Origin of the sequence: Subsaximicrobium wynnwilliamsii (assembly GCF_007997225.1) — a bacterium.
Classification (GTDB): Bacteria; Bacteroidota; Bacteroidia; order Flavobacteriales; family Flavobacteriaceae; genus Psychroserpens; species Psychroserpens wynnwilliamsii.
In genome coordinates, this window is sequence record NZ_VORM01000001.1 from 230,686 (window position 1) to 346,028 (window position 115,343).

A 115,343-nucleotide genomic window follows, 5' to 3' on the forward strand; every position below is an offset into this window, starting at 1 on the left:
TACACGAAAATATCGTGTCTTCTAATCTTTAATCAAACCACAACCTAAAAACTCCTCGAGATAAATTTTTTTTGAATATCGTGTCTTCTAATCTTTAATCAAACCACAACTATAGTACCGCAATCAAAACAGCTACAATGAATATCGTGTCTTCTAATCTTTAATCAAACCACAACAAAAACGATCCTCAATCAGAAATAACCCAAAATATCGTGTCTTCTAATCTTTAATCAAACCACAACATACATCACACCATCTATCTCATATACTCAATATCGTGTCTTCTAATCTTTAATCAAACCACAACAACGCGATCGCCTGGTGTTGCATTTAGGAAAATATCGTGTCTTCTAATCTTTAATCAAACCACAACCCCTATTTTGCCGCACTCATAGATTGCGATAATATCGTGTCTTCTAATCTTTAATCAAACCACAACACCTCTATGCCGATTGGACTAAAATAAAGAATATCGTGTCTTCTAATCTTTAATCAAACCACAACTAGTCTAAAGTAGGCTGTTCGTTTAACACGAATATCGTGTCTTCTAATCTTTAATCAAACCACAACCCATCAGCAGAGGTCATTACTCTATTTGTGAATATCGTGTCTTCTAATCTTTAATCAAACCACAACGTGGTGGACTTTATTCAATCGACAATGCTGAATATCGTGTCTTCTAATCTTTAATCAAACCACAACTGTTATACCGCCATTAACAGATCTTAGTTTAATATCGTGTCTTCTAATCTTTAATCAAACCACAACACAGGAGATGTGGACATTGAGCGTGCAGAAATATCGTGTCTTCTAATCTTTAATCAAACCACAACTTGCCAGAGAATTATTTAAACATGGGCATCAATATCGTGTCTTCTAATCTTTAATCAAACCACAACCATTGATTGCATTTGGGCGCACAAAAGATTAATATCGTGTCTTCTAATCTTTAATCAAACCACAACCACAATTTGTGCTTGATTGTTCAGACGCTGAATATCGTGTCTTCTAATCTTTAATCAAACCACAACAACAGGCAAGATGGTTTGAAATACCAAATAATATCGTGTCTTCTAATCTTTAATCAAACCACAACGGAAAATCATTTCGAAAATTTGAAAAGATCATTTCTCCGTTGTGGTTTGGTTGCTTAATAAACCCATTTATGTCAAAGAACTTTCCTCATATGGAAATCTTGTTTGAATTCATCTAACATTACTTCCCGGGATTGTTTTTTAGCAAAACCGTTTTGCTCGCTATTTTCATTCGCACAAAATCATAATACACTATTTGCTTTCGTGCTTATTTAATGAGATAATTGATGGCCTCACTTTTGCATTTGAACTCGTCATCTGCTATTTTATTTTTTACCATTCGTCATTTTGTTTGGTTAAGGAAAAGCTTTGCCGCGTCATGACTCAAAAAATTTATTTGATGTAAAATCACACTTTTCATTTTAGTCTTATTAAATTTTTACTATTTTTCCTGAAACAGAAACTTTGACTTTGATTGGATTAAACGTCAGCCATCCGGTCTTACCTTTACCAAAACTTTGAATTCTTCTAAAAACGTTGGAATTTGTATCTTTAATTTGTGTCGCATCTCTATTTAATCTAAATTCATAAAAATTAGATGATAAGGTTTGAACTTTAAATAAATAGTCATTAAGAAAAACATAATCAAGGTTTTCCCAATCAATCTCATCCTCGTTTAATCCCAAAAGAAACATATCGTTTATTTGCATTGCTGTAATTATTTCTATTCCATCTGGGGGCAATTGATATACAGGAAATCCCTTGCTTTTACGCTCAACAACTGTCCAAAATGTTACGACGTCTTCTTTTAAATTTCCTTCGTCATCTTTATAAATCAACACGTGATGGTTATTTCTAGGATTGACCCATTGATTCAGATCATCTTTCAACTGTTCTGCACCACCAATATTTTCCCGCATTCTCACTTTTAGTACGGGGACCGGATTTCCGTTTTTATTAGGTAAAAAGATTTGCGGCTGCTTGTTTCCATTTTCATCGACGGTAAAAAATGTTTCAAGAGGAATCTTTCCTTTTACAAAACCTCCCAATACATTAATTCGTTTAAAAATCAACTGTTTAATAGTAATATCTACAACCTTTTCCAATTGCTTTTCGGTTGTTAAACTATCAATTGGTTTCCTCACGTGAAAAGCCTCGTCGCTATTTGGAGCTTGTCTTTTGGCAAACACCGTTTCCTTGTGCAGCTGTCCACGAGCCGCTACTCCCTTGTTGGTGTACCTTTCGCCATTTTTCTCTGTTATATGCTTTCTTACGGTAAGAATAGATTTCGATTTCTTGTGAGAAACCAATATCCCGTCAACTGCTTTTTCAGCATCTTCCCTAAAGCTTTCCCACGGTTTAGGGAAATTATTGAGATCGTAAGACCTGTCATATCTATTCCACTTACTCAATTCTTGTAGATGGCCTCTTGTTGAACAAGCCATTACCAAAGCGTCAATGGCGTGATGACGATGATCGTCTCTGGTTTTAGTATCATCCTCTAAATTTAAAACCGAATTCAATCCCCAGTGATGCCTTAAATTTGAGGTCATTTGACCTGGTGCCACCATAACCTTGCTGCAAATTTTAGATAAATAATTATTGGCTTCTTTGCTTATATAGCGCGTATCATTAAGTTGTCTTGAGATGAAATCTGAATCGTGTTTTTGCTTTACAAATTGTTTGAATTTAAAATAAGCGCTTGGATAATGCGCCTTGTTTTTGAAACAACTTAATGCCTGTAGCTTAATTGCTTCCCATTTTTGTTCGCCCAATTTACCATAAAACTCAAAAGGGGTTAAATCACCCTTTGCCCCATTCTCATCTACAAAACAAAGCGTTTTATTCATAAAGCTGTCGTTTAAAGAACGACTCCAAGGATAAATATGTTCAATTTGAACTTCCCCACTAAACAATTGATTTACCTCAATGTTTCGCCCAGTGTATGGACAAGTTCTATTGCACTCTTCCCAAAGTTTATATTTTAAGATATTGACATGGGTTGGTCGTTGACCAATATAATCTAGCTCTGCCTTTACCCGATCATTTTCACGTTCCAAACGTTGCTGCTCCTTTCTAATGTCATTTCTTTTGGACTTTGATATTTTTAGGTCTCGCGCCAGTTCTACTTTAATTTCGTCTGGTTTTCCATAATCATCAATTATTTCATTGACTAATTTCCTAATTTCAAAAAGCGCAGTGATAACCACGGGGTTTTTAATACTTTGTATTTCTTTATCCGCTTCTGGGTTAACTGGCAACCTATCCAACAACTTAGTGATTTCAATATTGCTGCTGTGATGATAAAGCTTCGCTAATTCTTTGTCTGATAACTGGCTTTCTTTTTTTAGCATTTCCTTGAGATGTGCTATGTAACCGCCTTCGAGATTGGATCGCACAATTTCAGGAACATTATTCAGCATGAAATCCTCTTGTGGTTCCCATTTGATTCCCAGAGCGTTTTTCACACCTCCTAGTGCCACTGCTATATCATAAGTAAAACCTAATTTTAAAAATGGCAGCATATTACTAATGGCCTTTCTGCTTAGGTTGGCATAACCATCCTTCAAATTAAATTTTGAAATTTTCTCTGCCTTCTCCTCGTTAAACTCCCATCTTTCAAGAGCATATGCTTTAAGCTTATCCCGATCGTCAAAACTGTAGAGCACGTGCCAAATATCTTCTTGCTCCTTATCTGAAAAATCAAACCATGCCTTACCGAAGAATTTCTTATTTGATAGATTGCTTATGGTATGACTTCCATAAATAGCATCGTCATCCTTGTAATTAAACTGGTAATGCCCATCTAATTTGCCAATGGCTTTTCTAATTTCCTTAAACTTTACTTTCTCTTTTGAAAACAAGAGATCTAAAATCTTTTCTCTTTCTTCTGAATTTATTTTGACTTTCTCCCCAGCCAAATCACATTTGAGGGTATTGAGCCATTCGTAAATACGCCTCTGCTCATTAGGGATTGCGCTTATCTGGCATTTGGTCTTTTTTGGTTCAAGCGAGCAATTGCCAACCAGATGTTTTTGGGATCGCAAAGGACGTTGATGAAATAAAACACCATCTTCTGGGAAACCATCTTTTTTGCGGCCGCCATATATGGTTTTCAGCTCATCTGTAAGCTCACTGTGATACTGCTTTTGATGCTCCCATATGGCTTCAAACTCATCAATGTACATTTGTCGCGTGGTGTATCTATTTCTAATGCGCTCCAATTCATCAGTGAAAGGTGCATTTTCTTTGGGATATATCTGGTTCAAATAAGAGCCAAGTGTTTGATGATCTTCTATACTATTGGCAGTTTCTGCAATACCTATTTTTCCTGCCTTGGCATCGCCCTTAAAAATGACACTTTTCTCATTAGTCTCTGCACCAGCGCTCCTACTGTTACTTTGAAAACCGCGTCTTTGTATCATATGATAGAATATACGCCCAAGTTCATCCAAACTCACTTCTTCATTAATCGCTTTAGCACGCAATTGGTAAGGATTCAGTCTTAACCATTCTTGCAAATTTTTATTACTGAAGATCTCCTTTTGATTCCAAACTTTAACCATGTTATAATCAATAGGACACATATCGTGTTTTGCCAGCTCCCTTAATAAATACCGTTTGCGTAAACGACGTCTAAAAAACTGTCTTCTAACGCCCCTATCTTCCGTCCTGCTAGCATTTTTTGAGGTTTCTCGCCCCTCTCCTTCCCCAAGATTTACCACGCCTTCTGGGAATATCCTGCTCCCAATACCTAATATTTCTTTTTTTTCATCATCTATCAACGCCCACCCTATCGAGTTAGTGCCCAAATCCAATCCTAAAATTCTTGCCATGCTTTTCTTATTGATTTTAATGAAGGCTAAACTTAACGAAAAACTTTAAGACAAGTTACGTGGGATACCTCATTTGTATATTAAAAAATTTTCTTACATTTGAACCAGATTAAAACTTCTAATCTTTAATCTTATCACAATAAGGCTATATGCCGTAGATGAAAATCTTTAGTCCTGCTTCGGTGGGACTTTTTTTATTGTCTTTCTCTTATCGTTGCGCTACAGATTTCGCAAGTTTTCCATTTTGGCTTGGTAATGTAATGATTAGGCTCAATGCAATATATTTCAGTTTCAAAATTAACACCACCTGTATAACTTTGATACCAATCAAAAGATCGAATAGAATTTGAGAAGTTATCTTCTTCTTTTTGGACAATTTTCATGACAGATTTCTTTAGAGCACAAATATAATTAAATTTTATGTAGTGAGTAGATTATATTTTTATATATTTGCTGAACTCAATTCATCGTATCACTTATACATTGTAGTGAGTAGTTGTGTTTAGATAAAAATCTTATCACAATAAGGCTATATGCCGTAGATGAAAATCTTTAGTCCTGCTTCGGTGGGGCTTTTTTTGTTTAAAATATTGAAGTTTTGATTTTATGAAAATCAAAAAAGAAAATAAGGTTGAGGGTTGACGATTAGCGATTGACGATTGACGCTTGAAATTTAAAAAAAAAGTATAGAATGCAATCGTGAAGTAATGAAATTATAGATTTTTCAATGGAATGTAGCGATTTGCCTCTTGAGAAAAGCCAATGCAAGAAAATTAGTTAGTCTCTTGAATGCAAGCATTCTGGAACTTTTTAAAATCAAAAAAGCCGAAACTTTCGTTTCGACTTTTCATCTGTACTGAAGACGGGACGTGGCTCCGCCGAGTCCTATTTCAACATCTTGAGAAAAGCCGATCCATAAAAATGGATCGCTTTGTTGTTTTCAAAAAGTTTCCTTGAATGCAAGCATTCGGGAACTTTTTAAAATCAAAAAAGCCGAAACTTTCGTTTCGACTTTTCATCTGTACTGAAGACGGGACTTGAACCCGTACGTCCTAAACGGACATTGGATTTTAAGTCCAACGTGTCTACCAATTCCACCACTTCAGCAAATTGAAACCGCGTTTCAATTTGGTTGAACATAAAAGTGTACGTTCTTTGGTATTTTCAATAAAAAAAGAGCGAAAGACGCCCCGATAGCTATCGGGATTGAACCCCATGCCTACCGGCAGGCAGGCGCGACATTGGTCGCTGTGTTCTCGCTAAAAAATAATGTTCTCTTGTACAAGAAAATATTCAATATGAGCGAAAGACGCCCCGATAGCTATCGGGATTGAACCCCTGCCTATCGGCAGGCAGGCGCGACATTAGTCGCTATGTTCTCGCTAAAAAATAATGCTCTCTTGTACAAGAAAATATTCAATATGAGCGAAAGACGGGATTTGAACCCGCGACCCCCACCTTGGCAAGGTGATGCTCTACCCCTGAGCTACTTTCGCGTTGGCAATTTTACTAGACTTTCGCCTGTAATTGCGGTGGCAAATTTAAGACTTTTATCAGAAATGCAAAGCCTTTTTATTAAAATTTCTGCTTTTTTTTGGAAGCCGCTCCAGAAGAAAGAATCCAGATCAAAATCTTGCTCAGTAATCTATTGAGAACCCTGTCTTTAAAATCCTAACGTCGCACTCATCCTTAACATTCGGTAAAAGTCTAAACCTAACGTGACGCTACTATGCCCAATTTAGAACAACACAATGGCGTTTCCTGTTTAATCCCTATCGCGTTTTGGTTTATATATTTTGCAACTCAGACTTTTAGAGTCTCAACCATTAACCATGAGCCTTTTTACGCTTGCTTCTTCTTAACCAACATGCGTTTGATTTCATTTAATTTCATGAGCGCCTCAACAGGGGTCAAGGTATTGATATCTATATTGATGATTTCTTCCTTGATCTGTTCTAATAAAGGGTCGTCCAAATTGAAAAAACTCAACTGCATGTCATTGCTCAAGGTTTTGACTTTATTGGTCAATTCCTCGCTGCTATGGGATTTTTCGAGCTGCTTTAAAATCTTATTCGCCCTATGTATGACTTGCTGCGGCATACCGGCCAGTTTGGCTACATGAATCCCGAAACTGTGCTCACTGCCACCTGCTACCAGCTTTCTTAGAAATAACACATTGTCTTTCAGTTCTTTTACCGAAACGTTGAAATTCTTGATGCGGTCAAAAGTTTCAGTCATTTCATTGAGCTCGTGGTAATGTGTGGCAAACAAGGTTTTTGCGCGACTCGGGTGTTCGTGCAAATATTCACTAATGGCCCAAGCGATGGAAATCCCATCGTAAGTACTCGTGCCCCGACCTATCTCATCCAATAGCACCAAGCTTCGGTCTGAGATATTGTTCAATATGGAAGCGGTCTCATTCATCTCTACCATAAAGGTAGATTCGCCCATTGAGATGTTGTCACTGGCACCCACCCGTGTGAAAATCTTATCGGTTAAGCCAATGGTGGCAGCTTCCGCAGGGACAAAACTACCCATTTGCGCCAATAATACAATAAGTGCCGTTTGTCTCAAAATGGCCGATTTACCAGACATATTAGGCCCCGTGATCATGATGATTTGCTGTTTCTCGCGATCCAAATACACATCGTTGGCAATGTAAGGTTCGCCGTGTGGCAATTGCTTTTCTATCACAGGATGCCTTCCGTTTTTGATATCCAACGCGTAGGTTTCGGTAAGTTTGGGCCTGCTGTAATTATTTTCTGTTGCCAATTGCGCAAAGCCACAAAGCGCATCCAATTTTGCGATAAGGGTTGAGGTTTGCTGAACTGGCTTGATAAACGCTACCATGTCATTGATCAATTCAGCAAACAACTGCTGCTCAATCAACAAAATGCGTTCTTCAGCGCCCAGGATCTTGGTTTCGTACTCCTTGAGCTCTTCAGTAATATAGCGCTCTGCACTCACTAAGGTCTGTTTTCTAATCCAATCTGCCGGCACTTTATCCTTGTGGGTGTGCCGCACTTCAATGTAATACCCAAAAACGTTGTTGGAAGCAATTTTCAGCGAAGTTATGCCGGTACGCTCGGTCTCGCGCGCCAGCATTTTGTCGAGATACGATTTCCCGGAGGCAGATAGGCCTCGCAGTTCTTTTAATTCCGAAGAAAAATCGGAAGCAATCGTGTTTCCCTTTAAAATATTGACCGGTGCCTCTTCATTGAGGGTCGCCTTGATGCGCTGCCTTAGACCTTCACAGGCATCCATAGTTTCGCCAATGGCATTCAAAGCTGAATTTTTTGAAGCTGTAGCCAAACTCTTTATAGGCACAATGGCTTCGAGCGCATTTTTGAGCTGAACCACCTCGCGCGGACAGATTTTACCCGTAGCCACTTTGGAAATAAGACGTTCAATATCGCCAATTTGCTTCAACTGAAGCTGAAACTTGGACAACAAAATGGTTTCAGACTTTAAAAAACTAACCACATCATGCCGGTCTTTGATCTGTTCCAAGTTAACCAAAGGCAAGGCCAGCCAACGTTTGAGGAGCCTTCCACCCATGGGCGAAATGGTTTTATCAATCACATCTACCAGCGTGACCGCATTTTGGTTGTTGGAATGGTAAAGCTCTAAGTTTTTTATGGTAAACCGGTCCATCCAAACATGCTCCCCCTTGGTCAAGCGCTGTATGGAAGTGATGTGAGCCAATTTATGATGTTGGGTTTCACTGAGGTAATGCAAAATGGCACCAGCAGCGCCAATGCCCTCAAAAAGATCATCAATTCCAAAACCCTTTAAGGATTTGGTATTGAAATGCTTTAGTAAGATCTCATTGGCATAATCTTCCTGAAACACCCAATCTTCCAAAAAGAAGGCATGAAAGTCGTTGCCAAACTCGGCTTTGTATTTGTTTTTATTTGGTTTGGCCACCAAAACCTCACTGGGCCTAAAATTTTGAAGCAGCTTATCCACATATTCGGCATTGCCCTGGGAAATTAAAAACTCCCCGGTGGACACGTCCAAAAAAGACACCCCAACCTGATTGACACCAAAGTATACCGAAGCCAAAAAATTATTGGTCTTGGAATGTAAAATATCATCATTGAGCGCCACGCCAGGCGTGACCAACTCAGTGACGCCACGCTTCACAATGGTTTTGGTTTGTTTGGGATCTTCAAGCTGATCACAAATGGCCACCCTGCAACCCGCCTTGACCAGCTTTGGCAGGTAATTATTCAAAGAGTGGTGTGGAAAGCCCGCCAATTCGGTTTCCGTTTCACTGCCAGCGCCTCTTTTGGTTAGGATGATATCCAAGATCTTAGACGCTTTTACGGCATCGGCACCAAAAGTTTCGTAAAAATCGCCCACACGAAACAATAACAAGGCATCTGGATACTTGACCTTGATGGCGTTGTACTGTTTCATTAAAGGCGTCTCTTTTTTTGCTTTTTTGGCCAAGGGAATTGTGTATTTTTGTTACTGAAAATGTTTAGAATCACATTGCCGCTAAGGTACTTATATTTTGAGGCTTTCTAAAACGGAAGGCTCACAAGTTATTTACAATTGTTGATAATAATGGAGTTGCCATGAACGCCAAATTTTATAATGCTGTTGTTTGAAAATGGGTTGCCACAAACCTGCCTACCCACAAGTTCATGGCTAAAAAATTACCATTGGCAGCAAAAAGAAATCAATCAATTAGACCTCACAGGTTTTCAAAACCTGTGAGGTCTCTCAAAAGCCAATCATGCGTAAACTAAAAAACGAAGAGCTCGACCGACTAGAGGTTGCAGAATTTAAAACTGCTGAAAAGACGCCTATCATTATTGTTTTGGACAATATTAGAAGCCTCAACAACATTGGTTCCGTTTTTAGGACCAGCGATGCTTTTTTGATTGAAAAAATCTATCTCTGCGGGATCACCGCCACACCGCCGCACAACGACATTAGGAAAACGGCGCTCGGCAGTACCGAAACCGTGGCTTGGGAATATGCTGAACACACCCTGGAGGTCATCAAAAACCTTAAAAAAGACAAGGTGCACATCTGCGCTATCGAGCAAGCCGAACACGCCACGATGCTCAACGATTTCAAACCTCAACAACAAACAAGGTACGCCTTGGTGTTTGGAAATGAAGTAAAAGGCGTGGCGCAAGATGTGGTAGATGCCAGCGATACCGTTTTGGAAATCCCTCAGTTTGGGACCAAACACTCGCTCAATATCTCGGTAAGTTGTGGGGTTGTGGTTTGGGATGTGTTTTCTAAATTACAGCTGCTGTGAGGTATTCCTAGAGACCGGAGACGGAATAATGAATACTGAATATGGAACGCTGAATGTTGAAGTTGGCTTTACGATTGACGATTGCTGATTGCTGATTGCTGATTGCTGATTTTTGATTTTTGAACTCCATTTCGTTTTCAAATTCAAATTCAAGTTCAAGTTCAAGTTCGACTTCAACTGAAGACTGAAGACCGAGAACCGAGAACTGAATCTCGAAGTTGGATTCACGATTAACGATTAACGATTAACGATTGCTGATTGCTGATTGCTGATTTTTGAAGTTCATCTCGTATTCAAATTCAAGTTCAAGTTCAAGTTCGACTTCAACTGAAGACTGAAGACCGAGAACTGAGAACTGAATCTCGAAGTTGGCTTTAGGATTAACGATTAACGATTGCTGATTGCTGATTGCTGATTTTTGAAGTTCATCTCGTATTCAAATTCAAGTTCAAGTTCAAGTTCAAGTTTGACTTCAACTGAAGACTGAAGACCGAGAACTGAGAACTGAATCTCGAAGTTGGCTTTAGGATTAACGATTGCTGATTGCTGATTTTTGAAGCTCATCTCGTTTTCAAGTTCAAGTTCAAGTTCAACTTCAACTGAAGACCGAGAACTGAGAACTGAGAACTGAGAACTGAATCTCGAAGTTGGCTTTACGATTAACGATTGCTGATTACTGATTGCTGATTTTTGAAGCTCATCCCGTTTTCAAATTCAAATTCAAGTTCAAGTTCAATTTCAATTTCAAGTTCAAGTTCAAGTTCGTTTTCAAGTTCAAGTTCAAGTTCAGCTCAAACTATCTGCTCCAAAACCCATAGATAATCCTTCCGGTTATTCACAAAATCACGTTCGGAAATATCGATGATCTTGACTTTGAGTTCGGTTTGGTTTTTAAGGAAGTCCAAGTAACCCGAATTGATTTTATCCAAATAGTCATCCTCGATGTTTTGCTCGTAATCGCGACCGCGTTTTTTGATGTTTTCCTGTAAACGTTGGGTATTTTGATACAGATAAATGTAGAGATCGGGCTTAGCGATGTCTTTGTACATGAGGTAAAAGAGCCTTCGGTAGAGTATGAATTCATCTTCTGGCAAAGTGATTTTTGAAAAAATGAGTGACTTATAGATGTCATAATCACTCACGATAAAATCCCGAAACAGATCCAACTGCGAAAGATCATCGCTAATTTGTTGGTAGCGATCGGCCAGAAAGGACATTTCCAAAGTGAAGGCATAACGCAGCGGCTCTTCGTAAAACTTGGGTAAAAAAGCATTGTCGGCAAAGCGCTCTAGAATGAGTTTGGCATTGAAATCCTTAGACAGTTGATGCGCCAAGCTGGTTTTACCGGCGCCAATATTCCCTTCAATCGCGACGTAATTGTATTTGGAAAAGTCATATTGTTTTGCGGGATTCTTCAGCCAAATATTGATGGGCTCAATGCTACTTTCATCCAAACAGGTTTTTAGCAAATCGCCAACCGTTTGTTGCAATTGCGGATGCTTCAGTTTTGCAGCAATATCCTGCAGTGGTTGCAGCACAAATTTACGATGTTGCAGTTGCGGGTGCGGCACCTTTAAATCTTCCGTAGCAATAATTTCGGCATCAAAAAACAGGATGTCCAAATCGATGCATCGCGATTGATAGGTTTCAGAAGAAGTGCGTTCCCGCCCCATTCTGCTTTCAATGGCTTGGAGTTTTTGCAGCACAATTTCCGCAGAAAAAGTGGTTTCCACCAAAATACAGGTGTTCAAAAAATCGCCGCCCTCAAAGCCAAACGCTGGTGTTTCATAAACCCTAGCGATGCTGTTGACGTTTCCAATTTCAGAAAATATCAAATTCACGGCGTCCTGCAAGAGCTTTAATCGGTCGCCTTTATTGCTGCCAAGGGCGATGTAAACATGGTGGTTTGAATTCATAATCGGGATCAAAATAAAGAAAAGATTTTGGGTTTGCCTTATCTTTGCAACAAGTATTTATTCACAATTTATGACCTTAAAAGACAAACTTGCCGCACAAAAGGCCTATTTATTTTTAGCTGCACTGTTTATCACCTCCTTAGTTGTCTCGAATCTTATATTTCAGAAATTCTTTTATTGGCACCCCTTCGAACTTGAGATCTTTGGCAGCAAACTTTTTGAGATTTCTGTAGGCGTTTTACCCTATCCCGTTACCTTTTTGATAACCGATCTCATTAGCGAAATCTATGGCAAGAAGCGCGCGAACCAAGTGGTGATCGCGGGTATTTTCGCTTCCATATTTTCATTGCTCATCATTTTAGTGTCAGACTTGGCGCCTGCCACCTCCTGGTCTTTTGTAGATGATGCCACCTTTAGCCTCGTGTTTGGGAATTCGGCCATTGCGGTATTTGCCAGCATGATCACTTACCTCTTTGCACAATTTGTGGACATACAGATCTATCATTTTTGGAAACGGGTCACCAAGGGTAAAAAACTATGGCTTCGGAATAACCTCTCGACCTTCTTCTCACAATTTGTGGACACCTTTACCATTATCCTACTCCTTTCGTTTTTCGGGATCATCCCATGGGAAAATTTTAAGGGCTTATTGATTAGTGGCTTCCTGTTTAAAGTAATCATCGCCTTGCTGGATACGCCATTTCTCTATTTAGGCGTGTACCTTTTCAACAGGCGCTTTAAGCTGAAGAATAACGAAGAACTTGAGATGCTCTAAGCGGTTTTTAGGTTATTTCTTCATCTATTAAGCGGGCTTTTATTTTCCTTATCCTTTATGATGCTTCAAACGATGAACTTTGAACTTTAAATTCGAAGAACGAACTTTTGACCTCTGAGGTATTGGTCATGGCTCTGGAATCTAGAATTTGGAATTTGGAATCTTGAATCCTGAATCCTGAATCTTGATTCCCCCAAAGACTTCCTCTTAGCTCAAGTATTATAACTATTTTAGGGAAAGTCAAAGCCTAATAATTTACCTTTACGGCCTAAATCTAAAATAGATACGACCTACAAATACTTCCATCCATGAAAAAAGTTCTTAAAGTCTTAGGCATTAGCATTCTTGCCATTTTACTGTTATTGATCATCATTCCGTTTGCATTTCAGGGGCAAATCAAGGACATGGTTAAGAAATTTGTCAATCAAAACCTCAACGCCAAAGTGGAGTTTAGCGATGTAAGTCTAAGCTTTCTACGCAGTTTTCCACAAGCACACGTAACCGTGGAAGATTTGCTCATCACCAACTTTGCGCCTTTTGAGGGCGAAACCTTTATGAGTGCCAAGGACATCGCTTTTACCATGTCTATCAAAGAACTTTTCAAAAATGCCGATGAAGACCCTATTGTGGTCAATTCCATTGCCATTGATGAAGCCCTGCTTACGCTCAAAACAGATGCTTTTGGGAATGTCAATTATGATATTACCAAGCAACCGGAAGCTTCCGGCGCAACGCAAACTGTGGATACCGCCAACAGCAGTTTTAAATTTGATATTGAAAAATACACCATAGACAATTCCGCAGTGACCTATTTAGACGCGGTTTCCAATACGCAATTATACATCACAGAGCTCAATCACCAAGGCAATGGCATTTTTTCCGTAGAAAAATCGGAACTGGATACCAAGACCAACGCCAACGTGAGCATGACCATTGACAGCACGCAATACCTCAACAACAATAAAATAAAGCTCGATGCCCTGATTGGTTTGGATTTGGAGCAGCAGAAATACACCTTTATGGATAATAAGGGCTACATCAACCAACTGCCTTTAACCTTTAACGGCTACGTACAAATGCTGGATGAAGGCCAAATGATTGACATCAGCTTTGAGAATCCGGGCTCGTCTTTCAAGGATTTCTTGGCGGTAATTCCTGAGGAATATTCTAAAAACATCGAAAATGTAGAGACCAGCGGCGACTTTAAGGTAAGTGGTTTGATCAAAGGTAAAATTACCGAAACCACCATCCCAAACTTGGACATTAGCATCAAATCAAGCAATGCCTCCTTTAAATATCCCGATTTGCCAAAGCGCGTGAGCAACATCAGCATTGATACTGAAATCAAGAACACTACCGGAAATGTGGATGACACTTATGTGAACATCAACGCGCTCGATTTCATGATTGATCAAGACCGGTTCAAATCTTCTGCCACCATAAAAAATCTTACCGCGAACATGCTCGTCAATGCCAATATTGATGGGGTGCTCAATCTCGCCAACCTCAGCAAGGCCTATCCTATCGATTTTGACAAGGAGTTGAGCGGGATTTTAAAGGCAAAACTCAACATGGCCTTCGATATGGATGCCATTGAAAAGAATGCCTACGAGCGTATCAAAGCCAACGGAACCATGAGTGTGAGCGATTTTGTATTTTCTTCGGAAGACTTGCTGCACCCGATACAAATCAATACAGCCGACTTGAATTTCAACCCGAGCACGGTGACGCTCAACAACTTTATGGCGAAAACCGGAAGCAGCGACTTCAGCGCCACCGGGACTATCAACAATTTATTGGGCTTCTTATTGAGCAATAAACAGCTTCAGGGCACTTTCAACTTGAGTTCCAACACCTTTGTGCTCAATGATTTCATGACCCAAGATGTGGCCGCTGCAGAAAATCCTTCCGAAGCTTCAGCGCCAGCATCCAAAACCTCAAGTGCTAAAGATGCGTCGATTAAAATACCCGACTTCTTGGATTGTACCATCAACGCCAATGCCAAAACCGTGATCTATGATAACTTGACCTTGAAGGATGTGGAAGGGAAATTAACCATAAAAGATCAAGAAGTCACACTTCAAAATTTGACCTCCAGTATTTTTAAGGGTATTTTGGCGGTTACCGGAAGAGTCTCCACAAAGACCGATACGCCCACCTTCAACCTTGATATTGGTGCCGACGGATTGGATATTTCCCAATCCTTCCAAGACATGGATTTACTGCGGAATTTAGCACCCATAGCAAAATTTGTTGAGGGAAAATTGAACTCCGTTATTAGTTTACAAGGGACGCTCAACAACAGTTTCTCGCCAAATATGAACTCCATATCTGGCAGCGCATCTGCCGATTTGTTGACCACGCAAGTACAGCCCCAAGCAGGCTCGGCGTTGAGTAAATTGGAAGGCGCCTTAAACTTCATTGATTTTAGCCAATTGGATAATAAGGACATTAAAGTGGATTTGAATTTCGCCGATGGCAAGGTCAATGTAAAACCCTTCAATCTCAATTATAAAGACATTGGTATTGCGGTTTCCGGCTCCCACGGCTTCGATAAAAGCTTAAATTACAATGCGGTGTTTAATGTACCCGCCAAATATCTAGGCAGTGAAGTGAACCGATTGATTGGTAAAATCAACGAGAATAATGTCAATAATTTAACCATCCCCGTAACCGCCAATATAAACGGCAGCATGACCAGCCCGCAAATCACAACCGATTTGACCAGTGGCATCACCAATTTGACCCAACAGCTTATTGAAATCGAAAAGCAAAAATTAATTGGTCAAGGCAAAGATAAAGTCAAGGACCTCTTGGGCGGCTTACTCAACGGCAACCAAACCAATACCACAACCGACTCTACAAAAACCGTTACAACAGATAGCACCAAGGTAAAAACCGATCCCGTAAGAGAGGGCGTCAAGGACATTTTGGGCGGCTTATTGAATAAGCGTAAGAAAAAGGCAGACAGCACTAAAAGCAAGCAAAATTAGGGGCAAACGTTAATAAAAGCATAAATAATCGTCTTTTTTAGCTAATTTTTGTATTTGTAGATACTATTATTTGCTTTTGTCAAAATAAAAGTTAGATTAGACTCTTGCGAACTTTTTAAAACTAGATAGAATAGATGAGGCAATTAAAGATTACCAAGCAAGTCACCAACCGTGAATCCAAGTCGTTAGACAAGTACCTACAAGACATTAGTAAACTCCCAATGATTACCGCCGAGGAAGAGGTGGAATTGGCGCAACGCATTCGAGAAGGCGACCAGCAAGCTTTAGATAAGCTCACCACCGCTAACTTGCGTTTCGTGGTATCTGTTGCTAAGCAATACCAAAACCAAGGCTTGACCTTACCCGATTTGATTAATGAAGGTAATGCAGGTTTGGTAAAAGCAGCCAAACGTTTTGATGAAACCCGAGGCTTTAAATTTATCTCCTACGCCGTTTGGTGGATTAGACAAGCAATTTTACAAGCTTTAGCAGAACAATCTCGAATAGTTAGATTACCTTTGAACAAAATTGGCTCGATCAATAAAATCAACAAGGCTTTTTCTTATTTAGAGCAAGCCCATGAACGACCACCAAGTGCCCAGGAAATCGCCAAGGAATTGGATATGACGCTTTCTGAAGTCAAGCAATCGCTTAAAAACTCAGGCCGTCACTTATCTATGGATGCACCGTTAAAAGAAGGGGAAACCTCAAGCTTATACGATGTTGTGAAATCTGGCGAATCACCAAATCCCGATGCGGAATTGATGTTGGAGTCCTTGAATGTTGAAATTAATCGTGCATTGGATACCTTATCACAAAAGGAGAGCGATGTGATTCGTTTGAATTTTGGGTTGAGCAATGAGCCGCCAATGACTTTGGATGAAATTGGATTGACGTTTGATTTAACAAGAGAACGTGTAAGACAGATTCGTGAAAAAGGCATCAAGCGTTTGAGACAAGAATCGAAAAGTAAAATATTAAAAACGTATTTAGGATAAACCTAAAATCGAGTTAACCACAATTAAAGTTATGATTAAAATTTTAGTAAAAGACGGAGAGAGCATTGAGCGCGCACTAAAGCGCTACAAGAGAAAACATAGAAACGTTAAGACGATGCAGAACATTCGTGAAAACCAGTTTTTCACTAAGCCATCTGTAAAACGCAGACGCGAAATCCAAAAAGCGGGCTATATCCAGAACTTGAGAGATCAAGAGGATATCTAAAGCGTTTAGTTCTCATATATCATTTAAAAAGCCTCACTTCTTTGGAAGTGGGGCTTTATTAGGTTTAAGTTTTAGAGGTTCATATTTTACCCATAACAAAGTGCTGCTAGAAAAAATTATTTGGTTTTATAAAACTGCAATTGCTCACAATCCATACACCCATTATCATCTATTTGAATTAATAACTTAGATTTTATAGCTCCATCAAGATATAATCTATAATTTTTTAATATTATCTTACCTTTAATATATTTATTAGAAGAATTAATCAATGTAAACTTATCTGAAATGATTAATTTATCGTATTTGTAAATATAAACACTGTCTCTATCTACGATTATTTTTGTAGCCTGTGCATACTTTTTATTGTGATTTGGCTTTAATAAGAATGTGCCTTTGAAAAGTTCGTAAACATTATTTGTAGTTATGTTTTGATTGATGCTATGTATCCTGTCCCAAACATAAAGATTAATCAGACTGTCTTTGCCTGCTAAATCCCTATAATCTTGAATTAATAATGAATCGGTTGACTTACCTGTTTCTTTTTCTAGAATTGAGTAAAACTTGTAAATTGGGTCGTTTTTAAACGTCTCATTTGAACTTAAAATACTGTCGTATTTCTTTTCTATTTCTACACAAGGATCAATAGTTCGCTTTTTCTGACAGGAAAAACATACTATCAAAGTAATAATTATTAGCTTTTTCATAATTCAATTACAGTTTATACCGTTATTATCGTACTCATTAATTATGATATTAATATATCTATTGTAAGTCCTTAATGCTTCAGGAATATCGGCTTCATCAATATCTACTTGATTTTTAAAGTTTTTCCAGGCATCGGTAAATTGACTGATTTCTCCGTTCTCGTCAGATGTAATTCTTAATCCTGACCAAGACAGGGCTTCATAGAATTCTTCGGCATTCGGTCTTGTTGTGCCTTTTGATAAATCGTAGGCTTTCATTACATCTATGAGTGTGTCTCTATAAAACGCAGCCATTTGGTTATGGTGCGCTAAAGTAAGATCAGGATATAGACCCCATGAAATGATGTCGCCCATAATATTCTGAGTATATTCTCTATTACCATAACGTAATGTAAAATCCGCAATTCCCAAAAAATTATCTTGAAGCTCAGTATATTCCTCTAATGAAATGATGTGATAATCATCTACCAATTCTTTCAATTTCCTATAAAGTTCAGCATGTATTATCTCGTGGGCAATAGTCTGGACCATTACTATATTACTTACATGGGTAAGAGATTGACTATTCAGGTTAATAAAGGCTGTATCTTGGTTCGCATTTAGACCCGTATTTCCCGTATTGCCCCAATTAGTATTGCTGAACATGCCCCATTCTAAGTGTAAAACAGGGGAAGTAGGCTCAAATTTCTTGATTAATTTACTTATTTTTTCCGTTGCGACTATATCATCTTTAATTGCCTTTAAACAGGTTTGTTCTTGAAAAGCAACTGTTTCAGTGATTTCAACAAATATTTCTAATTCGTAATCAACAATATCATTATCATCAGGATCTGAATTAAGGATTTCCTCTATAAAATCCTTAGCCTCCTCACTACAACCACCCTCAACAACAAGATAAGAATAGATATCCCAATACTGTTGTGCTGTAAAATTATAAGACGCAACATTATAGGACGGGGTCAAACCGCTCTCTTCTGTTTCAGAGCTAGAGGCGTTATCGTTCAAACAGTCATCGATGCGTAAAGTGGTCTTGGTGCTAACGGGCGTAGAGTAGGTTGTCTCATCTTCAGTGTTGTTGTTTCCATCGTTATGGGGAGGGCCAGTACCTCCACCGCTATTGGTATTCGTTTCTGGATTTTCATTTGGCTCTGGTTGGCCTCCGCCAGACGAGCAACTGGTCCAACCAAAAATAGGCCTCGAAGTACAAGTCGTTGTGCCAGCACGTTGACAGGTAAAATTTGATTCCTGACATGGACATTCATCTCCAATTTGATGATGACTACTTCCACTGCAAGTTGAACTTACACTACAAACCGGCTGATAGCCTACCTGTGTAAATTCACGAACGCAGCCATTGCCCCTGCCTATTACAAGGCTTTCGTCTTCAATGGCCTCAATGCCAAGGTAGCCTAAGTCGCAGAGCAGTTGGTCATTTTCGTCTACCTAATAATGATAGGTAAGAAGATACTGTTGGTAGGTGCCATCGTCAAATTGTTTCAACACGTAGTTCTCAACGACGGTCATTTCTTCGGTCTCACGATGCACGGGAAACGTGTAGGTGGCAAACCCCTCTTGCGCTATGACCTGTACTTCGGTCTCATCAATAGTAAAGCCATAGGTTGATGAGCTTGCTCCCCTTTGAAAAGCGGCATCTTGGTTTATGGAGCTTATCTTATTTGCCAAAGATTTGTGTCGCTGTTTAAAATGCTCCCAACTATAATATTGCAATTCAAAATTTGGTTGGTTAGTACTTGTGTTTTCAACCTCTATTTCATCATCCTCCTGGCAACCAAAAGTCATGAGCATTAATCCCGTGCAGAGTATTAGGGATTTAAGATACTATTTCGCTGTTTCGCTGTTTCATAAGTTAAAAATGGTTTCGTTTTAGTCTAGTACTATTATTTTAAGAGGGATTGTCAAATGTAGAACCATCCAATGTCAAAAACTGTTAAAACAAATGTTAAAAAAGACCTTAAAACCAGCGTAATATTACGGTTTTACCCTACTCTCTAAGTATAGCGATGCCTGCGAGCGAGAATTAATTTGCTCTAAAGTGCCGTAAATAGGAGTTGAAATTGATTTTTCAGGATTTAAGGCAAAAAAAAAAACATGATTAGAAAAAACAAATTTCATAATCCAACCGCAGCCTACTTTATAAGTTTTATATCACATCTGGCTAATTTTTATTATGGCATTCATGGATTCGCTTCGCTCAAGTGCAACGATGTATTGCTTCGGTATTTTTACTCGGAAAGTTCAGTTTAATGTTTTAGAAGATCGCATTGCAGCGCGGAAAAAGGTATGAAAGTTTTTTTCTATTGTTTTATGCCGAAGATGAAAGCTAACTGAATATAGATCATAAGGGAATGCATGTAGGCGTTATGGAATCATGAGAAAAACTGGAGGCGACATTATCTTTTGGGCACGAGCGAGACGCTCGCGCTAGCGGGATTTTAGGATGATCCAATAATGATTAAGAATTCAAAGTACATCCCAATTTCTCAAGGCCTTGAACTGTGCTCTAAAGCGCTTATCTTTTAAAGAGGATTTTGTTTGCCGCTCCAAGGGTTTGATTTATTCGATTTCGATATCGAGTTCATGGCGATTCCTTCTGGTATTTTCATTGCACCGAATCAATCACGCTCCCGCAAGTCATCATTTGCTCCCCGTAATAGGGATTTCGAATATCTTCTTCAGTGCTGAGCCAAACAGCGCCTTTGTTATTGTTTGCCATAGGACATTTTTGAACATAGAGGATTGGGTTAACGTCTTTGAGGTTTACCGCTATTGGAATTATGTTTTCGTTCAGGATTACAAAATGGGCGCGCTGGTTTTCAAGCTTGTCATTTATAGCAATGGCATCCAGCATCTCGATGCTTTTAATGATGTGGGATTGTTCCATCTTTCCCAAAGCGTCTATTTCTATGGATTTCAGAGACTTTGATGTCGCTTTCGCAAAAATCGAAACTTGAGCAGCATCACTATCTACAAAGGCATCTTTCATTTGAAGATAGGGACTGAAAACTTTCGTAAAATTCTTTTGGAAGCTGGCTGATAATTCTATTTTCATATCTGCCATTGGCATGGTCTCTTTAACGGTCTTCCCTTGGTTCATCATTGATTTTTTTCCTTGCAGTTGTGCTGCAGCATCAACCGTGAAGGTGCCGTTGGTCACGATTTCATCGCCATTTTGAAGGCCTTGGGTAATCGTGTAAAACTCGCCATTACGATTGCCGATGGTGACTCCGCGCATTTCAAAAACAGGTAAGTTGGGATTTGTTTTTATATAAACTAAGGATCGTTCTCCTGTCCACATCACGGCACTTGCAGGAACGGTAAGCGTTTCCGCAGTAGTTTTCATTGCGCCTTTGAGTTTGCCAGTGACGAACATTCCTGGTTTAAATAAATCCTCGGTATTTTTCAGGGTTGCTCTCACAGTCACAGTGCGTGTTGCATTATTCAATAAAGGGTCAATAAATGATACGCTCGCATCAAATTCTTTATTGGGATAGGCATTGGCAACTACTTTTATTTTTTGGCCGTCTTTTAAATTTGAAATCTGATTTTCATAAGCGTCAAATTCTGCCCAAACCGAATTCAAGTTACTCACTTTAAGAATGGGCTGTCCTTGTTTTACATAGTCGCCTTCTCTTGCCATGACTTCAGAAACAGTTCCGGAAACCGTGGCATAAATAGGAAAGTTATCGCGCACATTACCAGATGATTCTATGGCGTCGATTTGTTGGTCTGATAGTTTCCAGTTTTTTAGCTTGTTACGTACAGCTTTATACAAAGCAGGTTGCGATTCTTTTAAGGAAGCCGTTGTGAGCAGTTCCTGTTGCGCAGCCACTAAATTGGGCGAATAGATTGTAGCCAGTAGCTGACCCCGATTTATTTGCTGCCCTTCATAATTGACATTCAAGCGCTCAATACGTCCGTCAAAATAGCTAGCTTGGACACTGTTGTTTTCTTCATTGGCTGCAATTTTTCCTGAAAGGGAGATCATGCCATCAGCATCAGAAGCAGCCGCATTACCAACCACGGTGGTTTGAATATTGGCAAGCGCCATGGCGTTTTCGGTCATTTTGATTTCATTCATCGCAAGACCTTCGGCACTAGATTCGGCTGGAATAAGATCCATTCCACAAATAGGGCAATCGCCAGGTTCTGGTTGCATGATTTGTGGATGCATGGAGCAGGTCCACATTTGGATTTGTGTTTCCGACGTATCTGAGACATTTTTGGTGTTTGCAGAACCTTCCGAAGAAGTCCCGAAAAACACGTAGCCTAAGACGAGTCCTGCTATTAATAGTGCGATGTAAATGATGTACTTTTTCATAGTTATACTGTTTTTAAACCTAACAGGTTTTAAAAACCTGTTAGGTTTGTAAGCGACGTTTTTTTGCGCTAGGGATTAGGCATGAATTATATTTTTTTGATCTCGTGAATTAGTTGTTCAACCTTTTTATCAGAATGTTCTTGCGGATCTGAAGCAGTTTTGGATGACAATAAAGTGGTGCCATTGTTTCCAAATAGGAACCAGCCAGCTAAAACGCCAACAACTAATGCAAGCACAATAGATACTACATTTTTATTCATAATTTCTATATTTTAATTCAAGCACTACACTGCGCTAGGGATAGTAGTGAAAATCCTTTTTGTGAGGCACGAGCAAAAAGATTGTAGCGGATAGCCCGCCCGAGCGCCCAAAAACTTCTAATTATCCTCAAGCCTTTTGATCATTTGCTTCATCTCTTCAATTTCCTTTTTTTGAGCTTTGATGATATCTTCAGCCAATTGCTTTACTTCTGGATCTTGAATATCGGCACGCTCACTGGTTAAAATCGCAATGGAGTGGTGCGGAATCATCGCTTTCATCCACAATACATCCCCAATAATGGGTGCTTGGGCGCGTACTAATCCCAACGCGCTTGCAAAGAGAGCGATACTGCCAACAATAATGGCGATATTCTTCTTTTTATTTTGATACATCCCGCGCATGGCCACATACATAATGATTGCCATGGCAGAAATCCCCAGACAACTCATATAAAATCGGGTCAAACTAAAATACACATGATCGATGGCATAGGTGTTTAAATACATTGTGATGTACATTGCCACAAAGGATGCGGCCAGCATTCCCACAAATTTGGTGTAGTTGTTTTGCTTTTTTGAATCGTGATTCATCTCGGCTTTGCTTTCCATATTTGTTGATTTTAGTTGTTAATTGATTTTTTTTGTTTTTAGTCTCAGAGCATTGGCAATTACCGAAACTGAGCTAAAACTCATCGCCAGCGCTGCTATCATAGGCGATAACAAGATCCCGAAAAATGGGAATAATACGCCTGCTGCGATTGGAACGCCAAGTGTATTATAAATCAGTGCAAAAAATAGATTCTGTTTGATGTTTCTCATGACGGCGTGACTCAAATTTTTTGCTTTTACAATCCCGTGCAAATCGCCTTTGACTAAGGTAATCATGGCGCTTTCAATGGCCACATCGGTTCCTGTTCCCATGGCAATCCCAACATCACTTTTGGCAAGGGCGGGTGCATCGTTGATGCCGTCGCCAGCCATGGCAACTACTTTGCCTTGTTCCTGTAATTTGGTTACTTCTTTGAGTTTGTCTTCGGGTAACATACCTGCTTTAAAATCAGCAAGGTTGAGCTCGCTGGCAACTGCTTGAGCGGTGTCGTGATTGTCTCCCGTTAACATGATAACAGCAATGCCTTTGTCTTGCAGTTCTTTAATCGCTTTGGCACTCGTCTTCTTAATTTTATCGCCAATAACCACATAGCCAGAGACTTCGCCATCGACTGCCAAATAGGAAACGGTTTTGCCTTGTTTCTGAAAGGATTGTACTTCGGTTTCCATTTCAGTTGAAATAGTGGCTTTTGCATAGGCCATCATTTTGGCATTTCCTAAATCGAGTTTTTTGCCATCCACCGTGCCTTCTACACCTTTACCGGTTACGGCACTGAAGTTTTCGGTTTTTGAAATTTCGGTTTTTTGTGCTTTACCGTATTTTACGGTGGCTTCAGCAAGCGGATGCTCACTGGAACTGTTGAGCGACGCGATGAATTTCAGGATTTCGCTTTCGGAAAAATTTGCACCGAAAACACCAATTTTTTCAACCGTTGGTTTCCCTTCCGTAATGGTTCCCGTTTTATCGATGATGAGTGTATCTACTTTATCCAATTTCTCAAGGGCTTCGGCATTTTTGATCAATACCCCGTTTTGCGCACCTTTACCAACACCTACCATTATTGACATAGGTGTTGCCAATCCTAATGCACAAGGGCAGGCAATTATCAAAACCGCAATGGCATTGACCAAGGCAAATACATACGCAGGTTCTGGGCCCCAAATTGCCCAAACGGCAAAGGTGATGATAGAAATCCCAACGACCACAGGGACAAAATATCCTGAAACCGTATCTGCCAGTTTTTGAATAGGTGCGCGACTGCGGCTGGCGTCATTGACCATGTGTATAATTTGAGAAAGCAAAGTGTCGCTGCCCACTTTTTCGGCTTTCATCAGGAACGATTGATTGCCGTTGATGGTGCCGCTGCTTACGTTATCAGATTCGGCTTTGTCAACAGGGATGGGCTCTCCAGAAATCATGGATTCATCTACGGTGGTATGTCCTTCCGTAATCACACCATCCACAGGAATTTTATCGCCTGGTTTTACGCGTAAAATGTCTCCTTTTTGAATCTGATCTATGGAGACTTCTTCTTCGGTGCCATCTACTACTTTAATGGCTTTATTTGGTGCGAGTTTTAGTAATTCTTTTACTGCGGAATTGGTTTTGCTATGGGCACGCGCTTCCAGTACTTGTCCCATCAATACCAAAGTGAGAATTACGGTTGCGGCTTCAAAGTATACATGTACTGCGCCAGAATCCGTTTTAAATTGTTCTGGAAAAAAATCGGGGAACAACATCCCGAAAACACTGAATAGCCAAGCCACACCTGCACCAATCCCAATGAGCGTGAACATGTTGAGGTTCCAAGTTTTGATACTGCGATAGGCGCGTTCAAAAAACATCCAGGTGGCATAGAATACCACAGGAATGGAGAGACCGAACTGAATCCAGTTCCACCATTTCTGTTCCATCATATCGTACAATGGATTGTTTGGAATCATTTCGCTCATTGCGATCAAGAAAATGGGCAAGGTGAAAGCAACTGCAACCCAGAATTTCTTAAGTAGATTTTTATAGGTTTTTTCTTCGGAAGAACTATCGGGTTGCATCGGAACCAGATCCATCCCGCAAATTGGGCAGGCTCCGGGTTCATCTTCTACGATTTCAGGATGCATGGGGCAGGTCCATTGTTCTGAAGTCGTTGCCGATAGGTTTTGCTCTTCTACCAAATCCATTCCGCAGACAGGACAATCGCCTGGTTTGTCGTAAGTTTTGTCGCCTTCGCAGTGCATTGGACAGTAAAAGGTTCCGGTTCCTTTGCCTTTTGATTTAGCCGCTTTTTTTTCTGAAGGAGGATTATGTGCTCCAGGTTCGTGTATTGAATAGCTACCTCCGTCCTCTTGCAGTGCTTTTTGAAATGTTTCGATAGGAAGGTGTGATTCCATTTCGATTATAGCTTCCGATTTTTCCAAATTAACGGATGCATTGGTCACGCCATCTACTTCAGAAAGTGTTTTTTCAACGTGGCTTCTACAACCGTTGCAGGTCATGCCTTGTATGTGATATGTGTGTTTCATCAGACCGTTTTCTTCTTCTTCTTCTTCTTCTTCTTCTTCTTTTGGCTTATGAATCGAATAGCTGCCACCATCTTCTTGCAGCGCTTTTTGAAAGGTTTCGATAGGAATGTGTGCTTCCATTTCAATGGTAGCTTCAGATTTTTCCAAATTAACGGATGCATTGGTCACGCCTTCTACTTCAGAGAGTGTTTTTTCAACGTGGCTTCGGCAACCGTTGCAGGTCATTCCGTGGATGTGATAAGTGTGCTTCATCATACCGTTTTCTTCTTCTTCTTCTTCTTCTTCTTTTGGCCTATGAATCGAATAGCTGCCACCATCTTCTTGCAGTGCTTTTTGAAAGGTTTCGATAGGAATGTGTGCTTCCATTTCAATGGTAGCTTCAGATTTTTCTAAATTAACGGATGCATTGGTCACGCCATCTACTTCAGAAAGTGTTTTTTCAACGTGGCTTCGGCAACCGTTGCAGGTCATGCCTTGTATGTGATAGCTGTGTTTCATTTTTTAGGTAATTTTAAAATCATTGAATGCGCCAGTTCGAGATCATCTACGTGACCGGCTAGATCTCCATTATCAGTTTTGAAATGCATGTGCATTAATGTGGAGTGGTGCGTGAAGACACCTTTATGTTTTTCTGAATAAAAACCTAGAACCTCCACTTTCTGATTTTTTAAAACGCCATTGCTTCCAGAAGTCTTGTGCTTTTCATGGGTGTGAATCGTATCGCCATCAATCCAATCAATCACGTGCCAGTTTAAACTCATGGCTTTTCCTTCCAATAGAAAGGGAAATGGCTTTTCAACATCCAATCCTTGCGCTTTTGCATGTTTCATGATAAATTGCTCGAGCTGGCTTATATCCTTTACTTCTGAAGGAATGCTTAGCTCGACCCAAGCATCAACTTGCGCCCATACAAGTAATGAAGCTTTAGCCTTGAAAGAATTATCTATCACGACTTGACTATTGACCACTTGGGAATTGAAAGGCTCAGCATTGAAAATCTGAACCTCTCCTTTGAGATTTTCGATGGCGCCGAGTGCATAACTATTGCGCATTCGCGAAAGCGAATCCAACGAAGCAGTCGCACGTAAATCTCCAGACATCAATGTCTTCAACGCTCCAGTATAGTGCGCCGTGCCATCTGTTTCTTGATTTTCACAAGATGTAAAAAGCAACCCAATCAGCACTGAAAATAGGAGTTTGTGTTTCATGATTATTGCATAACAAATTTAACGAACAATCCACCTGCCAAAAACTACAGGAGCTACTTATAAAGCCGAAAAAGTTCCCAAGAGCATACTTTTGCCTTCGTTTTCTCCCATCGCTTTTTGCATCCTTTTTTCGGTCACAAAAATCTGTATCATGCTACTAATGATGTAGCCTAATACAAACGCCCATAACGCCATCCAGAAAAACCCGGTGGTGGTTTAGGCAGCTTCGCCCCATTGTTTTAGAAAGTCGTCCATTCTTTTAAGGATAAAGAATCAAGTACAAAGTATTAAGGATAAAAAGCTCAAGCTACCTGATTTTAGTATTTCACTCGCCACTCATCTCTTTTACTCTATCATTATTTACCTACCAAAGTTTCCGTAACCTTACCACATTTGAGCATACGGTCTCCATAATACGGGTTTTTGATTTCGCTCTCTGTGGACAACCAGTAGCCGCCTTTGTTATTGAAAGCCATAGGACAAAACTGCTGGTAAACGGCGCCATCGGTCAATGATGCGTTAACCACAAGTGTCATTTTCTCAGTAAGATCAGAGAATGCTGTACGTTGTGCTTCTAGATCCTCTGAATCTGCAATCTGGGTAAGTGTACTTTTCAACGCAGTATCCTCTGTGAATTCCATCAGTTTTTGAGCACCAGATTGTGCCTCTGCTGCGTCTGAATTTACCAAGGCTGTTTTGATATGGATGTAATGCTGAAACATCGCTTGAGTATTTTCATCTGTAAACGTTGGCTTCGCCATTTCGGCATCATCTGTCATTGATTCTTGATGCATCTGATTAACCATAGGAGTAGGAGCTTCATTTTTGTTTGCATCTTTACACGATACTGCTGTTAAGGTTATAAATGCTATCGCAACTACACCTAATGTTGATTTTAATGTATTCATTTTTTTTAAATTTAAGTTTCTGTTTATAATTATTGATTTTTAGGATGAACATTACAATCTTTCAATTACTTTTTCCAGCATTGCAGTTATTTCATTGGCAATGTCGTTCAATTTTTCATTCTCTACTGCCTGCATGGATGCCATTGGGTTGACGGCCGCGACCTCAATAACGCCGTCTTCAATTTCCTGCACAATGACATTACAGGGAAGCATGGTTCCAATTTTATCTTCTGCCTGTAGGGCTTTGTAGGCATAAGGTGGATTACAGGCGCCAAGGATTTTGTACTTCTTGAAATCCACATCAAGTTTCTTTTTCATGGTCGCTTTGATGTCGATTTCTGTGAGTATGCCAAAACCTCCTTCTTTCAATCCTATTGTGACTTTATCGATAACCTCTTCAAAAGTGCCTTTGATCGTTTTGTTAAAATAATACTTCATGGTTTTTAATTTTTAGTGTTCAACGTTCGTTTTTGTTCTTCAAATTCTTCTTTGTTTATCTCGCCCTTGGCAAATCGTTTGTCCAAAATAGCCATAGGATTTTCTCTATATCTGATGTTTTCTTTATTTCTTCTAATGTATAGAACTGCGCCCAATACGAGCAGAACCGGTATCAGTATCCACCACCACATCATCATAGTTATATCGTTTTAAAGTTAACTAATTGTTTTCATACGTAATTAACCCAATCTTTAGACTCGGTATTTACTGTCCTTCATTTTTCATTTTCTTCATCATTTCGGGGTTTTTTTCCTTCATTTCTTCCTTCATTTCAGGGTTCTCATTCATCAATTGCATCATCATTGCTTTCATATCCTTTTTCATCATTTTATTAGAATGGATTTCATCCATCAGCATTTTACGATCTTTTTCATTTTCCATCATTTTGTTGAGCATTTTAGAATACATCTTTTGCATCATTTCCGGATTTTCTTCCATCATCATCTGCATATGCGACTGCATTTTTTCTTTCATTTCAGGGTTTTTCTCCATCATCATTTTCATGTTTCCAGATTCCATCTGTGCCATATGGGCCTGCATCATTAACTTTTTGGCAGCTTCACTTTTTTGTGCCTCACTGATGAAATTGGTCAACTGGACAGGGTTTGAAATGATTTCTTGATAAATGGCATTTCTATTTTCGTCAACCTGCAATGTCTCGTTGGCGTTGAAGGTTGATTTGCAACTGATCATTGTTCCCACTAATCCAATTGCCATCAAAATTTTTACGGTTGTTGTTCTTGCGTTTTTCATTTTTTTCATTTTTAGATTATTTATATGTATTTTTTATTCTGAATCCTGTTTCTGTTCATTGGTTTTTAAAAACCATCTTTCCCCAGAAATGATCAGCGTCATAGCCACTAATGCCACAATGATGACTGTGATGTCGGAGCTTGCTTTAATCCATAAAAAGGCACTTAAAACGATGACGTCTAAAAGTATCGCAGTTATGATTATAGCTGAATTGGCCTTAACCTCTTTTCTTAAGTTACGCAAAATGCCCCATTGGATCCCAATGTCCATAACCAAATAAAATATGGCACCTAGCGAAGCGATGCGGCTTAAATCAAAAAATATGGTAAGTGCAATGGCAATAACAGCTACGTACACCAGCATGTGTTTTTGAACATTCCCAGGCATACCAAAATGTTTGTGAGGAATAAGTTTCATATCCGTCAACATGGCGGTCATTCTTGATACGGCAAAGATGCTGGCTATAATTCCCGAGATGGTCGCCACTATGGCTATACCAACAGTGAACCATAATCCATATTTTCCAAAAGCGGGCTTGGAAGCTTCAGCCAATGAGTAATCCTTTGCTGCTACAATTTCTGAAATCGTTAAATTTGATGACACTGCAAATGCCACCAATAGATATATTACAGTACATACTAAAAGTGAAATGATGATAGCTCGGCCCACATTTTTTTTTGGGTTTACAATTTCTCCGCCGCTGTTTGTGATCGTCGTAAATCCTTTATAAGCCAAAATGGATAAAGCCAATGCGCCTAAGTAATCTGTAATAGGATAATCTGTCGAATTATTCAATGAAATTGCATCTTGAAAAGAGAATCCAACCGCCCAAAGTGCCCCTATGGCAAAAATGGCAATGCCTCCAACCTTAATGATAGCCATAATCAATGACGACTTTCCAATAATATTATTTCCTGAAATATTAATCAGAAAGGCACCAACAATAAGGAGTACTCCTAATACGGGCACCCAAACACTGTTGTCGCCTACATTAAAAAGCTGCAGCGTATAAGAACCAAAAGTACGGGCAACCAGACTCTCATTGATAATCATTGAGAATGCCATTAAAAGTGCACCCGATGCCGCAATAGTACCTTTGCCATAGGCTTTAACCAAATACATTGCGATACCACCCGAGGATGGAAATGCATTTGACAATTTGATGTAGCCATAAGCACTAAATCCTGAAATTATCGCTCCAGCAATGAAGGCAAAGGGAAATAAATTACCAGACAGTTCAGCCACCTGACCCAATAAGGCAAAAATACCTGCACCAATCATGACACCAGTACCTAAAGCGATGGCTCCAATGAGTGATAAACTGTCTTTTTTATAGGTATTATCCATACTTAAAATCTTAATGATAGACCGCCACCCGCACCAAAGCGGTTATCATAGCTGCCCATCAATGAAAAGTCTCGGCTCAATACATACTCTAAGCCAAGCTTCCAAACGGTTTCTTCTTTAAAATCGGTGCCTGCTTCAAAATCATTTACCCAGCCAAAATCCATCTGGTATTCATACTCCCCAAAAATGGCCACCCTTCTAAAAATCATTGTGGCGGTTGACAGTGAAATTATAGGTCTCAATTTGTTGTCTATGCGCAAATCTGAATCAATGAGAAGTGGGAGCAAATAGCGCACACCTACAACTCCTGTGGCTCCAATCTCATCCATACTATCTTCCATCTCATTCTCAACATTTACACCGCCAAATACGCGGAAGTAACTGTTTAGCCAACGTTCATAAGTGAATTCTGCTTCCAAATTTTCATTCCATCCGTATTCGCCTCGTAAAATGAATTGGTTACGTATGTTCGTCGCCGTGTAGAAGAACTCTGTCATATGGCTTGCTGCGGTCACCTCTCCCCAAGTATAGATATGATCGGCTTCATTGGTTAGGTTTTTGAGTGGAAATGCTTTCAAACGCTCGTCCCGTGGCGTGTCGTAACTAAAAACCCTAGCCATACCACTGTTTATGTGATATAATATGTGACAATGAAAAAACCAATCGCCTTGTTCACTCGCATCAAACTCGATTACAACCTTTTGCATTGGCGCTACGTTTACAGTATGCTTCAATGGAGAGTACTCGCCATTTTCGTTCAATACTCTAAAGAAATGCCCATGTAGGTGCATGGGGTGATGCATCATTGTTAAATTGTTTAGGGTGATACGAACCACTTCTCCTTGTTCAATTTTAATTTTATCAGTTTCTGAAAGTGGCACACCGTTGATACTCCACACGTATCGATTCATATTACCCGTTAAGTTGAATAGTATTTCCTTAACAGGTTTGTCACTTTCAAACGCTGTAGGTTCTGGCGAGCGCAGATAATTGTAATTGAATTCGGGATTAGCACCGGTTTTCATATTGTCGCCTATCACTTTATCTTTTGGTATGATGTAGCCCATCTTCATGTCTTTCATATCCCCATTTTTCATAGACTTATCGTTCATTTTCATGTCCATTTTATCCTGATTCATGCTCATGGAATCAGTCTTTTTTGACACATCACCCGCTTTCATATCATCATTCATGGCCATCCCATCCATCTTCATTGCATATTTTTTCATATACTTAATGGAATCATTTTTAGAAGGATTGAATTTTGCTGCAGGTGCACCCATTTTCATGTCCATAGCCATCATGTGTTTTATGCTCTCAATTAAATCTGGCTCTGGAACTACAGGCGCTTTAAGTAGGTCGCCATCTCCCAAATAAGCCGATGCCTGTCCTGAACCGTCCTGAGAAGTCGCTCGTATTTCTAGCTTAGCATTTTCGGGAATGGTAACGATAAAATCGTAGGTTTCGGCAACCCCTATAAGCGTTTTATTCTTTTGGATGGGCACAACCTTCAATCCATCTGAAGCCACTAGCATTGGGTCGTTACCGCCAAAGGTCAACCAGAAATAGGTTGCTGCCGAAGCGTTTACAAAACGGACTCGTACCTTTTCCCCTGGTTCAAAATCATTATAGTCTTGAGTAGGTTGGCCATTAATAAAAAACCGGTCGTAATAATTGTCAAGAATAGCCATATCTGGCATACGTTGCCACATCATTTTTAATTTGGCACCCACGGCATCTTTCTTTATTATTTTGTCCCAACTTTGTATCTGCCCTTTCTTAATAAGATACCATTCGTTACCCCTTTTTAAATTTTTGAGCTGTGATTTCGGATTTTCATCCATCCAGTCTGAAAGCACTAAAACCAAGTCTTTATCGTATTCTAAATTGGTTTCTTTTGGGTTTATTTGAATGCTACCATACACACCACGCTGTTCTTGTAATCCCGTATGCGAATGGTACCAATAGGTTCCAGACTGTTTCAAAGCAAACTTGTATTGTAGAGTTTCGCCTGGTTTAATGGGGGGTGTGGTTAGGTAAGGCACACCGTCGTAGAAATTAGGCAGAATAAGCCCGTGCCAGTGAACTGATGTTTCTTCATCCATCGCATTGGTTACATTGATAATCGCAAACTCCCCTTCATTGAATTCCAGATTAGGACCAGGTATACCTCCATTCACAGTCATTGCTTTTATATCCTTGCCAGTAAAGTTTACCGTTTTGTAATCTATTGTTAGGTCATAAACACGTTCTGGCCAGTTATCTACATTTTCTTCAGTTTTATTCGCAGTCAGTTGCGCACTTGCCCCAAAGGAAATACACAGCAATAGCACAACTAACAGTCTCATTTTCATAGTTTTGAATTTTAACACAAGGGATAACAAATATACTTTTGTTATTCAGTGCGTTGTGTCACAATTATGGTTCATATCTATACAATTTGGTCCAATGGGTTTCTAGTGTTTTTTTGTTCTGCTTTGTATTCTGAAAGACTTAAGCCTGTTTCGGCTTTAAATTGCCTACTCAAATGATTGAGATGACTATAATCCAGAAGCTGACTTATCTCTGTGAAGTTTTTTTCCTGTGCCTGAATCAGTTCTTTTACTTTCTCAATTTTTAGCTTTATAAAGTATTTTTCAATGGTAATGCCTTCCGTAGAAGAGAATACTTTACTCACTTTTGAGTAGTCTTGATGCATTGTTTTTGCAAGATGCGTCGACAGTTTTTCGTGTAATTCAAGTGGAAGATCATCCACTATTTTAATGAGTTGAATCTTTACCTGCTCAGTCAATTTATCTTCAGCAGCATCGATGAGTTCAAAACCATTGCTCTCAATAATATTTTTAAGTTTTTCTAACTCACTATCATCTTGAATATCTAATTGAACACGTCCAAGTTCAATCTCTTCCAATGCGATATCCTGAGCTTCGATTTCATTTTTGAGCACCTTGATGCAACGATCGCACACCATATTTTTTATGTAGAAATTTTGCTTCATTAGTATTCTATTTTAGACCTAACAGGTTTCAATAACCTGTAAGGCCTGTTTTGAAACCCTGTTAGGTCTGCTTCGTTAAATAATTGATAAGCGCCGATTGCACATAATACATCTGTGCCGCTTCTATCAAATTCATCTGGAATTTTACTTGCAATTCCTGAATATCCAGCACGTCATTAAAGTCTATCGTTCCCGTTTCATAATTCTTAATCAGGATTTCTTCGGCATCTTGGGCTTGTTTTAGGTTTTTGGTTTGTATTTCGAATTTTATACGTGCCTGGTTGCGTTGCGATATCGCTTTGGCCAAAGCAGATTCCAATACATTTAACCGCTGGTCTTTCTGGGTCTCTATTTCTTGTTGCCGCAGCTCATTCTGCTTTGAAATGGACTTATACCTGTTGTTGAAAATGGGAATGGTAACCGAAACCATAGGCATCACGATATCCTTACCGTTTTCAAAAAGATCCATATCTGTTCTTTTACTTACAGGTAAATAATCCAGTCCGAACCCGATCATTGGGGCGCTTTCGCGCTGGTTAAGCAGTTCAGATTGTGCGACAGATTCATAGAGCTTGTCGTATTTGAGCAGCTCGGGATTGAGTGATAGACCATCATAACTAAAAGCAGTTTCTTCCTCAGGCAATGCTAACTCAGTAACGGTTTCAATTGGGACATCATGGTCGCGATTGAGGAGGCTATTGAACGCCGCCTGGATTCCAAAAGCCTGTTGTTCCAGTACTTTCTTATCCTGAACCAACTCGTTTTGTCTGATCTGTAATCGCAATACATCGACTGCTGAAGCTTTGCCTACTTCAACCGATGTTAGTGCCAAACGTTCGTAGGTTTCCAAAAGCTGAATATTCTCAACAAGCACAATCTGTTTTGCGCGAATCTCATAGAGCTTGTAATAGGTTTCAGCCACCGACAACCCCAATTTTCTTTTAGCAATCGTGATTTCAACAAACTCCGCTTCGGCCATTGAGGACGCATAATTTTCACGCGCGCTAATGGTGCCAAACCAAGGCAACATTTGCTTGAACCCTATTCTTGCCCGCTGTGCACCCACGCGAGTTTCTGTTTCGCTTAAAAAGTAGCCTGCGCTCACTTCTGTATTGGGAATCCAATTGGCCTCGTTGACTTTCTCTTCCGCAATATTGTAGCGCAGTTCAAAGGCTTGGATTTCTGGATTAGAGGCTGTGGCTTCTTCGATGTAACTTTCTAAGGATTGCGCTGATGCGAAGTTTTGGGCAACCAAAGCTAGTGTTAGGGTTATTAGAAACTGGAAGCTGGAGGCTGAAACCTGGACGCTAGAAACCTGATGCTGCATGCCAAAAAATGGAAGTATCAAACTCTTAGCTTGGTAGCTACCTAATCTCTTAAATAACTGTACGATTACTGAAGTTGTGGAAATCTTTCTATTTTTCATAAGTAGTCCAGTTTTTATGAAGTTTGGTTAGCATTTTGCCTATTTCATCATTTTGTTTGAGCACTCTTTCAAAAACGGATTGTTCAATGTATTTACATTCGATGGCATAATTCAACCAGTTTTCTGTTTCTGCATTTGACCCTAAGGCATTTATTAGCTGTTGTTTAAAGACTGCCTCATACTCCCTTTTTGCCCAACCTTCACTAATATTTGCAGAAACCGTACGCGAGCATCTTACAACTTGAGACCTAAGCGAATGGATTTCTTCTTTAGGAAACTTTCGCGTTAGCCAGCATAGTTCCATAGCGAGCGAAAACGCCGCTTGATGTACTTTCAAATCTTTGTATGATTTTATCATTTCCAAAATTTTAATTATCTAATCTCTAAATTCTAGTATCTAGCCTCCAGCGTCTAACTTCTAGCCTCTATCCTCCTTTTCTTCTTCAACTTCATCTCTTCCCTCCAACTAAACAGTACCGGTACCAAGAAATACGAAGTAATATCGATAATCATCCCACCAAAAATTGGGATTGCCATCGGGATCATGATGTCACTTCCTTTTCCTGTGGAGGTAAGTATGGGAAGTAACGCAAGTATGGTGGTTACGGTAGTCATTAAACAAGGACGAATTCGCTTGCCAGCAGCCTCCAAGGTTGCGTGCCGTATTCCCTTTTTATCCGTTGGATTTTCACGGTCAAAAGACTGAGTGAGATAGGTGGCCATGACCACGCCATCATCTGTAGCGATGCCGAAAAGCGCAATAAAACCTACCCAAACCGCCACACTCAAATTGATGGTTTTCACATTGAAAAGATCTCGCATATTCTCTCCAAAAAAGCTAAAATTAAAGAACCAATCCTGACCATATAACCAGATCATTATGAATCCGCCGGCGAACGCCACTGCTATTCCTGAAAAAACCATAAGCGATGTGGAAACCGAACGGAATTGGAAATACAGAATCAAAAAGATGATAATTAAGGCTAAAGGCACGACCACAGATAATGTTTTTTCTGCGCGAAGTTGATTTTCATAAGTTCCCGTAAATCGGTAGCTGATCCCTTGTGGCACTATCAAATCGCCATTATCGATGTTTTGCTGAATGAGCGCCTGCGCATTTTCTACCACATCAACTTCGGCAAAGCCATCGAGTTTGTCAAATAATACATAGCCAATCAAGAAGGTGTCTTCACTTTTGATAACCTGTGGCCCTTGCTCGTAGCGTATGTCCACCAATTCGCCCAAAGGCACCGGACTTCCCTTTTCAACAGGGACGTAAATGCTTTTTAAATCTTCCGGATTTTCGCGTAGCTCACGAGGATAGCGCACTCTTATCCCATAGCGCTCCCGACCTTCCACCGTTTGGGTAAGTGGCATACCGCCAACCGCGACTTGCAATATTTCCTGAACATCCATAACAGAAATGCCATAACGTGCTAATTGGTCTCGCTTGATATCAATAAGCAAATAAGGTTTCCCAACAATCCGGTCTGCAAAAACAGCTTGTTTTTTAACACCTTCTGCTTGTTTGAGAATGTCTTCTAGCTCTAAGCCGAAAGCTTCTATGGTTTTCAAATCGGGGCCTTTGACTTTGATCCCCATAGGTGCTCGCATTCCTGTTTGCAGCATCACAAGTCTGGTCTCAATGGGTTGTAATTTAGGCGCAGAAGTCACTCCTGGGAATTTGGTCACTTTTACGATTTCATTCCAGATGTCATCAGGACTGTTGATATCAGGTCGCCAGTTTCGGTAATATTCGCCATCATCGTCTGCAATCAAATCGTCGTGAGATGCGCTTGTTTTGAGTTGGGATGCTTCATAGTTTGCATCGTCATCGATTTCATTATTCGGATTGATGATGAATTTGTTGTTTTTCAGAATAAATAAACCATCATCGTTTACGCGGTAACGTTGACGGCCACCATTTTCATTGCGCATATATTCAGATTTATACTGAATCATATTCTCATACATCGAGAGCGGCGCAGGATCGAGCGCAGATTCTGTTCGCCCAGCTTTTCCTACCACAGTCTCAATTTCTGGAATACTGGCAACAGCCATATCGAGCTGCTGCAACACGCGTTTGTTTTCTTCCACACCTGCGTGGGGTAAGGAGGTAGGCATTAATAAAAACGAACCTTCATTAAGCGCCGGCATAAATTCTTTGCCGGTATTGCGCATGATGAGAATGCCTAAAATCAAGACCGTTGTGGGAATGATTAAAAACAGCAGTCTATTGTGAAGTGCCCAGCGCAGGATATCGTCATAGTACCTTCGGAAAACTGAAAATATACCCAGAAGCCCAAAACATATAATCGATACAAAAATCAAATTCATGATAATGCTTCGGTCAAAACCTAGCGGTCGCCAGTATTCTGCGAGTAAAAACACAATCGCAATGCAGGAAATAATGATATGGATGAGGTTGGCTCTTTTTGCTGTGACGATTTTCCGCACGCTCAAAAGTGCAACCACCCCAAAGCCAATCAATGTCAAACCTAGCCAATAGCCATAAATGATCGCTGCGATACCCAGCATGATGAGCACTCCATTAAGAATGTATTTAGAACGTTCTCTGATATTGGTTTTTCTAAACAGGTATGCAGCAAACGGTGGGATTAAGAAAAGTGCGATGATCAATGCTGCCGTGAGTGCCATTGTTTTGGTAAAGGCCAGCGGGCGGAATAATTTACCTTCAGCACCCATCAATGTAAATACGGGTATGAAACTAATAATGGTAGTTAAAACCGCTGTTAATATGGCGCCAGAGACTTCGGCTGTGGCATTATAGATAATTTCGTTTGTGGTGTATTCGACGCCGTTTTCTTGGAATCGCAGTTTCTCATCCTCCAAATGCCGAATCATGTTTTCGGCAAGGATGACGCCCACATCTACCATGGTGCCTATGGCAATCGCAATACCAGATAAGGCCACAATATTTGCATCGACGTCGAAAAGTTTCATCGCAATGAAAACCATCAATACAGCAACAGGCAACAATCCAGATATGAGGATGGAGGCGCGCAGATTGAATACCATCACGATAATGACCAAAATGGTAATCAAAATTTCGAGCGTGAGCGCTTCATTGAGCGTGTGCAGCGTCTCTTGAATAAGTTCGGTGCGATCGTAAAAAGGAACGATGGTAACTTGGGAGATGCGACCATCTTCCAACACTTTTGTGGGAAGTCCTGTGGATAATTCTGCAATTTGCTCCTTTACATTGTTGATGACTTCCAATGGGTTTGCTCCATACCTAGCGACCACCACTCCGCCAACGACTTCCGCTCCTTCCTTGTCCAAAATGCCACGCCGGGTTTGAGGTCCCAAATGCACTTTGGCGATGTCTTTAATTCGCAGCGAAGTGAAGTTTTCTGAAGTAACCACAGCGTTTTCGATGTCTTCTATCGACTTTACATAGCCCAATCCACGAACTAAATATTCCGCTTGATTGATTTCTAAGGTTTGCGCGCCTATATCCTGATTGCTTTCCTTAACTGCCTTAACAATGGCACTTAAGTCAATGTTGTATTGGCGCATTTTTTCAGGATCCACATCTACCTGATATTCTTGCACATAACCACCAATGGAGGCCACTTCTGAAACGCCACTAGCTGAGGATAAGCCATATTTTACGTAATAATCCTGAATGCTGCGTAGTTCGTGTAAATCCCAACCGCCTGTTACATTACCATCTTTGTCGCGACCTTCCAGCGTGTACCAATAAATCTGTCCCAAACCTGTTGCATCTGGGCCTAAAGCTGGATTGACGTCATTGGGTAATAATCCACTGGGTAATGAATTCAGTTTTTCAAGGATTCGGCTACGTGACCAATAGAATTCTATATCTTCTTCAAAAATGATATAGATGCTGGAAAACCCAAACATGGAGGAACTACGGATCGTTTTCACGCCAGGAATCCCTAATAAAGAAGTGGTAAGCGGATAGGTAATCTGGTCTTCAATATCCTGTGGCGAGCGTCCCTGCCATTTGGTAAACACAATTTGTTGGTTCTCACCAATATCGGGTATGGCATCCACAGACACAGGATCTGTGGGCAAAATACCCGTGTCCCAGTTGAAAGGTGCATTGACAATTCCCCAACCCACGAATAGCGCGAGCAACAGCACAGCGACCAACTTATTTTCTATAAGAAATTTGATGCTTTTATTGAGCATAGGTATTGATTATTAGACGGTTATAAAACGGTGTTTGGTTGTTTTCCAAAACATTAGAAACAACAAAATAGGCCCAAAACGGATTTGCCGCTGGGCTTATTTCCCGATCCTGATAGCCATGCTATCGGAACTGGGACTGTCTAATACATCAAATTAAGAAGGTTTGGTGCAGTACTTGCACATCCCGTTCAACAAAGGGTGGTGCGTAATCGAAAAACGGAATCTCTTCGGACGCTGTTCCTTCAAAGAGACTGATATAAGAATAGGTAAAGGATGCAACAAAGATTTGTTGCTCTAAGGAAAGCTTATCAAAAGAAACTTTTAGATCATCTTGACCTTTTTTAATCACTTGGGTATCGGTGCAACAGGATTTTTCTGAAAGCGTAGGATTCTCACAGTTAGAAGTGTTCTGGGTATTTTCCATCCCGCAGGTTTCCACTTGTTGCGTAAAAGAAAAATCAACCAAGGTATCTCCACAATAATGCATGTCCATAGTAAATGACATTGTCGTCATAAAAACGACACTCGCCATAAAAACTGCCAGTGATTTGTGAAAAAATTGTTTCATTAAGACAAAATTAGCATAAAAATTGACTTTTAGGTGCTTTTTAACTAATTGTTAGAGGATTGGAGTTTAAATAGCCAAAGGCATCATCGGTATTGTTGTAGATGAGGTTTGATGCTATAATTCAATATTGCAATTAGCATTGCAGCAAAAGCCGGTACCCATTGTTTTGAATATGGCCGCGCTTCAAAAATCATCAGTTACAATTGAACCGGTTGTTTTCCCTTTGGTTTATTCAAGACGGCTTTGCGTAAAATTCATTTTGATGAAACAAATTGGTTGTCATGACTGCCAGCCCGCAATATAAAGTGTGATTGATGCGTGATTTTTCCATAAACGCGATTTAAAGACAGCCAATCATTGATTTCAGATGAATTTAACAGCAATGCATAGTTGCCTATCAAGAGGAATTTAGGAGTATAGATGCTGGCGCTTAATTGATTCTGAAATGGCTTTCAAATCCAATTCATTAAGAATTTTTTGCGACATCCTCAACGCGTTTGGCAGTATCGGCTTTATTCAAACTTAGACGTACAATGCTGTCTTTGATGGCGGTAAGATCGTGCGGTACGCCGCCTTCCAACGCAACCAGATCGCCTTTGTGAAGCGAGTGAAGTTTGCCGTTCACACCAAAGTCGATGCTGCCTTCAAATATTTCAACCACGATAGGAAACGGGGTTTTGTGCTCTTTCATGACTTGGTCTTTCTTGAACGCGATTCGGATTTCTTTTCCAGTCTCCGTCTCAAACAATACTTGAATGGTTGGTCGTTTTTTGTGATATACTATGTCGTTTGTCAATGATGCTGTTTTCATAATCGATGTATCTTATAAGGTTTAATTAAATTTTGTGTTGTTTTAATAATGTTTTTAAGAATCAATTCCAGAGTCAATTGCTGTAATAGTCAAGGCACAAAGTCACTTATTCCCCAACCATGGGGCATAAGTGCGACAATGGTAATGGCATCCCTGTTGGCAAGACGTCCATAAGTACGCTTAGGTACTATTATGGAAGCTTGCGGCAAAGTTACGCCTATTTTTATTTAGGACAAAATTATCCGAAATAAAAATAGCTGGATTCAGACAGAAAGTGTGCCGTTTTCGGTAAACTTTCTGAAGCTCAAATTACTGGTAGCGACAGATTTATTCGAATAAGAAAACAATAAAACACACACTATTGGGCTTTCCATCCATTCATTCACTAAATTTGTTGCCAAGTTGTGGTTGTTTGAGATAGTCGCGTTGGAGCGTTTAAGACGTTTTCTCGGTTCTCATAATTTTTGCAGCTGAAAAAAAAGCATCTGAAAAAATACGGAATGGTCTCAATTAAAGCACATGCAAAAACGACTTTAAATTGATTTTGGCTTTTAGAAATTTTGAAAAGTCCTTTTTTTTCCTTTTTTTCCAACCATTCTATTTATGATCCTTTTTCATAACAATGAACTTAATATTGATAGTAAATATTTTTTATTGAATCCTAATTAATTAGCGACTGTCTAACAATGGCAAACCTCACACAAAGTTTTAATAATTTTTTCAAAAAAGATTCCGCCCCGGGCATACTGTTAATTGTGGCTACAATAGCTGCCTTGATAGTGGCAAATACGCCTTTAAAGCATTTTTACACCGAGTTGATGCACATCAAGTTTTCCATGGGCTTTGATGAGATCTATCTTTCAAAATCCTTGCACCATTGGGTAAATGACTTTTTGATGGCGCTCTTTTTTTTACTGGTAGGACTGGAAATCAAAAGCGAACTGAAATTTGGAGGCTTACGCACTTTTAAATCGGCCATATTTCCTGTGGTTGCAGCCATAAGCGGCGCCTTGTTTCCTGCACTTATATTTATTGCCTTCAATCAGGGCACCGACTACATTAAGGGTTGGGCAATCCCAATGGCAACCGACATAGCCTTCGTTATTGGCATCATTGCCATGCTCGGTTCTAGAATGCCTTCATGGGCAAAGGTGTTTATTACCACAATTGCCGTTGTTGACGATTTGATTGCTGTATTGGTCATTGCTTTTTTCTATACCGATGACATTCGTTGGCAAGCGCTAGGGATAGCAGGTATTTGTACTTTAGTGCTGCTTTTTTTAAACTATAAAAACGTCAATAGGTTGACGCCATATCTCGCGGTTGGCTTTATATTATGGTGGGCGGTATTGGCTTCGGGGATCCATGCAACAATCGCGGGGGTAATTTTAGCGATGACCGTACCTTTACGTCGCGAATGGAGGTTAGGCAGGATTAAGGCGTTTGCCCGTAAGGGATTCAAGCTTTTTAAAAGAGCCAAGGATAGCACGCTCGCCATGACAACTCCAGAAGTGCACCGCTATCTTGAAAACACCCAGCGTGAGATGGAATCGCCACTCAAGAGATTGGAGCGAAAACTGCACGCTCCGGTGTATTTCTTTATCATGCCGGTATTCGCATTTGTGAATGCGGGCATCGTATTCAATTCTGAAATTTTAAATGAGGCCTTTCACTTGCCAATAACCTGGGGAACTATTTTGGGGCTTTCCGTAGGGAAACCCTTCGGCGTTTTATTGGCCATTTGGATCCTTTTGAAGTTCTTCTATAAAAACATGCCGCAAACGCCCGAAATATGGAAACTACTCATGGGAATTTCGTTGCTCTGCGGTATTGGTTTTACCATGTCATTATTCATAGTCAACCTTTCTTTTATGGATGAAGTGGTGCGTGAAGAAGCGAAAATAGGCATTCTTTTGGCCTCATTATTGAATGGCGTTTTGGGGTATTGGGTGCTACACGATGCCACCAAAAAACCGGAAGCGATCACTGCCGATAAAATAAATATAACCCGCTAAAATTGCGTCTAAATCCTAAGACAAGAATCGAGCTTTGCAATTCTGTGTGGGTTGATTATTGCTAATGATTTGGCATAAAACAGCTGCAAATTTTCTTTTGGCGCATGCAGTGAGGCCGTTGAAGTTTCTCAAAAATTGAGGATCTAAAGTTGCTGCAACTCTGGAGAAAAATAGGTGGAACGGCCTCCCAATTTTATCTTTTCTATTTTACCACCCGTATGGAAGCAGGTAGCGCCTTCTTTTCTAAAGTGTATTAAAAAATGCTTCGGAAAATCACTGTAGTGCGCATCATGTGCTATCGCTACTTCTATGACATTTTTCATCGCATCAAACACCTGTTCAATTGCTTTTACGGTCATGTCCTGTACTTTTTTCTTAGGGTGGATTTTGGCTTGGTAGAGAATGTCATCAGCCATCCAATTGCCCACACCGGCAGCAACACTTTGATCCATGATTACTTTTTTGATATGGGTCTTCCTGCTACTCAGGGAAGCCTTGAAATCTTCCAGACTTAAATCTCTCGCATCATCGCTTAGCTTGTGTTCAGATTTGTAGTCTTCGATGGAATCTATCAGATTCCACCAGCCAAATTTTCGCTTATTTTCAAAAGCAAAGTGAAAACCGTTTTCAAAAGTCAGTACAATATGTCCGAATTTTGGTCGGTCTTCTTCATCTTTATAGTAATTGGGACGACCGGTCATCCCGAAATGGATCACGAGTATTTTGTCGCCAGTGGTTTTTAGAAACAGGTATTTGCCAATGCGCAGGGTTTCAGTAAGCTCTTGTTTGAGAAGGTGCTGCTCAAAATCGGCCTTGGGTTTTTTAAGTAATCTGGCATCACGACATTCAAAGCCCATGATTTTTTTATGTAGCGAGGTACTGTCAATATAAACCTTATAACCCTGTACTTCTGGTAGTTCTGGCATAGTTATTTTTTGATTTTAGTAATTATAATGCATGTTTCAAAACTGATTTTGGGGTCCGTTTTGATGCTGAAAAACAAAACAGTGCCACATTAGCGTGTGTTAATCCCTCAGCATTGCGACAGTAGCCACCGTTCTAAATCCTGTGTGATCTGATCCCGAATCAAAAGCAGTGCCCATTCGTGCTGAAATCCTAAAACTGGCGCAGTACGAGGCATGGCATAAAAACGAACCACCTTTAATGATGTGTTCAGGTTGGTAGGGATTATCTGGGTTAAAGCCCGCCTTGGCGCCTTTGGGGTTGATCAATGTTGTGTTGGTGTCAAGACTTTGATAGTAATTGACATTGAAAAGATCTGAGGTCAACTCCCAAACATTGCCCATCATGTCATAGATCCCGATGCTGTTGGGCGGATAGGATTTGGCCGGGGCTATGAATTCAAACCCGTCGAGGCTTTCATTTTTCACAGGAAAACTGCCTTGCCAAGTGTTTGCGTTTTCGTTGAGTTTTTGGGCATCATCTCCCCAAGTGAAAATGGCATCACGCGCAGTGCCTTGGGCGGCAGCTTCCCATTCGGCCTCGGTTGGTAGGCGCCGGTTCGCCCATTCGCAATAGGCTAAGGCATCTTCGTAGGCAATGTGTACCACAGGGAAGTTGTCCTTGCCCTTGATGTGACTATTTGGGCCGGCAGGGTGTTTCCAGTCGGCACCGATTTTCCAAGTCCACCATTGGGCATAATTGTCCATATTGACCACCGCACTGACGGCTTTATTGAAAATCAAGCTACCAGGTTGCAACAGGGAATCGGCTGGTTTAGGCGTGCCCTGTGGGAGGTTTTTTTTCATGTCCTCCCAATCGATGGAACGTTCGGCAATCGTGATATAACTGGTGGCATCAACAAAGGCTTTATAGTTGGCATTAGTCACCTCTGTAATGTCTATAAAAAAGCCATCTACGGTAACTTGATGCGCCGGTTTTTCACGGGACATTGCAAAAGCATCATTGGCTTTGGCACCTTGGGTAAAGGTTTTGCCCGCAACCCAAACCATGCCTTGAGGGGTTGAGACGTTTTTTGGCTGTTCTTTTAGGATTTTATGCGGCACTCTGGCTGCGGCAGTTTTCGAGGCTTGTGCTGCAACGGCAGGTTTCGGCTGTTCCTTGCAGCAAAAAAACACGATGGCAAAAACAATGATGAAAGTAATTTTGAAGTTCATGTGACTTGAATTTATTCCGAAGCAATATCCCGTAGAGGAATAGACTTTTGGATATCAAAGATAGAAAATGGCTCTAAAAGGAAGGCTATCATAATCATTTTAAGCGCTACGGAAGCCAATCTAAATTATTTAGGCTTAGCACACTTGGATTTAGCCATTGTTTGAGCGCATAAAAAAAGACCTCCCGAATACTGCGGAAGGCCTTTTGGGCTAAATTAAATCCCTGCAGAGGGTTTTATTCCCCGAGGCTTGTCTCGTAATACGAGGTATATCTTTCATTTCAAACGTCCTGGGCTTGCCCCGAGGATATTGATTGAAAGAAATAGAATTACAGTTTAATCAATTTTGAAGTCAAAGTGGCACCGGTATTGGTTTCAATTTTAACCAGATAAATGCTTTGGGTCAAATCTGAAATATCAAAACGCTCTGAAGCAGAAAAATCGCCTTTGAATGATTTGATCAGTTTCCCTGTGAGGTCATAAATATCCAAATTGTTGATGGCCTTATTCGTTTGAAACGAGCTGTTGGCTGGGTTTGGATAGATACTGAAATTATTTTCTGCAGCAATGGAAGCGCTACTCAAAGTGGAGGCTTGATTGCCAAAAATCCTGAATTGACCTGCGGGAATGGTAATTGTTGCTGCGCTATGGGTGGTGTCTCCAGTTTCGTCCATAAGATCATACCAAGTGCCACTAGTTGGGAAATTGGTATTTAGGGTTTGTGATACCACATCAAAGTTGGCCAAAACAATTACGTTTCTCAATGCCGTTGTTGGGAGTGAGGTGTCAAACACATCGATTCTTGGCGTCAAAGTGCCGGTGGTCATGGCGTAATCGCCTTCAAAAACAGGCTCGTTGATCTTAAGCGCATTGAGTCTTGCCCAGTCGTTGTAAATCTTGTTTCGGTTGGCGTCTGCCAACCAATTTTCTGTCCATTGAGGTTGTGGTTTCGTGTCGAGTTTACACCCATCATCGTTTATACTTCCATCATTACAGGTAAAGATGGAGTTGTCCATACCCAAATCTGCAAAGTGCCAAAGCATTTTTGGACCGGGTACGGTAATTGTCATGGCGCCAATAGCAGACATTCGTGATAAGGCAGTGTTCAAATCTTGAACATTATGCGAGCCATTTGAGTCATTACCAAAGGTGACGGCGCGGTACATTAAACGTTCCTCATCGTGGCTTTCTGGATATCCTATAACCCTTGGGCCATTAAACTGCGAACGGGATTTATGGCCGATAGCATTAATGTTATTGTTGGTGTTGAAGCCCATTAACAATTGACTGTAGGGATCGGTCATTTTGCCCCACATCATGATGCCCTTGCCTTCGTCCAGTCGGTAATTTGCCCATTCCTTTTCTTCGTTCTGCGATCCAAGATGTTCAAAAATAACATAATGGTCTTCATCGAGCGACCATGAATAGTCGGCATATTCTCTCAAAATATCTATGCGATCTTGTTGATAACCATTGGTGCATCCTTCATCGCTTCCGGTACAATTTTGGGTAAATCCTTTGGTCAAATCCCAACGAAACCCATCAATCTTAAAATCTTCTACCCAATGCTTTACAACGCGTTTGGTGTATTCTTGTGTCAATGGGCTCTGGTGGTTAAAATCTGAACCAACATTATAACTGTGTCTGGCAGTCTCATTGAAGTATGGGTTTTCGCTACTTGGATTTCCAAAGCCATCGCCTTCAGGGTCGTTTACCCATAGACGAACCAACGGGTTTCTTCCAAAGGCATGGTTTAAGGCCACATCCAGAATAACCGCAATGCCATTTTGGTGGCATAAATCTATCAATTCCTTAAATTTATCTTCAGTGCCATAAAACTTATCGAGTGCCATGTGAAATGAGGTATTGTAGCCCCAACTTTCATTGCCCTCATATTCCATAACTGGCATGAGTTGAATGGCGTTGATGTTCAAATTCTTGAAATAATCGATGCGATCAATAAGGTCTTGGTAATTTCTATCGGCATCAAAATCCCTTACCAAAACTTCATAAACAATCAAGTCTTCTTCTTTTGGGGCATTAAAATCATCTACTTGCCAGTTGTAAGGTGTTTGTCCTGTTTGTAAAACGGTTACCTCAAAATTTTGACCCGCAGGATAGGTGGGAATATTAGGATATGTATTAGAAGGGATAAAAGGATCATCGAAAGGCGATAACACCAATGTTGAAAAGGGATCTGCAACTTTTACCAAAGTTTTTGAATTTGCTATTGGTGTCGCATCGTAAGCCCAGTATTGATATGTTTCTATTTGCCCTGGAGTTAAGCCATTGATTTGTAACCAATATTTTCCAGTATTTGGGTCGCGCTTCATAACATCTGAATTAGTTGGCGTGTAGTTGTTGAAACTTCCTGCGATATGAACAAAGTCTTTTCCAGGTGCAGTCAATACGAGCGTTGCCGTTGTTTGGTCTGAGCCATAATTGATACCGTCCTGCAAACTGGAAGGGAGGGCTTGTGCAACAACCTCTGGTGTGACTAAAACTTCAAAGGAAGTTTCTCCTGTTTCTGTAGATCCCGGAGGAGTTCCCACAAATCTAACAGTACCACTCTCGGTGATATTGGAAAGTGTAGTATTACAAGCAGGGAAACCACAAGAACCAGTAGCTACGGATACATCATTATAAAAAACCTCAAAGGTACCTTGGACTGTCGTAGTCCCTTGAAAATTGATACTGGCACTAATCGGAATATTTGCTCCGGAATTTACCAGCACCAAATTTGAGGATGGATTATTGATATTCACTTGTACACGGCCCACAGCTTTGATGATATCGTCGGTTTGACTGGTGCCATCCTGTGACTTTACCAAAAAGGCGATTCTTGAGATGTTGGTGTTGTTGTAAAACGTTGTTGGGGTTAAGGTGTAGCTATACGTACCATCCATATTACTGGTGAACTTAGCAGTCTCTGGAGAGTTGCCAAAATCTGTACCTGTTGCGGTTGGGTTATTGATTGGGTTTCCGTTTTCATCAAAATGCCAGGCCCAAAGATAAAGGTCAGAGACGCCCCAAGCGGTCTGAGGGTTGAAATCTGAGACAATGATTTCGATTTCCTCGGTTTCATCAAAAAACGCGGGATCGGTTGTAATGGTTTGAGCACCTAGAGGAAATAAGCACCCAGCAAAACACAGTAGTTGTAATAGTTTTTTCATTGTAAATAATTTTTTTTGTAAAAAAGGCTGTGTTGTTTTATGACACAGCCTTCAATTAGTTATAGAATTGTTTACTCTACCGTGATGGTAAGGCCTACAGTATCAACAGTAATGGTGTAAGTACCTGGTGTGCCATCAAAGAAAAAATTTAAATCGTTATCCATGGCATTCAATAAAACAGAATCAATGGTATAGCCCAACCCTTCATAGGTGGTGTAGTTGATTCCAGAATCCCAAGCACTGTTTACGGTAAAGAACCTAAAGGCATCGTTAGTTAAGGCCACATCTCCTGAATAAATGCCAGCTCCAGTACATGGCAGCATAACGGGTGTATCCCAAGACCAGCCAGCATCAACAGCACCAGCTCCTACTATCCATAATTGTTCAAATTCGCAAGTTAATTGCTCAGGATCTAAAGTTATGGTTTTGTTAATGTCATCAACAGTAAGGAGGTAAGTACCAGGGGTTCCATCAAAGAAGAAGTTGCTATCACCATCCATAGCATCGATTAAATCGGGGTCAATGGTGTAACCATTTCCTTGGTAACCTGGATAATTAGTGCCTGAGCCCCAGTTGGTGTTTTCTGAGAAAAACCGAAAGGCGTCATTGCTTAATGTAACGTTTCCTGAATAGGTACCATTACCAGTACATGGCAAGGCTACTGGGTTATCCCAGGACCATCCTGCATCTGTACCAGCTCCAACCAACCATAATTGATCAAAATTACAATTTGGCCCCACTACTGGAGGGGATAATGTAATGGTTTTGGCCTCGGTATCTATTTGGATGAAGTATTCTCCTGGCGTGCCAGTGAACTGAAAATTGCTGTCGCCATCCATAGCGTTCACAAGATTAGAATCAATTGTGTAACCCACTGAAGTGTAATACGGATAATTTAAACCGCTACCCCAGTTCGTTGCCTCGGTAAAAAATCTAAAGGCATCATTGATCAAATTGATATTACCGGAGTAAACTGTGCCTTGTAGTGGAAGTTCAATGGGATTATCCCAAGACCATCCAGCATCAACGGCACCAGCACCAACCACATAAAGTATAGGTGCTAGTTCAACGCTATATGGTGTAACTGTGATATTCACTGGTTCAGAAAAGCGCTCCATATTGCCGCCTTCCATCATGATTGATGCTTTAATTCTAAAATCAAGGTCTCCAGCTTCTTCAGCGGCGAGACCAGCATTGAGAACCACTTCATTAAATGCTTCGTGAGTGTATTCTAATGTTGTCTCAGCCCCGGCGTTTTCAGCTACTATAGTTTCAAAATTTGTACCACCTGCTGCAAATTGCACTTCGTAGTTTACCGCTACAGAACTGTTTTCGCCAAAGTCTGGATCATCCCAAGACATGGATATGGCTGTATCAGTTGGTGTTGTTTCAAGTAAAACCAAATTGAAACTACCATCTGGAGAAGTAACAACAGGTGCTGCTTCGGAATAAGAAGACACGCTGAAACTTACGCTATTTGAAACCAGTGATCCTGAAGTCACGCGCAAGAAAACTGTAAAAGGCTCAAAGGCATCTGCACCAGCTCCAAGAACGGTGCTGTTAAACTCAGCAACTGTCATGGTAAAACTATCTGAGGGAGATGAACCTATTACCATTGGGCTTTCAAAATCATTATCTGAAGAGAGTTCAACCATGTAACCCCCGGATCCTGCAGTCAATTCATCCTCCCAAACTATCGTAAGTGCAGGATTGTCTGGCAAATTATAATTTAAGTTAATATTGGAAGCACCTGGACTTAAAAGTTTAAACTGTGCTTCAGGCTTCGTTAAAATGACATTATCATCTGTTTCACAGGCCATGAACACAAAGAACAAACTAAGGATCAGAGCACTAAATTTTGTAATTTTCATAGTTTTAATTTTTATAAGTTTAGCGGGATCATAATATAATCACCAGTGAGGTCGTTGAACCAGATTTCGTAGTTGGCTTGAACTAAAACAGGAATGCTTGAACCGCCCTCTGTAGCCACTCCAGAAAAGGCTGAACTTCCTCCCCAGGCAGCACCAGTATTTGTTACGATCTGAAGATCTCCTGATTGCAGCGCTACGTTATTGATGTACCAAAGATGAGGGTCAAAAGCAGTTTGTTGCATAGCAGTATCATCTGATAAAGCAGAGCCTTGCACAGTTACATCTGTAAAATCTACAGCACCTGTGGCATCGTAAGAATCGATGGTGTATGTCAATTCATCAAAATCAATTGTAAACGTGAAATATCCGTCTGAAGGAACACCAAAGCGTCCTGGGTCACTTGACTGCGTACCAGGGTTACCGGCTACTTCTCCCGTTCCAGAAACGTTATCTGATCCTTCGCTAGCTGCGTTACCCCATTGCGGCTGCCACATGCCTCTAGTTTCTAAAATCTTGAAGCGACCGTCATCAAATCCTCCGCCGCCTTTTGTGAAGAAGCCGGTATAGGTGTAAAAATCACTGTCATTAGGATCTCTAAATAAAGGCGGGTTGTTGTTGTTATTGTTCCAATCTGCCAACGTGCCATTTCCTACTAGATAAAAGTCAGAGAAATCATAGTTGAAATAAGGGGTCGCATTAAAGCTAATGATGTTAGAAACAGATTGCAATTCTGCTTGAACCCCTATTGACGATATTACCCTAGCATAAACTGGATTCATCAACAGCGGCGGAAGACCTGCAGCACTCACTCTTCCGTTAAGATCACTCATTGTAAGTGATGCCGAACTAACACCAACCGAACTGGCAACTTGCACAGGGTTGGTAAAACTTTGATCAGATGAAAATTCTAAGGCGTAATTTTCTACTACGGCCTGCGAGTAATCCGCATTGCTCCAGTTGAAGGTAACAGCTGGATTACTAGGATTTGATCCATCAATTGCAATTTCTGAGATTGGTAACTCCTCTAAAACAATCGGCGTTGATTCAGAAGCAACAAACTCGGAAGCGTCGTCCTCACAAGATGTTGTGAGGAAAATCATTGAAATTACAAATGGCAAAAACTTGATATATGTTCTTATTTTCATGATTTAAATGCTTTTATTGGTATCCTTCGTTTTGTTCTAAATTCGTGTTTATTCCTAAATCTGTTGCCGGTAGTGGCATTACATTTCTAAAGGCTTCTGTGGTAGTACCTTGTTGTACTCCACCTTTCCATTGCCATACTCCATTATTGGAGAATTGGTTGAATCTCACCAAATCGGTTCTTCGATGACACTCCCAATACAATTCTCTAGAGCGCTCATCGATGATGAAATCTAAGGTTAGGTCTGATTGTGAGATATTTCCACTAGTATCTCCATAGGCGCGTTCTCTAATTTCATTGATATAACCACGAGCTAAATCCATAGAACCACCACCTCCTCTCAAGGCTGCTTCTGCGTACATCAAGTACACATCGGCGAGTCTAAACATAGGGAAGTCAATGTCGGTATGATCTCCTGAAGAATCTGAGCCAGGATCGCCGTTAACGTCTACATTTCTATATTTGGCCACAGCATATCCATCTGTAAATGTGCTCACATCGGCAATGTTTTTGGTTTGCCCATCTGTGTAAAGCAACTCTCTTCCGTCTGCTGAATTCGCTTCATTTGGAAATTGCTCAACAAATGTAGGTGTTGTTCTAACGCCAAACCATCCACCATTGATTCCAAAATTAGCGGGATCCATTGAACCACCAACAGGTGCATGTGTCATAAAGGTCATGCCACCAAAAGCTTGCGTTCTCAAACCATCAAAAGGTATTGTGAAAATAACTTCAGATTGGGCACCGTTGGAGTCGTTATCTGCCAAGAAGGAATAGAAATAGGGTGTGCTTGGAATTGTATATCCGGCATTGATAATATTATTGGAATAGGTAATAACCTCTGTATAACGAGATGTCCCCGTATAAACTTCAGCATTCAAATACAATTTTGCCAACACCATCCAAGCTGCGGCTCTGTCTGCTCTTCCATATTCATTCTGACGCGGTGCAACCAGCTCATCTTCAATGTCCAATAATTCAGATTCTATGTAATCAAATAAGTCAGCTCTCTGAATCTGTGGAGGTAAGAATGCGCCAACGGCATCATTTTCAGTTATAAAAGGTGGATTTGCGAATAAATCCATGGCATGCCAATAGGTAAGCGCTCTCATAAAACGAACTTCGGCTCTATACGTCTGAATTTCTTCCCTCAAATCTGCATTTACACCTCTTTCATTCAATTTCCCTTCTGTAGTTTGTCGCAAAAATTCATTAGTCAAGGCGACTTGGTACATTAATCGGCTGTACATGGTTCTGATAAACTCATTACCAGATGTCCAAACCTGTCCGTGTAAATCTTGAATTGTACCATCATTCCAGGCAATAAGGGCTTCATCGGTTGTAAGTTGTTGCATTTTCCAATACAATCTTAAATAATTTGAAAACCCTTCATCCAATCCTGCTAAATCAGGTGCCCCTGCTGGACCCTCCTGCCCACTTAGTGAAATCCCAGCATAAATTTTCGCTAAAAATTCCTTATAGGCCTCTGGATTCTCAAAGGCGGCATCAGCAGTAAGACGTGCGTCTTCTGGCTGTAAGTCTAATCGGTCTTCACAAGACTGCATGAAAATTGCAACTGTGAGCACGACTAGAAGATTTTTAATTGTTCTTAACATCATAGCTTTGTTGTTTATATAATTAATGTTCATCTTTTTAGAATGTAAAGTTTAAGCCCAAGACAATATCTCTAGTCCTTGGATAGAAATTGTTTTCGATACCATTGCTTATTTCAGGGTCTAAACCGTCATATTCTGTAATTACAAATACATTATTTGCGGTTAAAGAAGCACGGAAAATAATTTTTTCAAATGGAATCGTGTAACCAAATGAGATATTATCTAGTCTTATAAAATCTGCTCTTTGAATGTATAAGTCGGAAAACAAATTTTGATTTCCAAATCCAGTATCAAGTAAACTTGCGTGGGCATTGGCCTGATAACCTGGTTGGTTTAAAACATTATTTAAATTCCCATTCTCCGAAGCGCTATTATTGTAAACATAGTTGCCAAAATTACCTCTAAAGGTAAAGTTCAAGTCTAAGTTTTTATATCTAAAATTGTTGGTAAAACCAATAAAAGCATCTGGAGTCGCTTTCTTGTAAGCTTGTCTATCAGCTTCAGTAATGATGTTATCACCATTAACATCAACATAAGCACCCTCAATGGCATTGCCATCATTGTCATAAACTTGACGAAAGACAAAGAACGTTGATGGATCAAAACCTGGTTTCAAAATTTGAATATTATTACCAACACCACCATTTATACCCCCTGTAGGGATAAAGTAATCGGGATCATCATTTAAGCTAAGTGACGTGATTTCTTGTTCTTGAAATGTAATATTAAAATTAGTATCCCATCCAAAATCTTCTTCTTTCATTATAACACCATTTAGGCTTATCTCTAAACCTTTACTGGTAACTTGACCAACATTGGTCAAAAGAATATCTGTTAAATTAGCTCCAGCCGGAACAGGTACTAAAGATAATAAATCTTCGGTTTCCCTGTAATAGGCATCAATACTACCTGAAAGTCTATTATTGAAGAAGCCAAAATCTACGGCCACATTGTATTGTGTTGTTTCTTCCCATTTTAAATTTTCATCATATGGTTCGGGTCTTATTGTAGAAATAAAGCGCGGATCTCCGTTAGGTTGAGTGCCAAACTGTATATTGGCAGCTTGATTTCTAGAAGGCGTGTAAAGGCCTTGATAACCATAGTTAGGCCCTATTTCTTGCTGTCCTTGAACTCCCCATCCAGCTCTTAGTTTTAAGTTTGAGAATAAGGAATTTTCCATAAAAGATTCATTCATGACTTTCCAACCTACTGAGACACCTGGAAAATAACCAATGCGATTATCTTCACTAAAACGAGAAGAGCCATCTCGTCTAATATTTGCAGAGATTAAATATTTGTCAGCAATGTCAAAACTTCCTCTGGCAAAATAAGATTCTAAGGCATTTCTGTTTATATCTCTTTGGGAGATACTAATATTAGTACTTCTGTCAAAGAAGCTACTTCTGTAGAATTCCTGAAAAGCATGTCCTGCAGTGATATCCATTTTTGTGTTTATGGACTCGATTTCTTTCTTATAATTGAGATAAAAATCTAAAGAGGTGTTACGGTTTTGGCCCGAGGATATTTCATTGAGTGCAAATGCATCTGGGTTGTTTGGGTTGCCAGCTTCAAACCTATGGCCATCATTTTCAGCATAGTCAATACCAGCGTTTACGGTAAGCGTTAAATCTCTCAAAAACCAAAAATTATAATCTAAATTAAAGTTAGAAATAAGTCTTTGAATGGTCTGTCTATTGTCATATTCTTCTAAAAGGAACAATGGGTTAGCTGGCGCTAGATTAGCATCAGAACCATATTGTGTGAAGTTTCCGTTGTTGTCTAATACAGATTGCGTTGGATCAAAACGTGTGGCAGCACCAATTGCCCCTCGGTTGGCATAAGAAAACTCATCTTGAACTGCTTTTGTCACCAAGGTCAATTTTAAATCGTTATCTAATAATCGCTGCACAAATGAGGCATTGATTCCATTTCTTTCATAAAGATCTTGAAGCGGCCCTTCTTGCGATGCATGGTTAAAATTAATTCTAAAGTTGGATCGCTCATAACCTTTAGATACCGTTATATTATGAATCGCACCAACTCCAGTGGTATAAATTTCATCTTGCCAATCGGTATTTGCATTTCCTAAAGAAGAGGAGTCAAAACCTGGATTTGAAGCTAAGTCGCGATATTGATCAGCATCGAGTACATCAATAGTGTTTGCAACACGTCTAGTAGAAATCTGTAATCCGTATTCTATTTTCAAAGGCTGATTTACAGATCCTTTTTTTGTGGTAATCAAGATGACACCATTTGACGCTCTAGAACCGTAAATAGCAGTTGCCGAAGCATCTTTTAATACAACAAAATCTTCAATGTCTGCCGGGTTGATGGCATTCAAGGCATTGGCACTTCCTTGAGCAGCGCCACTTTGATCAATTGGTAAGCCGTCAATTACGATAAGCGGACTGTTGGATGCAGACAAGGACGCTCCACCACGAATTCTAATTTCCCCACCTTCACCAGCAGCACCTCCACCAGTGGTTACTCTAACACCAGCAGCTTTACCAGCAATCAATTGTTGCGGCGCTACAATGGCTCCTCTATTGAATTCTTCATCAGAGACTTTCTCTATAGCTCCTGTTGCATCTTGCTTTGTGGTAGAACCATAGCCAATAAGTACTATTTCATCTAATTTACCAGCATCTGGTTTGAGAGCCACGTTTAATTGTGAGCCATTGGTAAAGGTAATCTCTTTAGTTTCATATCCTAAATATGAAAAAACAAGAACTTGTCCTTCAGTTACTGTAATGGAGTAAAGTCCATCAAAATCGGTTGATGCCCCTGTCGATGTTCCCTTGATAATGATATTCACTCCCGGAAGGGGCATTGCGTTAGCTTCGTCTGTTACGGTTCCAGAAACCTGTGTCTGTGCAAATAATAATGCAGGCATCAAAAAAACCAGTAGAAAAAGGCCGTTCAAAAATGTTTTCATAGAAGATTTTTAAAAGTTAGTTGCTTAAATTTTTGTTATATTTTCACTTCCTGGGATAAATCTATGTAAAAACAACGTAAACTATGTGTTAACTGATTTTTTTTGGTTGGCGAAAACGTTTTCGTGTTAAGAACTTTTTCGAAATTGAATAAAATCAATTAAAAATGGATAGAAATTAACGATATGATAAAATTATCATACCTTTATTGTGAAGTTGGGAAGCAATAGCATTTCTTTTTTGATCAAATATACTAAAAATTAATGAACATAAAGTCTTCCGAAGTTTCCAAAATACTCATTGCGAGTATCTTCCATTAGTATGTATGCGTCTTTCCAAAAATCATATAACCAACTACAATTAAATGAGAAAAAAAGTCACCTTAAAACAAATAGCAAAAGAGTTGGATGTCTCCATCTCCACAGTATCCAAAGCCCTTAGAGATAGCATTGAGATTAGTGAAGACACCAGGCAGAAGGTACAGGCCTTTGCCAAACTTTACAATTACAGGCCCAACAACATCGCACTTAGTCTCAAAAATCGCAAGACTAAAACCATAGGCATCATCATCCCAGAAATTGTGCAGCACTTCTTTTCAAAAGTCATCACTGGTATTGAGATGGTGGCCAATAGAAAGGGCTACAATGTGATTGTTGCTTTGTCAAACGAGTCTTTTGATAAAGAGGTCATTAACATGCAAATGCTTGCCAATGGCAGTATAGATGGTTTTATTTTGTCTATAGCCAAGGAGACCTTGCAACAGCAAGATTACCATCATTTTACCGAAACAATCAACCAAGGCATGCCCATCGTGATGTTTGATCGGGTTGTGAATGAGATCAAATGTGATAAGGTTATTGTTGACGATGTGAAAGGTGCTAAAAAAGCGGTCAACAAATTAATTGAAAATGGCTGCAAGAATATCGCCATCATTACTACCAAAGATTATGTAAGTGTTGGAAAACTAAGAACCCAGGGCTATCTTGAGGCTTTGGATGATCACAAGATAAACCCCGAATCTTCTTTGATTCTTAAAATTGAGGATAAATTATTGTCTGAAGACCATTTAGACCAATTGGAAAATGACATTGAACAATTATTTAAGCAAAATGATAAGATCGATGGTATTTTTGCCGTAAATGAACTCTATGGTGTTACCGCTGCTAAAGTGGCCAGGCGCTATGGCTACGAAATTCCCGAAGCCCTTCAGATTGTAAGCTTTAGTGATGGTGTGCTCTCTAGACATTCCACACCCAGCTTGTCCACAATTAGCCAACACGGACAAAAAATAGGCGAAAGTGCTGCGGAATTGTTAATCAAGCGCTTGGAAATGGAGGACGAAGAGGACTTTAACGAAGATGAAGATGAAATCTTTGAAACCGTGGTTATCGAAACAAATCTTATTGAACGGGAATCCACCAAATAGAAGATGTTACTCCCATCTGATTTTGCGATTGCTATTTTAAGGAATGCTTAAAAGTCTATTAAGCGATAGGATTCCAATCGTTACAAATTTTGAAACGCTGCTAAATGATTAAATTTTTCAATAGTGAATCAATAGGACGTTTTGCTTTTAACTTACTTGAAATCAATTAATTGAATTTAAATTCGAGATTCCTGATTCTAAAAGTGAAGCGGTCTTAATGTTTTGCCTCCCAACATTGATAGCTTATTATTTAAAATCTTTAGTATATTTACGCCCAATTCAGAACTTATATTTTCACTTCTACCATAAGTTTTGATGAGTTTTAACGCTTGTCAATAGTAGTAATCAATTATATACTATCTATGATGAAAAAGCGCGCTTTAGGTTTTTGGGAAATCTGGAACATGAGTTTCGGTTTCTTGGGGATCCAATTTGGATTTGCATTACAAGGAGGCTTTATGTCTCGAATATTTCAAACTTTAGGAGCAGAGAAAGACGCCATTCCGCTATTGTGGATTGCAGCGCCATTAACTGGTTTATTGGTTCAGCCTATCATTGGCTATATGAGTGACCGTACCTGGAGCCCAAAATGGGGGCGACGCCGTCCTTATTTTCTCGTTGGCGCCGTCTTAAGTTCCATTGCCCTATTTTTTATGCCACATTCGCCAGCCTTATGGATGGCAGCGGGATTTCTATGGATTTTGGATGCTTCCATTAACGTGTCCATGGAGCCTTTTAGAGCTTTGGTGGCCGATAAGCTGCCAGAATCACAGCGGTCCTATGGGTTCGTGGTTCAAACCTTGATTATTGGTATCGGGACTTGGATTGCGAGTAACTTACCCTGGATGGTCTCTCAACTTGGGGTAAGCAATTCTGCCGATTTGGGCGTTGTTCCCATGTCGGTTAAAGTGGCTTTCGCCATTGGAGCATTCGTATTTATGGCCAGTATTCTATACACCGTGTTTACCACTACAGAATATCCACCGGAAGACATGGAAGAGTTCGAGCGTGAAAAAGCCGAAAGGAATAAATTCATACCCAATATTCTCAACAACATAGGAAACATGCCACTTACCATGAAAAAATTAGGAGTTATCCAGTTTTTCTCTTGGTTCGCCTTTTTTACCATGTGGAGTTTGGCCAACCCAGCTTTGACCGAGCACGTGTACAAAGCGCCGGCACCCATTGAAAACTCTTACGACATGACCGTTGTCGCCCAGGCCGCAAAATTCAATGTTGAGAATACCAACTTTCAGGAAGCTTCTAACTCAGTAGGCTCTGCAATGGGTATTTACGGATTGTCTTCCATGGCATTTGCTTTATTATTAACGCTTTACACCTCTAAAAAGAACATCAACCGGAAATACGTGCACCTATTTTCATTAATAGTGGGAGGCCTAGGATTTTTAGGCATGTACTACGCCACGCCAGACACCTTGCTCTATTGCTTTATATTGGTAGGCGTGGCTTGGGGCAGTATTCTATCTATGCCTTATGCCATGCTCTCCAGTTCTGTGGACCCCAAAAAAATGGGTGTGATTATGGGAATTTTCAATATGTTTATTGTGATTCCACAAATAATTGCAGCTTTGGGTGGCATCAATTACGTATCTAGTCTGTTGGGCGAGGAAGCCATCAATGCCATGACCGTTGCGGGCATTAGTTTGATGATTGCTGGCTTGTGCAACTTATTGATTACAGATAAAAATGCCATTAAATATCAACCGGAATTAACCGAAATACATGACTAAAAAAGGATTTATATTCGACTTAGACGGCGTTATCGTCGATACTGCAAAATACCATTTTCTCGCTTGGAAAAAATTGGCGAAACGTATTGGTATGGATTTTTCTGAAACACAAAACGAACAACTTAAGGGCGTGAGCAGAAAACGCTCGCTTGAAAAAATATTGGCCTGGGGAAATAAAACGCTTTCCGAAGCAGAGTTCAACCAACTCATGAGCGCAAAAAATGACGATTATTTGAGTTACATCGAAAAGATGGACGATTCGGAAGTGCTGCCAGACATCGCAAAAACCTTGGATTTTCTCATCGGGAAAGGGCAAGCCGTGGCTCTGGGTTCTGCGAGCAAAAACGCCGTACCTATTTTGAAAAAGGTGCATTTGCTGGATAAATTTGAAGCCATCGTGGACGGGAACGACGTTTCCAAAGCCAAACCAGATCCTGAAGTCTTTTTAAATGCTTCAGAATTGTTGAAGGTCAAACCAGAAGATTGTATTGTTTTTGAAGATTCTGTGGCAGGAGTTCAGGCCGCCAACATCGCCAAGATGCTGTCCATAGGAATAGGAGATAAGAAAAACCTGCACGAAGCCGATTATGTTTTCAAGGATTTCACTGAAATTTCTGAAGATTTTTTAAACGACATCATGTCCAACAAGATCAACAAATCATCAAACACAACTGTTAAATAGATAATCACACCATCATGAATCATAATTATATAAAACCAAATCCTTGGTCCATTATTGAAGAGGGCTTTGACGCCGAGCGTGTAAAATCCTCTGAAAGTTTAATGAGCCTTGGCAATGGCGCCATGGGCCAACGTGCCAATTTTGAAGAAACCTATACGGGTAAGACTTTTCAAGGCAGCTATGTGGCTGGGGTGTACTATCCTGATAAAACCCGGGTGGGCTGGTGGAAAAATGGCTACCCAGAATATTTTGCCAAAGTGCTCAACGCTCCAAACTGGATTGGTATCAACGTTAACATCAATGGCGAAGCCTTGGATTTGGCCAAATGTAATAAGGTAGAACATTTTCGCAGGGAACTCAATATGAAAGAAGGTTGGTTGTCGCGAAGCTTTACCGCAACACTACAGAACTTTGTGGAAATCAAGGTTGAGGTCAAACGTTTTCTGAGCTTGGAGATGGATGAGCTTGGTGCCATCGAATATAAAATAACGCCAATAAACAACGCTGCCCAAATTGATTTTATGCCTTATTTGGATAATGGCATTACCAATGAAGACACCAATTGGGACGATAAATTTTGGGATGTCTTGAGTGTGGATCACGAAGGCGAACAGGCCTTTATCACATCGCGTACCATGAAAACGCATTTTTACGTATGTACGGCCATGCAAACCCAAGTAAGCATGAACGGGTCTAAAATCGCTTCAGAAAAAACGGTAAACGCGACCAATGATAAAATTGAGTTTACCTATAAAAATGAAGTGTCTAAAGGCGACTCCATTACCATGACCAAGTTTGGTGGCTATACTGTAGACCGCAATCATGATAAAAACGACTTGGTTTCCGTAGCTAAAAACACCTTGCAAAAAGCCTGCGATTTAGGTTTTGAAGCCTTATTGCAACAACAAAAACAGGCCTGGGCGAAAATTTGGGACATGTCCGATATTTCCATTGAAGGTGATGTGGCGGCGCAACAGGGCATCCGTTTTAATATTTTTCATCTCAACCAAACCTACTCTGGTAAAGATGCCCGATTGAATATTGGCCCCAAGGGCTTTACAGGTGAAAAATATGGCGGCAGTACGTATTGGGATACTGAAGCGTATTGCATCCCTTTTTATATGGCGACCAAAGATCATGAAGTGGCTAGAAACCTATTGACGTATCGCTATAACCATTTGGAAAAAGCCATTGAAAATGCTGAAAAATTAGGCTTTTCAAATGGGGCAGCGCTCTACCCAATGGTAACCATGAACGGCGAGGAAAGCCATAATGAATGGGAGATTACCTTTGAGGAAATACACCGTAATGGCGCCATCGCTTTTGCCATTTTCAATTATTTTAGATACACGGGAGATTTTAGCTATATTCCAGAGAAAGGTTTAGAGGTGTTGATCGCAATCGCAAGATTCTGGCAACAACGCGCCACGTGTTCTTCACAAAAGAATCAATATATGATCCTTGGTGTCACTGGGCCAAATGAATATGAAAATAACGTCAATAATAATTTTTACACCAACTACATCGCCAAATGGTGCATCAATTACACCTTGGAAATGATCACCAAGGTCAAGGAAGGTTTTTCTGAAGACTTTGCGCGTATCAAAGGCAAAACGAAAATAACAGATAACGAATTGGATCTTTGGAAAAAAGTGGCAGATGACATGTATTTCCCTTTTTCCGAAGCACATAATATTTATTTACAACAAGACGGATTCTTGGATAAGGAATTGATCACCGTTGCCGATTTGCCAAAATCACAGCGCCCCATCAACCAGAAGTGGTCTTGGGACCGCATCTTGCGCTCGCCTTACATCAAGCAGGCCGATACCTTACAAGGCTTCTACTTTTTTGAGGATCATTTTTCTACGGAAGAATTAGAGCGTCACTTCGACTTTTACGAGCCGTTCACAGTTCATGAAAGTTCTTTGTCGCCTTGCGTGCACAGCATACAAGCAGCGAAATTGAACCGTATGGAACAGGCTTACGAATTCTATTTACGAACCTCAAGATTGGATTTAGACGATTACAATAAGGAAGTTGAAGAAGGTTTGCACATTACCTCCATGGCTGGTACTTGGATGAGTGTTGTAGAAGGTTTTGGCGGCATGCGCGTTAAAAATGACGTCTTGTCTTTTGAACCTAAAATCCCTAAGGGCTGGGATTCATACGCCTTTAAAATCAATTTTAGAAACCAAATTCTCAAGATCGATGTGGCTCAAAACGGCACTAGCTTTAAGTTGGAAGGTGACAGCGATTTAACAATTATGGTCAACGGTAAATTGGTGGAGATTAGCCCAAATGAATTGGTGACCGTGTAAATCAATACGGCTGGCCGAAATCAAACGAACTGAATTTTAACTAATACCATGAAAATGCCAATCCCGAAAACTCATTTTAGCAGTATGTTGCTTCTTTTGTTGTTGATTAGTTTCACTTGCAAGGCAAGCGAGCCGAATTTGCAATTGGAAAATGCTCAAACTAAGGATGCAATTTCCAATGGTGGAGATGTGGACCGTATTGAACCTCCCAACTGGTGGATCGATTTTGAAACCGATGCCTTGCAACTTCTGGTGCATCACCCAGATATTGGTGATTATTCGCCAAGCATTAGTTATGAAGGCGTTGAAATTGTCAAAGTGACTAAGGCCGGCCAAAGTCCCAATTATTTGTTTATAGATCTTATTATTTCTAAAAACACCTCCTCAGGTACTTTTCCCATCACATTCAAGAATGCCGATGGTCAAGTGCTCATTCAGGATTATGAGCTCAAGTCAAGACAAAAACCCGCTGGTGCTTATGTAGGTTTTAACAGCTCCGACGCCATCTATATGCTCACTCCAGATCGTTTTGCCAATGCCAACCCAGAAAATGATCGCATTGCAGGCATGAACGAGACCAAAGTAGATCGCGCTAATGGTTACGCGAGACATGGAGGCGATATTCAAGGCATTACCCAACATTTGGATTACATCTCAAATCTGGGCTTTACCGCTATTTGGCCATCGCCCTTACTTACCAACGATATGAAATCGGCCTCCTACCATGGCTATGCGATGACCGATTTTTACCAAGTTGATCCACGTTTTGGAACCTTGAGTGAGTATCGGCAGTTGGCAACGCAAGCCCAAAACAAGGGCATAAAGCTTATTATGGACCAAGTCGCGAACCATTGCGGATTATATCATTGGTGGATGCGTGACCTTCCGTTCAAGGATTGGGTCAATCTTCAAGAAAATTTTGAAAAACATCGGGAGCACTGGGATAATGCCCATACCATTAATGCTTCCCACAGGCGTACAACCAATCAAGACCTGTATGCCTCCCAATACGATAAAGATGGCAATTCTGAAGGTTGGTTTGTCTCGACCATGCCCGATCTAAATCAACGCAATCCTTTTATGGCGACTTATCTCATTCAAAATAGCATTTGGTGGATTGAAACATTGGGCTTGGGTGGCATTCGTCAAGACACCTATCCTTATCCCGATAAACAGTTCATGAGTGATTGGGCTGCTGCCATCATGACTGAATATCCAAACTTTTCGATTGTTGGAGAAGAGTGGAGCCTCAATCCCTTGCTCATTGGCTATTGGCAACAAGGTGCTGAAAATGCAGATGGCTACCAATCCCATTTAAGATCCACCATGGATTTTGCCATGCAGCTTAACGTGGTAGAAGCCCTAAACGAAACGGAATCTTGGGACAAAGGCTTGGTTAAGATTTATGAAGGTCTGGCCAATGATTTCCACTACGCCAGTCCAAAAGACATCATGGTATTTGGAGACAACCACGATATGAGTCGCATTTTTACCCAGTTGGATGGCGATGTGGCTAACACGAAAATGGCAATTGCTACTTATGCGGTACTGCCTAGAATCTTCCAAATGTATTATGGGACTGAGATTTTAATGGATGACTTCGAGAATCCGGGGGATCACGGGCTCATTCGAACCGATTTTCCAGGTGGATGGGATGGAGATGCCAAAAATGCTTTTTCAGGAAAAAATATATCGGCGGAAGAAAAGGACATGCAGCGCTTTGTGAGTGAATTACTCAATTTCAGAAAAAACAGCAAGGCCATCCATGAAGGCGAAACCATGCACTTTGCGCCTTTTGATGGCGTCTATTTTTTGTTTAGAATACAGGGAGACGAAACGGTGGTTTTAATTCTGAATAAAAATGAAAAACCCATCAGCATCGACTTAAACCGTTTTTCTGAAATGGGCTTGAACGGAAAAACCTTACGGAATATATTTTCTGAAGACCAAGTGATTTGGAAAAAGGAGATGACTATTGAAAAAAAGGGAGTACAAGTATTGACAACAAATTGAAAACCACTTGCATGGTTTCAAAGAATCGTGTAGGGCTGAATTTTGAAACGTTCCAGACCTAACAGGTTTTTAAAACCTGTTAGGTCTTTATAAGCAAGGCCAGCGACCTGCAAGGTTCTAGCTAGCATCGACCTGCAAGGTTTTAAAGAACCTTGTAGGTCTATAAAGGAATATTATGTACATCAAAACCTGATAGGTTTATCACAAAATTCCATCGCACTTATCAAATCGTATGAAAAAAAGAATACTCTTAATATTATTTTTCGCCTCAATAAGCTTCGGTTTTGCCCAAAACCCGAACCGAACTTTCCTGAGCATGAGCCAAACCCAAAATGGGGCCGAGCTAAAGGTCAGTGACGGACTCTATAAAATCAATTTTTATACTTCGGAAATCGTTGAAACCAGCTTTATCCCAAAAGGAGAGAACGCAAATCCGGAGTCTCATGCGGTGGTTGCCAAACCGAATGCTGTTGCTGTTCAATTTAAAGAATCCAACGGGAACATTCAGCTAAAAACCGAAGGCTTGGAAGTTGTGATTCAAAAGCGTCCGTTTCAGATTTCATACCATTATAAGGAGCAGCCTCTTATTTCAGAAAAATTCGGCTACATTAAAAATGACAGTTTAGAGACCATTCAATTCAATCTCAATAAAGAGGAAGTTTTGTATGGTGGCGGTGCCAGAGCTTTGGGCATGAACCGGCGTGGCAATCGCCTGCAATTGTACAATCGGGCGCATTATGGTTATGAGACGCGTTCTGAGCTCATGAATTTTACCTTACCAATCGTGATGTCTTCTGAAAAATACATGGTTCATTTTGACAATGCGCCCATCGGTTTTTTGGATTTGGACAGTAAAAAAGACAACACATTAACTTACGAAACCATTTCTGGGCGCAAGACCTATCAAGTCATTGCAGGCGATTCTTGGTATGATATTGTGGACAGCTACACCCATTTAACCGGAAAGCAACCCATGCTACCTCGTTGGGCTTTGGGCAATTTCTCTAGCCGATTTGGTTACCACTCACAAAACGAAGTTCTGGAAACCATTGCTAAGTTTCGCGAGGAAGAAATCCCAGTAGATGCCATTATTCTCGATTTATATTGGTTTGGAAAAGACCTCAAAGGCACGATGGGCAATTTGGAATTTGACCGTGATTCTTTCCCAAACCCCAAGCAGATGATTGCCGATTTAAAAAAGGAAAACGTCGAGACCATTCTCATTACCGAGCCTTTTGTGTTGACCACTTCCAAACGTTGGGACGAGGCAGTAACTAAAAATATTCTGGCAAAAGATTCCCTCGGAAAGCCATTTACCTACGATTTTTACTTCGGAAACACGGGCCTTATCGATATTTACAGCAAGGCAGGCAACCAATGGTTCAAAGAAATTTACAAAGACCTCTCAAAAATGGGCGTCAACGGATTCTGGGGCGATTTGGGCGAACCCGAAGTACATCCTTCCGATTTGATTCATGCCACCGGAACTGCCGATGAAGTTCATAATATCTACGGTCACGACTGGGCAAAATTAGTCTATGAAGCCAGTTTGGAGGCCAATCCCAACAAACGACCGTTTATCTTGATGCGCGCTGGTTATTCAGGTTCCCAACGTTATGGCCTGGTGCCTTGGAGTGGCGATGTGAGTAGAAGTTGGGGCGGACTCCAATCGCAGCCCGAAATTGCGCTGCAAATGGGCATGCAAGGTTTGGCTTACATGCACAGCGATTTGGGCGGCTTCGCTGGTGCCAATCTCGATGACGAATTGTACGCGCGATGGTTGCAATATGGCGTGTTCCAGCCAATTTTTAGACCGCATGCACAAGAAGATGTGGCGAGTGAGCCTGTCTTCCGCAGTGAAAAAGCCAAAGCACTGGCAAAACAGGCCATTGAATTGCGTTATCAATTTTTGGCTTACAACTACAATTTAATGTATGAAAACCATCAAACTGGCGCGCCATTGATGCGACCCTTGTTTTTTGAAGAACCAGATAATGAAATGTTGTTCGACTATTCAGCAGCTTACCTTTGGGGTCAGGATATTTTAGTCGCTCCTATTTTAAAGGCAGGAGTTGAAGAGCAAGAAGTGTATTTTCCGAAGACCGCGAATTGGTTCGATTTTTATACCGATGAACACTTTGAAGGTGGAACCACCCAAACGATTCAGGTCAAGGAGAATTCGATTCCAACCTTTGTTCGTGGTGGTAGTTTTATGCCGATGGCGAAAATCGTGCAATCCACAAAATTACATACTGCTGGAACCTTTGAATTGCATTATTATTTTGACGCTTCGGTCTCAAATAGCGAACGTGAATTTTATAATGATGCTGGCGATGGGATTGACCTTATTGAAAAGGGCGATTATGAACTTGTGGAATACGAAGCCAATTACAACCGCAACAAGCTAAAATTTGAGTTTGAACTTGAAGCAGGCAGTCATCAGCATTTGTCGGGCAAATCATTCGAACTTGTTGTGCATAATATCCAAAACGCCCCAAGACGAATCAAAATCAATCATAAAAAAATACCGGTGAATTGGGATGCTGAAACAAAAACCCTAAAAATTCCTATTATTTGGGCTAACACTTCCGAAGACATAGACCTTAAAATCAAACTTAAAAACTAATCTGAAATGAAACACACTACAGTCCTAATTGCCATTGTAATGAGCAGTTTATTTGGATGTAAAACTGAAAAAACCCTGCAAGAACCCAACGAAGCGAAGATGGAAACGAAGATGGAAACAAATAGAAAAGAGGTGGTTTATCAAGTCTTTACCAGACTGTTTGGCAATACCAATACCACCAACAAACCTTGGGGCACGCTTGAAGAAAATGGCGTTGGCAAGTTCAACGATTTTACCGATAAAGCCCTTAACGAAATCAAGGATTTGGGCGTCACTTACATTTGGTACACTGGCGTGCCACACCACGATGTGATTACCGATTACACCGAATATGGCATTTCCAATGACGACCCAGACATCGTTAAAGGTCGTGCCGGATCGCCTTATGCGGTCAAGGATTATTACAACGTGAATCCCGATTTGGCGGAAAATGTGGAAAACCGTTTGGCAGAATTTGAAGCCCTTATTGAGCGCTCTCACAAAGCAGGCCTAAAGGTCATCATCGATATCGTACCCAATCACGTGGCCAGAAATTACCAGAGTTTGACCAACCCAGAAGGCGTAACCAATTTTGGTGCCGAAGACGATACCACGGTAGTTTACGATGTGAATAATAATTTTTATTACAATCCGGGCGAGGCATTTAAAGTGCCTAATTGGAAAAATGGATACCAACCTCTAGGTGGCGAAAAGCAGCCATTGGCCGACGGCAAATTTGAAGAAAATCCCGCAAAATGGACCGGCAATGGTTCACGAGCGTCCCAACCCGATATGAACGATTGGTATGAGACTATAAAGGTCAATTATGGCGTTTCGCCAGACGGGGACAAGGATTTTGACGAGTTGCCTCAAGCCTTTGAAAACAAAGATTACCAAGCCCATTATGCGTTTTGGAACGGCAAGACCGTGCCAAGTTCTTGGAAAAAATTTAAGGACATCGCACTCTATTGGACGCAGAGAGGTGTGGATGGTTTCCGATTTGATATGGCCGAAATGGTGCCGGTTGAGTTTTGGAGTTATATGAATTCGGCAATAAAGACCGAAAACCCGGATGCTTTTTTATTGGCGGAGGTTTACAATCCGAGTATGTATCGCGAGTACATCAAAAAGGGAAAAATGGATTATCTCTATGATAAAGTCCAATTGTATGACACGCTCAAACACGTGATGCAAGGTCGTGGCAAAACCGATTACATACCTCCAATCCAAGAGGATTTGAAAGATATTGAGCATCACATGTTGCACTTTTTGGAGAACCACGATGAGCAACGTATCGCCAGCCCTGATTTTGCAGGTTCTGCTGAAAAAGGAAAACCAGCGATGGTGGTCTCTGCAACCATAAGCAGCTCGCCCACCATGATTTATTTTGGTCAGGAATTTGGCGAAGCCGCTAAGGAGGACCTTGGTTTTGGCGATCCCACCCGAACTTCCATTTTTGATTATGGCAGTGTGCCTAGCGTGGTGCGTTGGGTAAACGACAACAAATTTGATGGTGGGAAATCTACGGAAGATGAAAAACAACTTCGTGACTTTTATAAGCGCCTGCTCAATTTTACCATCAACAGTTCGGCCTTGGTAGGGCAATATGAAGATATTCATAGCTTCAATAGACAAAATACGGAATGGTATAACGACCAAGTCTTATCTTATGTGCGTTGGAGCGATGATGAAAAGCTGGTGGTCATTTCCAATTTCAATGCGGAAAACACTTATGGTTTTGAATTGCAAATCCCAAGTGCTATTATCGAAAAATGGAATTTGGAAGCAGGCGAATACGAGATGAAAGACCAATTGTACAAGAGCTATAAAACCACTTTAAAAGTAGAGGCCGAAAAAGCTTATCTGCGAATTGACATAAAACCTTTGGAATCGTTTATTTTGAAACTTGAATGATGTTTAGACCTAACAGGTTTTGACTGACCTGCAAGGTGTTATTTCTTTACCCGATGGCAATCGGGTAAAGAAATCTCCTTGTAGGTCTGAATTAGACAATAGAAAGCAGAAAATCCTTGTAGGTCTTGACTTAATAAAAGGTAAAATTTGTTGAAACCGACAATATCAGACTTAACAGGTTTTCAAAACCTGTTAGGGCTATAGTCAACCGAATAAAGCGCATAAAACAATAATTAAATTTGAATGCAAACTAAAAACCATATAATGCAGTCCTATCAAGTTTGCAAAACCTGATAGGTCTGCATGAAACTGAAATCAAAATCCTCATGAAAAAACTAATACTACTCACACTAATCGCTACCAGTTTAAGCTGTAAAAACAGCGTTTCTGATGCAGAAAAAGAGATGAAAGAGACTTCCAAAGAAAAAACGACTGCCAGCCTTGAAACTCCTTTTATATGGGAAGCCGCAAATCTTTATTTTTTGATGACCGATCGTTTCAATAATGCAGACCCGTCAAATGATGTCAATTTCGGGCGTGATAAAAAAACTGCAAAGTTGCGCGGTTTTGAGGGTGGCGACATCAAAGGCGTAACCCAGAAAATTGAAGACGGTTATTTTAGCGATTTGGGCATCAATGCCATTTGGTTAACACCTGTGGTAGAACAAATACACGGTGGCACCGATGAAGGCACCGGAACTACCTATGCCTTTCATGGCTATTGGACCAAGGACTGGACCGCATTGGACCCTAATTTTGGAACCAAAGCCGATTTAAAAGCACTTGTAGACGCAGCTCATAAAAAAGGGATCCGTATTGTTTTGGATGCGGTGCTCAACCATACAGGCCCAGTAACAGCTAAAGACCCGGTTTGGCCAGATGCTTGGGTGCGCACCGGTCCTACCTGTACCTACGAAGATTATGAAAGTACCGTGGCTTGTACACTGGTGGATAACCTTCCTGACATCAGGACAGAAAGTGATGAGGCTGTAGAATTGCCGCCACAACTCGTTCAAAAATGGAAAGATGAAGGACGTTATGATGAGGAAATCGCTGAGCTGGACGCCTTTTTTGAGAAAACAGGACATCCTAGAGCACCGCGATTCTACATCATGAAATGGCTGGCCGATTATATTACCGATTTCGGTATTGACGGGTATCGCGTAGATACCGTAAAACATACCGAAGAAAGCGTATGGCAAGAATTTAGAAGCATTAGCGATGCTGCCTTTGCAGAGTTCAAAGCCAATAATCCAGAAAAAGTACTCGACGATAACGGATTTTATATGGTTGGTGAAGTCTATAACTACGGAATTTCTGCGGAGAAAGCTTTTGATTTTGGAGATAAGAAAGTCAATTATTTTGACAAGGCTTTCAATAGCATCATCAATTTCGAGCTGAAGTATGATGCTGCCAAACAAACGAAAGAGGCCATTTTTAAACGCTATTCTAAAGTGCTCAATGGCGATATGCAAGGTTATGGCGTGCTCAATTATTTGAGTTCGCATGATGATGGGAGTCCCTTTGATGCCAAGCGTGAGAATCCCTATGAGACGGCGACCATTTTAATGCTTACGCCTGGGGCAGCCCAAGTTTTTTATGGTGATGAATCGGCAAGGATTTTGGAGGTTGAAGGCACGGAAGGCGATGCGAAACTGCGTTCCAACATGAATTGGGAGGCCATAAAAAATGATGCCAAAACTCAAAAAATTCTAGCGCATTGGCAAAAATTAGGAACCTTTAGAAGCGAGCATCCTGCCATTGGTGCCGGTGTGCATCAAATGATCACCCAGAAACCCTATGTGTTTTACCGAAGCTTTAGCAAAGGCGATTTTAAAGATTTGGTAGTTGTGGGACTGGATCTGAAAGCTGGAAGCAAAACCTTGAAAGTTTCAAGCGTTTTTGAAGATGGAACGCTGTTGCACGATGCTTATTCTGGCCAAGATGTAGCAGTCAAAAATGGTAACGTTAGCATAAATTCTGAGTTTAGCATCGTGATGTTGGAATTGAAAAAATAAAAGGTGTCTCTAAATCCAAAAATGTGTAACTTATGTATTGTATGTTCATTTTGACGCCCCGTTTAGTTGGGACTGGCCACCTTCCGAAGATAAAAAGGATTTCCTGGCGGTTTCGTCAAAGACAGTGAATGGAGTAATCGTGAAGTTTACTTCGGAAGGAACCCCTTTTGGATTCTGAGCCCTGTTCCTGAAAATTTGGCGTAGATCTAGATCCAGGAAAATGCCTTTGATACGCCAGCAGCCATGGCACCGCATTTAATAACCTTTAAAAAAATAAGACTATGAAAACTTTTATCACAACCCTCATTTTTATCAGTTTTTTAATCGGCAACGCCCAAGTTGATGGCGTTGGTATTGGCACAACTACACCCAAAAGCACCTTGGACATCAATGGGAACTTATCGGTTAAAGTTGTTGAGCTTATGGGTGGTGGTGCTAATGCTGCAACACCAATTGATGACGGTGTTTATATTAGTTTAACCCCGAGTTCTGGCAGTCCAGAATTCATATTGCCCGATGCAACTACTGTTCCTGGGCGTGTATATGTACTGCGGAATATTTCTGATACCCAAGAAGCAGTGATTTATACGTTTGGTGGCGACTCTGCTGCTAACTCAGGTGCTGGCGTTGAGTTTTACGCAGGCAATAGTAGAGTAAGTTCTGAATCGGTGGTTATGATGCCTGATGCGACGGGTACGCCTGGAAGTGGAGAAAGAACCAAAACCCTCATTTTTATGAGTGACGGGAGCAACTGGACTTACGGTGCTTTAGGACTTTGAGATTTAATATTTAGGAATTAGGGCCGTCTCAATCACAGCAAGATTCAAACCAACTCCGCGATAAAAGGGAGGAAATTATATGCGCAGAAAAATTATTAGGATAAATAAGGTAGAGACTTGACTCAAATTTCGGCATTAACAGCAAGCCATATTTTAAAGTAAGAATCCCATCACATCATCAACAAAACATTAGTTTTGTAACTTTAAATTAGAACGGCGCTCATGAAAGATATCAACGACAGCACAGAACTTCCCTTTAAGCTTAAAATCAGTTTTGATAAGCTGTTGCAGCATTATGAGACCTTGGCAAAAAGTGATGATCAGTTTTTGTCAAAAAACGCCTCACGTATTCTAAAGATTCAAGAGCCTATCCCAATCCTGAGAGAAGGTTTTACCGACATCAAGTATCTAAAACAGTATGAACAAGAGATCAATGTCATTCTTCAAGAGTCCTTTAGTGAGGTTTTGACCCATAATGAAATCAAGACAGCTTCCGTTCCATTTCACAGCTTGAGGTTCAATTCTTCAGAACGTTTCAAGAAAATCATAGCAACCGCAGGAACTGATTTTGAATTGGAAGTGCTCAACTTACCTGAGAACGATAAATATATTTTAGCCTGCACCATCATTCTCAATGCGGTGTATGGCTACCAATTGGATTTTAGACGCCCATTTTTTTATGAGATTCCAGATGCAAAGGGCATTATGCGTCGCTATAAGATTCTCTATAATGCCGATTTCACAGAGATCATAAAAACCCCAGAAGCACCAGAAATCACTCAAGAAGATTATGATATGCTCTTGGATAATTTTGGAAATATGGACCTTTGGCGGGAAAAATTCCCACCCAACAGCTATGTGTTTAAGGGTTTCGTGGTTAGCAACTTATTTGATACCACCAATGATGCAGCGATTTCAGAAATCAAATCCACGCTTCTGGTATCTGGAAAGCGCCAAAGCGACAATTTTATTGGTGATTTTCAAGACACCTTTAGGGCCTTATTTGGTGTGAACGATATTGAAGTGGGCTTTGTGATTTACAATAAAGAAGACGTCACATTTGAACGGGTCATTGGTAAGGGCATTAAAAGCTTCTTACTCTTCAATAGTGATGTTGAAAATTGTGAGACCGCCCTCTGCCACGGGTCTTACGATGCGATTTTAAAAGACAATCGGTATTTTTCAATTTCAGATGTCGATAAGTATTTTGAGCTAACCAATGGCGAGGCGCAATTTGGTAGTTTGCATGAACAACACATTCAAAGCGCCATTTTTGCGCCAATATTTGGCAATAATGAACTTTTGGGCGTATTGGAGTTGGTCTCAAAAACACCAAAGGCACTCAATAGTATCAATGCCAATAAACTGGAAGATGTGATGCCATTTATAGTCATGTCGGTATTGCGCTCTAAGGAAGAGGAAGCCAATTTGATTCAAGCCATCATTCAACAGGAATGCACCTCAATCCATCCAAGTGTGTCTTGGAAATTCAGGGACGCTGCACGCCAATTTATAAAGGATAAGCAGGAGCTTGGTAATGAGGCAGTGTTTGGAGAAATCGTTTTCAAGGACATTTATCCCTTATTTGGTCAAATGGATGTCAAAGGCTCATCGGATGCTAGAAACATAGCGACCCAAAAGGATCTTGCCTTACAATTGAATTACGTGTCGAAGATTTTTAATGCGATTCTCAATACTGAAATGCTTCCGATTTATGAGCAAATGCAGTTTCAAATGGAAGCGTTTTCCGAAGAATTGAAAACCGATTTCAAAGTGGATACTGAGCAACGTGTGGTTAACTTCCTTAAAAATGAAATCGAGCCCGTTTTAAAATTTCAGTCCAAAAAGAATAAAGCACTTCAGCCAGAAATCGACAAGTATTTCAATAAAATAGACAAGTCACTCAACTTGTTATATTACTACAGAAAAAATTATGATGATACCATTGCGCTTATCAATAGAAATATGACGCAATTGCTGGACCAAAAGCAACAGGAAGCCCAAAAGATGTACCCGCATTATTTTGAGCGCTATAAAACCGATGGTGTGGAGCACAACATGTATATTGGCGAGACCATTACCAAAATGGATAGCTTTAACAAGGTGTATCTCTATAATTTGAGACTTTGGCAATTACAGGTCATGTGCGAGATGGAAAACAACTATTACCAAAACCGAAACATTTATCCCATGGCTTTGGATGTCGCTTCCATGATTTTGGTATTCAACCAACCACTCTCCATTCGCTTTAGAATGGATGAAAAACAGTTTGATGTTGATGGTACTTACAATGCCAGATACGAGGTGTTGAAAAAACGTGTGGACAAAGCCTTTATTAAAGGTACAGAAGAGCGCGTTACCAAAAACGGAAAAATTACCATTGTCTATTCTCAAAAAGAGGATGAACAGGAATATTTGCAGTACGTGCGATTTTTACAAGCTAAAAATTTGCTGGATGAAAAATGCGAAGTTTTTGAGCTTGAGAATCTACAAGGGGTCACTGGTTTGAAAGCCATAAGCGTGGATGTGCTTTACCACACCGATAAGGCGGATAGCGACCAAAAACTGTATACTTACGATGACCTTATCAAGCAGCTTGACAATTGATCACACCCAAAAACTTTGGGTCTTATCTTGCTGTATATAGCTTGTGGGTGCCAATGGCTGTGGCAACACGTCGTCAATGTTTTTACCGTTGGTTTTCAAGGCCACAGCAAAGGTAATGACCGAGACAATGATGCCAATCATAAACACGGTGTAGGTAATGCGCAGGATTCGGTATTTGCGTTCTAGAACAACCCCTAAAAAGTAAAGGTCTTTTGTAAGTGAGCTGTACACATAATTTTTATCCTTGAGCAACTCAGTGATTGCCCACTCAAAATCTTCCAGTTTCATTTTATGGAAATTCCCAAAAAAGGTCAAATTCACATCCTTGTTTTTGACATCTTCTTTCGTAAACTCCCCACTGGTAATGTTGGGCCTCGTAGCGATAATGGATAAAATCATGGAAACAACGCAAAACAGGGTAAAAATGGCTGTGGGATAAATAAGATAAGCGTTATTGTCTAATTTAGCGATCATGTTTGCCAATACCAGAGAGATGATAATGGCGTTTACCGATAGTAAGATGTTGGCCTTGGTATCGGCAATGTCACTTAGTTTGATATGGTTTCTCAAGGCCACGCGGAAAAAGGTCTGTATGCCACGCTCCGGACTCTCATTTTTGTACTGTGCTTTGTATTTGGCCTTTATTTTCTCTTTATCGTATTTCCGTTTTTGCTTTTTCTTGGCTTTCAATAAATCGGTAAGATTCTCCTCTTTGGATTCTTGCCAATTTTTAAGGGCATAATCGGTGTAATACTGATGTTTTTTAGACAGCATTTTGATATTTTCATCGCGCCATTCCTTACCTGTAAACGATTTGATTTCTCTAAGCTCCAACTCTTTTCTCAAGAATTCGCTGGCCTCTTCAAAATAATCCTTCCCAAAGTGGGAGGAGTCGGCATCTCTTATGATTTTATCCAACTCGGTTTTGGGAGAGTCGTTAAACTTAGTCGCCATGATGCAGGCATTGACTTTTTCAATAACCGCTTGATCCACATTTTGTTCGTTGAGAAATTTAGTGCCTATTTCAACACTGCGCTCTTCATGATTCTTGGTGCCATCAATGTAACCGGTATCGTGAAGTAGGGCGGCAAGTTTCAATATCAAGATATCTTCTTCAGAAATTTCAGAATGTTCTATAATTTCTTTCGTGCTCTTTAAAACGCGCTCGGTGTGTTTGTAATTGTGATATAGGTAAGATGGATCGAGTTCATTTTTGAAAAGCTCAAAAACGAATGCCTCTGTTTTTTTGATCAGGTCTGATGCCATAATATGCTGTGGATTTTATAGGGTAAAATTACAAAAATATGAGGATGCGCTTTCTTATTTCACGTCTAATATGGATGCATATCAATCCTTTCTTCGCAATTTGTCGTAAAAGCGTTAAATTTACTAGCGTAACAAAACATCTGAACCTAAATTATCGATTATTTTCGTAACAATTGAAATTTTCCAACAAACCTATGAATTTAGAAACAGCTTATACTGAAACCCGTAACAGGTTTGTCAATATTTGCAAGGGTTTAAAAACCGAGGACTATTCGGTACAGCCCGCGATTTTTGTATCTCCTCCAAAATGGCATCTGGCACATTCGTCCTGGTTTTTTGAGCAGTTTGTGTTGGTAAAATACCTACAGGGCTATGAAATCTATGATGAGGATTTTTCATATTTGTTCAATAGTTATTATAACAATGCAGGCAAACGTGTTTTGAGACCCAATCGCGGTTTGATGACTCGCCCTGCTGTTGATGAGGTGTATCGCTATCGCAAACATGTTGACCAGCACATGCGCCGTTTTTTTGCTGAAAAGCCTTCCGAAGCCGCAAAAGCGGTAATTCTTTTGGGCCTACAACATGAACAACAGCACCAGGAATTGTTTTATTACGACATCAAATACATCTTGGGCAATCAACCCACATTTCCTAAGCTGAAACAGCACCTCCAGCTCAAAGAAATCAGCTCTAAAGCCAATTGGATTTCAATAGATAAAGGCTTATATGCAATTGGTCATCAAGGCGATGGCTTCTGCTATGATAACGAATTGGGACAGCATCAAGTGCATCTCGAAGCCTTCCAAATACGTGACCAATTGGTAAGCAATGCCGAATATTTAGAGTTTATGGAAGCTGGTGGTTACAGCGATTTTAACCTTTGGCATGCTGAAGGTTGGGATTTTATACAACAAGATCAAATTGAAGCACCAGCCTATTGGCACAAGGTTGATGGTATTTGGCACAACTATACCTTTGACGGGTTTGTTAAGGTACATCCAAAACAGCCCGTGATGCACTTGAGCTTTTACGAAGCATTTGCCTTTGCGGAATGGAAGCAGATGCGTCTCCCAACCGAGTTTGAATGGGAAGTGGCATCAAAGCATTTAAATTATGGTCAACTTTGGGAGTGGACCTACAGTGCATACCTGCCCTATCCCAATTTCACAAAAGCACCTGGCGCCCTGGGCGAATACAATGGCAAATTCATGATCAATCAAATGGTGCTTCGAGGAGCTTCCGTAGCCACTTATGCCAACCATAGCCGAGCAACCTACCGCAATTTTTTCCATCCACAACTGAGATGGCAATTTGCAGGACTAAGACTAGCGAAATAATATGAACAACAACTTTGCAAAAGACATTGCGGAAGGCCTTACTTCCGAAGAAAAACATCTGCCCTCAAAATATTTTTATGATGATAATGGCAGTCGCATTTTTCAGGAAATCATGAAAATGCCAGAGTATTATCCAACCGATTCAGAATTTGAGATTTTGTCCCTACAGGCCAAGCAAATTGTGGAGCAACTCCAGTTCGACCAAGCATTCAACATCATTGAGCTTGGTGCCGGCGATGGCTTTAAGACCTTTAAGCTTCTGGAATATCTGGTTGCGGCTAAAATTGATTTTGATTATATGCCCATCGATATTTCGCAAGAGGCCAATGATTTGCTGCATGCCAAATTGAAGGAGCGTTTGCCAAACCTCTCTGTCATCCCAAAAACGGGTGATTATTTTAAAGAGCTAAAAAAGATAGGTAAACAGGAACGTCCCAATCTTTTGTTGTTTCTTGGCGGAAACATAGGTAATTACCTCGATGCCGATGCGGAAGCTTTGCTATTGTTGTTCAATAAATACATGCATGCTGGCGACAAGCTGCTCATTGGTATTGACCTCAAGAAAAACCCATTGACCATTTTTAAAGCCTATTTTGATGATGCAGGGATTTCAAAACGCTTCAATATCAACCTGCTCATAAGAATCAACCGGGAGCTCAATGCCGATTTCAAGATCGACGATTTCGATTTCTACTGCCACTACGATCCCATGAGTGGTGACGTGAAAAGTTATCTCGTGAGCCTCAAAGCACAAACTGTGCAATTAAAAGCTTTGGATATGAGCATCGATTTTAAACAGAATGAGCTCATTTGGACCGAGCTCTCAAAAAAATACACCATCCCGCAAATTGAAGCTTTGGCCGCACGAACCAATTTCAAGGCCAAACATCATTTTTTAGACTGTAAGTACTACTTTACAGATAGTCTCTGGCAAAAATAGAATTGAGCTCCTAAAAAAGGAAACGCTCAAGAAAATCGTATTTTTGCGCCTGTTGGTGGTGAGAAAATTAAATCCTATGAAAATTAGAACATATCGCAGTCCTGTAATCTTGAGTTTATTCTTGATTTTCAATGCTTGCGCTACCTATAAAGCACAATATAAGGATGAAGCCGATAGAACCAACCAATTGCCAAACAAGGAAGTTGACAAAACCTTTTACCTCATAGGAGATGCGGGGAAATCGCCTCAAGGCGGCATGTCTCAAGCCTTGACCTTATTCAACAAATACACTGCAGATAAAGACACCAAAGACGATTACACCATTTTTTTGGGAGATAATATTTATCCCGAAGGCATGCCTGCGGAAGGCGAAAAAGGAAGGGCTGCGGCTGAAAATGGTCTCGATGGCCAATTCATGAGTTTATCCAATTTCAAAGGAAAAGTCATTTTTATCCCAGGCAATCACGATTGGTATTCCAATGGCCCTAAAGGCTTAAAAGCCGAAGAAAATTATGTGGAAGCAGCTTTGGGGAAGGGTACATATCAACCTGAAAATGGATGCCCTTTGGAAGCTTTTGATATTGGTGATAACATCAAATTGATCGTTATCGATACCCAATGGTATATGGAAGATTGGAACAAACATCCCACCATCAACGATGAATGTGAGATCAAGACCAGAGAACGGTTTTTTGATGAACTGGATGGCGAATTTAAAAAAGCCCAAAACCGCAGCGTCATCGTTGCCATGCACCACCCAATGCTAACCAATGGGGTTCATGGCGGGCAGTTTGCCATATCAAAACACATATTTCCCACCCAAAAGAACATACCGGCTCCCATCTTGGCATCCTTGATCACTCAAGTGAGAACCCAAGGGGGCGTGTCTATTCAAGACCGTTATAATGAGAGTTACAATAAGTTGATGAAACGCATCGAAACAATTGCCTATGATCTCAAAAATGTAGTGTTTGTTTCGGGTCATGAACATACTTTGCAGTACAACGAAAAGGAAAACATCAAACAAATTGTTTCGGGTTCAGGAGCAAAGGAGTCTTATGCAGCACTCTCAAATACAGGGCTTTTTGTGTATGGCGAACAAGGTTTTGCTGAGTTGACGGTTTTTAAGGATGGCAGCTCTTGGGTTACCTTCTATGGCGAGGAAAACGGAGCGCCCAAAAAATTGTATGTAAAAGAAGTGCTGGCTCCTGAAGATGATTTTGATAGTTCCACACTGCCAGATAGCTTTCCACAGGAAGTGGAAACATCAGTCTATACCAAAGAACAAACCGAAAAATCAGATTTTTTTGAAACCGTTTGGGGAGGACATTACCGCGACGTTTATAGCCAAAAAGTGAAAGTAAAAGTAGCTACTTTAGATACGCTTTATGGCGGTTTGGAAATCATGCGGGCTGGTGGAGGCCACCAAACACGATCCTTGCGTTTGAGAACCAAAGACGGGCGTGAATTGAATATGAGAGCCCTTAAGAAATCGGCAACACAATATTTGCAAGCCGTCCTGTTCAAGGACACCTATATTGCAGATGAGTTTGAAAAAACCCAGGTAGAAGGTTTGATCTTGGATTTCTATACCGCAGCACACCCTTATGCTTTTGCTGTTATTCCAGATTTATCGGTTGCTGCAGATATTTACCATACCAATCCGAAGCTCTATTTTATTCCGAAGCATAAGTACTTAGGAAATTACAATACCAATTATGGTGGCGAATTATATATGATTGAAGAACGTCCCGAAGAAAATTACACCAACGAACGTAACTTTGGTTATGCCGATGATATTGAAAGCACCCACGATATCCTTGAAAAATTGAGAAAAGACGAAAAGTACAAAATCGATGAAAACACATTTATAAGAGCACGCCTTTTTGACATGCTTATTGGCGATTGGGACCGTCACCAAGACCAATGGCGTTGGGCACAATTTGACCAAGAAAATGGGGATAAGGTGTATAAGGCCATTCCTAGGGATCGCGACCAAGTCTTTTCTAATTTTGATGGCTCCTTATTGGAGGTGATGCGCGTTATTGTAGGGCCTTCAAAACAATTGCAAGTCTATGACGAGGACCTCCAAAATATCAAGTGGATGAATGCCGCGGGTATTAAACTCGATCGGGTATTGATACAAAATGCCACTCGTGAACAATGGATCAAGCATGCCGTATTTTTGCAAGAGCACATTACCGATGCGGTTATTGATACGGCATTCACAAAAGTGCCCAAAGAGGTGCAGGATGAAACCCTGCAGGAAATCAAGGAAAAGCTTAAAGGAAGAAAGTCCAATCTTGTGGATATTGCCAATAGGTATTACGATTACCTCAATGAATTGGCCATTTTAACAGGTACAGATAAAGATGATTATATTGAAGTCACGCGTATTGGTGATAAGCAAACACATGTAAAAATCTCTAGAATTAAAGCAGGCGAAAAAGCCGATGTGATTGTGGACAGAACTTTTGACGCTGAGCTTACCAAAGAAATCTGGATTTATGGGCTTGATGATACCGATGTGTTTGAAGTGAACGGGAATGGCAAAAACCCTATATTTATTCGTCTTATTGGCGGGCAACAAAACGATACTTATAAAATCAAAAACGGAAAACACGTCAAGATTTATGATCACGAAAGTAAAGAAAACACGGTTGTTGAAAATAAAGGTGCCACAACCCGTTTTACAGATATTTATAAATTGAATTTGTTCGACTACAGCAAGAACATCTATAAAACCAATATCACAACGCCTTCCGTTGCTTACAATCCAGATGATGGCTTGGCCTTGGGCGTTTCATTTACCACAACCAAATATGGTTTTCAACGCAACCCCTTTTCCCAACAGCATCGTTTTAAAGGCGGTTACTTTTTCGCCACTGATGGAATCTCATTGGATTATGAAGGCGAATTTGCCAACATCAAGGACGATTGGAATTTGCAGGTGGGTGGGACTTTCACTTCAGAAAATTTTACCAATAACTTTTTTGGCTATGGCAATGAAACCGTGAATGCAGAAGATGAGCTGGATCGGGATTACAACCGGGTAAAAACCAGCATCTATAAGGCAAGCGCAGGAATTTTCAAAAAGGGGAACTTTGGTAGTGATTATGGGTTTAGAGCCGTTTTTGAAGGTATTCAGATAGGGAAGACTGATGGGCGTTTTATAAGCGATTTGGTGCCAGAAACCAACGAGGAATTTTATGAAAGACGCTGGTTTGGCGGTTTGGAAGCCGAGTATTTTTATGAGAGTTACGATAACAAGTTAAATCCAACACGTGGGATGACCTTTTTGTTGAATCTCGGTGGAAAAGCAGATTTTGACGCTTCTGAACGTACGTTTGGTTACATCAATTCTAATCTGGGTTTTTATAATTCCATCTCCAAAAATAGAAAGTTAGTATTGAAAACCGATGTGCGAAGCCAGTTTAGAATTGGCAACGACATCATTTTCTATCAAGCTGCCAATCTTGGTGGTGATAACGGTTTGAGAGGCTATCGCGATGAACGTTTTACGGGAAATAATTCTTTTGTGGGGACTGCTGATTTGCGTTATGCCTTTAATTCTTTCAAAACCAATGTGCTTCCTTTGCAAATTGGGGTCTTTGGAGGTTTTGATGTGGGTCGCGTTTGGTTGAAGGGCGACTTTTCAGATAAATGGCACAACGATTATGGCGGTGGCCTTTGGATCACTGCTGCAGAAAGCCTGTCGGGCACCTTCAACCTTTTCAATGGTGCTGAAGGTTTGAGGTTCTCTTTCACATTCGGACTTAATTTTTAAAAACACAACATGAGGCAGTACTATTTTTCATTTTTAAAAACGCTAGAGCGGCTAGAGAGTAATATTGCTTTTTATCCAACACTGATAAGTCTTGGGGGCGTAACATTCGCTTTCTTTATGATTTATTTAGAAAGCATTGGGATTTCCCGTTATTTGGTGGAGGCAGCACCAATCTTGGTGGTCAATAACACCGAGACCGCCAGAAGCTTGCTAACCACATTTATAGGAGGTTTGATTTCCATTATGGTATTCAGTTTCTCTTTGGTAATGATCCTTTTGAATCAGGCCTCAGCTAATTTCTCGCCTCGGGTGCTGCCAGGATTGATTTCCAACAAAAGGCATCAGGTCATATTGGGCATTTACAATGGTACTTTACTGTACAGTATCTTTACTTTGGTATCGATCGCACCACACGGTGACAAATACCAAATGCCAGGCTTCTCTGTGCTTCTTGGAATCATCTTTATGACCATGAGCTTGGGTGCTTTTATCTATTTTATCCATTCCATTTCCCAGCAAATCCAAGTGGGTACCATCATGGATAAGATTTTTAAGAAATCCCAGGCGCGCTTGCTCAAGCTTGTCGAGTCTGAAAAACATTTGGAGACCGATTTTGAAGACACTGCCAACTGGAATGAAATCATGGCCTCTCAAACGGGTTACATGCAAGATGTGAGTTTAAATGTGCTTGGCACGTTGGCCGAAGAACACCAGCTGAAGATTGAGATTGTGCCAATAAAAGGCGCCTATGTGCTCAAAGGCATCCCCATACTCAAGTATAAAGGGGACGTTGATGATGAGCTCAAGGAAAAGCTGTTGGATGCCGTCATGTTCTCAAAAAGTGAATTGATTGAGGATAATTATGTGCTGGCTTTTAAGCAAATTACAGAAATTGCCCTCAAAGCCATGTCACCAGGCATCAACGATCCCGGGACTTGTATCAATGCCATTGATTACCTTACGGAATTGTTTGCACTGCGAATGACCAAAAAGAACAAGAGCTTTTATTTTTCTGAAGACGATGAGGCACTCATTTACGTAAGGACGGTAAGTTTTGAGCAATTGCTCTACAATGTGATGGCAGCCTTACGCACCTATTGTAAGCATGACATTATCGTGGTGCAAAAATTGTTTACGATGTTGCAATATTTGCTTCAAAACAGGGAGGTGCTTCGTGAAAATTATAAGGAAAGCATTATCAGCGAAATCCGTAACCTCAAAATAGACGCGTTGGCCAATCATGAAAATGAGGCCGATATCAAGGTCATTAATAATATAATAAAGCACTTGGAAGATTTGAATCCCTCAGATTATAAATTTGATTCTAACACTTAGGCTATTTATTTTGGTTGGTGCCTTCAGCGCTTTTCTTGCCCTTCAGCTCTAAATGATATAAGTTGCCACCATTATTGTTTTTCAACTCATCGGAAATCAAGACTTCATCTTTCGTGATGAATACGATGCCTTCTTTTTGAGACGTATGTCCAAACGGAATGATTTCCACAGTACCCTCAAAGAATTTATCGGCTTTGAACTTGCTCAGTTTCCACAGTTTTTCGTGGTTGAGTAGCACAATCGTTTTTCCGTCGGCACTAATGTCGGCAGCAGTGATTTGGTTGTCCTTTCCATCCAATTTGGAAGTGGTTACCAATTGTGCAACATGGTCTCCAATACTATTTTCTACGGAAATCATAATGGTTTCCTTGGTGCCTTTGCTGAAAATGTAAAACTTGTTTTCATATAAAAAGAACGCTTCAAAATCTTGTGACTCCATAGTGCTAGGGAGCGTAAACGCGATTTTTTCAGCGGAAGAACGCTTCATGGCTTTACCGGGTTTAGACACTTTATAGATTGTAAAATGTTCCCGCGTTTTTTCGTTGTTTCCGAAATCGCCAATATAAATGTTCTCCTCTTGGTCGCTGGCCAGATCTTCCCAATCAATATTCTCGGCATTTTCGATTTCAATGGTCTTTGTCAATTGGCCCTTGGCATCCAAAGCATAAAGGGCATTGGGGTTGCCAGCATCTTCGATAGTCCATAATAAACGATCTTGGTTGGTGTATTCCAATGCAGAGTTTTCCTTGAGTGACACAGGAAGGTCTAATAAGTTGTTAAGCTGGCCGGTATGGCAAGCGCTGAACAGTATGGGAAATGCTAAAATGATGTAGCTGAATTTGGTCATGATTTTGAGCGTCTTTAACTTTTTTTAAAGTAATTATTCTTGAGCTTGACTTTATGTAATGCTGAAACTTCTGGATTGGGATTGCTTTTTTTTGCGATTGAAACCGCTGGAGGTTTGCCTCGAGGTTGGTTACACTGTCATGCGACTTTGAAGGGAAATAAACCGTTTGATGCTGCAACCATAAACTGGCTTGCATGCAGGTTTCAGTAAAAAATCAAGTCACACTCACATTCAGCCCCAAGAGTTCATCTATATATTCTCTGCTGTTGCTAAGCCTGGGGATTTTATGTTGGCCACCGAGTTTGTCGTGTCGCTTGAGCCAATCGTAAAACAAACGTTCTCTGGCAATATGTATTGTAGGCATATTCAAGGTCATATCGTTGAGGCGTTTGGCTTCATAATCGGAGTTTAAGGATTTTAGAGTGGTGTCTAACAGGATATTGAACTCTTGTATGTCTTCTGGTAAGGTTTTGAATTCGATAAGCCATTCGTGGGAACCTTTGGCCCTTCCGCTCATAAAAATAGGTGCAGCGGTATATTCCACAATCTCGGCATTGGTAATTGCGCAAACTTGTTGCAAGGCATTTTCGGCATTTTCAATGATGAGTTCCTCACCAAAGGCATTGATATGGTGTTTTGTGCGCCCAGAAACCTTGATGCGATAGGGGTCAATAGACGTAAAGCGCACTGTGTCTCCAATTTTGTAGCGCCAGAGTCCGGCATTCGTGGTGATGATCACCGCATAGTTTTTATGCAGTTCCACGGCACTTAGAGGGATGACTTTGGGTTGGCAGCTTCCGTAAGTGCTCATATCTATAAACTCGTAGAAAATCCCGTAATCCAGCATCAACAAGAGCTCACTACTACTATTTTGATCCTGTATGGCAAAAAAGCCTTCCGAGGCATTATAGATTTCATAATACCTAAAATCTTGTTTTGGTAAAATGGCCTTGTATTGATCAACGTAGGGCACAAAGCTCACACCGCCATGAAAATAAACTTCCAAATTTGGCCAAATGTCAAAGAGGTTATCACGGCCAGTATCGTCTAACACCTTATTGAGTAATACCAGCATCCAGGAAGGCACACCAGCCAAACTGGTCACGTTCTCATAGCGGGTTTCTTCAACAATGGCATGCATTTTATGTTCCCAGTTGCTCATTAGGGAAACCTTATTGCTGGGTGTGCTGCTATATTCAGCCCAAAAGGGCATATTGTCAATCAAGATGGCCGAAAGATCTCCAAAGGCAGTCCCGTTTTCCTTATAGAGTTCCTTGCTGCCGCCCAGGCGTAAACTTTTTCCTGTGAATAATTGAGAATCGGGGTTGTTATTGAGATATAAGCATAAAAGATCTTTGCTTGCTGCGTAATGGCAATCTTCCAAAGACTCGCTGCTAACGGGTATAAATTTGCTTTTGGCATTGGTGGTGCCACTGGATTTGGCAAACCATTTTATGGGGTGGGGCCAAAAGATATTATGCTCACCACGTCGGGAACGCTCAATTAAATCTTGGTAATCCTCATAACAGGAAATGGGCACGCGCTCGGCAAATGTGCTGTAATTGCCAATGGAGTCAAAGTGGTATTGTTTTCCAATTTCAGTATCTTTTGCTTTGGCAAGTAGATGAAAAAGCAATTCGTTTTGCACCTCATTGGGATACTTTAAAAACAGGTCGATTTGATGAAAGCGTTTTTTCAAAAACCAGGATGCTATCGAATTTACTAATGGAATCGGCATTTTTAGAGTATCTTTAGCGTTGGTTTTGTCTTGGTTTTTGGTAGAATGGCTTCCAAATCAAGGTCGGGATCAAAAATTTAAAAATAAGACTTTTTTTTATGTTATATCAAGGTGTTCTTAGAAAAATGCAAACCGAAATGGCGGCACCCATTCAATACTATCTCATTCTGGAAAATGATTTCCTGAATATGAATCAGTTATTGGATAAAACCATTCATTTACAGTTTATAAAACACCAGTGCCTCAACTGCTCATTGAATAAGCCCATCTTTAGACAAGGCTTTTGCAAGAGCTGTTTTTTTGATATTCCACAGGCGGCAGATTGGATCATGAAACCCGAGTTGAGTACTGCACATTTAGATCAAGAGGATCGTGATTTGGTTTATGAGAAAAAAGTGCAGTTGCAGCCACATATCGTGTATTTGGCAAATTCAAGCAACGTCAAGGTAGGCGTGACCCGAAAAAGCCAGGTGCCCACCCGTTGGATCGATCAAGGTGCGCATGAGGCCATTGAGATTGTGGAGGTGCCCAATCGTTATTTGGCAGGAATCACTGAAGTGGCGCTTAAAAATCATGTGGGCGATAAAACCAATTGGCGCAAAATGCTGAAAAACGACGTGGAAGATGAGAATTTGGTAGAATGGCGCGAAAAACTGAAACAGTATATTCCGGCGGAAGCTGTGGACTATTACATCGCCTCAAACACCGAAACCGAAATCCATTTCCCCGTTAAGCAATATCCTGAAAAACCCAAGAGCCTAAATATCGAGAAGGAGAAATCCTATACGGGTCGTTTGGTAGGCCTCAAAGGGCAGTACCTCATCTTTGAGGACGAGCGTGTATTCAATGTTAGAGGCAATGAGGGGTGTGTGGTAAGCTTGGCCCTAAGCTAAAGATTAACGAAATTTTAGAAGATCCACTTAGGCAGACGCCCTTGTTTTTTAGTACCTTAACATAAAAAACAAAACACTATGAAAATTCCAGCCATGGCCTATGTGGTCTTTACGACTTTACTTTTATTAACCCTGACCATTGCGGTGGCAATGGACATGCCTTTTAACTGGGTGTTCTACTTAACCTGTATTGGTCAAGTATTTGTGGTCATTATGGTGTATAAAGTACTCAGAGATAAATACACTACCACTAAAACCTTCGAAGATTTCTACGAGGATTTCCCAATTACCGAACGGAAGAACTACAGATAAGATCCCGAATTTTATAATCCCTCCAGAGGGTTTTATTCCCCTGGGATTACCTTGAAATACAAAGAACATCTTTCAATTCATACCTTGTGGGCTTGGGCCGAAAGTATTGATTTACTAATAGCGCAGGCGAATTATATGTATAAATTAAGCTGCGGTTGGGTTGTGAAATTTGTATTTTCTACTCTTGCTTTTTTTTGCTTGTGCAAGCCTCTTGTTTGTTCCGTAAATGTTTTTTATGGTGGCTCTTAACCAAACGGTCACGAGCGGGACGCTCGCGCTAGCAGGGCTGAGTTGGATTATGAAATTTGTATTTTCTACTCTTGTCTTGCTTTTTTTTGCTAGTGCAAGACTCTTGCTTGTTCCGTAAATGTTTTTTTATAGTGGATCTTACTCAAACGGTCACGAGCGGGACGTTCGCGCTAGCAGGTAGTCAATGCCGCTTTGAAATATAATTATGATCACGGATTTAAAAAAAAAGGCCCCTCGCTCAATGACCTCAACTTAATGACATTGCGCTCGCGCTAGCAGGGAATCCTTCAATCCCCAATATCCGTTTCGTGACGGATTACATCCTTGACCTTCGCCAATAAATCCTCTATCTCAAAAGGTTTACTTATAAAATTTGTGGCTCCAGCCTTAATACACAATGTCTTGGCGCCATCAAGAGCAGACATCATGGGGACTGGTGTATCTGAAATAGTATCTGTTTTTCTGATTTCAGAGCAGATAACCGTCCCATCCATGCCGTTCAATAGCTTATCCATTATTACCAAGTCAAATTGATCTTGCTGAAGACATTTGATGGTTTGATCTGCCAACCTTAAGAGCTTTACCTCATATCCACTTAATTCAAGCAGGTCATGGATCATAATGCCAAGATTAAGATCGTCCTCGACTAGTAAAACTTTATTCATTTTGATTGTTTTAGAGTGCGCTCATTAGCCCGTTGCTTGTTGTAACATAGCCTCAATCTTTGAAAAAAGGAGTTTCATCTCAAAGGGCTTGGCTATGAAATCTGTGGCCCCGGCCGACAAACATTTTGTTTCAACTGCAGTATCTGCAGACATCATGAGTATTGGTAGGTGGGCGGTAGTTTCAGTTTCCTGTAGCTCCTTGCAAATTGCTGCACCACTAACGCCAAATATAAATTGATCCAACATGACCAAATCAATGTCATGTTGGAGTATGTTATCGATCGTTTGCTCAGGTTTGTTTGAGATCACTGGCAAATAGCCTTTAGAGCTCAGCATGAATTTTAGCATTTCCCCAATTATGCGATCATCATCAACCACCAATATTTTAATCATGTTTATTCCTTTTTTTCATTTGTTTTAGTATGGACGGGCAGCGTAAATATAAATTCTGAACCCTCTCCTTTTTTGCTCTTCACTTTTACCCGACCCTTGTGCCGCTCTATCATCTCCTTGGCCAAATACAGCCCGATCCCAAAACCGGCAAAGGTTTCCTCATTCTTGCCACTTACACGGTAAAAACGTTTAAAAATGTTTTGTTGATCCTTCTTTTCAATACCAATACCATGATCTTTTACGCTTACTGAAACCGTTTTATCATTTGTTTGAAAGACCTTGATTTCAACGTTTTGGTCATTTGGTGAATACTTGATGGCATTGGTAATAAAATTGATAAGCACCTGCCCTATCCTGTCCCTATCTGCATGGACCTGGCAAGCGCTTTCTATCTTCAATCGAATGTTGGTTTGTTTGTGGGCGTATTCAATATCCTTAATGGTGGCCTCGACGAGCTCGTTTAAATTGAATACTTCGTTTTGTAAAAGGAGTTGATTGTCTTCAAGCCGATCAAGGTCCAACATTTCAGAAATCAATCGTGTTAACCTGGTAATTTGGCTATCAATACGTTGCAAGGATGGTTTTATGGGCAGCGATTCCCATTGGATGTCGGTATCGTCTTCCAAAAAACTCAACAGGAGCTGTGTGTATCCCTTTATAGAGGTGATTGGGGTTTTGAGCTCATGACTTACCATTTTAAGAAAGCCCTCTTTGCGTTTCTCCTCTTCCTTTAATTTGTGTATTTCGGTATTTGCGGCTAACCACGTAAGGATGTTTCCGTTTTCATCCTTTACAGGGATAGATCGGGTAATGTGCCATTTATAATCGCCATTTCTGTCAAGGATTCTGAATTCCATTTCAAAGGCGTTTTCGGCCTTCAGCGCGCTATTCCAGTTTTGTTCCACTGTGGGCAATTCCTCTGGATGAATCAATTTTTCCCAGCCCTGTTCTATGAGCTTTTTCATATCCCATCCCGTAAAATCTGTCCAAGCTTTGTTGTAATAAAACACCTCCCCAGCAGCAGTGGCATTGGAGATCATGTCTGGCACCAATTCTGTCATTTGGTGGTAGCGGGCTTCGCTTTCCCTTATTTCTTTATTGAATTCGGCCTGTGCGGTAAATTCGCTGGCGATAATCGCCACCCCAACAACATTTCCTTGAATATCCCGTTGGGGTTGGAACACAAAATTGTAATAGGAAAGTTTTCTTTTGCCGTCTCGTACTAAAATTACGCGCCTTTCATGGGCGTGATAGGGTTTTCCAGTTTTATAGACTTCACGTAAAAGGTCGCCCAATCCTTGTTCTTCCAGTTCTGGTGCCGAATCTAGGAATCGTTTGCCAATAACCCCTCTCCCTTTTCCCAGTTGATCCAAAAAGGCATCGTTTGCCACTGTAAGTGTAAGATCTTCACCTTCGAGGATTGCCATCAGGGAGGGAGACGAATAGATCATTTCATTGTACTTGTGCACAGTTTCCGAGATCTTTTTACGGGCGAGCACCTGCTCAGTTACCTCCATGGCTATGACCATAATTCCTGTGGCTGCCGGATCGCCATCATTCATTGGCTGGTACACGAAGTTATAAAATCCTCTTTTGCTCTTTGTGTTCCTGTTAATTTTCACTTCCACTTCCTTGCCAAAATAAGGTTCCCCGCTCTTTACTACTTCATCAAAAAGCGCTTTGATGCCTTGCGTTTTTAACTCTGGAAGCGATTCGAAGATGCTCTTACCAATAAGGTGCTTGTCTTTTTCCACCAAACTCAGGTAAGAATCGTTGGCTAATTCTACCTGATAATCTTCGCCGCTCAAAAGCATGATGGCTACTGGTGCCTGCATCACAAGATTTTTGAATTTCTCTAAAAGTTCCTGCTCCCTCTGTAGAAGGCGTTTTTTTTCCGTAATATCTTCAATGGCCAATAAGATCATTTTTCTGGATTCGCGCTCTCCTTTTATTTTCCTGGCGTTCAAGAGCATGGTGCGCTCCCCGATGGACTCAAAAGTATGGATCATCTCAAAATCGAAAAAGCTTTCGGCTTCTGGGAGTATGGATTCCAGCAGGTTTCGCAATGCAGGGATGTTCCATTGTTTATTGCCCAGTTCATAGATCAAACTGCCTTCTGTATCGGTTTCGTTTACTTTGAAGGTTTTATAAAAGGATTCGTTTGCGGTAATGACCTTGAGGTTTTTGTCCAGCACCACCAAAGGTTCACGCACGGTCATGATGATGCCTTCGGCAAAATTGCGCTCGTCGGTTACCTGCTCATTTAAGCCAATGAGTTCTTGGTTGACCGCAGTGATCTCTTCGTTGGTACTTTGCAATTCCTCCTTGCTAGTTTCCAACTCTTCGTTGAGACTTTGCAGCTCCTCTCCGCTACTCAACAGTTCTTCGTTGGCACTTTGCAGTTCTTCGTTGGCGGCTTCCTGATCTTCTGAAATGGCTCGCATATCTTCTCGACTTTGCACAAGTTCGTTTTCCAATTGCTCAATCCGCAGGTCTTTTTCATCCTTTTTATCACGCTTGCCTCCACTGGTCGAACTCGCAGGTGCCAGAGGTGGATAAAATAAAATAAGGTAGTGGGATTCTTCCATATTGGGCAGCGGGACGGCTTCTATGGCAATCAACTGCCTGTTGTCATTAATATGAAACGGAATCTCTTCCTTTTTTTCCGAAGCATTGCTCTTTTTTACCTTGTGCAAGATATTGCGCAGCTCAAAAGCTAGGCCTCCCTTCGCCATCTTCATGAGGTTATGACTTGGAGCGCCTCCCTTTTGTCCTAAATAATCGCCGGTGTTGCCTCGAAAAAGCACGATGTCCATGCTTTCGTCAACCACCACGCTGGCGGGGGTGTAGTTGCTCAGCAACAACTCATCTGCCGTTTTTTGAAAGTCGGTGCGTCTATTTTCTATAGCAGTTGTCCTATTTTTCCCTTTGTGTAATGTTTGATCATGCTGCTGGCTGTAGGGAAACATTAATTTTCCATGGACATCATTCCGCAGGAATAGCTTATCGCTTTTGCTAACCGCTGTAAAATGATCTGACGTACTGCCGGTTGTCTCCGATTTCCCCAGCAATAGATAGCTTTTTGCTTTTAGCGCATAATGAAATGTGGTAAGCGCCCTTTTCTGCAGGTAGGGCTGAAAGTAGATCAGTACGTTGCGGCAGCTGATCAGGTCCATACTGCCAAAAGGCGGATCCTTTAAAAAATTATGCACTGCAAATACGCAGAGCTCCCGCAATTCTTTATTAATCTGGTACCCTCCGTTGTATTTGCTGAAAAATTTCTTCAAGCGCTCTGAACTTACGCCATCGACCTCGTCCTTGGTATAGACTCCCTTACGGGCTATCGCAACGGCCGGCTCGCTGATGTCTGAAGCAAAAATCTGTATTTTTTCTTTTGACGATGCTCCAGAAGTTTTGTACAGTTCTGGGTGAGCATTCAAATATTCCTTGATGCACATGGCCAAGGAATAAGCCTCCTGGCCCGTACTGCATCCTGCTACCCAAAGGCGTATGGTGGAATTGTCCTTATTGTTTTGCGCAATTTTGGGCAAGATGGATTCACACAACTTTTCAAAAATATCGGAATCCCTAAAAAAGGATGTCACAGGGATGAGCAGGTCTTGGTAAAGCAAATCCTGTTCTTCCGTGTTGTCTCTTAAATAGTCCAAATAGTTGCTAGGCTTTTTGTTTTTGTTGATGCCCATCCTACGTAAGATCCTTCGGTGGATGGTGGTTTGCTTGTAATAGGTAAAATCTGTTCCCTTGCGGGTGCGCAACAGACTAAGGATTTGGCGAAATGCCTGCTCATCAGGTTCTGAAACGGGGTCCTTTTCTTGCCCGTCCTTATCAAGCTTGGCGAGCATAGCAATTATTTTTTTTGGTATGTTCTCTGGCGGAAGGATAAAATCCACCACACCGGCATCTATAGCATTGCGGGGCATGTCCTTCCATTCGGCAGATGCTTCGTCTTGGGCAAAGGTCATCCCGCCTTGCTCCTTGATGGCCTCAAGGCCCGCAGTGCCGTCTGACCCAGTTCCCGTAAGCACGACACCGAGGGAATGGGATTGATGCACAAGCGCTAAAGAATTGAAGAAAAGGTTTATGGGAAGGTTTATGTTGTTGCTCTTTGGTGCCGGGCGTGGGTTGAGTTTTAGCACGCCTTCGGTTGCCAGCAGCATTTTATTGCTGGGGATGATATAGATATTGTTGGGTGCTACCTTAATGTCATCGGTAATCTCCAATACCGGTATCTTGGTGGCCTTTTGGAGAAGCTCTGGCAAGAGGCTGTCATGGTTAGGGTCTAAATGTTGTACCAAAACGTAGGCCATTCCTGAATCTTCCGGGATTGCGCTGAGTAATTTTTTAAATGCCGCCAAACCACCTGCTGACGCACCGACCCCGACAACTGGAAATTTATTTTTGGATTTTTCTAAGGACTCTTCTTGTTTGTTCTCTTTTTGGCTCACTTTCTTGCATGTTTTAACTTAGGGAAACGATGTGGAGCTATTGAAAACCCTCAGGATTATATTATTGAATCAGTAGGCGATTGCTTTATAGTACTCTATAATGCTAAGCGAACACTAATGCTGTAATTTACAAAAATATGCTCGCTGTTGCTAATGAAATGAAAATAACTGTTTTTCCAAATTCAGGTTGAATCTATGAATTAGAAGCAATTATTGAACATAACAAATTTTAAGTGCTAAGCCAATACCACCTCAATACCATCTCCATGTTTCAGAAGCATATCTGCTATTGATCAGGTTCATCTCTGGACTCCAAGGCAATTCTGTCTTTTGGCAATCCCAAACCTTCTTCCAACTCACAGATATACGCTATGAGTTTTTCCCTTAACTCGCACTGTAAATTCCAAGCGGTAAAAGGATCTTTAGCACTGCACAAGGCTCTAATCTTAATGGCTTTTTCAGTAGATTCCACCACTTGCACGGAGGGGGAGATTTGTTTATCCCAGGTTGGGGATTCTTTCAAGAGTTCTTCATATTTTTCACGCACTTTTTGGATGTTTATTCTATAATCGGTATAAATATCAATGGAACGAATTTGTTTTGAACCACGCATTGACCAATTTTCAAATGAATTTGAGATGACACTTTTAAGCGGTGTAACGATTCTTCTTTCATCCCAAGTTTTAACGATCATAAAAACAAAACCAATGTCTTCCACATGGCCCCATTGACCATCGAATAATACCAAATCACCAATTTGAGCTGGTTTAGTGATTGCTATTTGAATTCCCGCAATAATGTTACCCAAAGTACCTTGGGCAGCAATACCAATAATTATGGTAGCAACCCCGGCAGAAGCAAAGAGTGTTGTCCCCAAGTTTTTGAAACTTTCAAATTGAGAAAGAATGATGCCAGTTCCTGTCAAAAAAATAATGAATGACACCACCCTTCTGGCTACTGATAGTTGGGTTAGGACTTGACGGCTTTCTAAGTTTTCTTCGGCATAGATATCATCGGTTCTATTTTCTGCCATATAAAAGATAAAGGCATTTAAAATACGCATAATAAACCAAGTACCACATACTACTGTTGCAATCAAAAGCATTGTATAAAACCAATTTGCAAAATCGCCGCTAAATACTATTAAGTTGTTCAAAAGCAAATATAGCGCAAGCATCCCAACGAAATATGCAGCAGGTATCGCTAGGCGCGAAGAGAAAGAAGATATCCATTCCCACTTTGATCTACCAAAGATGCGTTTCAAGATGAGCATCGTGATCCAACCTAAGCCATAGGCTATGCCCATTGAAATAAATAATCCAACGATTTTCCAAATAGGTATTTTTAAAAATTCTCCTTTCAATCCCCAACCATCTGGGACGAGTTGAACCATTTTGGTAGGCCCATAGGCAGCGTAGAGTGCGTCAATATGTTCCACAGTATTGGCAGAAATGACCCAGTATGGCGGCTCGGTTTTGTATTTTACCCGTTGGAGTCTCAGGGTTACATCTCGTTCTTTGAGATTTAATTTCCCAAAAGCGATGCTCTTTCGTGGTTCTCCGGCAACCGCCTTATTTTTAGCGAATATTTTATCGACCTGCCCATCAGGTCTCTCAGATAATTTGTCCCAATCAATAGAGACATTTTTATTGATGATGATGTAGAGTTTTTGGGCTAATTGCTCTATTTGTTCATTAGAAACATCATCAGAAATTAAATTTAAATTGAAGGAATGGGCAGCCTTGAGATAATCGGCATTTCTTGCGCTCAAAATAAAATTTTCAAGAGAAGCTTGGGGCGTTTCTCTGTTCACGCTCATTTCCGAGCGATCAAAAAATTGATTTCTATGCTGAATAACATAATAATTCTCTTCAGACCCCTGAAATGAACTTGTTTTAATATTAGCCTTTACTATGGTACTATCTTTTGAAGGCACATTGGTGCTGGTTGAGTCTTGAGCTTTTGCAGTGTAAACTCCTATTCCCACCATATTGCTTAAAAGAATAAATAGAAAAGCGTTTACCATAGTTTTTATGGAGACTTGCTTGTCATACTTTGAGAATCCAATTATTGTTTTCAAACGATCTATTTTTTAAGAATTATGACTACTGACGCTACAGTTTTTCTGTTGCTTCGAAGGACTATGAAAAAGATGAACCTATTAATTCCCCATCTTGTATTGCCATACTTTTTGGTGAGATTACCCTACCGAAGGTTTTAGGTAATAATCCTAATTGAACGATCAAGAATTCTCAAAAGGAGCGAATTAGTCCGTTTTTTTAGAAAAAAATCTGTTGAATAATATATTGCTATATTGTAAATTATCCTAGCATTAGGTATAATTTATTATAGTGGGAGGGCAAACATTTACCCCCGTTTACTTCGAACTCGTTCGGGTTTTGAGCTAAAGTGTTGTTGGACTCGATTAAATCACGCTATCTTAATGGCTGAAAAGAGAGCGCTATGTTAGAACCTTTTTCAATATCCAGTCAAGGTCTTCAATTAAAAAAACATTTAAATTTCCTTCAGAAAAAAATTGAAAGCACTTATGGAAACACATTTTAGAATGGTCTAATAGGAAAAAACCTAGCGTCGTGGTCTAAAGCTTCTAAGATTCCTGTTCCTGATCAAATTCTAAAATATCCTTCGAATTGAAGCCAATATTAATGGTATCGGCAATGTTTTTATCCTGGGTCATTACGGTTAATTGCTCTCCAGACTCGAGCTTTAATAGCAATTGGATGGAATCGCCAAGTTCAATTTTTTTAATGACTTGGGCCGTTGTTAGGTATTCACAATCAAAATCGTCTGGGGACGGATTCACTTTAATCTTTTCGTTCCGGATGGCATGGCAACAAGTTTCTTTTAAAGGGCAACGAAAGGCATTCTGCAAGTTCTTGTTGATGTGAACGGTGCTTCCAAATAATGAAGCCACATATAAGGTGCTGGGTTTGACGTATAGGTTTGATGCCACATCCTTTTGAATGACTTTGCCATTTTGTAATATCAAAATTTCATCGGCTACAGAAAGTGCATCTTGGGTGTCGTGGGTAACAAACAACACCGTGACTTCCGTCTTTTTAATGATATCAAACACCTCGTTTCGCAACTGTGTACGCAACATGGTATCGAGATTACTAAAAGGCTCGTCCAAAATCAATAGTGAGGGCTCGGGAGCTAGGGCTCTTGCTAAGGCCACGCGCTGCTGCTGCCCTCCTGAAAGTTGGTGTGGGTAGCGGCTGCCCATATCATCCAAACCCACCAAATCAAGCATGTCTTGTGCCCTCTGTTTCTTGTGCTTTACTTTTGAAATTCCGTATAAAATATTATCCAAAATGGTCAAGTGCGGAAAAAGTGCATATTCCTGAAACACCAATCCAATCTTTCTTTTCTCAGGTTGCACAAATTTGTTTAGGGAGGCAATCACTTTTCCGTCCATTGCAATACTTCCATGATCTGGTCTTTCGAGTCCGGCAATTAAGCGAACCAAAGTTGTTTTCCCACTTCCACTTTCCCCTACAATGGCACACACATGGCCGGCCATCAAGTTGAAGGTCACATCTTCTATGGCGTAATTTTTGCCTTTGTCGAAACTTTTGGAAAGCGAATCAATTGTTAACATGGTTATTTTTTAATCAATAATTTATTTAAAAATATCACGGGAATCATGGCTGTAAAGATAATGAAAAGTGAGGGAATCGATGCTTCCATGACCATCTCATCGCTGGCATATTCAAAGGCTTTCACTGCTAAAGTATCAACGTGATAAGGTTTTAAAATGAGGGTTAATGGCAACTCTTTCATGACATCGATAAACACCAAAATCACGGCGCTGAACACGCCAGTTTTGATCAGTGGGAATTCAATCTTAAAAAAGGTTTTTAGATTTCCCACGCCCAAAACCTTTGAAGAATCTGGAATGGAATTGTCTACTTTCAAGGCTGTGGAATCTATCGGATTATAAGCCACAGCCAAGAAGCGAACGGCATAGGCATAAAACAGAGCGATTAATGTGCCATTGATGATTAAGCCAGAATCAATCCCAAAATTGCCAAGCATTTTAATGAGCCATTTGTCTAAGGCTAAAGTGGGTATCATAATCCCTATGGCAATCACAGCTCCAGGAATGGCATAGCCCAAAACCCCAACACGTGCAACATTTTTAATGAACCGAAGCGCACTCCATTTGGAAAAGTAAATCAATAAAAGCGCGAAGAATACTGTAATAATAGCAGAAGTAATGGCGATTCCGAAACTCTGCAAGGACAAAACGATAAACCTAAAATCAAAAACAGTGGATGCCGTTAGTATAGCCCAATAAATCAACTGTGCAACTGGCAAAATAAAGCCTAAAAGAATAGGTAGCAACACGACTGAAAAGATGCCCCACTTGATAGCGCCTTTAGGTTCTTTTCTCTGAATTTGAGTACTGTTGCTTTTTGCAGATGTAAACTTCACTTTACGCACTTGCCATTTTTCGAAAAGGATCAATGCAAAAATAATGAGGATCAATAAAGCCGATAAATAGACCGCTGTTTGAGGCTCTTCCAATGAGAACCAAGATCTAAAAATTCCTGTCGTAAACGTATTGACGCCATAATATTTGGCAGCCCCGTAATCGTTGAGCACTTCCATCAACACCAAGACCAATCCCGCAACAATGGCTGGTCTCGCCAGTGGCAACATGAGTTTGAAAAAGGTTTTTGCTTCCCCAACGCCCAACATTTTAGAAGCCTCCAAAAGATTATTGGCTTGATTGAGAAAGAATGCCCTCGCACTCACATACACATAGGGAAACAGCGAAATACTCAATACGAATGCGAGACCCGCCCTGTTCATGATATCAATGCGCACAAAGTCGAGGTTGAGTTGTCGGAATATAAGATCCATGCTTCCGCCGTAATCGAAAATCCCTGCATAGGCATAACCCACAATATAGGAAGGAATCGCCAACGGAAGGATTAACAGCCATTCCATTTGCTTCCGAAAAAGAAAGTCGAAACGGGACACAAACCACGCAGAAGACACGCCTAAAACTAAAACAAGAATACTACAGAAAAAAACCAGGTACAGGGAATTCCAAATGTAATCTGGCAATAGGTATTCAACAATATGACCCCAAGTTTCCCCAGGCCCAGAAAACAGCTCTACCCCAATAAACACAATGGGCAAAGCCAAGAAAAGCACAATGGCCAGCGTAAATACTGACCATCTGTTACTATCTCTTTTTAATCTTTTGAGTCTCGTTTTTAAGGAGAATGCTTTGTTTTTATTTCCACCCTGCCTCATCAAAAATCAAAACGGCTTTTTTATTGTTTGCTCCTAATTTGTTCAATCCTAAAGTATCTTCCTTGAAAGCTCCCCATGCCTTGATGTCCTTAACTGGGGCAACACTTTCTATAATGGGATACTCGTAATTGGCATCGGTAAATATTTGCTGTGCTTCTTCGCTGATCAAAAACTCAATAAACCGAATGGCATTTTCTTTGTTTGGTGCATATTTGGCAACTCCTGCTCCACTTACATTGACGTGTGTGCCTCTGCCCTCTTGGTTGGGGAAAAACAATCCAATTTGCTGGGCGGTTTTCACTTCCTCAGCGTCTGGGGAATTCAACATTTTACCAATGTAATAAGAGTTTACAAACGCAAGATCGCCTTCTCCAGCTACCACCGCTTTTACCTGATCTCTATCTGAGCCTTTTGGAGATCGTGCCATATTTGCAACAATGCCTTCAGCCCAGCGCTTCGCTTCCTCCTCGCCATTGTTGGCAATGATGGAGGCCATTAAAGACTGGTTGTAAATGTTGGAAGAAGACCGTACCAAAATTTTTCCTTCCCACTTTTCATTTACCAAATCCTCATAGGTTGAAAGATCTTCTGGATTCACTCTGTCTTTTGCGTAGGCTATAATTCGTGCTCTTTTGGTTAATCCAAACCATTGGTTATCAACATCTCTCAAATATGAAGGAATGGCATTTTCCAACACTTCAGACTCTACACTCTGTAACAAACCTTCATCTTTAGCCCGACTTAATCGCCCAGCATCTACGGTTATCAAAACATCGGCAGGCGATTGCTTCCCTTCCATTTTCATTTTCTGAATCAATTCATCGGCACTGGCATTGATGACTTTTACTTTGATACCTGTCTTTTCTTCAAACATTTTGAAGATATTTTGGTCTGGCTCATAATGCCGATGCGTATATACATTTACGACCTGGTCTTTCGCCATTTCTTCCGCCGTAGCATTGTCTTTTTTCTCGCTCTCGTTTTTACACGCAGCCAATATGGAAAAAGCAGCTACGGCTAATATTAAGTTCTTCATGAGTTATTTATTTTGAAGGACAAAGATAACAATTTAGAATGGATACAAATAGAACAACGCGACTCATAACAATAAATTAACCAGCTTGTTTAGATGGGTCTCCTACAGTGATGGAGGCCAAATACATAGGCCGTGGTCGATCTATGCGCAAACCTTTGGCATATTATATGGACTAGAACCTAACGGGAAACTGGTACCAAAAAAAATAAGGTCAACAGCATGAGCAGATGTGTGGAACTAAAAATATATTCGATGGGACTTGATTTGATGGCCACAATTGAATCGTTTGGGTGTTTGAATTACTAAAAACAGTGAATTAACCTCGCTTAAAAGTCATTTTCAAAATAAGATCAATTTGGCAAGCGTAAGCTCATCCCCCATTTTGTTATTGCGCTGTGCGAAGTACAGACCGTAACTTTTGAAAAACTATCCATTGCTTTTGATACTGGGTCAAATCCATGGTCTTCGCTAAGGCGAATACAAGGCTTTATTGCTGGCTATAGTTTAGATCTCAATCTTATAGCACGCCTAATATTCAATCTCCTGCCTGCTCAAGAGAAACTCACATTGAGCATTGATAGAACCAATTGGAAGTTTGGGCACACCACTATCAATATTTTTATGCAGGGCATCGTATACAAGGGAATTGCGTTCCCTTATTGTTTACCATGCTTGACAAGAGGGGGAATTCTAATAGTCAGGAACGTATCGATCTCATAAATAGATTTATCCGCCTTTTTGGTAGAGAGGTTATTGGATCTGTTGTTGCAGATAGGGAATTTGTGGGGAAAAAATGGCTAGAGTTTTTAAATCGGAATAATATCAGGTAATGCATACGTATTCGTAATCATTTTAAGCTCTTTCTACCACATAAAAATAAAGACATAAAAGCATCACATTTGTTCAATCGGTTTAAAAACAATGAGTTATTACATTACGGTAAAATTGTCGGTTTCAATGGACAACTCTGTTATTTATCCGGTTGCAAACTCAACACCAGCAATGCTAAACAAGATTTTCGAATTATTGTATCGTTCAATAAACCTGAAAAAGCACGATGGCAGATAGATATGTGTTTCAAGGCAATGAAATCTAACGGTTTTGATATTGAAAAATCACATCTACAGGATATCCAAAGAATATAGAAATTGATCTTACTGGTAATGATCGCTTTTGTTTGGTGCTATAAAGTCGGAATCCATCTAAATCAAATCGAGCCGATTACCATAAAAAACATTATAGAGAAGCCAAGAGCATTTTTAAATATGGGCTTCCCTTCTTGGCTCATGTATTGCTAAAAACCGAAAATCAGTAATAATTAGATATATTTCGTTTTTTGTCATGTGCTTAGGAAATTTGTAGCTTTTTTATTACGGGGTTGTTACAAAAGTGTTTACTTTTATAAGAAGTATATCGAATGGCCATAACCAATCATAAGGCAATGTTTAATTCTTAGGATTAAAAGCATACATACAAAAGAAGTCATTGCGTTTACGGTAAAACCAAATTACTATAAAACCAAAAATTTATCCTGGAAATCAAGCTGTTCAAAAGCTGAATCGGCCACAAATGATCAATAACCATGATTTATTGCACCAAAAGCGTGCATTTTGAGATTAAAAAAATTATTTTTTTAGCAATCATTATTAGCTATTGCGTAATAGGAAATTCTCAAAATGGCGATTATTTATTTTGTAAAATCATTGATCAAGAGACGCAAGACCCCGTTGTTTTTGCCACTGTCCAAATCAAATCCGAAAACCTAGGCGTGATCGCAGATGAACATGGTTTTTTTAGACTTCCAATGAATACAAAAGCGGAGCGCAAATTTATAATCTTATCATCTATAGGATACAAAACAAATGAATTTCAAGCTGGTGATTTTTCTTCAGATAAAGTAAACATTCTAAAATTAGCGCCACAGGTTGAAGCATTGGATGCGGTCAATATTTTAGTGAATCGCAATAAAAAGGAGGAGCCCTATATTTCTGCGGAAGAAATTGTCAAGAAGGCCATATTCAATATACGTCTCAATTTTCCAACAGAGCCTCATTCTTATATTGCTTATTACAGAGATTACCAATTATTGAATAATCAATATTTTAATTTGAACGAAGGGATTTTTGAAGATTTTGATGCTGGCATCCAAACTCACAAATTAAAGTACAAAGACAATAAGACGGCTCTTTATAGTTTTGAGCAAAACTCAGATTTTAATCGCGATTCTGTTTTAACCGTCCCCTACAATCAAAACGATAATAAATTCATGAAAAATGCCACAGTTTCAGGTTTAGGAGGCAATGAATTGAGCATTTTGAATATTCACAACGCCATAAGAAATTATGAACTTCAATCATTTTCATTTATAGATGTATTTAAAAATGACTTTTTACATAATCACAAGTTCAGAATTAAGTCGAAGGTGTATCAAGACAATAGAACCATTTACAAATTGGCATTCTATGCCTTAGAGAATGTGACGGGCATATACAACTCGGCAAATGGTTTCATCTATATTGATAGTAAATCGTTTGCTATACATAAGTTGGAATATTATGGCTATAATAAAAAAGATGAAGATCCTTTTTACTCGCTAACTGTAGAGTACAAGCCTCAAGACTCTAAAATGTATTTAAATTACATCTCGTTTCAAAACAAGTTTAAAGCTAAAAGCGCCTTTGATTTTAGAATTGATTCCATGGGGTTTGATGCCAACAAAAATGAAATCAAACTAAGATTTAGTAAAAAAATTGATCAAAAGACCTTAAAGCGAAAAAACCAAATAAAATTAATTTTCAAAAATGAAAAATTAAAAGTTACGAGTTATAAATTTTTAGATGAAAAAACCATTAGTTTAAAAATAGCTGGAGGCAGTGCTGTTTCCAATACTGATTTAGCAAAAGACTTAGAAGTTAAAATCAGAAAAATTAAAGATGTTGCAGGAAGAGAACTCAACGAAATTATTTTTCTAGATGCCAATCAATACCGTGAGTTGTTTGTACAAAGAGTGCATATTGATAAAGAGCCATCCCCAGATTTGTTTTATATAAACAAGGTAGATCAGCTTCATAATGCAAAACAAAACTCAAACCCAAAGATTGACAAGACCTATTGGATAAACTCACCCTTGCTTGAAAACAACTAAATTTAGAAAGCCAGCACCGCTGTAATGTCTTGATTTTAATAATAAGTGTCTTTTTAAAAAACCCCGGAAAATATCAGAATAAATTAATTTCAATAAACCAAGAACATCATGCAAAGTGTCTATAAGAGGTATCTGGAAAGCTTTAAGCAAATTAGTTTTTTTATTTTTCTAAGTTCAACTCCATTTTTAGCAGTATCTCAAGAACAAGCTGATGCCTATTTGTTCAACAGTTTTAAAAATTACACCAAACTCCCAAGAGAAGTAGCTTTTTCACATCTCAATAAAAGCACTCTCATCACAGGAGAGACTCTAGGTTTTACAGTTTATATTTTTGACAAATATTTTAAAAAGCCTTCTGCTGTTACCACAAACCTATATTGCTCTATAGAAAATCAATCTGGCGATATCATTAAAAAGTCTCTGCTCTTGGTAAAAAATGGGGTGGCCCACGGCTCCTTCGAGATTGACAGCTTATTTAAGTCTGGCAACTTTGTGTTTAAGTCCTACACCAATTGGATGAAAAATTTTGAGGAACAAAACTTTTACGTGCAGAACATCAAGGTGATCAACCCCGAGGATCATGATCCTAAATCAGACTTGAAATTGAGGGATAAGATCGATGCCCAGTTTTTACCCGAGGGTGGTCATTTTATAGCAAACATAGAGAATAGTATGGGCGTGGTAGTTAAAAATAATTTGGGTTATGGCATACCAAATTTAGCAGGCATGATCTATGACAACAACGGAACAGAAATAACCAATTTCAAAACGAATGCTTTTGGTTTGGCTAAGTTCAATATTACCCCAACAGACCAAACAAGGTATACGGTAAGATTTGAGAACTCAGCAAATGAAGAAGTCATGCTAAACCCTGCCGAGGCAAAGGGCCTTAGCCTTAAGCTTACCGATTTGAACGATAGAATCGCAGTATCGCTAAAAACCAATACTTCCACCCTTGCGGAAATCAAGCAAAAACTCTTCAAGCTGTCCATTCACAATGGCAACCAATTAAAGGTAATCGATGTCAAGTTCGAAGACAGGTTAGAGGTTTTGAAACTGATACGATACGAAGACCTCTATAAGGGCATAAATATATTGACCGTATTCAATGAAAAAAACCAACCCCTATTGGAACGTCTTTTTTTTAAATATAACGGCATTGATTTGATTAGGCCTTCAGCCGTAAAACTGAAAAAAGAGCGTGATTCTGTTTCAATCACAATCCCTTTCGAAACTGCTATTGACACCTCTAAATTCAACAATCTAAGTGTATCTGTCTTACCCGCTAAAACAAAGAGCTATAACGTTCATCAAAACATTATTTCTAAAACTTATTTACAGCCTTATGTCCAAGGATTTGTCGAAAATGCGATGTATTATTTTACCAAAATCGACCTTCAGAAAAAAAGCGAACTTGATCTCTTATTAGTGACCCAGGGTTGGAGCAGCTATGATTGGACGACTGTATTTAACAAAGCTCCAGAAAATAGATTTGCGTTTGAAAGCGGCATAGAATTTATCGCCAATATCCAAAACTCAAAGGCCGTAAAAATTGTGGTGCACCCCATGATTAATAGTTCTACCATTATGCTAGACATTGAGCCCGATCAAGAAAACTTTGAGGTTAAGGGACTATACCCTGAGGATGCTGAGCCAATTAGGATTGGCGCCTTTAATAAGAGAAATAAAACAATTAGCTCAAATCTTTACCTACAGTTTAGCCCCTCCAAAATCCCAACACTAGATAAGGACATAAAAAGTTTCCCTACTACCAATATTGTGCCTTTTGATAATACTCGCAGTGAAATTAATTTGATGGCTTCAGCTCAAAATCCAGAAATACTGGATGAAGTGCTCATCACGGCAAAGGTAGAGGAGGAACGTCTTGAAAAAATATCCAGAAGGCATAAAGGACGCGCAGATATATTTGATGACATACAACGATATGCTTATCCCGACTTTGCATCCTATATCAACAGCAAAGGCTTTGTTGTGAATCAAGACGCAAACAATTTTTACATTACAGTTCCAAGAGCAATTACCTTACAAGACGAAATTGAACCAAGAACGCCTTTAGTCTACCTGGATAATCTTTTGTTGTATGATTTCGATATTTTATTAAATTTTGACATGACAGCCGTTGACTATATCATTATTGACAAATCTGGATTGGGCGAGGGCATGCGAGGTGCGGCCGGGGTCATTAAGATCTTTACAGATCCTTTGCTAAGAATCATTAATACAGACGCCGACAATGTTTCTCAGCTCATCGATATCCCCCTGACCTTTACCTCTCCCAAAACCTTTTATTCGCCCAAGTATACCAACTATAAAAGTGACTTTTACCAAAGCTATGGCGTTATTGACTGGAAGCCCAATCTAAAAGTAGACCACAACGGAAATGCTTCCTTTAAGATTTTTGATACGGGTAATGAAAACCTAAAACTCTTTATTGAAGGGACCGCCAATGACGGAAGCTTTATTTCGGAGGAATTGACAATTGACATGAATTAAATAATGTCAATTAGCGACACCCACGAAAGAAAAAAAACCGCGTCTTTCAACACTATTTTGATTGCTTTATATGAATGATGGCATCCCTATTTGAAGTGGACGAAGCTTTGATTTGATATTTCATAATCTGTTTTTCAATGAAATCAATAAGCTCGGGGCAAGCCCACGAGGTGTGAATTGAAAGATGCTCTTTGTATTTCGAGGCAAACTTCGGGGGGAATAAAACCCTCTGTAGGGATTTAACCCTGCCAATACTTTATTTTTGAACGGTCTACATTTTTAAGATGTGTAGCACTTTAACTGCCTCAAAGGAAATACAGCCACAAAATCACTGGTTGACCAACACGATTGGTTCTCAACGCTCTGCCATATTCCTCCATCGTGCTATGCTTTCGTACTTTTTAGCTTTCTTTTTTCGAACCACTTACAATCCGTGAAATGATTCCTTTTTGACTTGTGAATTCTGCTATCAAAACACCAGCTATATGTATCACGATAAATCCAACCAAATAGTAAATACCAAGCACATGGATCTCTTCCATTGGTTTTTTAAATTCTTTTGGACCAAAAACTATGATAAGTCCGGTAACTAATGAAATCACAACACATAAATAAAAAACGATATAGGTCCATTTTTGGAATTTATCTTTTAGGGATAGATCTCTAGCCAAAGGATTTTGGAACTTCATAGACCCAAAAAAGGGAAGTATCAACCGCAGACTAAATAATCCCGTCAACACATAGCCAATGTAAATGTGCCAATCCCACATGGGTTGTCTTATCTGTTTTGCTAAAACAATGAGTTGGTCTTGAGATAGAGTCTGGCCAGTAGTACTCAAATAGTCTTGTATGATCGCTGCCACATTATACTTGTTCATCCAGGTTAATCGCAAAAAAATCGTGATTAACAATAGCGTAAATGAAATAGCTATTGCCCAATGCAGTATGCGGTATATTTTAGAATAGTTTGTTTTTTCCACAATGTTTGTTTTGAGTATGTTTTATATTGTTGTCTGATAAAAGTAATACATGATTCTGGGAAATCCCATTCTATATTTAGTCCTACAGGACGAGCCTTTGCAGTGGTTCTATTTAGTTACCCCTATCAAATGCCTAACGGCATATTGTCCGCCGCGGCGGCTATCATATGGTGTTTAACCGGACAATACTGTATGTTTCATTGATCCTGTGATATTGGCAACTAGTACCTTGTCCAAAATTATATCATCATTAAATTTTCAAGCCAAACTAACTCCGAATAGATACCCTACCAATGCCGTCAATCCCATGGCGACCGTACCCCAAAACGTAACTCTAATAATGGCCTTCAAAACATTAGAGCCTCCTGTTTTAGCGGCTAAACTTCCTAAAACGATTAAGAATAAAATGGCAGAACCGTAGAGATAATATTCCATGTTTTTTAGGGGTAGAAATAATACTACCAGAAGCGGAAGCACACCTCCAACCGTAAAGGCTGCTCCAGAGGCAAAGGCGGCTTGTATTGGTTTGGCTTGACTCATTTCATTAATACCCAACTCATCTCTTACGTGAGCAGCCAATGCATCCTTTTCGGTTAGCTCTTTAGCAACAATTAATGCGGTTTCTTTTTTAAGGCCTCTGTTTTCATAAATCTCAGCTAAGCGCAGCAGTTCGATTTCAGGCATTTCCTCCAATTCCAGCCGTTCTCTTTCAATGTCGGCTTTTTCCACATCTGTTTGTGAACTCACAGAAACGTATTCTCCTGCTGCCATTGACAATGTACCGGCAACCAAGCCGGCAACGGTTGCCAAAATGACGGGGGCTCTAAAATCACTTGCAGCAGCAACACCAATGGCAAGACTTGCCGTAGATAGAATGCCGTCATTTGCCCCAAGCACAGCCGCTCTCAACCAATTACTTCGGTGTATGTAATGATTGTCTAAATAATCATCTTCAAATTCTGACATTTTCTATCGTTGTTTCTCCTCAATGTACGATAGGTTTTTGAGTTGGAATGTGATAAAAGTCACTTCTAATTATTTTTCCTGTCAAAAAAGTTTGGGGCAGTGAGAGCTTAGAAATGGTGCCAATGATTAAATGGAGTTCTTATCAACTGGAAAGAACGGTTGAAATTGGGGATCGTGATCAAGATACTGAAAGGGCTGCTCTTTTTAGGAAATGTAGCCTTTCGCTAAAGCTAAGGACAAGCACTAATAGAAATGAAAAAGGATACGCAAATGGGTTCTAATCATCTTGATTTTTATCTCCCTTAAAGTTATTTTCAATAATTCGTATAAGATGGATAGGATCATTAAGTATTTATTCCTTAATTGATTAATAACTATATTTAATAAAATTAATGTATCAACAAAGGCATATCTATGATTACTGATTTTCTAATAAATTTTGTGCCTTTTTCACACGATGAACTCAACGACATCCTTCCTTATTTTAAAAAGGAAAAGGTCAAAAAGAATGAGGTGTTAATAAAAGAAGGTCAGGTGTGCAGTAAATTATATTTTGTAGATCAAGGTATCGGAAGGAGTTATTACCTGAAAAAAGATGGAAAAGAAGTGACGCAATGGTTTTTTGGTGTCAATAATTTCATGTCTAGCGTAGACAGCTTCTTTCAGCAAAGTCCGAGTTTTTACTATCTAGAGGTTTTAGAAGATTCCATTCTATATAGTATAACCAAGAAAAATATGGACGCCTTGTTGGCCAAATACCACAACATGGAAACATTTATTAGATTGTTAACCATAGATACACTTGCCAAGTTTGTCCATAAACTGAACGCGATCCAATTCCAGACTGCTAAAGAGCGGTACACTTATATGCTCGCTGAATTTCCTGACATTTCGCATCGCGTTCCTTTGGGCCATATTGCTTCCTATCTAGGAATAACGCAAGAAACACTTAGCCGCATAAGAAAGAACGATTCACATTAAAACATGAATCTTACTTTTTGATATAGGTCAAAGGAAAATAATCTTAATGCCATTAAATTTGTATTGTAATTGTAAATCGTTCAAAATGAAAAACAACCAATCACGGCTATCTATTTTTTTTCTTGCCTCTCTATGTCTTGTTTCATCAAGTTCTATAGCACAACAATTAGATCCTGTGCTTATGGATCTAATAAATAAAGGGCTGAATAAAAGCCATAGCGTTCAAATCCAAAATTACAATGCAGAACAGGCTCAAATTGATCAAAAGTTGGCAAAGTCAGTTTTCCTGCCCAAACTTACGCTCAATGGAAGTTACACACGCTTGGATGATGACATCACTTTTGATGATGACACGCAAAATCTTTTAATTGGGACACAAAGGCTCCTGGTTAAAGAGGCTGCCGGCATCCCTTTTAATAGTGCTTTTCCCGCAGGCATTCCCTTAGAGCCTGTTCCAAATTTACAGAACAAGGACATCCTGAGATCTTCCATGGATATGGATTGGGTGCTTTTTAGCGGGTTTGAAGCTAGTAATGCACTCAAAGCAAGTAGGCACAAAGAAGCATCAATAAATTATTTAGCCATGGCCGAAAAGGATGAAATCGCCCTAAAAATCATAGAAAATTATGATAAGCTTGCGTTGGTTTATGCCTCTAAACGCGTGCTAACGACTTCTGAAAACTACTTAAATGAGCAAGCTTATTACATGAAAAAAGCCATAGAAAATGGATTAGCAACTCCCATTGGCCGTAAAAAAATAGAACTGGCGAAGCAACAGCTGGCAGGAAAATTATTAGACTTTAACCATAATAAAACGCTATTGATTGAAGTACTGCACCAACTCACAAATGAAACTAAGGAAAACCTAGTTTTACTCAATCCGCAATTACAACCTTTTACTACAGACTCGTTATCAACTGCTGAAAAGCGCAACGAACTTAAAGCGCTTGAGGAAGCGGAACGAGCGACACTTTATAAATCTAGAATGGAAAAAAGCAAGGTCATACCCAAGCTTGCGGTACAAGGGCATTATGAGTTTATTGAGGATGATCTATCGCTGTTAGATCCAAAGTGGTATGTGGGTGTTGGTATAAAGTGGAATCTATTCGACGGTAATCAATCGCGATTAGAAAGCAAAAAATCTTTAATTGAAGGCCAGAAGTACAGGGAACAAATTGAAGATGCCAATGAAATGATAGCCTTAAGCATCATCAAAGCAGAATTAGGCTATGAAGCTTCATTACAAAATACGGAGATCATTCTAAAAGAAATTGAATTGGCCAGCGATACTTATAATATGATTGATAAGCAATACAAAAACAACCTAGCCTCCCTAAACGATGTACTAGACGCTTTAAATGATTTAGAAAAATCCAATTTTAAATTACAACAGTCTTATTTTGATCAACGCCGAGCCATAACAGCCTTACTTCATGCAAAGGGTATTCTCAACTATTAATCAACCAGATACATTTCAAAAATGAAATCAATAAAAAACATAATCATCTTAAGCATCCTAATGCTGGCTGTAAGTTCTTGCGGGAACGATACAATTACAGAATATAGAGGAAAAGTAAAGTTTGAAACCATTTCGGTAAGTGGCAAACTCGCAGGACGCATTAGCGAAATTTATGTTGGAGAAGGCCAATCTGTTAAAAAAGGAGACACACTGGCCTATGTCGACATCCCAGAAGTGAATGCCAAAATGATGCAAGCAGAAGGCGCCATAACCTCGGCCAAGGGTCAATTAAATATGGCCTATAAAGGTGCTACCGCAGATCAAATAAATCAAATTGACGGTCAAATCGATGCTAGTAATGCACAATTAAATTTCGCCCAAGGATCTTATAACCGATTGCAAGCCATGTACAAGGACTCCTTAGTAACGCTGCAGCAATTTGATGAAGTAAAAATGAAACTCAATATGGCTAAAGCACAAGTGGCATCATTAGAAGCTAAACGCAAGGAGGTAAGCAATAGTGCGAGAATAGAACAAATTGAGCAAGCTAAAGGTCAGCTAGATCAAGCTGTGGGCGCTAAAAAAGAAGTGCTTTCTGCTGAAAATGAACAATATTTAATCGCTCCTGCAGCCATGAGCATTGAGACCATAAGTCTTCAAGAAGGCGAATTATTGACCCCTGGTTATGCATTGTTCAACGGTTATGAAAAGGGCAGCGTGTATTTTCGATTTACAGTGCCAGAATCAAAAGTATACGATTTTGAAGTTGGAAAAACGATAACATTGGTCAATCCATATACAGATCAAGTCACTGAAGGCAAAATCACTACCATAAAACAATTGGCAAATTATGCTGACATTACCAGCACAGCTCCTTTGTATAATTTATCCGAATCTATTTATGAATTAAAAATTGTTCCAACTTCAACTGAAGCGAATCAATCCTTTTTTCTAAATGCAACAATTCTTATTAAGGACTAAACTTATGAAAGACTTTTTTAGATTGGTAAGGGCAGAGTTTAAACGTATTTTTTCAAATAACGTTTTGCTCGCCATTTTTATTGGAGCACCTATATTCTATGGAATTATATTTGGTTATGTCTATCAACAGGGAAATGTAGTGGGCCTACCTATTGTAATTGTAGATCAGGATAATAGCCCTACTTCAGATAAGATAATTGATGCTTTTTCAGACAATGAAGTTTTATTGATAAGCGATGTACGCTACACTCCTGGAAATATTCTAGCAGAAATGCCTACGAATCAGTATGCAGCGGTTATTACCCTACCAACTAATTTTGAAGCGGATATTCTCCAAAAAAGACACCCCGAAATAAGAGTTGATTTAAATATGGCAAATATGGTGAATGCCAATACAGCCAGCAAAAGCATTCAGTCGGTTTTAATGACGCTAAATGCCGGTATTGAAATAGAAGGTTTGAAAAAATCTGGTCTTCATCCTACCCAAGCGGCTGCAGCCTATGAAAGTTTTAAGATCAATTTTAATAAGCTTTACAATTCTACAGGCAACTATGTAACCTTTATGTTACCGGGTATGCTCGCAGCAATAATGCAACAAATTATCTTCTTGGCAATGGCCTTGGTTTTTTCGAGGGACTTTGAAGATGGCTATTTTGGAAGCCTGGTTGAGGAAAGCAGGTTTTCACTGTATCACATTGCCATTAAATCTACACCCTTTTTTTTGATGATACCCATAATGTGGGCCATTGTAAGCCTCTTTATTCCCTACTTTCAAATTGATGCCGATGTATTTAACTTCCCCATGCTCATTTTAGTAACGCTCTTAACCTTGGCCTCTATGTTTATTGGCATGTTGTTTTCAATAGCCATTCCTAGTCAACTAAAAGCTACAGAACTTTTAATGGTTATCTCTACTCCCGCTTTTGTACTTAGTGGATTTACCTGGCCCACCCTAGCGTTTCCAGATGCCATAGCTAATGTAGCCCAATATATCCCATTGACACAGTTCTTGAGCGCATTCAGAAAAATAGCGTTTTACGGAGGAGATACAGCTTCCATTACTCCCGAAATCAATATATTATTGACTATTATTTTTGTCACATTTATTGCTATGGTACTGCTACTTCAGTTTAAAATCTATAGATATCGTAAAAACTTGAAAGCAACACTAACACCAACACAGGACTAATTAAAATGAAAGAAGAAATAGCTATGGGCCGTGTTTCTGAAGCATACGAACCTGACGTTCTGGGTAATGGTTTTGAAAAACTCAACCTGAAACTTTCAAATGATTATGAAGGCCAAGTAATCGCGACACTGGTACGGCGAATGGCCAATAATAAATCAGAGAAAGCGATCCTGTATGTACATGGTTTCAACGATTATTTTTTTCAGAAGGATTTGGCTATAAGATTCAGCGAACTTGGTTATCATTTTTATGCGCTAGATTTAAGAAAGTACGGCAGGTCGTACTTGAGACATCAAAAATTCAACAATGTGCGTTCCATATTGGAATATGATGAAGAATTAGACCTTTCCTTGAAAATCATAAAAGCTGAAAATAACCATGAAATCCTCCTAATGGGGCATTCCACTGGCGGGCTTATCCTTACCAATTACGCCGTTAACCATCTAAAAAGCGAGCTATTTCACGGCTTGATTTGTAACAGTCCGTTTTATGAATTCAATTTAAACGGCTTCGAAAGAACAGTAGGCATCCCAATACTTTCATTTATAGGTAAATATTTTCCAAATATTCCTATTTCAGGAGGATTTTCAAAACGCTATGGGTATAGCCTTCATATAGAAAAATATGGGGAATGGAATTATTCGCTTCTCTGGAAACCACATGATATCCCGAAGGTGACTATGGGTTTTATTAGAGCCATTCGAAGCGCACAATTAAATATTCGAAACAAACTTAGTATAGATGTGCCCGCACTTGTGATGCATAGTGATAATTCCGTCTACGATAAGCATTGGTCTGATAAATTTAAGGAAGGAGATGCTGTTTTGAATGTGGATCACATTAAAAAATACGCCCATAAAATTAATGGCGATGTAACGCTTCGAGAGATTGAAGGTGGCATGCACGATTTAGTGCTTTCAAAAAAACCTGTAAGGGAACAGGTCTATAAAAAAATATGCGATTGGATTAATAATAATCTGAATAAAAGCCAAGAAGCGATTTTAAAACAACGTAATTAAAATAAAAGGAAATGAAAACAACACGCGTTCAAAATATTTTCAGAATTCTATTAGCACTCTTTATGATTTATGCTGGGTTTAGCCACTTAACATTCAATCGGATTGAGTTTCAATCTCAGGTTCCAGATTGGTTGCCTGTAAGCAAAGATTTAGTCGTGATTTTATCTGGAATCGTAGAAATGGGTTTAGGCCTTGCCTTATTGTTCTGGAAAAAACAACGTGCTACCATTGGCTGGGCTTTGGCACTGTTTTTCGTTCTGGTATTCCCTGGCAATATTGCCCAATATTTGGATGGAAAGGATGCCTTTGGCGCTTTAAATTCTGATACCGCCCGATTGATCAGACTATTTTTTCAACCAGTGCTGATTGCATGGGCGCTTTGGTCCTCTGGCGCGTGGCAAACCTGGAGACATTCTAAAAAATAACTAAAACAAACGGTATTATGAAAGCATTACAGATAACAAAATACGGCGCAATTAAAGACAGTCTATCCATCAAAAAGATAGAAAAACCGACCATTACATCCAACGATATTTTAATTGAAGTTAAAGCAGCTTCACTCAATCCCATAGACTATAAATTGGTGGAAGGACATCTAAAAGACATGGTACCTTTAAACTTTCCGATTACAATTGGTTATGACCTGAGCGGAGTGGTTGTAGAAAAGGGAGGGGATGTTGGCAATTTCGAAATTGGTGATGAAGTCTATTCCAGAGTGCCTCAAGAACAAATGGGTACCGTTGCAGAATTCGTAGCTGTTACGAGCGATTTAGTTGCTAAAAAGCCAGAAAACATTTCTTTTGAAGAAGCCGCCGGGTTGCCATTAACTGGACTCACAGCAATACAGGCCTTAGAAAGCGTGGGCATTAAAGAGAACGATAGGATTCTTATCCATGCAGGTTCTGGTGGTGTAGGTAGCCTTGCCATTCAATATGCCAAAGCCAAAGGCGCGATCGTTTATACGACTACCAGTAGCAAAAATGTAGATTGGGTCAAGGCCTTGGGTGCTGACCGTGTGATCGATTATAAAACGGAAGACTATAAAGAAGTCGCTAATAATTTGGACATCGTTTTTGACACTTTAGGGGATGATTACACCTTTGATGCCTTTGAAATTATTAAAGAAGGCGGAAGCGTGACCACCATAGTAGGTCCGCCAGACGAGGAAACCGCGAAGCAGATGGGGATGAGCGATTATAAATTGCCAGAAAAATTATCAAAACTCATAGAAAAGAAATCTGCCACTTACAAGCTAACCTGGATGCAGCCTAATGCTACACAGCTGGACACCATCACAGCCATGGTAGAAAATGGAGATATTAAGCCTATAGTAGACCTCATTTATCCTTTCGAAGATGGCATAGATGCCTATGAATACCTAGCTACCGGTAGAGCGCAAGGCAAAGTAATTATAAGCTTATCCTAAATAGTTTAGAGACCGAGCTCATGACTAAATTATGTGTTGCGAAATAAGATAAATGTTTAAGAGGCATAACGGAATGCCATAGCTACGCGAGGTCACATTGACATAAAATGAACAGTAATCAATACTTAAAAACAAAAATGATGAATATCATAAAAGTAACCTAAGCAGGCAGCGGTGTGTTAGGATCACAGATTGCGTTCCAAACCGCTTTTCACGGATATGATGTCATGGTTTATGATATTAGTGATGACATTTTAGAAAAATCAAAAACTACTTTTAAGAAATTGGGGGAGTCTTACAAGGCCGATTTAAATGCCTCACAAAAACAGATCGATGAGACCATGGACCGATTGCATTTTTCTTCAGATTTAGAAAAAGCTGTTGCCGATGCTGATCTCGTTATAGAATCTGTGCCTGAAGACCCTTCGATTAAAAAGGATTTTTATAAAAAGCTAGCAGCTGTAGCTCCCGAAAAAACCATTTTCGCTAGTAATTCCTCTACAATGCTGCCCAGCCAGTTTGCCGAATCAACAGGCAGGCCCGCTCAATTTGCAGCACTGCATTTTGCCAACGAGATATGGAAACATAACACCGCTGAAATTATGGGACATCCCGGGACAGTGCGGACGTATTTGACACCCTTGTTTCATTTGCCGAATCTATAGGAATGGTGGCCTTGCCACTAAAAAAAGAACAACCAGGCTATATCGTCAACTCATTACTCGTTCCCTTATTAAGTGCAGGACTAGACTTATTGGTAAGAGGTGTTGCAGATGTTCAAACAATCGATAAAACCTGGATGGTGGCAACAGGCGCTCCCACAGGACCTTTTGCGATTTTAGATGTCGTTGGAAATACCACCGCATATAATATCAATAAAATGGAGGCTGAAAAAACAGGGGACTCAGATAAACAAAAAGTAGTTGAGTACCTAAAAGAGCATTTCATTGATAAAGGGAAATTGGGTGTCGCTACCGGCGAAGGTTTTTATACCTATCCGAATCCGTCGTTCAAAGCCGATGACTTTTTAAAATAAATCCCTGGCTAAATCAGAAGATTTATAGTGGCGATGTACTACAAAAAAGTCCGCAATACGAAAGATAAATTCACTAATGTCTAGAAATAAATGTATATCCGCTTTCCGTCCCAAATTGAGAAGAATTTGAGAATAAAAACCGAATAAGTCTTTCCCCGACCCTAAAGGGTGGACTTATTCTGGAAAATTATTCAATACGAGGGGGATTTCGCTCCCTTTAGGGTCGGGGCAAACGAAATTATTATCATATCCTGTTTAAGACACTTTCCGGATATACAAATAAATAATAACAGTTTTAAATAAAGTATTATGACAGCTAAAGCCACCTATCCAAAATCATTTTCCCATATAGGGATAACCGTTCCAAACATCAAGGCGGCGGTTAAGTTTTATGAAGAAGTCATGGGCTGGTATATCATTATGAAGCCCTCAACCGTTAAAAAAGAAAAGGATACCGCCATAGGCCAAATGTGTATTGACGTTTTTGGGGATGACTGGGAGGCCTTTGAAATCGCTCATATGTCCACTTCAGATGGGATAGGTGTCGAGTTATTTTCCTTTCCACATGGCAAGAAAGAAGCTCCGGAATTCAATCCTTTCAATACGGGACTCTTCCATTTCTGTATTCAGGACCCCAATATTGAGGAGCTCGTTGATAAGATTGTTTCTTCAGGTGGAAAACAGCGTATGCCGATAAGGGCATATTATCCTAATGATAAGCCTTTTAAAATGTGCTATGTGGAAGATCCTTTTGGAATTGTTTTCGAAATTTATACCCATAGTTATGAATTAACCTATTCGTCTGGTGCTTATTCTGAATAATTAAAAAAGCAGGGGTCTAAGGGAAGCACGAGGTTTGCGCCTTACTCTACTATTTAAAGTTGGCATGACAGCTTAGGCAATGCCTTTACTTGCTTTTTAAAGTATGGCCTATTTTTAACCTCATCAAATAAACTCAACATGAACAAACTAATTTTTTTACTAGGTTTTATATCAATAATCGGATGTAAATCGAATCCTGCTCCCATTGCTTCCGAAAAAGAAATCACAGTAGTTAAGACCTTCACGGGGCAGCAGGTTACAGGGGTAAGTATTAGCGATCAAGGCAGATTGTTTGCAAACTTTCCCAGATGGAGCGCGGGTGTAGAACAATCTGTGGTAGAAATAGAAGAAAATGGTGATTCTAATACGTTCCCAGATAAAAAATGGAATTCCTGGAACATGGAGCAACCTATCAACGACTCGTTATTTATAGGGGTTCAGTCGGTAATCGCAATGGAAGACCATCTTTATGTGCTAGACACTCGTAATCCTTTATTCAAGGGTGTTTTAGATAATCCGAGAGTGTTTGTGTTCGATTTAAAAAACAATAAGCTTACACGCACCTACATCTTTCAGGAGGATAGTTTTCATAAAGATTCCTATATCAATGATCTGCGAATAGATAAGAAAAAACAGAAGGCCTATTTTACAGATTCTGGTCATGCAGGCCTTGTGGTACTCGATTTGGTTAGTGGGACGACTAAAAGAGTGTTGAACGATCACCCTTCAACGCTTGCAGAAACAGACCATTTGGTCATAGATGGTAAAAGGTGGGACAACACGGTAAATTCTGATGGCATTGCTCTGGACACCAAGAACAACCTGCTTTATTACCATGCCTTATCCGGGTATTCTCTATACGCGGTACCAACAGACATCCTGATCAATGGTACCGAAGCAACCATTCAGAAAAATGTAAAACTCATCAAGAAGACCCCTGCCCCAGACGGAATGATCCTCGATGAGAAAGGCAATCTGTATTTCGCCGATCTGGAGAACCATAGCATTATGAAACTTGAAGTTTCCACAGGAGCTATGACGGTATTTGCAAAAGACCCAAAAATTAGGTGGGCAGAT

At 40.1% G+C, this 115,343-nt stretch carries 78 protein-coding genes, 2 tRNA genes, 2 pseudogenes and 1 CRISPR repeat array (2 of these 83 only partly in view); of the genes and pseudogenes, 35 read left to right on the forward strand and 47 right to left on the reverse strand.

Annotated elements, in window-relative coordinates; all coding sequences use genetic code 11:
* Positions 1 to 1,096: a CRISPR direct-repeat array (repeat unit 36 nt; unit sequence AATATCGTGTCTTCTAATCTTTAATCAAACCACAAC); it begins 3,612 nt to the left of the window's first position.
* A gap of 369 nt (positions 1,097 to 1,465) precedes the next feature.
* From cas9 to mutS, 5 genes are all read right to left on the reverse strand, one after another.
* Positions 1,466 to 4,870, reverse strand: coding sequence for a type II CRISPR RNA-guided endonuclease Cas9 (gene cas9 / locus ESY88_RS00965; RefSeq protein ID WP_147084980.1), 3,405 nt, complete (start codon positions 4,868 to 4,870; stop codon positions 1,466 to 1,468).
* Between the two features lie 194 nt (positions 4,871 to 5,064).
* A complete protein-coding gene (locus tag ESY88_RS00970) occupies positions 5,065 to 5,253 on the reverse strand; it encodes a hypothetical protein (RefSeq protein ID WP_147084981.1) in 189 nt (62 codons plus the stop codon).
* A 639-nt stretch (positions 5,254 to 5,892) separates the two neighbouring features.
* Positions 5,893 to 5,977: transfer RNA gene (locus ESY88_RS00975), tRNA-Leu, on the reverse strand.
* Positions 5,978 to 6,294: 317 nt separating this feature from the next.
* Positions 6,295 to 6,366: transfer RNA gene (locus tag ESY88_RS00980), tRNA-Gly, on the reverse strand.
* Between the two features lie 346 nt (positions 6,367 to 6,712).
* Entirely contained in the window at positions 6,713 to 9,325 is a 2,613-nt protein-coding gene (gene mutS, locus ESY88_RS00985) for a DNA mismatch repair protein MutS (RefSeq protein ID WP_147084982.1), read from the reverse strand.
* A gap of 289 nt (positions 9,326 to 9,614) precedes the next feature.
* Between mutS and ESY88_RS00990 the strand changes: the two genes are divergently transcribed.
* The gene (locus ESY88_RS00990; protein ID WP_147084983.1) at positions 9,615 to 10,148 is read left to right on the forward strand and encodes an RNA methyltransferase; all 534 of its coding nucleotides are present in this window, start codon (positions 9,615 to 9,617) and stop codon (positions 10,146 to 10,148) included.
* Positions 10,149 to 10,535: 387 nt separating this feature from the next.
* On the opposite strand, the gene ESY88_RS20810 is transcribed toward ESY88_RS00990, so the two are convergent.
* On the reverse strand, positions 10,536 to 10,712 hold the full coding sequence (locus ESY88_RS20810; RefSeq protein ID WP_189702481.1) for a hypothetical protein: 177 nt from the start codon (positions 10,710 to 10,712) through the stop codon (positions 10,536 to 10,538).
* A gap of 227 nt (positions 10,713 to 10,939) precedes the next feature.
* Positions 10,940 to 12,064 carry a 2-amino-4-hydroxy-6-hydroxymethyldihydropteridine diphosphokinase gene (folK, locus tag ESY88_RS00995; RefSeq protein ID WP_147084984.1) on the reverse strand — a complete coding sequence of 375 codons (1,125 nt, stop codon included), beginning with the start codon at positions 12,062 to 12,064 and terminating at the stop codon, positions 10,940 to 10,942.
* Between the two features lie 70 nt (positions 12,065 to 12,134).
* On the opposite strand from folK, the gene ESY88_RS01000 reads away from it, so the two are divergent.
* The 4 genes from ESY88_RS01000 to rpsU all read left to right on the forward strand — a co-directional run bounded on the left by ESY88_RS01000 (position 12,135) and on the right by rpsU (position 17,056).
* Entirely contained in the window at positions 12,135 to 12,839 is a 705-nt protein-coding gene (locus ESY88_RS01000; RefSeq protein ID WP_147084985.1) for a queuosine precursor transporter, read from the forward strand.
* A gap of 308 nt (positions 12,840 to 13,147) precedes the next feature.
* Positions 13,148 to 15,832, forward strand: coding sequence for an AsmA family protein (locus ESY88_RS01005; RefSeq protein WP_147084986.1), 2,685 nt, complete (start codon positions 13,148 to 13,150; stop codon positions 15,830 to 15,832).
* A 134-nt stretch (positions 15,833 to 15,966) separates the two neighbouring features.
* Positions 15,967 to 16,830 (forward strand): sigma-70 family RNA polymerase sigma factor, encoded by an 864-nt coding sequence (locus ESY88_RS01010; RefSeq protein ID WP_147084987.1) that lies wholly within the window; start codon positions 15,967 to 15,969, stop codon positions 16,828 to 16,830.
* A gap of 31 nt (positions 16,831 to 16,861) precedes the next feature.
* Positions 16,862 to 17,056, forward strand: a complete 195-nt coding sequence (gene rpsU, locus ESY88_RS01015; protein ID WP_026754628.1) for a 30S ribosomal protein S21 — start codon at positions 16,862 to 16,864, stop codon at positions 17,054 to 17,056.
* 116 nt (positions 17,057 to 17,172) lie between these two features.
* Here the strand turns inward: rpsU and ESY88_RS01020 are convergent, their stop codons facing one another.
* The 21 genes and pseudogenes from ESY88_RS01020 to ESY88_RS01115 form a co-directional block, all read right to left on the reverse strand.
* Entirely contained in the window at positions 17,173 to 17,763 is a 591-nt protein-coding gene (locus ESY88_RS01020) for a hypothetical protein (RefSeq protein ID WP_147084988.1), read from the reverse strand.
* A 3-nt stretch (positions 17,764 to 17,766) separates the two neighbouring features.
* Positions 17,767 to 18,768: a hypothetical protein gene (locus tag ESY88_RS01025; protein WP_147084989.1), complete on the reverse strand. Its 1,002-nt coding sequence runs from the start codon at positions 18,766 to 18,768 to the stop codon at positions 17,767 to 17,769.
* Between the two features lie 438 nt (positions 18,769 to 19,206).
* Positions 19,207 to 19,569, reverse strand: a complete 363-nt coding sequence (locus ESY88_RS01030) for a hypothetical protein (RefSeq protein WP_147084990.1) — start codon at positions 19,567 to 19,569, stop codon at positions 19,207 to 19,209.
* An 814-nt stretch (positions 19,570 to 20,383) separates the two neighbouring features.
* Positions 20,384 to 22,102, reverse strand: a complete 1,719-nt coding sequence (locus ESY88_RS01035; RefSeq protein ID WP_147084991.1) for an efflux RND transporter periplasmic adaptor subunit — start codon at positions 22,100 to 22,102, stop codon at positions 20,384 to 20,386.
* Positions 22,103 to 22,188: 86 nt separating this feature from the next.
* A complete protein-coding gene (locus tag ESY88_RS20815; RefSeq protein ID WP_189702482.1) occupies positions 22,189 to 22,362 on the reverse strand; it encodes a hypothetical protein in 174 nt (57 codons plus the stop codon).
* A gap of 117 nt (positions 22,363 to 22,479) precedes the next feature.
* A complete protein-coding gene (locus ESY88_RS01040; RefSeq protein WP_189702483.1) occupies positions 22,480 to 22,971 on the reverse strand; it encodes a DUF305 domain-containing protein in 492 nt (163 codons plus the stop codon).
* 18 nt (positions 22,972 to 22,989) lie between these two features.
* Entirely contained in the window at positions 22,990 to 25,989 is a 3,000-nt protein-coding gene (locus tag ESY88_RS01045; RefSeq protein WP_147084992.1) for a heavy metal translocating P-type ATPase, read from the reverse strand.
* Positions 25,986 to 26,699 carry an acetolactate decarboxylase gene (locus ESY88_RS01050; RefSeq protein ID WP_147084993.1) on the reverse strand — a complete coding sequence of 238 codons (714 nt, stop codon included), beginning with the start codon at positions 26,697 to 26,699 and terminating at the stop codon, positions 25,986 to 25,988. Before ESY88_RS01050 ends, ESY88_RS01045 begins: the two co-directional genes overlap by 4 nt.
* A 40-nt stretch (positions 26,700 to 26,739) precedes the next feature.
* Positions 26,740 to 26,894 (reverse strand): annotated as a pseudogene (locus ESY88_RS01055) (permease); the annotation flags it as partial.
* A 161-nt stretch (positions 26,895 to 27,055) separates the two neighbouring features.
* Positions 27,056 to 27,607: a DUF3347 domain-containing protein gene (locus ESY88_RS01060; protein ID WP_147084994.1), complete on the reverse strand. Its 552-nt coding sequence runs from the start codon at positions 27,605 to 27,607 to the stop codon at positions 27,056 to 27,058.
* A gap of 51 nt (positions 27,608 to 27,658) precedes the next feature.
* On the reverse strand, positions 27,659 to 28,045 hold the full coding sequence (locus tag ESY88_RS01065; protein ID WP_147084995.1) for a DUF302 domain-containing protein: 387 nt from the start codon (positions 28,043 to 28,045) through the stop codon (positions 27,659 to 27,661).
* 5 nt (positions 28,046 to 28,050) lie between these two features.
* Positions 28,051 to 28,242 (reverse strand): SHOCT domain-containing protein, encoded by a 192-nt coding sequence (locus tag ESY88_RS21780; RefSeq protein ID WP_147084996.1) that lies wholly within the window; start codon positions 28,240 to 28,242, stop codon positions 28,051 to 28,053.
* Between the two features lie 67 nt (positions 28,243 to 28,309).
* The gene (locus ESY88_RS01075) at positions 28,310 to 28,858 is read right to left on the reverse strand and encodes a hypothetical protein (protein WP_147084997.1); all 549 of its coding nucleotides are present in this window, start codon (positions 28,856 to 28,858) and stop codon (positions 28,310 to 28,312) included.
* A 33-nt stretch (positions 28,859 to 28,891) separates the two neighbouring features.
* Complete coding sequence (locus tag ESY88_RS01080) at positions 28,892 to 30,205, reverse strand: APC family permease (protein ID WP_147084998.1); 1,314 nt, start codon at positions 30,203 to 30,205, stop codon at positions 28,892 to 28,894.
* 2 nt (positions 30,206 to 30,207) lie between these two features.
* A complete protein-coding gene (locus ESY88_RS01085) occupies positions 30,208 to 32,559 on the reverse strand; it encodes a multicopper oxidase domain-containing protein (RefSeq protein ID WP_147084999.1) in 2,352 nt (783 codons plus the stop codon).
* A 77-nt stretch (positions 32,560 to 32,636) separates the two neighbouring features.
* Positions 32,637 to 33,203, reverse strand: coding sequence for a helix-turn-helix domain-containing protein (locus ESY88_RS01090; RefSeq protein ID WP_147085000.1), 567 nt, complete (start codon positions 33,201 to 33,203; stop codon positions 32,637 to 32,639).
* Positions 33,204 to 33,264: 61 nt separating this feature from the next.
* A complete protein-coding gene (locus tag ESY88_RS01095; protein ID WP_394343945.1) occupies positions 33,265 to 34,629 on the reverse strand; it encodes a TolC family protein in 1,365 nt (454 codons plus the stop codon).
* Positions 34,619 to 34,987 carry a four helix bundle protein gene (locus ESY88_RS01100; protein WP_223270680.1) on the reverse strand — a complete coding sequence of 123 codons (369 nt, stop codon included), beginning with the start codon at positions 34,985 to 34,987 and terminating at the stop codon, positions 34,619 to 34,621. The genes ESY88_RS01095 and ESY88_RS01100 overlap by 11 nt, the downstream gene beginning before the upstream one ends.
* Positions 34,988 to 35,040: 53 nt before the next feature.
* Positions 35,041 to 38,808, reverse strand: a complete 3,768-nt coding sequence (locus ESY88_RS01105; protein WP_147085002.1) for an efflux RND transporter permease subunit — start codon at positions 38,806 to 38,808, stop codon at positions 35,041 to 35,043.
* A gap of 148 nt (positions 38,809 to 38,956) precedes the next feature.
* Entirely contained in the window at positions 38,957 to 39,376 is a 420-nt protein-coding gene (locus tag ESY88_RS01110) for an HYC_CC_PP family protein (RefSeq protein WP_147085003.1), read from the reverse strand.
* A gap of 466 nt (positions 39,377 to 39,842) precedes the next feature.
* Entirely contained in the window at positions 39,843 to 40,187 is a 345-nt protein-coding gene (locus tag ESY88_RS01115) for a cupin domain-containing protein (RefSeq protein ID WP_147085004.1), read from the reverse strand.
* 119 nt (positions 40,188 to 40,306) lie between these two features.
* On the opposite strand from ESY88_RS01115, the gene ESY88_RS21630 reads away from it, so the two are divergent.
* Both ESY88_RS21630 and nhaA read left to right on the forward strand, forming a co-directional pair.
* On the forward strand, positions 40,307 to 40,438 hold the full coding sequence (locus tag ESY88_RS21630; RefSeq protein ID WP_262713045.1) for a hypothetical protein: 132 nt from the start codon (positions 40,307 to 40,309) through the stop codon (positions 40,436 to 40,438).
* Between the two features lie 435 nt (positions 40,439 to 40,873).
* Positions 40,874 to 42,202: a Na+/H+ antiporter NhaA gene (nhaA, locus tag ESY88_RS01120; protein WP_147085005.1), complete on the forward strand. Its 1,329-nt coding sequence runs from the start codon at positions 40,874 to 40,876 to the stop codon at positions 42,200 to 42,202.
* 143 nt (positions 42,203 to 42,345) lie between these two features.
* Here nhaA and ESY88_RS01125 read toward each other — a convergent pair whose 3' ends face one another.
* The 7 genes from ESY88_RS01125 to ESY88_RS01155 all read right to left on the reverse strand — a co-directional run bounded on the left by ESY88_RS01125 (position 42,346) and on the right by ESY88_RS01155 (position 55,078).
* Positions 42,346 to 43,128 carry an Fpg/Nei family DNA glycosylase gene (locus ESY88_RS01125; RefSeq protein WP_147085006.1) on the reverse strand — a complete coding sequence of 261 codons (783 nt, stop codon included), beginning with the start codon at positions 43,126 to 43,128 and terminating at the stop codon, positions 42,346 to 42,348.
* A 99-nt stretch (positions 43,129 to 43,227) separates the two neighbouring features.
* Entirely contained in the window at positions 43,228 to 44,340 is a 1,113-nt protein-coding gene (locus ESY88_RS01130; RefSeq protein ID WP_147085007.1) for a formylglycine-generating enzyme family protein, read from the reverse strand.
* A 328-nt stretch (positions 44,341 to 44,668) separates the two neighbouring features.
* Entirely contained in the window at positions 44,669 to 47,512 is a 2,844-nt protein-coding gene (locus ESY88_RS01135) for an alpha-amylase family glycosyl hydrolase (RefSeq protein ID WP_147085008.1), read from the reverse strand.
* Between the two features lie 71 nt (positions 47,513 to 47,583).
* The gene (locus ESY88_RS01140) at positions 47,584 to 49,383 is read right to left on the reverse strand and encodes a SusE domain-containing protein (protein ID WP_147085009.1); all 1,800 of its coding nucleotides are present in this window, start codon (positions 49,381 to 49,383) and stop codon (positions 47,584 to 47,586) included.
* 11 nt (positions 49,384 to 49,394) lie between these two features.
* Positions 49,395 to 50,528 (reverse strand): SusE domain-containing protein, encoded by a 1,134-nt coding sequence (locus ESY88_RS01145; RefSeq protein ID WP_147085010.1) that lies wholly within the window; start codon positions 50,526 to 50,528, stop codon positions 49,395 to 49,397.
* A 13-nt stretch (positions 50,529 to 50,541) separates the two neighbouring features.
* On the reverse strand, positions 50,542 to 52,143 hold the full coding sequence (locus ESY88_RS01150; protein ID WP_189702484.1) for a RagB/SusD family nutrient uptake outer membrane protein: 1,602 nt from the start codon (positions 52,141 to 52,143) through the stop codon (positions 50,542 to 50,544).
* A 37-nt stretch (positions 52,144 to 52,180) separates the two neighbouring features.
* Entirely contained in the window at positions 52,181 to 55,078 is a 2,898-nt protein-coding gene (locus ESY88_RS01155; RefSeq protein WP_147085012.1) for a SusC/RagA family TonB-linked outer membrane protein, read from the reverse strand.
* Between the two features lie 362 nt (positions 55,079 to 55,440).
* Here ESY88_RS01155 and ESY88_RS01160 point away from each other — a divergent pair, with 362 nt between their 5' ends.
* The 10 genes from ESY88_RS01160 (at position 55,441) to ESY88_RS01205 (ending at position 73,192) form a co-directional block, all read left to right on the forward strand.
* Positions 55,441 to 56,502: a LacI family DNA-binding transcriptional regulator gene (locus ESY88_RS01160; RefSeq protein ID WP_147085013.1), complete on the forward strand. Its 1,062-nt coding sequence runs from the start codon at positions 55,441 to 55,443 to the stop codon at positions 56,500 to 56,502.
* A 365-nt stretch (positions 56,503 to 56,867) separates the two neighbouring features.
* A complete protein-coding gene (locus ESY88_RS01165; RefSeq protein ID WP_147085070.1) occupies positions 56,868 to 58,253 on the forward strand; it encodes an MFS transporter in 1,386 nt (461 codons plus the stop codon).
* The gene (pgmB, locus tag ESY88_RS01170) at positions 58,246 to 58,935 is read left to right on the forward strand and encodes a beta-phosphoglucomutase (RefSeq protein ID WP_147085014.1); all 690 of its coding nucleotides are present in this window, start codon (positions 58,246 to 58,248) and stop codon (positions 58,933 to 58,935) included. Before ESY88_RS01165 ends, pgmB begins: the two co-directional genes overlap by 8 nt.
* 14 nt (positions 58,936 to 58,949) lie before the next feature.
* On the forward strand, positions 58,950 to 61,256 hold the full coding sequence (locus tag ESY88_RS01175; RefSeq protein ID WP_147085015.1) for a glycoside hydrolase family 65 protein: 2,307 nt from the start codon (positions 58,950 to 58,952) through the stop codon (positions 61,254 to 61,256).
* Between the two features lie 48 nt (positions 61,257 to 61,304).
* Complete coding sequence (locus ESY88_RS01180; RefSeq protein ID WP_394343946.1) at positions 61,305 to 63,269, forward strand: glycoside hydrolase family 13 protein; 1,965 nt, start codon at positions 61,305 to 61,307, stop codon at positions 63,267 to 63,269.
* A 232-nt stretch (positions 63,270 to 63,501) separates the two neighbouring features.
* Complete coding sequence (locus ESY88_RS01185; protein ID WP_147085016.1) at positions 63,502 to 65,895, forward strand: glycoside hydrolase family 31 protein; 2,394 nt, start codon at positions 63,502 to 63,504, stop codon at positions 65,893 to 65,895.
* A 6-nt stretch (positions 65,896 to 65,901) separates the two neighbouring features.
* Positions 65,902 to 67,788, forward strand: coding sequence for an alpha-amylase family glycosyl hydrolase (locus ESY88_RS01190; protein ID WP_147085017.1), 1,887 nt, complete (start codon positions 65,902 to 65,904; stop codon positions 67,786 to 67,788).
* Positions 67,789 to 68,114: 326 nt separating this feature from the next.
* A complete protein-coding gene (locus ESY88_RS01195; protein WP_147085018.1) occupies positions 68,115 to 69,806 on the forward strand; it encodes an alpha-amylase family glycosyl hydrolase in 1,692 nt (563 codons plus the stop codon).
* A gap of 281 nt (positions 69,807 to 70,087) precedes the next feature.
* Positions 70,088 to 70,585, forward strand: a complete 498-nt coding sequence (locus ESY88_RS01200) for a hypothetical protein (protein ID WP_147085019.1) — start codon at positions 70,088 to 70,090, stop codon at positions 70,583 to 70,585.
* A 222-nt stretch (positions 70,586 to 70,807) separates the two neighbouring features.
* Positions 70,808 to 73,192, forward strand: a complete 2,385-nt coding sequence (locus ESY88_RS01205) for a GAF domain-containing protein (RefSeq protein WP_147085020.1) — start codon at positions 70,808 to 70,810, stop codon at positions 73,190 to 73,192.
* On the opposite strand, the gene ESY88_RS01210 is transcribed toward ESY88_RS01205, so the two are convergent.
* Positions 73,193 to 74,458: a Pycsar system effector family protein gene (locus tag ESY88_RS01210; protein ID WP_147085021.1), complete on the reverse strand. Its 1,266-nt coding sequence runs from the start codon at positions 74,456 to 74,458 to the stop codon at positions 73,193 to 73,195.
* A 194-nt stretch (positions 74,459 to 74,652) separates the two neighbouring features.
* On the opposite strand from ESY88_RS01210, the gene egtB reads away from it, so the two are divergent.
* The 4 genes from egtB (at position 74,653) to ESY88_RS01230 (ending at position 81,860) form a co-directional block, all read left to right on the forward strand.
* On the forward strand, positions 74,653 to 75,798 hold the full coding sequence (gene egtB, locus ESY88_RS01215) for an ergothioneine biosynthesis protein EgtB (RefSeq protein WP_147085022.1): 1,146 nt from the start codon (positions 74,653 to 74,655) through the stop codon (positions 75,796 to 75,798).
* Between the two features lies 1 nt (position 75,799).
* Positions 75,800 to 76,738, forward strand: a complete 939-nt coding sequence (locus tag ESY88_RS01220; protein WP_147085023.1) for an L-histidine N(alpha)-methyltransferase — start codon at positions 75,800 to 75,802, stop codon at positions 76,736 to 76,738.
* 76 nt (positions 76,739 to 76,814) lie between these two features.
* Positions 76,815 to 80,525: a metallophosphoesterase gene (locus ESY88_RS01225; protein ID WP_147085024.1), complete on the forward strand. Its 3,711-nt coding sequence runs from the start codon at positions 76,815 to 76,817 to the stop codon at positions 80,523 to 80,525.
* Positions 80,526 to 80,534: 9 nt separating this feature from the next.
* A complete protein-coding gene (locus ESY88_RS01230) occupies positions 80,535 to 81,860 on the forward strand; it encodes a DUF2254 domain-containing protein (protein WP_147085025.1) in 1,326 nt (441 codons plus the stop codon).
* 1 nt (position 81,861) lies between these two features.
* Here the strand turns inward: ESY88_RS01230 and ESY88_RS01235 are convergent, their stop codons facing one another.
* Both ESY88_RS01235 and ESY88_RS01240 read right to left on the reverse strand, forming a co-directional pair.
* On the reverse strand, positions 81,862 to 82,707 hold the full coding sequence (locus ESY88_RS01235) for an SdiA-regulated domain-containing protein (protein WP_147085026.1): 846 nt from the start codon (positions 82,705 to 82,707) through the stop codon (positions 81,862 to 81,864).
* A 214-nt stretch (positions 82,708 to 82,921) separates the two neighbouring features.
* The gene (locus ESY88_RS01240) at positions 82,922 to 84,445 is read right to left on the reverse strand and encodes a GH3 auxin-responsive promoter family protein (RefSeq protein WP_147085027.1); all 1,524 of its coding nucleotides are present in this window, start codon (positions 84,443 to 84,445) and stop codon (positions 82,922 to 82,924) included.
* A gap of 98 nt (positions 84,446 to 84,543) precedes the next feature.
* Between ESY88_RS01240 and ESY88_RS01245 the strand changes: the two genes are divergently transcribed.
* Both ESY88_RS01245 and ESY88_RS01250 read left to right on the forward strand, forming a co-directional pair.
* Entirely contained in the window at positions 84,544 to 85,338 is a 795-nt protein-coding gene (locus tag ESY88_RS01245) for a DUF2797 domain-containing protein (RefSeq protein ID WP_147085028.1), read from the forward strand.
* Positions 85,339 to 85,416: 78 nt separating this feature from the next.
* Positions 85,417 to 85,650, forward strand: coding sequence for a hypothetical protein (locus ESY88_RS01250; RefSeq protein WP_147085029.1), 234 nt, complete (start codon positions 85,417 to 85,419; stop codon positions 85,648 to 85,650).
* Between the two features lie 536 nt (positions 85,651 to 86,186).
* On the opposite strand, the gene ESY88_RS01255 is transcribed toward ESY88_RS01250, so the two are convergent.
* From ESY88_RS01255 to ESY88_RS01285, 7 genes are all read right to left on the reverse strand, one after another.
* On the reverse strand, positions 86,187 to 86,564 hold the full coding sequence (locus ESY88_RS01255) for a response regulator transcription factor (protein WP_147085030.1): 378 nt from the start codon (positions 86,562 to 86,564) through the stop codon (positions 86,187 to 86,189).
* 24 nt (positions 86,565 to 86,588) lie between these two features.
* Positions 86,589 to 86,957, reverse strand: coding sequence for a response regulator (locus tag ESY88_RS01260; protein WP_147085031.1), 369 nt, complete (start codon positions 86,955 to 86,957; stop codon positions 86,589 to 86,591).
* A 2-nt stretch (positions 86,958 to 86,959) separates the two neighbouring features.
* Positions 86,960 to 91,423 carry a chemotaxis protein CheB gene (locus ESY88_RS01265; protein ID WP_147085032.1) on the reverse strand — a complete coding sequence of 1,488 codons (4,464 nt, stop codon included), beginning with the start codon at positions 91,421 to 91,423 and terminating at the stop codon, positions 86,960 to 86,962.
* Between the two features lie 286 nt (positions 91,424 to 91,709).
* Positions 91,710 to 93,503, reverse strand: a complete 1,794-nt coding sequence (locus tag ESY88_RS01270; protein ID WP_223270676.1) for a mechanosensitive ion channel family protein — start codon at positions 93,501 to 93,503, stop codon at positions 91,710 to 91,712.
* A gap of 528 nt (positions 93,504 to 94,031) precedes the next feature.
* Positions 94,032 to 95,045, reverse strand: a complete 1,014-nt coding sequence (locus tag ESY88_RS01275) for an ABC transporter ATP-binding protein (RefSeq protein ID WP_147085033.1) — start codon at positions 95,043 to 95,045, stop codon at positions 94,032 to 94,034.
* A gap of 2 nt (positions 95,046 to 95,047) precedes the next feature.
* Positions 95,048 to 96,712 (reverse strand): ABC transporter permease, encoded by a 1,665-nt coding sequence (locus ESY88_RS01280; RefSeq protein ID WP_147085034.1) that lies wholly within the window; start codon positions 96,710 to 96,712, stop codon positions 95,048 to 95,050.
* A complete protein-coding gene (locus ESY88_RS01285) occupies positions 96,693 to 97,748 on the reverse strand; it encodes a Fe(3+) ABC transporter substrate-binding protein (RefSeq protein ID WP_147085035.1) in 1,056 nt (351 codons plus the stop codon). Before ESY88_RS01285 ends, ESY88_RS01280 begins: the two co-directional genes overlap by 20 nt.
* Positions 97,749 to 99,330: 1,582 nt before the next feature.
* Here ESY88_RS01285 and ESY88_RS01295 point away from each other — a divergent pair.
* Both ESY88_RS01295 and ESY88_RS01300 read left to right on the forward strand, forming a co-directional pair.
* A complete protein-coding gene (locus ESY88_RS01295; RefSeq protein WP_147085036.1) occupies positions 99,331 to 100,893 on the forward strand; it encodes a carboxypeptidase-like regulatory domain-containing protein in 1,563 nt (520 codons plus the stop codon).
* A 108-nt stretch (positions 100,894 to 101,001) separates the two neighbouring features.
* Positions 101,002 to 103,407: a hypothetical protein gene (locus ESY88_RS01300; protein WP_147085037.1), complete on the forward strand. Its 2,406-nt coding sequence runs from the start codon at positions 101,002 to 101,004 to the stop codon at positions 103,405 to 103,407.
* A gap of 401 nt (positions 103,408 to 103,808) precedes the next feature.
* On the opposite strand, the gene ESY88_RS01305 is transcribed toward ESY88_RS01300, so the two are convergent.
* Together ESY88_RS01305 and ESY88_RS01310 are read right to left on the reverse strand one after the other, a co-directional pair.
* On the reverse strand, positions 103,809 to 104,387 hold the full coding sequence (locus ESY88_RS01305; protein WP_147085038.1) for a cytochrome b/b6 domain-containing protein: 579 nt from the start codon (positions 104,385 to 104,387) through the stop codon (positions 103,809 to 103,811).
* A 258-nt stretch (positions 104,388 to 104,645) separates the two neighbouring features.
* Complete coding sequence (locus tag ESY88_RS01310; RefSeq protein WP_147085039.1) at positions 104,646 to 105,353, reverse strand: VIT1/CCC1 transporter family protein; 708 nt, start codon at positions 105,351 to 105,353, stop codon at positions 104,646 to 104,648.
* Between the two features lie 414 nt (positions 105,354 to 105,767).
* On the opposite strand from ESY88_RS01310, the gene ESY88_RS01315 reads away from it, so the two are divergent.
* The 10 genes and pseudogenes from ESY88_RS01315 to ESY88_RS01360 all read left to right on the forward strand — a co-directional run.
* Positions 105,768 to 106,334: a Crp/Fnr family transcriptional regulator gene (locus tag ESY88_RS01315; RefSeq protein WP_147085040.1), complete on the forward strand. Its 567-nt coding sequence runs from the start codon at positions 105,768 to 105,770 to the stop codon at positions 106,332 to 106,334.
* A gap of 181 nt (positions 106,335 to 106,515) precedes the next feature.
* Complete coding sequence (locus ESY88_RS01320) at positions 106,516 to 107,793, forward strand: TolC family protein (protein WP_223270677.1); 1,278 nt, start codon at positions 106,516 to 106,518, stop codon at positions 107,791 to 107,793.
* Positions 107,794 to 107,814: 21 nt separating this feature from the next.
* Positions 107,815 to 108,774: an HlyD family secretion protein gene (locus ESY88_RS01325; protein WP_147085042.1), complete on the forward strand. Its 960-nt coding sequence runs from the start codon at positions 107,815 to 107,817 to the stop codon at positions 108,772 to 108,774.
* Between the two features lie 4 nt (positions 108,775 to 108,778).
* Positions 108,779 to 109,963 carry an ABC transporter permease gene (locus ESY88_RS01330; protein ID WP_147085043.1) on the forward strand — a complete coding sequence of 395 codons (1,185 nt, stop codon included), beginning with the start codon at positions 108,779 to 108,781 and terminating at the stop codon, positions 109,961 to 109,963.
* Between the two features lie 5 nt (positions 109,964 to 109,968).
* A complete protein-coding gene (locus ESY88_RS01335) occupies positions 109,969 to 110,982 on the forward strand; it encodes an alpha/beta hydrolase (RefSeq protein ID WP_147085044.1) in 1,014 nt (337 codons plus the stop codon).
* An 11-nt stretch (positions 110,983 to 110,993) separates the two neighbouring features.
* Positions 110,994 to 111,407, forward strand: a complete 414-nt coding sequence (locus ESY88_RS01340; RefSeq protein WP_147085045.1) for a DoxX family protein — start codon at positions 110,994 to 110,996, stop codon at positions 111,405 to 111,407.
* Positions 111,408 to 111,424: 17 nt separating this feature from the next.
* Positions 111,425 to 112,408, forward strand: coding sequence for an NADP-dependent oxidoreductase (locus tag ESY88_RS01345; protein WP_147085046.1), 984 nt, complete (start codon positions 111,425 to 111,427; stop codon positions 112,406 to 112,408).
* Positions 112,409 to 112,584: 176 nt separating this feature from the next.
* A pseudogene (locus ESY88_RS21850) lies at positions 112,585 to 113,444 on the forward strand (3-hydroxyacyl-CoA dehydrogenase).
* 309 nt (positions 113,445 to 113,753) lie between these two features.
* Positions 113,754 to 114,266: a VOC family protein gene (locus tag ESY88_RS01355; RefSeq protein ID WP_147085047.1), complete on the forward strand. Its 513-nt coding sequence runs from the start codon at positions 113,754 to 113,756 to the stop codon at positions 114,264 to 114,266.
* Between the two features lie 138 nt (positions 114,267 to 114,404).
* Positions 114,405 to 115,343 carry the 5' portion of an L-dopachrome tautomerase-related protein gene (locus ESY88_RS01360; RefSeq protein WP_147085048.1) on the forward strand. It continues 111 nt past the right edge of the window, so 939 of the gene's 1,050 nt are visible here — the first part of the coding sequence; the start codon lies at positions 114,405 to 114,407; its stop codon lies beyond the right edge, outside the window.

Bases quoted from the DNA above. Each gene is read 5' to 3' on its own strand.
- cas9 (WP_147084980.1), bottom strand. From the start codon at position 4,870: ATGGCAAGAATTTTAGGATTGGATTTGGGCACTAACTCGATAGGGTGG.
- ESY88_RS00970 (WP_147084981.1), bottom strand. From the start codon at position 5,253: ATGAAAATTGTCCAAAAAGAAGAAGATAACTTCTCAAATTCTATTCGA.
- ESY88_RS00990 (WP_147084983.1), top strand. From the start codon at position 9,615: ATGCGTAAACTAAAAAACGAAGAGCTCGACCGACTAGAGGTTGCAGAA.
- ESY88_RS20810 (WP_189702481.1), bottom strand. From the start codon at position 10,712: ATGAGCTTCAAAAATCAGCAATCAGCAATCGTTAATCCTAAAGCCAAC.
- folK (WP_147084984.1), bottom strand. From the start codon at position 12,064: ATGAATTCAAACCACCATGTTTACATCGCCCTTGGCAGCAATAAAGGC.
- ESY88_RS01000 (WP_147084985.1), top strand. From the start codon at position 12,135: ATGACCTTAAAAGACAAACTTGCCGCACAAAAGGCCTATTTATTTTTA.
- ESY88_RS01005 (WP_147084986.1), top strand. From the start codon at position 13,148: ATGAAAAAAGTTCTTAAAGTCTTAGGCATTAGCATTCTTGCCATTTTA.
- ESY88_RS01010 (WP_147084987.1), top strand. From the start codon at position 15,967: ATGAGGCAATTAAAGATTACCAAGCAAGTCACCAACCGTGAATCCAAG.
- rpsU (WP_026754628.1), top strand. From the start codon at position 16,862: ATGATTAAAATTTTAGTAAAAGACGGAGAGAGCATTGAGCGCGCACTA.
- ESY88_RS01020 (WP_147084988.1), bottom strand. From the start codon at position 17,763: ATGAAAAAGCTAATAATTATTACTTTGATAGTATGTTTTTCCTGTCAG.
- ESY88_RS01030 (WP_147084990.1), bottom strand. From the start codon at position 19,569: ATGCTCATGACTTTTGGTTGCCAGGAGGATGATGAAATAGAGGTTGAA.
- ESY88_RS01035 (WP_147084991.1), bottom strand. From the start codon at position 22,102: ATGAAAAAGTACATCATTTACATCGCACTATTAATAGCAGGACTCGTC.
- ESY88_RS20815 (WP_189702482.1), bottom strand. From the start codon at position 22,362: ATGAATAAAAATGTAGTATCTATTGTGCTTGCATTAGTTGTTGGCGTT.
- ESY88_RS01040 (WP_189702483.1), bottom strand. From the start codon at position 22,971: ATGGAAAGCAAAGCCGAGATGAATCACGATTCAAAAAAGCAAAACAAC.
- ESY88_RS01045 (WP_147084992.1), bottom strand. From the start codon at position 25,989: ATGAAACACAGCTATCACATACAAGGCATGACCTGCAACGGTTGCCGA.
- ESY88_RS01050 (WP_147084993.1), bottom strand. From the start codon at position 26,699: ATGAAACACAAACTCCTATTTTCAGTGCTGATTGGGTTGCTTTTTACA.
- ESY88_RS01060 (WP_147084994.1), bottom strand. From the start codon at position 27,607: ATGAATACATTAAAATCAACATTAGGTGTAGTTGCGATAGCATTTATA.
- ESY88_RS01065 (WP_147084995.1), bottom strand. From the start codon at position 28,045: ATGAAGTATTATTTTAACAAAACGATCAAAGGCACTTTTGAAGAGGTT.
- ESY88_RS21780 (WP_147084996.1), bottom strand. From the start codon at position 28,242: ATGATGATGTGGTGGTGGATACTGATACCGGTTCTGCTCGTATTGGGC.
- ESY88_RS01075 (WP_147084997.1), bottom strand. From the start codon at position 28,858: ATGAAAAACGCAAGAACAACAACCGTAAAAATTTTGATGGCAATTGGA.
- ESY88_RS01080 (WP_147084998.1), bottom strand. From the start codon at position 30,205: ATGGATAATACCTATAAAAAAGACAGTTTATCACTCATTGGAGCCATC.
- ESY88_RS01085 (WP_147084999.1), bottom strand. From the start codon at position 32,559: ATGAAAATGAGACTGTTAGTTGTGCTATTGCTGTGTATTTCCTTTGGG.
- ESY88_RS01090 (WP_147085000.1), bottom strand. From the start codon at position 33,203: ATGAAGCAAAATTTCTACATAAAAAATATGGTGTGCGATCGTTGCATC.
- ESY88_RS01095 (WP_394343945.1), bottom strand. From the start codon at position 34,629: ATGAAAAATAGAAAGATTTCCACAACTTCAGTAATCGTACAGTTATTT.
- ESY88_RS01100 (WP_223270680.1), bottom strand. From the start codon at position 34,987: ATGATAAAATCATACAAAGATTTGAAAGTACATCAAGCGGCGTTTTCG.
- ESY88_RS01105 (WP_147085002.1), bottom strand. From the start codon at position 38,808: ATGCTCAATAAAAGCATCAAATTTCTTATAGAAAATAAGTTGGTCGCT.
- ESY88_RS01110 (WP_147085003.1), bottom strand. From the start codon at position 39,376: ATGAAACAATTTTTTCACAAATCACTGGCAGTTTTTATGGCGAGTGTC.
- ESY88_RS01115 (WP_147085004.1), bottom strand. From the start codon at position 40,187: ATGAAAACAGCATCATTGACAAACGACATAGTATATCACAAAAAACGA.
- ESY88_RS21630 (WP_262713045.1), top strand. From the start codon at position 40,307: ATGGGGCATAAGTGCGACAATGGTAATGGCATCCCTGTTGGCAAGACG.
- nhaA (WP_147085005.1), top strand. From the start codon at position 40,874: ATGGCAAACCTCACACAAAGTTTTAATAATTTTTTCAAAAAAGATTCC.
- ESY88_RS01125 (WP_147085006.1), bottom strand. From the start codon at position 43,128: ATGCCAGAACTACCAGAAGTACAGGGTTATAAGGTTTATATTGACAGT.
- ESY88_RS01130 (WP_147085007.1), bottom strand. From the start codon at position 44,340: ATGAACTTCAAAATTACTTTCATCATTGTTTTTGCCATCGTGTTTTTT.
- ESY88_RS01135 (WP_147085008.1), bottom strand. From the start codon at position 47,512: ATGAAAAAACTATTACAACTACTGTGTTTTGCTGGGTGCTTATTTCCT.
- ESY88_RS01140 (WP_147085009.1), bottom strand. From the start codon at position 49,383: ATGAAAATTACAAAATTTAGTGCTCTGATCCTTAGTTTGTTCTTTGTG.
- ESY88_RS01145 (WP_147085010.1), bottom strand. From the start codon at position 50,528: ATGAAAATAAGAACATATATCAAGTTTTTGCCATTTGTAATTTCAATG.
- ESY88_RS01150 (WP_189702484.1), bottom strand. From the start codon at position 52,143: ATGTTAAGAACAATTAAAAATCTTCTAGTCGTGCTCACAGTTGCAATT.
- ESY88_RS01155 (WP_147085012.1), bottom strand. From the start codon at position 55,078: ATGAAAACATTTTTGAACGGCCTTTTTCTACTGGTTTTTTTGATGCCT.
- ESY88_RS01160 (WP_147085013.1), top strand. From the start codon at position 55,441: ATGAGAAAAAAAGTCACCTTAAAACAAATAGCAAAAGAGTTGGATGTC.
- ESY88_RS01165 (WP_147085070.1), top strand. From the start codon at position 56,868: ATGAAAAAGCGCGCTTTAGGTTTTTGGGAAATCTGGAACATGAGTTTC.
- pgmB (WP_147085014.1), top strand. From the start codon at position 58,246: ATGACTAAAAAAGGATTTATATTCGACTTAGACGGCGTTATCGTCGAT.
- ESY88_RS01175 (WP_147085015.1), top strand. From the start codon at position 58,950: ATGAATCATAATTATATAAAACCAAATCCTTGGTCCATTATTGAAGAG.
- ESY88_RS01180 (WP_394343946.1), top strand. From the start codon at position 61,305: ATGAAAATGCCAATCCCGAAAACTCATTTTAGCAGTATGTTGCTTCTT.
- ESY88_RS01185 (WP_147085016.1), top strand. From the start codon at position 63,502: ATGAAAAAAAGAATACTCTTAATATTATTTTTCGCCTCAATAAGCTTC.
- ESY88_RS01190 (WP_147085017.1), top strand. From the start codon at position 65,902: ATGAAACACACTACAGTCCTAATTGCCATTGTAATGAGCAGTTTATTT.
- ESY88_RS01195 (WP_147085018.1), top strand. From the start codon at position 68,115: ATGAAAAAACTAATACTACTCACACTAATCGCTACCAGTTTAAGCTGT.
- ESY88_RS01200 (WP_147085019.1), top strand. From the start codon at position 70,088: ATGAAAACTTTTATCACAACCCTCATTTTTATCAGTTTTTTAATCGGC.
- ESY88_RS01205 (WP_147085020.1), top strand. From the start codon at position 70,808: ATGAAAGATATCAACGACAGCACAGAACTTCCCTTTAAGCTTAAAATC.
- ESY88_RS01210 (WP_147085021.1), bottom strand. From the start codon at position 74,458: ATGGCATCAGACCTGATCAAAAAAACAGAGGCATTCGTTTTTGAGCTT.
- egtB (WP_147085022.1), top strand. From the start codon at position 74,653: ATGAATTTAGAAACAGCTTATACTGAAACCCGTAACAGGTTTGTCAAT.
- ESY88_RS01220 (WP_147085023.1), top strand. From the start codon at position 75,800: ATGAACAACAACTTTGCAAAAGACATTGCGGAAGGCCTTACTTCCGAA.
- ESY88_RS01225 (WP_147085024.1), top strand. From the start codon at position 76,815: ATGAAAATTAGAACATATCGCAGTCCTGTAATCTTGAGTTTATTCTTG.
- ESY88_RS01230 (WP_147085025.1), top strand. From the start codon at position 80,535: ATGAGGCAGTACTATTTTTCATTTTTAAAAACGCTAGAGCGGCTAGAG.
- ESY88_RS01235 (WP_147085026.1), bottom strand. From the start codon at position 82,707: ATGACCAAATTCAGCTACATCATTTTAGCATTTCCCATACTGTTCAGC.
- ESY88_RS01240 (WP_147085027.1), bottom strand. From the start codon at position 84,445: ATGCCGATTCCATTAGTAAATTCGATAGCATCCTGGTTTTTGAAAAAA.
- ESY88_RS01245 (WP_147085028.1), top strand. From the start codon at position 84,544: ATGTTATATCAAGGTGTTCTTAGAAAAATGCAAACCGAAATGGCGGCA.
- ESY88_RS01250 (WP_147085029.1), top strand. From the start codon at position 85,417: ATGAAAATTCCAGCCATGGCCTATGTGGTCTTTACGACTTTACTTTTA.
- ESY88_RS01255 (WP_147085030.1), bottom strand. From the start codon at position 86,564: ATGAATAAAGTTTTACTAGTCGAGGACGATCTTAATCTTGGCATTATG.
- ESY88_RS01260 (WP_147085031.1), bottom strand. From the start codon at position 86,957: ATGATTAAAATATTGGTGGTTGATGATGATCGCATAATTGGGGAAATG.
- ESY88_RS01275 (WP_147085033.1), bottom strand. From the start codon at position 95,045: ATGTTAACAATTGATTCGCTTTCCAAAAGTTTCGACAAAGGCAAAAAT.
- ESY88_RS01280 (WP_147085034.1), bottom strand. From the start codon at position 96,712: ATGAGGCAGGGTGGAAATAAAAACAAAGCATTCTCCTTAAAAACGAGA.
- ESY88_RS01285 (WP_147085035.1), bottom strand. From the start codon at position 97,748: ATGAAGAACTTAATATTAGCCGTAGCTGCTTTTTCCATATTGGCTGCG.
- ESY88_RS01295 (WP_147085036.1), top strand. From the start codon at position 99,331: ATGATTTATTGCACCAAAAGCGTGCATTTTGAGATTAAAAAAATTATT.
- ESY88_RS01300 (WP_147085037.1), top strand. From the start codon at position 101,002: ATGCAAAGTGTCTATAAGAGGTATCTGGAAAGCTTTAAGCAAATTAGT.
- ESY88_RS01310 (WP_147085039.1), bottom strand. From the start codon at position 105,353: ATGTCAGAATTTGAAGATGATTATTTAGACAATCATTACATACACCGA.
- ESY88_RS01315 (WP_147085040.1), top strand. From the start codon at position 105,768: ATGATTACTGATTTTCTAATAAATTTTGTGCCTTTTTCACACGATGAA.
- ESY88_RS01320 (WP_223270677.1), top strand. From the start codon at position 106,516: ATGGATCTAATAAATAAAGGGCTGAATAAAAGCCATAGCGTTCAAATC.
- ESY88_RS01325 (WP_147085042.1), top strand. From the start codon at position 107,815: ATGAAATCAATAAAAAACATAATCATCTTAAGCATCCTAATGCTGGCT.
- ESY88_RS01330 (WP_147085043.1), top strand. From the start codon at position 108,779: ATGAAAGACTTTTTTAGATTGGTAAGGGCAGAGTTTAAACGTATTTTT.
- ESY88_RS01335 (WP_147085044.1), top strand. From the start codon at position 109,969: ATGAAAGAAGAAATAGCTATGGGCCGTGTTTCTGAAGCATACGAACCT.
- ESY88_RS01340 (WP_147085045.1), top strand. From the start codon at position 110,994: ATGAAAACAACACGCGTTCAAAATATTTTCAGAATTCTATTAGCACTC.
- ESY88_RS01345 (WP_147085046.1), top strand. From the start codon at position 111,425: ATGAAAGCATTACAGATAACAAAATACGGCGCAATTAAAGACAGTCTA.
- ESY88_RS01355 (WP_147085047.1), top strand. From the start codon at position 113,754: ATGACAGCTAAAGCCACCTATCCAAAATCATTTTCCCATATAGGGATA.